The sequence below is a fragment of the Bizionia myxarmorum genome (assembly GCF_008086205.1).
GTDB classification, from domain to species: domain Bacteria; phylum Bacteroidota; class Bacteroidia; order Flavobacteriales; family Flavobacteriaceae; genus Algorimicrobium; species Algorimicrobium myxarmorum.
In genome coordinates this window covers 1671772-1787114 of sequence record NZ_VSKK01000001.1, presented here as the reverse complement: position 1 = coordinate 1787114, position 115343 = coordinate 1671772, and the positions used below count along the sequence as shown (strand labels likewise).

104 protein-coding genes, 2 tRNA genes, 3 rRNA genes, 1 other RNA gene and 1 pseudogene (2 of these 111 only partly in view) are annotated in these 115343 nt (G+C 34.3%); 57 read left to right on the top strand and 54 right to left on the bottom strand.

Features of this window, described 5'->3' with window-relative positions:
• Positions 1-519, bottom strand: the 5' portion of a protein-coding gene (locus tag ES674_RS08170) for a prolipoprotein diacylglyceryl transferase (protein ID WP_148403445.1). Its footprint begins 282 nt before the window's first position; the window shows 519 of its 801 coding nt (coding positions 1-519); the start codon lies at positions 517-519; the stop codon falls past the left edge of the window.
• A 256-nt stretch (positions 520-775) separates the two neighbouring features.
• Here ES674_RS08170 and ES674_RS08165 point away from each other — a divergent pair, with 256 nt between their 5' ends.
• Positions 776-1294, top strand: coding sequence for a DUF7935 family protein (locus ES674_RS08165; protein WP_148403444.1), 519 nt, complete (start codon positions 776-778; stop codon positions 1292-1294).
• A 16-nt stretch (positions 1295-1310) separates the two neighbouring features.
• On the opposite strand, the pseudogene ES674_RS15585 reads toward ES674_RS08165, so the two are convergent.
• From ES674_RS15585 to ES674_RS08150, 3 genes and pseudogenes are all read right to left on the bottom strand, one after another.
• A pseudogene (locus ES674_RS15585) lies at positions 1311-1601 on the bottom strand (patatin-like phospholipase family protein); the annotation flags it as partial.
• 24 nt (positions 1602-1625) lie between these two features.
• Positions 1626-2546 (bottom strand): patatin-like phospholipase family protein, encoded by a 921-nt coding sequence (locus tag ES674_RS08155; protein WP_148403443.1) that lies wholly within the window; start codon positions 2544-2546, stop codon positions 1626-1628.
• 2 nt (positions 2547-2548) lie between these two features.
• Positions 2549-4552, bottom strand: coding sequence for a M1 family metallopeptidase (locus ES674_RS08150; protein WP_148403442.1), 2004 nt, complete (start codon positions 4550-4552; stop codon positions 2549-2551).
• Between the two features lie 81 nt (positions 4553-4633).
• On the opposite strand from ES674_RS08150, the gene recG reads away from it, so the two are divergent.
• From recG to pheT, 3 genes are all read left to right on the top strand, one after another.
• Positions 4634-6772 carry an ATP-dependent DNA helicase RecG gene (gene recG, locus ES674_RS08145; protein ID WP_148403441.1) on the top strand — a complete coding sequence of 713 codons (2139 nt, stop codon included), beginning with the start codon at positions 4634-4636 and terminating at the stop codon, positions 6770-6772.
• 46 nt (positions 6773-6818) lie between these two features.
• Positions 6819-7274 carry a tRNA (cytidine(34)-2'-O)-methyltransferase gene (locus ES674_RS08140; RefSeq protein WP_148403440.1) on the top strand — a complete coding sequence of 152 codons (456 nt, stop codon included), beginning with the start codon at positions 6819-6821 and terminating at the stop codon, positions 7272-7274.
• Positions 7275-7371: 97 nt separating this feature from the next.
• Positions 7372-9798, top strand: a complete 2427-nt coding sequence (gene pheT, locus ES674_RS08135) for a phenylalanine--tRNA ligase subunit beta (protein ID WP_148403439.1) — start codon at positions 7372-7374, stop codon at positions 9796-9798.
• A 78-nt stretch (positions 9799-9876) separates the two neighbouring features.
• On the opposite strand, the gene ES674_RS08130 is transcribed toward pheT, so the two are convergent.
• The gene (locus ES674_RS08130; RefSeq protein WP_148403438.1) at positions 9877-10068 is read right to left on the bottom strand and encodes a cold-shock protein; all 192 of its coding nucleotides are present in this window, start codon (positions 10066-10068) and stop codon (positions 9877-9879) included.
• 202 nt (positions 10069-10270) lie between these two features.
• Between ES674_RS08130 and ES674_RS08125 the strand changes: the two genes are divergently transcribed.
• On the top strand, positions 10271-10507 hold the full coding sequence (locus tag ES674_RS08125; protein ID WP_148403437.1) for a putative signal transducing protein: 237 nt from the start codon (positions 10271-10273) through the stop codon (positions 10505-10507).
• Positions 10508-10567: 60 nt separating this feature from the next.
• Here the strand turns inward: ES674_RS08125 and ES674_RS08120 are convergent, their stop codons facing one another.
• Positions 10568-12193, bottom strand: a complete 1626-nt coding sequence (locus tag ES674_RS08120; protein ID WP_148403436.1) for an ABC-F family ATP-binding cassette domain-containing protein — start codon at positions 12191-12193, stop codon at positions 10568-10570.
• Between the two features lie 154 nt (positions 12194-12347).
• Here ES674_RS08120 and ES674_RS08115 point away from each other — a divergent pair, with 154 nt between their 5' ends.
• Positions 12348-13784 carry a TlpA family protein disulfide reductase gene (locus tag ES674_RS08115; protein ID WP_148403435.1) on the top strand — a complete coding sequence of 479 codons (1437 nt, stop codon included), beginning with the start codon at positions 12348-12350 and terminating at the stop codon, positions 13782-13784.
• A 76-nt stretch (positions 13785-13860) separates the two neighbouring features.
• On the opposite strand, the gene fsa is transcribed toward ES674_RS08115, so the two are convergent.
• From fsa to ffs, 3 genes are all read right to left on the bottom strand, one after another.
• Positions 13861-14514, bottom strand: coding sequence for a fructose-6-phosphate aldolase (gene fsa / locus ES674_RS08110; RefSeq protein ID WP_148403434.1), 654 nt, complete (start codon positions 14512-14514; stop codon positions 13861-13863).
• An 85-nt stretch (positions 14515-14599) separates the two neighbouring features.
• The gene (locus ES674_RS08105) at positions 14600-15403 is read right to left on the bottom strand and encodes an SDR family oxidoreductase (protein WP_148403433.1); all 804 of its coding nucleotides are present in this window, start codon (positions 15401-15403) and stop codon (positions 14600-14602) included.
• Positions 15404-15552: 149 nt separating this feature from the next.
• An RNA gene (gene ffs / locus ES674_RS08100) (signal recognition particle sRNA small type) lies at positions 15553-15651 on the bottom strand.
• A gap of 88 nt (positions 15652-15739) precedes the next feature.
• On the opposite strand from ffs, the gene ES674_RS08095 reads away from it, so the two are divergent.
• From ES674_RS08095 to ES674_RS08070, 6 genes are all read left to right on the top strand, one after another.
• A complete protein-coding gene (locus tag ES674_RS08095) occupies positions 15740-16774 on the top strand; it encodes a glutaminyl-peptide cyclotransferase (protein WP_148403432.1) in 1035 nt (344 codons plus the stop codon).
• A 73-nt stretch (positions 16775-16847) separates the two neighbouring features.
• Positions 16848-17627 carry a carboxypeptidase-like regulatory domain-containing protein gene (locus ES674_RS08090; protein WP_148403431.1) on the top strand — a complete coding sequence of 260 codons (780 nt, stop codon included), beginning with the start codon at positions 16848-16850 and terminating at the stop codon, positions 17625-17627.
• 51 nt (positions 17628-17678) lie between these two features.
• Positions 17679-18488: a carboxypeptidase-like regulatory domain-containing protein gene (locus ES674_RS08085; protein ID WP_246125990.1), complete on the top strand. Its 810-nt coding sequence runs from the start codon at positions 17679-17681 to the stop codon at positions 18486-18488.
• A gap of 27 nt (positions 18489-18515) precedes the next feature.
• Positions 18516-18899: an acyl-CoA thioesterase gene (locus ES674_RS08080; RefSeq protein ID WP_148403430.1), complete on the top strand. Its 384-nt coding sequence runs from the start codon at positions 18516-18518 to the stop codon at positions 18897-18899.
• Between the two features lie 157 nt (positions 18900-19056).
• The gene (locus ES674_RS08075) at positions 19057-20604 is read left to right on the top strand and encodes a hypothetical protein (protein WP_148403429.1); all 1548 of its coding nucleotides are present in this window, start codon (positions 19057-19059) and stop codon (positions 20602-20604) included.
• Positions 20605-20611: 7 nt separating this feature from the next.
• Complete coding sequence (locus tag ES674_RS08070; RefSeq protein WP_148403428.1) at positions 20612-21175, top strand: hypothetical protein; 564 nt, start codon at positions 20612-20614, stop codon at positions 21173-21175.
• 101 nt (positions 21176-21276) lie between these two features.
• Here ES674_RS08070 and glyA read toward each other — a convergent pair whose 3' ends face one another.
• The gene (gene glyA / locus ES674_RS08065) at positions 21277-22548 is read right to left on the bottom strand and encodes a serine hydroxymethyltransferase (RefSeq protein ID WP_148403427.1); all 1272 of its coding nucleotides are present in this window, start codon (positions 22546-22548) and stop codon (positions 21277-21279) included.
• Positions 22549-22748: 200 nt separating this feature from the next.
• On the opposite strand from glyA, the gene fahA reads away from it, so the two are divergent.
• Complete coding sequence (fahA, locus tag ES674_RS08060; RefSeq protein ID WP_148403426.1) at positions 22749-24038, top strand: fumarylacetoacetase; 1290 nt, start codon at positions 22749-22751, stop codon at positions 24036-24038.
• A 70-nt stretch (positions 24039-24108) separates the two neighbouring features.
• On the opposite strand, the gene ytxJ is transcribed toward fahA, so the two are convergent.
• Entirely contained in the window at positions 24109-24495 is a 387-nt protein-coding gene (gene ytxJ, locus ES674_RS08055) for a bacillithiol system redox-active protein YtxJ (RefSeq protein ID WP_148403425.1), read from the bottom strand.
• Between the two features lie 209 nt (positions 24496-24704).
• On the opposite strand from ytxJ, the gene clpB reads away from it, so the two are divergent.
• The 5 genes from clpB (at position 24705) to ES674_RS08030 (ending at position 30267) form a co-directional block, all read left to right on the top strand.
• The gene (gene clpB / locus ES674_RS08050; RefSeq protein ID WP_148403424.1) at positions 24705-27308 is read left to right on the top strand and encodes an ATP-dependent chaperone ClpB; all 2604 of its coding nucleotides are present in this window, start codon (positions 24705-24707) and stop codon (positions 27306-27308) included.
• Between the two features lie 359 nt (positions 27309-27667).
• The gene (locus tag ES674_RS08045; protein WP_148403423.1) at positions 27668-28051 is read left to right on the top strand and encodes a hypothetical protein; all 384 of its coding nucleotides are present in this window, start codon (positions 27668-27670) and stop codon (positions 28049-28051) included.
• Positions 28052-28363: 312 nt separating this feature from the next.
• The gene (gene deoC / locus ES674_RS08040; RefSeq protein ID WP_148403422.1) at positions 28364-29020 is read left to right on the top strand and encodes a deoxyribose-phosphate aldolase; all 657 of its coding nucleotides are present in this window, start codon (positions 28364-28366) and stop codon (positions 29018-29020) included.
• 15 nt (positions 29021-29035) lie between these two features.
• Positions 29036-29734, top strand: coding sequence for a purine-nucleoside phosphorylase (gene deoD, locus ES674_RS08035; protein ID WP_148403421.1), 699 nt, complete (start codon positions 29036-29038; stop codon positions 29732-29734).
• Positions 29735-29754: 20 nt separating this feature from the next.
• Positions 29755-30267 (top strand): phosphoglycerate mutase family protein, encoded by a 513-nt coding sequence (locus tag ES674_RS08030; RefSeq protein ID WP_148403420.1) that lies wholly within the window; start codon positions 29755-29757, stop codon positions 30265-30267.
• Here ES674_RS08030 and ES674_RS08025 read toward each other — a convergent pair.
• Positions 30236-30997: a DUF6503 family protein gene (locus ES674_RS08025; RefSeq protein WP_148403419.1), complete on the bottom strand. Its 762-nt coding sequence runs from the start codon at positions 30995-30997 to the stop codon at positions 30236-30238. The genes ES674_RS08030 and ES674_RS08025 overlap by 32 nt on opposite strands.
• Before the next feature lie 93 nt (positions 30998-31090).
• On the opposite strand from ES674_RS08025, the gene smpB reads away from it, so the two are divergent.
• The 3 genes from smpB to ES674_RS08010 are packed head-to-tail and all read left to right on the top strand — an operon-like array spanning position 31091 to position 32632.
• Positions 31091-31546, top strand: coding sequence for an SsrA-binding protein SmpB (gene smpB, locus ES674_RS08020; protein WP_148403418.1), 456 nt, complete (start codon positions 31091-31093; stop codon positions 31544-31546).
• 9 nt (positions 31547-31555) lie between these two features.
• Positions 31556-32092 (top strand): hypothetical protein, encoded by a 537-nt coding sequence (locus ES674_RS08015; protein WP_148403417.1) that lies wholly within the window; start codon positions 31556-31558, stop codon positions 32090-32092.
• Between the two features lie 21 nt (positions 32093-32113).
• A complete protein-coding gene (locus ES674_RS08010; RefSeq protein ID WP_148403416.1) occupies positions 32114-32632 on the top strand; it encodes a DUF1648 domain-containing protein in 519 nt (172 codons plus the stop codon).
• Here the strand turns inward: ES674_RS08010 and ES674_RS08005 are convergent.
• Positions 32629-33270 (bottom strand): protein-L-isoaspartate(D-aspartate) O-methyltransferase, encoded by a 642-nt coding sequence (locus ES674_RS08005; protein WP_148403415.1) that lies wholly within the window; start codon positions 33268-33270, stop codon positions 32629-32631. The genes ES674_RS08010 and ES674_RS08005 overlap by 4 nt on opposite strands.
• 157 nt (positions 33271-33427) lie before the next feature.
• Between ES674_RS08005 and ES674_RS08000 the strand changes: the two genes are divergently transcribed.
• From ES674_RS08000 to miaA, 8 genes are all read left to right on the top strand, one after another.
• Entirely contained in the window at positions 33428-34387 is a 960-nt protein-coding gene (locus ES674_RS08000; protein WP_148403414.1) for a Gfo/Idh/MocA family protein, read from the top strand.
• A gap of 153 nt (positions 34388-34540) precedes the next feature.
• Positions 34541-35431: a 3-hydroxyacyl-CoA dehydrogenase family protein gene (locus tag ES674_RS07995; protein ID WP_148403413.1), complete on the top strand. Its 891-nt coding sequence runs from the start codon at positions 34541-34543 to the stop codon at positions 35429-35431.
• Positions 35432-35546: 115 nt separating this feature from the next.
• Entirely contained in the window at positions 35547-36785 is a 1239-nt protein-coding gene (locus ES674_RS07990) for a DUF1015 domain-containing protein (protein WP_148403412.1), read from the top strand.
• Positions 36785-37684, top strand: a complete 900-nt coding sequence (locus ES674_RS07985; RefSeq protein WP_148403411.1) for a hypothetical protein — start codon at positions 36785-36787, stop codon at positions 37682-37684. The genes ES674_RS07990 and ES674_RS07985 overlap by 1 nt, the downstream gene beginning before the upstream one ends.
• Positions 37685-37691: 7 nt before the next feature.
• On the top strand, positions 37692-38348 hold the full coding sequence (locus ES674_RS07980; protein WP_148403410.1) for a YggS family pyridoxal phosphate-dependent enzyme: 657 nt from the start codon (positions 37692-37694) through the stop codon (positions 38346-38348).
• Between the two features lie 63 nt (positions 38349-38411).
• Positions 38412-39779: an exonuclease domain-containing protein gene (locus tag ES674_RS07975; protein ID WP_148403409.1), complete on the top strand. Its 1368-nt coding sequence runs from the start codon at positions 38412-38414 to the stop codon at positions 39777-39779.
• Positions 39780-39814: 35 nt separating this feature from the next.
• Entirely contained in the window at positions 39815-40717 is a 903-nt protein-coding gene (locus ES674_RS07970; protein ID WP_148403408.1) for an ion transporter, read from the top strand.
• Positions 40718-40733: 16 nt separating this feature from the next.
• Positions 40734-41645, top strand: coding sequence for a tRNA (adenosine(37)-N6)-dimethylallyltransferase MiaA (miaA, locus tag ES674_RS07965; RefSeq protein WP_148403669.1), 912 nt, complete (start codon positions 40734-40736; stop codon positions 41643-41645).
• Positions 41646-41689: 44 nt separating this feature from the next.
• Here miaA and ES674_RS07960 read toward each other — a convergent pair whose 3' ends face one another.
• The 14 genes from ES674_RS07960 to ES674_RS07895 all read right to left on the bottom strand — a co-directional run bounded on the left by ES674_RS07960 (position 41690) and on the right by ES674_RS07895 (position 55929).
• The gene (locus ES674_RS07960; RefSeq protein ID WP_148403407.1) at positions 41690-42406 is read right to left on the bottom strand and encodes a response regulator transcription factor; all 717 of its coding nucleotides are present in this window, start codon (positions 42404-42406) and stop codon (positions 41690-41692) included.
• Between the two features lie 5 nt (positions 42407-42411).
• On the bottom strand, positions 42412-43983 hold the full coding sequence (locus ES674_RS07955; protein ID WP_148403406.1) for a sensor histidine kinase: 1572 nt from the start codon (positions 43981-43983) through the stop codon (positions 42412-42414).
• Positions 43984-44053: 70 nt separating this feature from the next.
• Positions 44054-44647: a dephospho-CoA kinase gene (coaE, locus tag ES674_RS07950; protein ID WP_148403405.1), complete on the bottom strand. Its 594-nt coding sequence runs from the start codon at positions 44645-44647 to the stop codon at positions 44054-44056.
• The gene (locus ES674_RS07945; protein ID WP_148403404.1) at positions 44644-45609 is read right to left on the bottom strand and encodes a CdaR family protein; all 966 of its coding nucleotides are present in this window, start codon (positions 45607-45609) and stop codon (positions 44644-44646) included. Before ES674_RS07945 ends, coaE begins: the two co-directional genes overlap by 4 nt.
• Positions 45606-46613 (bottom strand): glycosyltransferase, encoded by a 1008-nt coding sequence (locus tag ES674_RS07940; RefSeq protein WP_148403403.1) that lies wholly within the window; start codon positions 46611-46613, stop codon positions 45606-45608. Before ES674_RS07940 ends, ES674_RS07945 begins: the two co-directional genes overlap by 4 nt.
• Before the next feature lie 120 nt (positions 46614-46733).
• Complete coding sequence (locus ES674_RS07935) at positions 46734-48455, bottom strand: FG-GAP-like repeat-containing protein (RefSeq protein WP_148403402.1); 1722 nt, start codon at positions 48453-48455, stop codon at positions 46734-46736.
• A 132-nt stretch (positions 48456-48587) separates the two neighbouring features.
• Positions 48588-49403: an enoyl-ACP reductase FabI gene (locus ES674_RS07930; RefSeq protein ID WP_148403401.1), complete on the bottom strand. Its 816-nt coding sequence runs from the start codon at positions 49401-49403 to the stop codon at positions 48588-48590.
• 43 nt (positions 49404-49446) lie between these two features.
• A complete protein-coding gene (recN, locus tag ES674_RS07925; protein ID WP_148403400.1) occupies positions 49447-51099 on the bottom strand; it encodes a DNA repair protein RecN in 1653 nt (550 codons plus the stop codon).
• A 60-nt stretch (positions 51100-51159) separates the two neighbouring features.
• Positions 51160-52047, bottom strand: a complete 888-nt coding sequence (porD, locus tag ES674_RS07920; RefSeq protein ID WP_148403399.1) for a type IX secretion system protein PorD — start codon at positions 52045-52047, stop codon at positions 51160-51162.
• Positions 52040-53251, bottom strand: a complete 1212-nt coding sequence (gene coaBC, locus ES674_RS07915) for a bifunctional phosphopantothenoylcysteine decarboxylase/phosphopantothenate--cysteine ligase CoaBC (protein ID WP_148403398.1) — start codon at positions 53249-53251, stop codon at positions 52040-52042. Before coaBC ends, porD begins: the two co-directional genes overlap by 8 nt.
• Positions 53252-53258: 7 nt before the next feature.
• The gene (locus ES674_RS07910; RefSeq protein ID WP_148403397.1) at positions 53259-53588 is read right to left on the bottom strand and encodes a DNA-directed RNA polymerase subunit omega; all 330 of its coding nucleotides are present in this window, start codon (positions 53586-53588) and stop codon (positions 53259-53261) included.
• 13 nt (positions 53589-53601) lie between these two features.
• On the bottom strand, positions 53602-54414 hold the full coding sequence (locus ES674_RS07905) for an outer membrane protein assembly factor BamD (protein ID WP_148403396.1): 813 nt from the start codon (positions 54412-54414) through the stop codon (positions 53602-53604).
• A 113-nt stretch (positions 54415-54527) separates the two neighbouring features.
• The gene (gene dapA, locus ES674_RS07900; protein WP_148403395.1) at positions 54528-55409 is read right to left on the bottom strand and encodes a 4-hydroxy-tetrahydrodipicolinate synthase; all 882 of its coding nucleotides are present in this window, start codon (positions 55407-55409) and stop codon (positions 54528-54530) included.
• Positions 55399-55929, bottom strand: a complete 531-nt coding sequence (locus ES674_RS07895; RefSeq protein WP_148403394.1) for a DUF6913 domain-containing protein — start codon at positions 55927-55929, stop codon at positions 55399-55401. Before ES674_RS07895 ends, dapA begins: the two co-directional genes overlap by 11 nt.
• 74 nt (positions 55930-56003) lie before the next feature.
• Between ES674_RS07895 and ES674_RS07890 the strand changes: the two genes are divergently transcribed.
• Entirely contained in the window at positions 56004-56765 is a 762-nt protein-coding gene (locus ES674_RS07890; protein ID WP_148403393.1) for a 5'-nucleotidase C-terminal domain-containing protein, read from the top strand.
• 4 nt (positions 56766-56769) lie between these two features.
• Positions 56770-57687: a bifunctional metallophosphatase/5'-nucleotidase gene (locus tag ES674_RS07885; RefSeq protein ID WP_148403392.1), complete on the top strand. Its 918-nt coding sequence runs from the start codon at positions 56770-56772 to the stop codon at positions 57685-57687.
• Here the strand turns inward: ES674_RS07885 and ES674_RS07880 are convergent.
• From ES674_RS07880 to ES674_RS07860, 5 genes are all read right to left on the bottom strand, one after another.
• Entirely contained in the window at positions 57684-58262 is a 579-nt protein-coding gene (locus tag ES674_RS07880; RefSeq protein WP_148403391.1) for a hypothetical protein, read from the bottom strand. The genes ES674_RS07885 and ES674_RS07880 overlap by 4 nt on opposite strands.
• 349 nt (positions 58263-58611) lie before the next feature.
• Positions 58612-59334 (bottom strand): hypothetical protein, encoded by a 723-nt coding sequence (locus ES674_RS07875; RefSeq protein ID WP_148403390.1) that lies wholly within the window; start codon positions 59332-59334, stop codon positions 58612-58614.
• A 99-nt stretch (positions 59335-59433) separates the two neighbouring features.
• On the bottom strand, positions 59434-61428 hold the full coding sequence (gene ligA, locus ES674_RS07870; RefSeq protein ID WP_148403389.1) for an NAD-dependent DNA ligase LigA: 1995 nt from the start codon (positions 61426-61428) through the stop codon (positions 59434-59436).
• 4 nt (positions 61429-61432) lie between these two features.
• Entirely contained in the window at positions 61433-62299 is an 867-nt protein-coding gene (prmC, locus tag ES674_RS07865; RefSeq protein ID WP_148403388.1) for a peptide chain release factor N(5)-glutamine methyltransferase, read from the bottom strand.
• 27 nt (positions 62300-62326) lie between these two features.
• On the bottom strand, positions 62327-62818 hold the full coding sequence (locus tag ES674_RS07860; protein ID WP_148403387.1) for a GNAT family N-acetyltransferase: 492 nt from the start codon (positions 62816-62818) through the stop codon (positions 62327-62329).
• 35 nt (positions 62819-62853) lie between these two features.
• Here ES674_RS07860 and ribD point away from each other — a divergent pair, with 35 nt between their 5' ends.
• The 4 genes from ribD to ES674_RS07840 are packed head-to-tail and all read left to right on the top strand — an operon-like array spanning position 62854 to position 65981.
• Positions 62854-63867 carry a bifunctional diaminohydroxyphosphoribosylaminopyrimidine deaminase/5-amino-6-(5-phosphoribosylamino)uracil reductase RibD gene (ribD, locus tag ES674_RS07855; RefSeq protein WP_148403386.1) on the top strand — a complete coding sequence of 338 codons (1014 nt, stop codon included), beginning with the start codon at positions 62854-62856 and terminating at the stop codon, positions 63865-63867.
• Between the two features lie 24 nt (positions 63868-63891).
• Positions 63892-64503: an HAD family hydrolase gene (locus ES674_RS07850; RefSeq protein ID WP_148403385.1), complete on the top strand. Its 612-nt coding sequence runs from the start codon at positions 63892-63894 to the stop codon at positions 64501-64503.
• Complete coding sequence (locus ES674_RS07845) at positions 64500-65363, top strand: EamA family transporter (protein ID WP_148403384.1); 864 nt, start codon at positions 64500-64502, stop codon at positions 65361-65363. Before ES674_RS07850 ends, ES674_RS07845 begins: the two co-directional genes overlap by 4 nt.
• Positions 65364-65981: an IMPACT family protein gene (locus ES674_RS07840; protein ID WP_148403383.1), complete on the top strand. Its 618-nt coding sequence runs from the start codon at positions 65364-65366 to the stop codon at positions 65979-65981.
• Here the strand turns inward: ES674_RS07840 and ES674_RS07835 are convergent.
• The gene (locus ES674_RS07835; RefSeq protein WP_148403382.1) at positions 65965-66381 is read right to left on the bottom strand and encodes an acyl-CoA thioesterase; all 417 of its coding nucleotides are present in this window, start codon (positions 66379-66381) and stop codon (positions 65965-65967) included. The two genes, ES674_RS07840 and ES674_RS07835, sit on opposite strands and share 17 nt — an antisense overlap.
• Before the next feature lie 180 nt (positions 66382-66561).
• On the opposite strand from ES674_RS07835, the gene dnaA reads away from it, so the two are divergent.
• The 4 genes from dnaA (at position 66562) to ES674_RS07815 (ending at position 70699) form a co-directional block, all read left to right on the top strand.
• A complete protein-coding gene (gene dnaA / locus ES674_RS07830) occupies positions 66562-67989 on the top strand; it encodes a chromosomal replication initiator protein DnaA (protein ID WP_148403381.1) in 1428 nt (475 codons plus the stop codon).
• Between the two features lie 20 nt (positions 67990-68009).
• Positions 68010-68483, top strand: a complete 474-nt coding sequence (locus tag ES674_RS07825; protein ID WP_246125989.1) for a low molecular weight protein-tyrosine-phosphatase — start codon at positions 68010-68012, stop codon at positions 68481-68483.
• 93 nt (positions 68484-68576) lie between these two features.
• On the top strand, positions 68577-69983 hold the full coding sequence (locus tag ES674_RS07820) for a PQQ-dependent sugar dehydrogenase (RefSeq protein WP_148403380.1): 1407 nt from the start codon (positions 68577-68579) through the stop codon (positions 69981-69983).
• Positions 69983-70699, top strand: coding sequence for an SAM-dependent methyltransferase (locus tag ES674_RS07815; RefSeq protein WP_148403379.1), 717 nt, complete (start codon positions 69983-69985; stop codon positions 70697-70699). The genes ES674_RS07820 and ES674_RS07815 overlap by 1 nt, the downstream gene beginning before the upstream one ends.
• A 7-nt stretch (positions 70700-70706) precedes the next feature.
• On the opposite strand, the gene ES674_RS07810 is transcribed toward ES674_RS07815, so the two are convergent.
• From ES674_RS07810 to dapF, 5 genes are all read right to left on the bottom strand, one after another.
• Positions 70707-71372 (bottom strand): lytic transglycosylase domain-containing protein, encoded by a 666-nt coding sequence (locus ES674_RS07810; RefSeq protein WP_148403378.1) that lies wholly within the window; start codon positions 71370-71372, stop codon positions 70707-70709.
• A gap of 110 nt (positions 71373-71482) precedes the next feature.
• Positions 71483-72391, bottom strand: a complete 909-nt coding sequence (locus ES674_RS07805) for a DUF2279 domain-containing protein (protein WP_148403377.1) — start codon at positions 72389-72391, stop codon at positions 71483-71485.
• A 3-nt stretch (positions 72392-72394) separates the two neighbouring features.
• Positions 72395-73438, bottom strand: coding sequence for an endolytic transglycosylase MltG (gene mltG, locus ES674_RS07800; protein WP_148403376.1), 1044 nt, complete (start codon positions 73436-73438; stop codon positions 72395-72397).
• Positions 73439-73963, bottom strand: coding sequence for a GNAT family N-acetyltransferase (locus ES674_RS07795; protein WP_148403375.1), 525 nt, complete (start codon positions 73961-73963; stop codon positions 73439-73441).
• On the bottom strand, positions 73957-74736 hold the full coding sequence (dapF, locus tag ES674_RS07790; protein WP_148403374.1) for a diaminopimelate epimerase: 780 nt from the start codon (positions 74734-74736) through the stop codon (positions 73957-73959). The genes ES674_RS07795 and dapF overlap by 7 nt, the downstream gene beginning before the upstream one ends.
• Positions 74737-74882: 146 nt before the next feature.
• Here dapF and ES674_RS07785 point away from each other — a divergent pair, with 146 nt between their 5' ends.
• The 11 genes from ES674_RS07785 (at position 74883) to ES674_RS07735 (ending at position 88125) form a co-directional block, all read left to right on the top strand.
• Complete coding sequence (locus tag ES674_RS07785; RefSeq protein ID WP_148403373.1) at positions 74883-76298, top strand: trypsin-like peptidase domain-containing protein; 1416 nt, start codon at positions 74883-74885, stop codon at positions 76296-76298.
• 171 nt (positions 76299-76469) lie between these two features.
• Positions 76470-77918, top strand: coding sequence for a glyceraldehyde-3-phosphate dehydrogenase (locus ES674_RS07780; protein WP_148403372.1), 1449 nt, complete (start codon positions 76470-76472; stop codon positions 77916-77918).
• A gap of 199 nt (positions 77919-78117) precedes the next feature.
• Positions 78118-78744, top strand: coding sequence for a tRNA (guanine-N1)-methyltransferase (locus ES674_RS07775; protein WP_148403371.1), 627 nt, complete (start codon positions 78118-78120; stop codon positions 78742-78744).
• A gap of 187 nt (positions 78745-78931) precedes the next feature.
• Entirely contained in the window at positions 78932-79609 is a 678-nt protein-coding gene (gene trmD, locus ES674_RS07770; protein WP_148403370.1) for a tRNA (guanosine(37)-N1)-methyltransferase TrmD, read from the top strand.
• A 146-nt stretch (positions 79610-79755) separates the two neighbouring features.
• Positions 79756-80109, top strand: coding sequence for a 50S ribosomal protein L19 (gene rplS / locus ES674_RS07765; protein WP_148403369.1), 354 nt, complete (start codon positions 79756-79758; stop codon positions 80107-80109).
• A 702-nt stretch (positions 80110-80811) separates the two neighbouring features.
• Positions 80812-81384, top strand: coding sequence for a pentapeptide repeat-containing protein (locus ES674_RS07760; RefSeq protein WP_148403368.1), 573 nt, complete (start codon positions 80812-80814; stop codon positions 81382-81384).
• Positions 81385-81541: 157 nt separating this feature from the next.
• A complete protein-coding gene (locus ES674_RS07755) occupies positions 81542-83767 on the top strand; it encodes an NADP-dependent isocitrate dehydrogenase (RefSeq protein WP_148403367.1) in 2226 nt (741 codons plus the stop codon).
• 73 nt (positions 83768-83840) lie between these two features.
• Positions 83841-86216 (top strand): TonB-dependent receptor, encoded by a 2376-nt coding sequence (locus ES674_RS07750; RefSeq protein WP_148403366.1) that lies wholly within the window; start codon positions 83841-83843, stop codon positions 86214-86216.
• A gap of 4 nt (positions 86217-86220) precedes the next feature.
• Positions 86221-87033 (top strand): DUF4249 domain-containing protein, encoded by an 813-nt coding sequence (locus ES674_RS07745; protein WP_148403365.1) that lies wholly within the window; start codon positions 86221-86223, stop codon positions 87031-87033.
• Between the two features lie 50 nt (positions 87034-87083).
• Entirely contained in the window at positions 87084-87902 is an 819-nt protein-coding gene (murQ, locus tag ES674_RS07740; protein ID WP_148403364.1) for an N-acetylmuramic acid 6-phosphate etherase, read from the top strand.
• Positions 87892-88125: a DUF6095 family protein gene (locus tag ES674_RS07735; protein ID WP_148403363.1), complete on the top strand. Its 234-nt coding sequence runs from the start codon at positions 87892-87894 to the stop codon at positions 88123-88125. The genes murQ and ES674_RS07735 overlap by 11 nt, the downstream gene beginning before the upstream one ends.
• Before the next feature lie 144 nt (positions 88126-88269).
• Here ES674_RS07735 and rrf read toward each other — a convergent pair.
• The 5 genes from rrf to ES674_RS07710 form a co-directional block, all read right to left on the bottom strand.
• Positions 88270-88378: ribosomal RNA gene (gene rrf / locus ES674_RS07730) — 5S ribosomal RNA — on the bottom strand.
• Positions 88379-88508: 130 nt separating this feature from the next.
• Positions 88509-91336 (bottom strand): 23S ribosomal RNA (locus ES674_RS07725).
• A gap of 229 nt (positions 91337-91565) precedes the next feature.
• Positions 91566-91639 (bottom strand) — tRNA-Ala (locus tag ES674_RS07720).
• Between the two features lie 136 nt (positions 91640-91775).
• Positions 91776-91849 (bottom strand) — tRNA-Ile (locus tag ES674_RS07715).
• A gap of 153 nt (positions 91850-92002) precedes the next feature.
• Positions 92003-93528 (bottom strand): 16S ribosomal RNA (locus ES674_RS07710).
• Together the 16S, 23S and 5S rRNA genes with 2 tRNA genes alongside form the textbook arrangement of a ribosomal RNA operon.
• A 922-nt stretch (positions 93529-94450) precedes the next feature.
• On the opposite strand from ES674_RS07710, the gene thrS reads away from it, so the two are divergent.
• The 4 genes from thrS (at position 94451) to rplT (ending at position 97711) form a co-directional block, all read left to right on the top strand.
• The gene (gene thrS / locus ES674_RS07705; RefSeq protein ID WP_148403362.1) at positions 94451-96388 is read left to right on the top strand and encodes a threonine--tRNA ligase; all 1938 of its coding nucleotides are present in this window, start codon (positions 94451-94453) and stop codon (positions 96386-96388) included.
• A 68-nt stretch (positions 96389-96456) separates the two neighbouring features.
• Entirely contained in the window at positions 96457-96975 is a 519-nt protein-coding gene (infC, locus tag ES674_RS07700) for a translation initiation factor IF-3 (protein WP_246125988.1), read from the top strand.
• A 55-nt stretch (positions 96976-97030) separates the two neighbouring features.
• On the top strand, positions 97031-97228 hold the full coding sequence (rpmI, locus tag ES674_RS07695; protein ID WP_148403360.1) for a 50S ribosomal protein L35: 198 nt from the start codon (positions 97031-97033) through the stop codon (positions 97226-97228).
• A gap of 138 nt (positions 97229-97366) precedes the next feature.
• On the top strand, positions 97367-97711 hold the full coding sequence (gene rplT / locus ES674_RS07690) for a 50S ribosomal protein L20 (protein WP_148403359.1): 345 nt from the start codon (positions 97367-97369) through the stop codon (positions 97709-97711).
• A gap of 392 nt (positions 97712-98103) precedes the next feature.
• Here the strand turns inward: rplT and ES674_RS07685 are convergent, their stop codons facing one another.
• From ES674_RS07685 to tgt, 11 genes are all read right to left on the bottom strand, one after another.
• Positions 98104-101565, bottom strand: coding sequence for an Ig-like domain-containing protein (locus tag ES674_RS07685; RefSeq protein ID WP_211359275.1), 3462 nt, complete (start codon positions 101563-101565; stop codon positions 98104-98106).
• A gap of 114 nt (positions 101566-101679) precedes the next feature.
• On the bottom strand, positions 101680-101964 hold the full coding sequence (locus ES674_RS07680) for a hypothetical protein (RefSeq protein ID WP_148403357.1): 285 nt from the start codon (positions 101962-101964) through the stop codon (positions 101680-101682).
• Positions 101965-102064: 100 nt separating this feature from the next.
• Positions 102065-102733 (bottom strand): LytR/AlgR family response regulator transcription factor, encoded by a 669-nt coding sequence (locus ES674_RS07675; protein WP_148403356.1) that lies wholly within the window; start codon positions 102731-102733, stop codon positions 102065-102067.
• Entirely contained in the window at positions 102726-104426 is a 1701-nt protein-coding gene (locus tag ES674_RS07670; RefSeq protein WP_170233976.1) for a tetratricopeptide repeat-containing sensor histidine kinase, read from the bottom strand. The genes ES674_RS07675 and ES674_RS07670 overlap by 8 nt, the downstream gene beginning before the upstream one ends.
• A 1-nt stretch (position 104427) precedes the next feature.
• Complete coding sequence (locus ES674_RS07665) at positions 104428-105684, bottom strand: asparagine synthetase B (RefSeq protein ID WP_211359273.1); 1257 nt, start codon at positions 105682-105684, stop codon at positions 104428-104430.
• Between the two features lie 67 nt (positions 105685-105751).
• On the bottom strand, positions 105752-106771 hold the full coding sequence (locus ES674_RS07660) for an AI-2E family transporter (RefSeq protein WP_148403354.1): 1020 nt from the start codon (positions 106769-106771) through the stop codon (positions 105752-105754).
• 129 nt (positions 106772-106900) lie between these two features.
• Positions 106901-108436 carry a replicative DNA helicase gene (dnaB, locus tag ES674_RS07655; protein ID WP_148403353.1) on the bottom strand — a complete coding sequence of 512 codons (1536 nt, stop codon included), beginning with the start codon at positions 108434-108436 and terminating at the stop codon, positions 106901-106903.
• A gap of 168 nt (positions 108437-108604) precedes the next feature.
• A complete protein-coding gene (locus ES674_RS07650) occupies positions 108605-109558 on the bottom strand; it encodes an acetyl-CoA carboxylase carboxyltransferase subunit alpha (RefSeq protein WP_148403352.1) in 954 nt (317 codons plus the stop codon).
• Positions 109559-109701: 143 nt separating this feature from the next.
• Positions 109702-110610 (bottom strand): DMT family transporter, encoded by a 909-nt coding sequence (locus ES674_RS07645; RefSeq protein WP_148403351.1) that lies wholly within the window; start codon positions 110608-110610, stop codon positions 109702-109704.
• Positions 110597-111673 carry an LptF/LptG family permease gene (locus ES674_RS07640; RefSeq protein ID WP_148403666.1) on the bottom strand — a complete coding sequence of 359 codons (1077 nt, stop codon included), beginning with the start codon at positions 111671-111673 and terminating at the stop codon, positions 110597-110599. The genes ES674_RS07645 and ES674_RS07640 overlap by 14 nt, the downstream gene beginning before the upstream one ends.
• Positions 111674-111797: 124 nt before the next feature.
• Positions 111798-112928 carry a tRNA guanosine(34) transglycosylase Tgt gene (gene tgt, locus ES674_RS07635; protein WP_148403350.1) on the bottom strand — a complete coding sequence of 377 codons (1131 nt, stop codon included), beginning with the start codon at positions 112926-112928 and terminating at the stop codon, positions 111798-111800.
• Positions 112929-113097: 169 nt separating this feature from the next.
• On the opposite strand from tgt, the gene ES674_RS07630 reads away from it, so the two are divergent.
• From ES674_RS07630 to ES674_RS07620, 3 genes are all read left to right on the top strand, one after another.
• A complete protein-coding gene (locus ES674_RS07630; RefSeq protein WP_148403349.1) occupies positions 113098-113943 on the top strand; it encodes a transketolase in 846 nt (281 codons plus the stop codon).
• A gap of 79 nt (positions 113944-114022) precedes the next feature.
• Positions 114023-114976 (top strand): transketolase family protein, encoded by a 954-nt coding sequence (locus ES674_RS07625; protein WP_148403348.1) that lies wholly within the window; start codon positions 114023-114025, stop codon positions 114974-114976.
• Positions 114977-115022: 46 nt separating this feature from the next.
• Positions 115023-115343, top strand: partial view of an outer membrane beta-barrel protein gene (locus ES674_RS07620; RefSeq protein WP_148403347.1) — the 5' portion only. The gene runs 267 nt beyond the window's last position; 321 of the gene's 588 nt are visible here — the first part of the coding sequence; its start codon is at positions 115023-115025; its stop codon lies beyond the right edge, outside the window.

The following is a 115343-nucleotide window of genomic DNA, read 5'->3' as shown; positions in this document are numbered from 1 at the left end:
ATGAACTACTATGTTATTAGTTGTTGGAAATATTATTCCAAAGTCACTTTCTGTTGGCGAACCATAACAACAACCAGCTGAAAAGCAGCCCAAACGACCTATAGCGTGAACAATGGTGGTTGTAATGGCAAAAATATCTAGCATAGGCAAAACTGAAATGTCATGCTTTTTTAAATACCAAATAATGTATGGGATAATGACAATGAAAGAACCATAAAAAACAAAGCCTCCAGAAAAATTATCTAAAAGCAAGCTTGGTTTTTGAATATATAATAATGGATCTTGTAAATAGAAAAATAATTTTCCACCTACAAAACCAGCTATAAAAATCATGTAGAAAAATGTACTCGGAAGGTTTTTTATACCCAATTCTTTTTTAGCCCTCCATTTGGTATAAAGTCCAGCAAACAACGATCCTAAAGCAATTAAAACGGCATAGGTGAAAATGGTAACTTGCTCAATTCCAAAAAGGTTTGAGAAAAAATCAGGTAATGAAAAATCAAATAATTTGGGGAACATGTGTCTGTTTTATTCTTTTCTGCTTTTAGAAAAAAAAGAAAAAAATCGCCAACCATAATATGATATAATTATCCTGACGATTTTTTAAATATTCTGACTAATAGCGAAACCAAAGTAGTTTGTAATGCAATAGCTACAATATGCTGTTTAAGCAACTAAAGATTTCATACTATTAAACCATAGTTTCATTCTACGAAATGATAATTTGTGACAAACTAAAAAACATCTTATGTTTGTATTTCTATAAAATACACCCATGGAACAACAATTGATAAACCTATTAATGTATACCATTCCAGCCGTTATAACTGGTTTAGTTGCTTTTTACTTTTTTAAAGAACATACTAAAAATGAAGATGGACGTCGTAGATTTTTACTCCATAAAGATATGCAAGCCAATACGCTACCGTTACGCCTTCAGGCCTATGAACGGATGGCCCTTTTTTTAGAGCGCATTACACCTTCGAAATTATTAATTCGTGTAACACCACATACATCTAATAAAGAAGATTATGAGTTACTTCTTATTCAAAGCATTGAACAGGAATTTGAACATAATTTATCACAACAGATTTATTTAACAGATGAATGCTGGAATATTATAACGGCCGCAAAAAACGCGACTATTCAGCTAATTAGAAAAGCGAGTTTTTTAGAAAAAACTGATACCGCTAATAAATTACGTGAAGTTATTTTGACGGAAATGATGGAAAAACGCGCGCCTAGTGATGCTGCATTATCATTTATTAAACAAGAAGTTGGTGAAATGTGGTAAGAAAATTTCCTTATTCCTAAATATCTTTTTGATGTCTTTTTTCAGCATAGTCATAGCCTTGTTGCCACCATTTGGTCATTAGTCGTTTACTGAAGATAAAGGAGTCTTCAGTTAAACTAGAAGGTGTATAATATAGATTTAGCTTAACACCTCTGTTTTTTGCTGCTAGTTTACCTATAATAATATCATTGCGTTATACTTGATTTAGTAAATGTCCGAAGAGACTAATCATCAGTGAAAACGGGTTTTTACCTAATACTTTCTGGTGTTCTATATTTTCTGCTTCCAAAATAATAAAATTTACTTCAACCACCCGAAATAACTAATGCTCTCATGGCTCAATAGGTTTTTCTATCTCCAACGGACTTGTTTCTTCATCTTTATATTTAGCAAAATCAAAACCACTTTGCCACCACTTCGTCATTTTTTCTTTATCAAAAACTAAAGCGTTGGTGGTTAAAACAGTTGGTGTGTAATAGAAGTTAATGATGGCGTTTTGGTTGGTAGCAACAAATTTCCCAATCCTAATATTCTGACTTTCTATCCGATCCAACATAAAAGCAAACATATTGGTTAGTAATGAGAAAGCATTCAGAGAAGGCATTCTGTTTAACTGCGTGATTTCAGTTTGCAATATAATGGCATCAATAGTTGTTGCTCCGCGTCTTATAGCTTCTTCAACGGGCACCATAGACCCTAAACCACCATCTGCATACTCGCAACCATTCTTTTTAACCAAAGACATAAAAGGTGTGTAATTACAAGAAATCCAAACCCATTCGCAGTATTCATCATAATCAAAATCCTTAATGGACTTATATTCCACTTGATTTAAAGACAAATTAGAAACCGTTACCACAATATCCCGATGCGTTGCCTTTAAAGTTTCAAATTCAACTTCGGAAAAGGTGCTTTTAATTAATTTTTTTAGATTATAACTTTCACCGAAGGTTTTACTACCTCTTAATAAATTTCGAAGCACATTAAAGTGATTGATACCAATAGTTTCAATTCCATTTTTCTTATTTATTGTGAAAGGACGTCTGTTAAAAATAGCATCTTGATTAACATTGGTGTAAACCTGTTTTATTTTCTGCACATTGCCTAAACCCAAATGAGAAACCAATAAACTCCCAGTGGATGTACCGATAAACAAATCGTATTCGTGCTTCTTTTCTTCCAGTAAATACTGCGCCACACCACCTGCAAAAGCACCTTTACTTCCTCCTCCTGATATTATTAAAGCACGCATATTTATTGATTTTTTAAAGTTAAACGATGAATTATACCTTCGTATTTTTCAGCATTGGATAAAACTTCTAGCAATTTTTTGGCAAAGGACTTAAAACGCCAGTTATGATGATATGTCGCATCCATTAAATTTTCAATGGAAACTTCTGTAAATGCATCCAAAGCTTCTATATAAGAAAAAGCGCCTTGCCGAACTTCAAAACTATAGTTACTTGAAGTATATGAGACTAATTCATTAAAGTATAGTTGTTTATCGCCATTATTGTAATCCGGGGTTGTAAGCGCTAAAACCAACCATAAAAGACGCACATTTTTGTCATTAAAACCTTCAATGTCTTTTGTTTTATTTAAATAATCTGAACGATTTTCTGGAAAATTCACCCATAAATTATAAAGCGCAGCCTCAATGGTTGCATAAGATGCATCATTTAATAGCGATTCATAATTTGTTTTGAGCGCTATTGGAATTTTAGCGCCATTTTTAGCAATGGCCTGACGTACTTTTAAACCTTCATCAAAATTCCCGACATTAACTCTTTCAGGAACTTGTGAAATAATTTTAGATTTTGCTTCCACAGATAAAGTTGCGGTTAAATAATAATCACATTTGGCATTTTTAGCTCTACAATCCACCATTAAATATTCTTGAATAAACTGTGATTTCTCCAAACTAACCATGGCTATATTGTAGGGAAATGTTTCAGAATTCAACCATAAAGCAACGAATTCTCCAAGGTTTTTACCACTCGCTTTTTCAGCCTCGCGCATAAAATCTAGGGTTTCTACATTTTTATATTCGTGGGTTTCTAAATAGTTTTTTACAGCAGTTTTAAAAGCAGCATCACCAATTTCTTCTCTTAAAACATGTAAAACCCAAGCTCCTTTTTTGTAAAATGTGGCACTACTAGACTTTGGGTTTAACAAAGAGGTACCTTCATTTCGGATGTCTTGGTCTAATAATTCTTGAGCATATTCAAATAATTGCCAATAGTAATAGTTCTTACCAAACACGTCTTTTTCAGCCAACAACGCGTAATAAGTGGCAAATCCTTCTTGCAACCAATGGTGGGTGCCCGATGTTTCTGTAACTAAATTCCCAAACCACTGATGCGCCAACTCATGCGCATTCACGTTTACATAATTTCTATCGCTAAATGCTGTAGAATCACTCACAAAGGTGTCTGCGAAGATGGTAATGCCAGTGTTTTCCATACCAGAATATAAAAAGTCGTGAACGGGAACTTGTTTGTAATTTTGCCAAGGATAGGCCACACCAATTTCGGTTTCTAAAAAATCGAACATTTGTTTGGTGTAGCGATAAGTCGGTTCCACTTTTAGAGAATCTTCAGGGTAATAATACATTTCTAAAGGAATGCCGCTCTTAGAAACTTCCGTTTTTTTATCATATTTTCCAATAGCTAAACCCACTAAATAGCTAGCCATAGGTGCATTCATGTTATAATACCAAGTGGTTTTATCGTTTTCAGTCTGCTTATCAACCAATTTGCCATTAGCTATAACTTGGTAATTAGCATCGAATTCTATGGATAAATCAAATTCAATTTTATCATTCATATCATCCAAACTCGGTAGCCAATTACTGGTGTATTTGCCTTGTCCTTGACTCCAAACTTGATTAGGAGCGTCATTATCCCAACCTACAAAATATATGGCTTTTTTAGGCGTTGCTGAATATTGAAATGAAACATCATAAGTTGTGGAAGCAATAAATTTTGATTGAATTATCAATCTTTTTCCATCATTTTTAAATTTCACCTCTTTTCCGTTCAAAAGAACGTTAGAAACCTTCATGTTTTGAGCATCTAAAAAAATAGTATCGGTTGGTTTTAAAATATTAAATTTAAAATTGACAATTCCCGAAATACTTTTGGTTGAGGCTTCAGGATTAACATGAGCTTTCAACTGCTTAAAATCCACATAATCTGTCTGTTGAGCAGAGGCTAAACAGACAAAAAAGAAAACAAATACATTAAAAAAATATTTCATAGAATGCTTTTAAACAAAGACTGCTCCAAAATACAAAAATTGTATTTTATGAATTGACTGAAATGACTTAAATTCGCTTTTATGACTTCCAATTTACAAACTCCCATCGATTATTTAAAAGGCGTTGGTCCTAATCGCGCTGAATTACTTCGGAAGGAACTCGGTATTCATACCTATCAGGATTTAATTAATTTATTTCCGAATCGCTATTTAGATCGCACCAAATATTTTAAAATAAACGAACTTCAACGCAATGATGCGGACATTCAAGTTATTGGAAAAATTATTAAGTTTGAAGAAATAGCACAAGCGCGTGGAAAACGTTTGGTGGCAACCTTTCAAGATGAAACCGGCAGCATGGAACTGGTTTGGTTTCGCGGACAAAAATGGATTCGTGAAAGTTTAAAACTTCAAACACCTTATGTAATTTTCGGAAAAACCAATTGGTTTAATGGGAAGTTCAGCATGCCACATCCTGATTTGGAACTTTTAGAGGAACATCAAGGAAGTTTGCGCTCCGCCATGCAACCTATTTATCCGTCTACAGAAAAATTAAATAATAGAGGGATCACCAATCGGGTGGTGAACAAAATAATGCAACAATTGTTTGTGGAAACCAGCGGACGATTTGTAGAAACTTTATCTCCAGAACTTTTAGAAAGTCAGAAATTAATCTCCAAAAGTGATGCACTTTTCAACATCCATTTTCCAAAAAATCAAGAGCTTTTAGCACGTTCACAATACCGATTAAAGTTTGAAGAATTATTCTATATTCAACTGCAATTAATTCTAAAAAACCTCATCCATAAATCCAAAATAAAAGGACTTCCTTTTGATAAAGTTGGCAACTATTTTAATAGCTTTTATACAGACCATTTACCCTTTGAATTAACCAACGCACAAAAACGTGTGTTGAAAGAAATTCGTCAAGATTTAGGTAGTAAAGCACAAATGAATCGGCTTTTACAAGGTGATGTGGGGTCTGGGAAGACTATTGTAGCCTTCATGTCTATGTTAATGGCACTTGACAATGGTTTTCAAGCTTGTTTAGTAGCACCGACTGAAATTTTGTCAGTACAACACTATAACGGATTATTGGAATGGTGTAATAAACTAAATATCAGTATAAAACTTCTTACAGGATCAAGTAAAACTTCAAGTAGACGCGAAATTCATGAAACGCTAGAAAATGGTGAATTACAGATTCTAGTTGGTACACATGCCATCCTAGAAGACAAAGTTAAATTCAAAAATTTAGGCCTTGCCATCATCGATGAGCAACATAGATTTGGTGTAGAACAACGAAGTAAATTATGGCATAAAGGACCATCGCAATCGGAGCAAAATACCCAAGGTAAAAACACGATTCCACCACACATTTTGGTCATGACGGCCACCCCTATTCCACGCACTTTAGCCATGTCCGTTTACGGGGATTTAGACATCTCGGTTATTGATGAATTACCACCAGGAAGACAAGCCATAAAAACGGTACATCGATACGATAAAAACCGCCTGGATGTTTTCCGTTTTATCCGTGATGAAATAGAAAAAGGCCGACAAATTTATGTTGTTTATCCGCTTATCCAAGAAAGCGAAAAAATGGATTACAAGGATTTAATGGACGGTTATGAAAGTATTTCTCGCGACTTTCCACAACCAAAATATCAGATTTCCATTGTTCATGGTCAAATGAAAGCGGTTGATAAAGATTTTGAAATGCAGCGCTTCATAAAAGGGGAAACACAAATTATGGTGGCCACAACCGTTATTGAAGTGGGTGTAAATGTTCCAAATGCCTCGGTAATGATTATTGAAAGTGCAGAGCGTTTCGGACTTTCACAGTTACACCAATTGCGCGGTCGTGTTGGTCGTGGTGCCGAACAAAGTTATTGTATTCTTATGACGAGCCATAAATTAAGTAGCGATAGTAAAACCCGCTTGGAAACGATGACGCACACTAATGATGGCTTTGATATTGCTGAAGTTGATTTAAAGCTCCGCGGACCTGGAGACTTAATGGGAAAACAACAAAGCGGCATTTTGAATTTAAGAATAGCCGATATTATAAAAGATGGTGATATTTTAAAAACGGCTAGAGCTTGCGCCAAACAGATTTTAGAAACCGATCCAACCTTGTCTAAACCCAGCCATAACGCTATTTTATTCACCTATAAGCAAATGAGCAAGTATAGAAATATTTGGAATTATATTTCTTAATGATCATCTATAAATTATTAAACAATTGCCTTCATAAAAAACAACTATGCCACTTAACATTGTACTTATTGAACCCGAAATACCTAATAACACTGGAAATATTGGCAGACTAGCTCTAGCTTCTGGCTCAAATCTTCATTTGGTGAAACCTTTTGGCTTTGAAATAAGCGACGCGCGTTTAAAACGTGCGGGATTGGATTATTGGCAACACTTAAATGTGCATTATTACGAAAATTTAGATGAATTTTTAAATAAAAACAAAGATTCAAAAATGGTATTTCTTTCCAGTCATGGAACGGAAAATCATTGGGATATCCCTTTTGAAGATGATCTGTTTTTAGTATTTGGCAAAGAATCGGTAGGATTACCAAAATCACTCATAGAAAAAGACCAAAATAAACTCTTTAAAATTCCTATTTACAGCAATCATGTTAGAAGCTTAAATTTAGCTAATGCTGTAAGTGTCGTTGTTTACGAAGGAATTAGGCAAATTTCCAAGTAGTTTCAAACTGACAATTCTAAAAAACACATTTTTACATCCATTGTTTGAATGCTAGTTTCAATATTTTATCTTTGCAAACTTAATTAACCCATGATTCATGAAGATTTCTTACAACTGGCTTAAACAATTCATAAAAACGGATTGGAATCCAGAACAAATTAGTGAGCTTTTAACCGATTTAGGACTAGAAGTAGAAGGTTTAACCGCTTATCAGTCTGTAAAAGGTGGATTGGAAGGTATTGTTGTTGGCGAAGTTTTAACCTGCGAGCAACACCCAAATGCCGACCGACTTAAAGTGACAACGGTTAATATTGGAACGGATACACCTTTACAAATTGTTTGTGGTGCGCCAAACGTTGCTGCTGGACAAAAAGTACCTGTTGCCACTATTGGAACTACGTTGTTTACGGAAGAAGGCGAAGCTTGGACTATTAAAAAAGGTAAGATTCGTGGCGAAGAAAGTCATGGAATGATCTGTGCCGAGGATGAATTAGGTTTAGGGAAATCGCATGACGGCATCATGATTTTAAAGTCAAATGCAGTGGTAGGCTCATTAGTTGCCGACTTATTCAACATTGAAAACGATCAAGTTTTTGAAATTGGCCTAACACCAAACCGTGCCGATGCTATGAGTCATTTTGGTGTAGCACGCGATTTACGTGCCGGTTTCACACACAAAGACATAAACACCGAACTTATTACGCCATCAGTTAGCGCGTTTTCTGTTGATAATCGCTCGTTACGAATTGACATAGATGTTTTAGATAAAAATTTGGCGCCACGATATTGCGGATTAACCATTTCAAATATTAAAGTTACCGATTCACCAGCTTGGTTACAAAACCGTTTAAAAGCTATTGGCTTATCGCCTATCAATAATGTGGTGGATGCTACTAATTACGTGCTTCACGAATTGGGTCAACCGTTGCACGCCTTTGATACGAGCAAAATTATTGGAAATAAAATTGAAGTCAAGACTTTACCAAAAGGCACCAAATTCACCACTTTAGACGGTGTTGAACGCGAATTACACGAAGAAGATTTAATGATTTGTAATGCTGAAAAACCCATGTGTATTGCTGGTGTTTTTGGCGGAATTGATTCTGGTGTTTCAGAAAACACAACAAGTATTTTTTTAGAAAGTGCGTTCTTCAACCCTATTAGTGTTAGAAAAACAGCTAAACGTCACGGTTTAAACACGGATGCATCATTCCGTTTTGAACGTGGAATAGATCCTAATATTACCGAATATGCTTTAAAACGCGCAGCACTTCTTATTACAGAAATTGCTGGCGGGTTAATTACAAGTGAAATATTCGATTTTTACCCAAATAAGTTTGAAGATTTCCAAGTGCGTTTAAGTTTTGACAAGGCGAGAAATTTAATTGGTCAGGAAATCCCTAAAGACACTATTAAAAGTATTTTAACCTCGTTAGATATTAAAATCAACAATGTTACAGAAACGGGTTTAGGCCTAACGGTTCCTGCCTATCGTAATGATGTGCAGCGCGAAGCTGATATTATTGAAGAAATTTTACGTGTTTACGGTTATAACAATATTAAAACAACTGAAAAGCTAAACGCTTCTATTTCGAATACATCGAAATTTGAAGATTACAAACTGCAAAATATTATCAGTAATCAGTTAGTTTCTCAAGGTTTTTATGAAACGTTAACCAACTCACTAACCAATCCTGATTACGTTAAGTTAAACACCGATTTAAATCCGGAACAAAATGTTGAAATGCTGAATCCTTTAAGTACAGATTTAAGTGTTTTAAGACAGTCTATGTTGTTTTCTGGATTGGAAACTGTTCGTCATAACGTAAATAGACGTCGTGAAGATTTAAAACTTTTCGAATTTGGAAAAACTTATCATAGTTTTCCTAAAAACCGTGAGGAGTTTAAGCACTTATCGCTTTTCATTACGGGTGATCGTCATCAAAACCGCTGGAATACTGAAAATAAACCAAGTGACTTTTACTATTTAAAAGGAACCATTGAAACTATTTTCGCCCGATTAGGTATTAGCCGTTTAAGCGCGTCACCAATTCAGTCAGATGTATTTAGTGAAGGTGCCATGTTTTCTTTTGGCAAAACCAAGTTGGTAGAATTTGGTTTGGTTAAAAAATCCATTTTAAAGTATTTTGGAATTTCACAACCTGTTTTATTCGCCGATTTCTATTGGGATGGCGTTATTGAAACAGCTAAATATAATAAGATTTCTTATAGCGCTATTTCTAAATATCCAGAAATTCGTCGGGATTTTGCCTTGTTAATTGATAACAATGTCACTTTTGAAAGTATTCATACTTTAGCTAAACAAGCCGAAAAGCACTTATTAAAAAACGTTAGTTTATTTGATGTGTATCAAGGTGCTAATTTACCTGAAGGCAAGAAGAGTTATGCTGTTAGCTTTACATTTCAAGATGAAAACAAAACGCTTACAGACGGACAAATTGATAAAATTATGAGCAAGTTTCAAGCTAGTTTTGAAAAACAACTAGGTGCGGAATTACGCTAATTTGATAGAGAAATAAAAGCATAAAAAAGCCTCGAATAGTATTCGAGGCTTTTTTTCTGTCAATAAGTTAAAAATATATTATAATACTTTAACGTTTACTGCATTCACTCCTTTTCTACCTTCTTCTAAATCGAATTCTACTGCATCGCCTTCGCGAATTTCGTCGATTAAGCCAGAAATGTGAACGAAATGTTCCTTGTTTGTGTCATCTTCTACGATAAAACCGAATCCTTTAGAATCGTTGAAGAATTTTACTGTTCCTTTACTCATTGTAATAGTTTAAAAATTTTAATAATACTCAAATATAATTATATAAAATGAGGTTCCGCACTTTTTAGCGCTTTATTTGTTTTACTAGCAGATTATTGCAGGGAAAGCAGATGTTTTTTTATATCTATTTTAGGATTATATAACTAATCTTAAGAATGATTTTTTCGTACATTTAATGGTATAAAATCAAAAGCAATACATTATGGATTCAGAATATAAAAAGATATACAGCGGTAGTTTTATAATTGCACAACTCATTGTAGAGCGGTTAGATGCTTTGGGTATTTCAGCCATTGTAAAAGATGAAAGTGAGTCTGGCCGTTTAGCGGGCTTTGGAGCAACAATTGCTGGTTTTCAAGATATTTATGTAAATGAGGAAGAACTATCTAAAGCCATCCCAGTAGTAAATAGTGTTACCTCTGAAATCGAAGCAGACTAATTACCTTTTTCAAAATAACCTCAAAAAAAAATCTCCAGCCTTCGCTAGAGATTTTTTATTTTATGCTGTAATGGAATACATTTTTTCGCGCATTTCCTTAATTTTTGGATCTTGCATATATTCGTCAAACGTTGTGTAACGGTCTATAACGCCATTTGGTGTTAACTCTACCACTCTGTTGGCAACTGTTTCCGCAAACTCATGATCATGGGTTGTGAATAAAATAGTTCCTTTAAAATTCTTAAGTGAATTATTAAATGCCGTAATACTCTCTAAATCCAAGTGGTTTGTAGGTTCATCTAATTGCAGTACGTTAGCACGCGTCATCATCATGCGGCTTAACATACAACGTACTTTTTCACCTCCAGATAGCACATTGGATTTTTTCAAAGCTTCTTCGCCACTAAAAATCATTTTACCAAGGAATCCACGAATGTTAACCTCTTCGCGCTCTTCCTCCGTTTTAGCCCATTGGCGTAACCAATCTACCAACGATAAGTCGTTTTCGAAAAACTCACTGTTATCCAAAGGTAAATAGGACTGAATAGTTGTAATTCCCCAATCAAATTTTCCGGAATCCGCTTTTTCTTTATCATTTAAAATTTGATAAAAGGCTGTCGTTGCTCTAGAATCTTTAGAATACAAGACCACTTTATCACCTTTATTTAAATTTAAATCGATGTTACTAAATAATACGTCACCATCAAGAGAAGCTGAAAGTCCTTGTACATTTAAAATCTGATCACCCGCTTCACGCTCACGATCAAAAATAATAGCAGGATAACGACGACTCGTGCGTCTAATCTCGCCAATATTTAACTTGTCAATCATTTTCTTTCTACTAGTAGCTTGTTTACTTTTAGCTACGTTGGCAGAAAAACGACGAATAAACTCTTCTAATTCTTTCTTTTTCTCTTCCGCTTTTTTGTTTTGCTGCGCATGCTGTCTAGCAGCTAATTGAGATGACTCATACCAAAACGTGTAGTTTCCAGAGAAATGATTAATTTTTCCGAAATCAATATCGGAAATATGTGTACAAACAGCGTCTAAAAAGTGTCTATCGTGAGATACCACAATGACGCAATTTTCATAATTAGCTAAAAAATGTTCTAACCAAGAAATGGTTTCATAATCCAAGTCGTTGGTAGGCTCATCCATTATTAGTAAATCTGGGTTTCCAAATAAAGCTTGCGCTAAAAGCACGCGAACCTTCTGTTTTCCATCTAAATCTTTCATCAAAGTATAATGGTGTTCTTCCGAAATGCCCAAGTTTGATAACATAGCTGCTGCATCACTATCGGCATTCCAACCATTCATTTCTTCAAAAAGAACTTGAAGCTCACCAATTTTTTCGGCGTTCTCATCCGTATAATCAGCGTAAAGTGCATCAATTTGACTTTTTAATTTAAATAACGGTTTATTTCCGATGATAACCGTTTCTAAAACCGTATTCTCGTCATGTAAGTTGTGGTTTTGTTCTAAAACCGACATCCTTTTTCCAGACTCTAAATGCACATGACCTGATGTAGGATCCTGTTTTCCAGAGATTATTTTTAAAAAAGTTGACTTTCCAGAGCCGTTAGCACCAATAATTCCGTAGCAGTTACCATTATTAAAAGTGGTACTTACTTCATCAAAAAGGACACGCTTGCCAAATTGAACTGATAAATTTGAAACTGATAACATTTATTACTTTTTAATTTTTGCAAAAGTACTAAAAACAAGCCATAAGACGAAACAAAACCAACTATATTAATATTTAACAACGTGTTAACAAGATGTCAGAGGTACAACTTTTACATTTGTCTTTTAAGACCCACATTTACTTGACAATACATCTATGAAGGAACTAAAACTTGTTTTCACCTTAATGACTGCCGCGTTTGTTTTAGTATCCTGTCAAAAAGATGCTCAAGTAGAGGAAGGTTCTGCATATTTTGGTGGCGAGGTTGTAAACCCGAAAAACAATTTTGTTATTCTTTCTAGAGCTGAAAATGTATTAGACACGATTCGTTTGGATGAAAATAATCGTTTTCTATACAAAATTGAAAATGTTGAAAAAGGATTGTATACCTTCCGGTTATGGGCTTCTGAAGGTTTAGAATTTCAAATGGTTTTATTAGAACCTCATGATAGTTTACTTTTTCGATTAAATACTTTAGAGTTTGATGAGTCTTTAGTTTATACTGGTCGTGGCGCTAAAAAAAACAACTATTTAATAAATATGTTTTTGGATGGCGAAACGGAAGATAAAACCATTTTAGGTTTTAGCCAGTCTCCTCCTATGGAATTTGAACGCAAATTAGATTCCATTAGAAACTATAAACTCACCAAATTAAGACAGTTTAATAGTAAATACCCCTCTTCTGAAACTTTTAATAGTTTAGTAAAAGGCAATATTAATTACGATTATTATTTAAGCAAAGAGGTTTATCCTTTTGTTAACTATGCCAATAATGAGCGCTCAAACTTTAATAAACTCCCTAAAGATTTCTATGATTATAGAAAGGAAATAGATTACAATTATTGTGAGTTAATGGACTACTTCCCGTATTATTCCTTTTTGAAACACCATTTTGAAAACATTGCTTTAGCCGAACATTTTAAGAAATCTAATGACAGCGTTTTCAATATTAAATCTTTAAGTTACAATTTAATTAAACTGAATTTGATAGATAGTTTAATGACGAATGATTCTATTAAAAATTCACTATTAGCACAAACGGCTGTTGAATTTATTAGCAATAGTAAAAATCCGGAAGAATATGATACCGTTTTAAAATCCTTTGCTTCTAAAAACACTAACACTAAAAACTATCAATATTTAAACAATATGGTAGGCTCTTTAAAAGGTTTAAAAACCGGAGAAGGACTTCCTGAAGTAACGCTTGTGGATTACCGTAATAATGAATTAGATTTAAACACGCTTATTAATAAGCCAACGGTGATTTATTTCTGGTCTTCTGTATACCGCTCTCATAATGATAGCCACAGAAAAGCTGAAGAATTAAAAGTTAAATATCCTGAAGTTAATTTTATTGCTATTAATGCTACGAGTAACAACCAAGCCAATTGGAAGAAGCTTATTGCACAATTCAATTACTCCAAAGACAACGAGTTTATGTTTAAAAGCCCTGAAATAGCGAAACATAAATTAGCTATTGCACCTATTAATAAAGTAATGATTGTGGATAAAAAAGGTATGATTGTGAATGCACACACCAATATGTTTTCTATAATGTTTGAGGAAGAACTTTTAGGTCTGCTGAATCAATAGTCCTAGAAAAAACATCATAAAAAAAAGCCTTAACGCTAAATTTGTTAAGGCTTTTTCTATTTATATATTCTTCAGGCTAATTTCCCTTTTTGAAATCTTCTAAAAACTGTGCTAATCCAATATCCGTTAAAGGATGTTTAAGCAAACCTTCAATAGCACTTAACGGACCCGTCATAACATCAGCTCCTAATTTAGCACAATCAATAATATGCATCGTGTGACGCACAGAAGCAGCTAAAATTTCAGTTTCAAAAGCGTAATTATCGTAAATATGACGAATTTCAGAAATTAGGTTTAAACCATCTGTTGAAATATCATCCAAACGACCAATAAATGGCGACACATAAGTAGCACCAGCTTTTGCGGCTAATAAAGCTTGACCCGCTGAAAACACTAACGTTACATTGGTTTTAACGCCTTTGTCCGAAAAATATTTACAGGCTTTAATTCCGTCTTTAATCATGGGTAACTTAACAACAATTTGTTCGTGTAATTCTGCCAAAGCTTCACCTTCACGAACCATCCCTTCATAATCTGTTGCAATAACTTCAGCACTTACATCACCATCTACAATATTGCAAATATCTACATAATGCTTCATAATATTATCATGACCAGTAATGCCTTCTTTAGCCATTAAAGATGGATTAGTTGTTACACCATCCAAAACACCTAAATCTTGTGCTTCGCGAATCTGATCTAAATTAGCTGTATCAATAAAAAATTTCATAAGTATGCGTTTGTATCGGTTCTGCAAAAGCAGAAATTATTAATAAATATAGTTGTGTTTATCTCTTAATTTTTCAATTGTAAAATTACAATTTATAATGATTCATTAGTAGCTTTTCATAAACTTTATCTGGCAAAATACGCTTTAAAACAATGGAGAATTTCTGCATAAACTCCCCTACTTTATAATGAACTTTAGGATTGGGCGATTTTATTATTTTATGAATTGCTTTAGCCATTTCCAAAGGATCCTTACCTGAAGCTACATGAGTATCCATTAATCGTAATGTTTGACCGTAAGATCCTTTATAAGGCGATTTCTCCAAAACAGGTGCATGATAACGCCCAGAAGCAATATTGGTGGCAAAATCACCTGGCGCCACATTAGTCATTTGAATATTAAAACCTTTCACCTCCATTCGGAATGCTTCGGTTACCAATTCCAAAGCACCTTTACTTGCCGAATAAATACCGCGATACGGCAAACCCATATAGCCAGCAATAGACGTCACATTAATAATTAAACCAGAACGCTGCTTGCGCATTTGCGGTAAAACAGTTTTCATGACATTGATTGGTCCAAAAAAATTCGTTTCAAAATTATTTTTAATTTCGGCCTCGGGAATTTCTTCAATCGGACCTGTTATGCCAACACCGGCGTTATTTATTAACACATCTAACCTACCCGCTTTTTCAATAACGGTATTTACAGCTTCCAAAATAGATTTTGGTTTGGTAACATCCATTCCTACAATAGGAAATTCGCTGGCGGTATATTTTTCAGGTGATCTGCTGGTACCATATACAGTAAAACCCTGCTGGGTTAAATACTGACCAACAGACTTACCGATTCCAGATGAACCTCCTGTTACTAAAACAACTTTAGACATAATTTTTTCATGTGTATTTACATGCCGTAAAAATAACAATGAAATAAGGAAAAAGAGTATAAAAAGAAAAAGATTTGCAAACCAACGGTCTACAAATCTTAATTATATAAATCCTTTCAAATGTTGAAAGGAAAAGTAAAGGCACAAAAAAAAGGCAAGCTACCTACATCACACCGCTACGACCATTTACCTTTGCTGCGTTCCCGCCCTGGAGGATTCAACAGGAGCTGGTTGTGTAGGACTTGCCCGCGGCAAAGATACAATCTTTTAAAATCTTTGCAATGATTTTTTAAACTGAATTTTAATAAATATCTTGCCGCAAATAAATAACAAATCATGAAGCTTTATAAGTCTCTTACTATCATAATTTTATGCCTTACTTTATCCTCTTGTGGCACCAATGTAAATGAAGCAAAAAAGGATATTTCTATCAAAACGAACGGTTTAAATGATGCTTTTACACTGGGTGATGCGCTAAAACTATCCCTTTTAAATCCAAAGAACCACGAAATAGGATCTGTATCATATACTTTAGATGGAAAAAGTATTAATGCATCTGAAACCATTCAAAATATGAAACTGGGCATTCATGAAGTATTAGCCTCTTTTAAATTGAATGGAGAATCTGCAAGCATTTCTAAAAATATCACTATTTTAAATAATCAAACGCCTAAAATTTACACTTATACAATTGTCAATGAATATCCGCATGATCAAACTTCCTATACGCAAGGATTAGAATTTCATAATGGTGAATTGTATGAAGGAACCGGCCAATACGGTGGATCTAAACTTCGAAAAGTAGATTATAAAACGGGTGAAATTTTAAAAAACATCAATTTATCCGATGAATATTTCGGCGAAGGCATTTCTATTCTTAATGATAAAATTTATCAATTAACATGGAAAAAAGGAACTGGGTTTGTTTATGATGTGAATACGTTTGAAAAAATCGGAAGTTTTAAATATGGTGAAAGTTTAGAAGGTTGGGGAATTTGCAATGATGGAACCAAATTATATAAGAGTGATGGCACCGAAAAAATCTGGACACTTAACCCAGAAACCCTAACGGAAGAAAGCTATATCCAAGCATATCACAATAAAGGAAAAGTAGTTGAATTGAATGAATTGGAATGGGTTGATGGAAAAATATATGCCAACCGTTGGAATAAAAATGGTGTGGCTATAATAAATCCTGTAAATGGTGCTGTTGAAGGTGTAATAGATTTTACACCCTTACATAATATGGTTACCAAACATCCAAAATTAGATGTATTAAACGGTATCGCTTACAATAAAGAAACCAAAACATTTTTTGTGACTGGTAAATATTGGGATAAATTATTTGAGGTTGAAATAACTGAAAAGTAGATTTCACAAGCTGAATTGACACGTTTACGCAATTCCCTTTTTAAATTAGTGTTTTCTTGTAGTTATTTGAACTATGAGAAAAGCACTAACCATAACCATTCCAGAGCCATGCCACGAAAACTGGAATAATATGTCGCCTAATGAAAAAGGGCGTTTCTGCAAGGCATGCGATAAAATCGTTCACGACTTCACGACTAAAACCAACGAGCAAATCGTTAAAACTATCATGGATCATGGACAAGTTTGCGGCCGATTTAAAACCAATCAACTTAATAAAGAATTAGTTTACAGCAGAAAAAGTAAAAATAGTTTTAGAACTATTCTCGCATCAGGATTTTTTTCAATGCTCACTTTTAGCAGCTATAGAAGTTTAGCACAAACAAAACCAGAAACCGTTCAAACGGATTCTATAAAAGCACCAAGTGTTTTGGGTAAACCAGCCGTGTCCATTTTACATTCCAATAAGATTTCTGGAACTATTCTAGATGAAACCAACCTACCGCTTCCAGGAGCAAATGTGGTTATCAAAAATAAAACTATAGGAACACAAACAGATTTTTATGGGAATTTTGAAATAGAAGCGAAAGTAGGTGATATAATTACTATTAGTTTTATTGGGTACGAAACGAAAGAAGTAACTGTTGCTCTAAATCAATCTTATAAATTCAGTTTAGATATAGATAGTGACGTTTTGGGTGGCATGGTTATTACTTCCTATGGCGCTTCATATTCAAAATCACCTTTAAGCCCTGCAAAATCGACTTACTCACCAACGGATGCCGAATTAGAAAAATCACGTATCAAAAAACTTAAGAGGAAAAATTACTTTGACTTTTATAAACGCAAGAATTAAAAGTGTGGATAAAGCGAAACTAGAATTAGCAATTTTAAATATTTTTGAATCATGAGAAAAGTACTAACTCTAAACATTCTAAAACCCTGCCATGAAAATTGGAATGAGATGTCGCCAAATGAAAAAGGACGATTTTGTCAATCCTGCAGTAAAACCGTTCAGGATTTCACGACTAAAACGGACGAACAAATCGTTAAAACTTATATGGATAATGGCCAGGTTTGCGGCCGATTTAGAACTAGTCAACTCAATAAAGAATTAGTTTACAGCAGAAAAGACAAAAACAGTTTCAGAACACTTTTGGCATCTGGATTTTTCTCTGTTCTAACTTTTAGCAGTTATAAAAGTTTAGCGCAAACAAAACCAGAAACGGTTCAAACAGATTCTATTAAAAATTTCAGTTCTAAAGGAAAAATAGCTAAACGCATTTTACCTAAATCCGCGATTTCCGGAACCGTTTTGGACGAAAATAAATTACCGCTACCCGGAACAAAAATCTTAATTAAAGGAACATCCATAAGCACAATAGCAGATTTTGATGGCTATTATAAAATAGAAGCTAAAAAAGACCAAACACTTATATTCTCCTTTCCAGGATATGATACACAAGAAATTATAATTCAAGGTCAAAAAATAATTAATTTGGAATTTACGCTTGGAGAATGGGATTGTGGTAACCTAATTGTTGCCGGATTCCCTTCTTATGATGTAGAAGCTGATTGTGAACGCATAAAACGAAAAGCAAAACGCAAAAATGCACGACAGGAAAAACGAGAGAAAATTAGAAATGGTGAATTAGAACGCAGTAAAATGGGGTCGTTTTTTTACAAAATATCACATCCTTTCAAAAAAGCAAAGTAACTTATTTTTTTTGCAGTACTTTTGAATATGCGAACATTTCAAACTACAATTCAAGTCGGTCAAGACGATATAGATGACCTAAACCATGTTAATAATGTGCGTTATGTGCAATGGGTGGAAGATGTAGCTAAATTACATTGGTTTACAAAAGCGCCTAAAGAAATTACTGATAATTTTTTGTGGATTATGTTATCCCATCATATTACCTATAAAAAACCCGCCTTTTTGGGTGACACTATTACACTAAAAACATACGTTCCACACTCGGAAGGCGTTACATGTACGCGTGTTGTTGAAATACTAAATGGTGACACACTTCTAGCAAAATCGGAAACTAAATGGGTTTATATGGATGGTAGCCGCATGAGACCAACCAGAATCACCGATGACATAAAAAACATATTTCTCTAATTTTTATGGCTTTCATACGAAATCATCAATTCAAAAGTTATATTTTTGGGCAAACTGATATCATTTTATGAAACGCGCATGCTCAATTTTTTCTCACTCAATGGAGTGAATATTAGCAAATAGCATGTGACATTTAAAAAACACTATAAATCAACACATGAAACGTATTATTTACTTTCTTTTTTGCCTTGGCTTTTTAATGCTTTGGAGTTCTTGTCGTAAAGATTTAGAATTTGCACCGAGTTCTGGAAATCTTGAATTTTCAAAAGACACGGTTTATTTGGACACGGTTTTCACCAACATCGGCTCTAGCACTTATAATTTAAAAGTCTACAATCGCAGCAATGATGATATCAGTATTCCAACTATTAAATTAGCTTTAGGAATCAATTCTGAATACCGTTTAAATGTAGATGGCATGTCAGGGAATTCCTTTGAAAACGTAGAAATTCTTGCCAAAGACAGCATGTTTATTTTTATTGAAACAACGATTGACATTACCAATTTACCTAATTCAGGTGAATTTTTATACACCGATAAAATTGTATTTGATACGGGATCGAACATGCAAAACGTGGATTTAGTAACGCTGGTGAAAGATGCTGTTTTTATATATCCTAATAAAAATCAATCAACCGGAATTGTCGAAACTTTAACCTTAAATATTGGCGGAGAAATTTTGGAAACCGAAATCCAAGGTCGTTATTTAGAAGCGACAGAATTAAATTTCACGAATCAAAAACCGTATGTTATTTATGGTTATGCCGCTGTTCCAAATGGCGAAACTTTAACGATAGATGCTGGCGCACGCGTTCATTTTCATGCCAATTCCGGTTTATTAGTTTCTGAAGGCGCTTCACTTCAAGTAAATGGCGCGTTTAGTACAGACCAAGAACTTTTAGAAAATGAAGTAATTTTTGAAGGCGATCGTTTAGAACCTGGATTTAGCAATGTGCCTGGTCAATGGGGAACTATTTGGTTATTTCAAGGAAGTATTAATAATTCCATTAATTATGCCACCATTAAAAATGCAGGTGTAGGCATTATAAGTGATAGCAATGCCGATGAAACGAATGCTAAATTAACCATTACTAATTCGCAAATTTACAACAGTAGTAACTTTGGAGTTTTAGGAAGAAACACCTCTATATCGGCAGAAAACGTCGTGATAAATAATTCCGGACAATCCTCTTTTGCCGGAACCGAAGGTGGGAAATATAATTTCACACATTGCACCATTGCTAACTACTGGAATAATGGTTTCCGCCAATTCCCTGCCCTACTTTTAAATAATTTCCGTGAAACAGAAAATTCGATCTTATTATTCGATTTAACAGAAGCTAATTTCAATAACTGTATTATTTATGGAAATGATAATCCTGAATTTATTTTGGATGAAGTAGCAGATCCTGGAAATATCTTCAATTTTAAATTCACGAATTCTTTAGTGCGTTTTCAAGATCAAAATAATAATTTTTCAGGCGCTAATTATGATTTTAGTAATAGCTTGCTTTATGAAAACACGCGCTTTAACAATAATCCTGATTTCAAAAACACGAATAAAAATGAATTAATAATTGGAGAAAATTCTGGAGCTATTAATATTGGTGCAAATCCTTTTTCAAATTCAGTACCAAATGATATTTTAAACGTAAACAGAACGTCTGCTCCAGATGCTGGTGCTTATCAGCATGCGGAATTTTAAAGTTTATATGAAAAAAATTATTTATGCCTTATTATGTTTGATGCTTATAGGTTGTAAAACAACTGATAGTACTTTAACTGAAACACTTCCCATTAACGGTTTTCAAAAAGGAGTAACAACAAAAAAAGCTAACTCATCTCTCTATATAAATGGATTTGAAAGCGCAAAAATCATTCATGATAAAGAGGGTTTGGCTGTAAGCGAATTACAATTTCATTATACTGCTACTACTGTTGAGACAAGTAAAGTCATGGTTAATAATTTCGGAGTATGGAAAAAGCGCAGACCATTTTATAGCGAAAAACATCAAGCTTTCGTTTGGGAAAATATCCAACTCTTAAAAAATACTTCAGAAAAATTTACGGTTATAACTGATGGTCATGAAGGTGACCGCATACTATTCTCTTCTATTATGGTTATAGATTCGGAAAACAAAGATTGTTTAGCTAAAGGACACAAATTGCGAGATGCTATAGTTATGTATTTTACTGAAGAACTTAAGAAAGAGCAATCATACGATTTAATGCAAAAAGCTTATAAAGAGTTTGATGAAGAATCAAAAACTAATTGATACCAGATTCTTCACTTCGTTCTGAATGACAACATAATATCAAAAAAAAAATCCTGCTTGAATTAAGCAGGATTTTTTTGTGTTATACAATTTTATCTGTCTTACACAAACAACGGTAAATGACTCATCATAGCATTTACTTTGTCGCTAATGGCCTCGAGTTTCGCATCATCTTCCCAGTTCATAATAACTTCATCAACTAAAGCTACAATAGCTTCCATATCCTTCTCTTTCAGGCCACGTGTTGTAATAGCTGGTGTTCCAATTCGGATTCCAGAAGTTACAAATGGGCTCTTATCATCAAAAGGAACCATGTTTTTGTTTACAGTGATATCAGCTTTCACCAATGCTTGTTCAGCATCTTTTCCTGTAATATTTTTATTACGCAAATCAATTAACATCATGTGGTTATCAGTTCCACCAGAAATAATATGGTAATCTCTTGCAACAAATGCTTTCGCCATAGCGGCTGCATTTTTCTTCACTTGTAGCATATAATGCATAAAGTCGTCCGTTAAAGCTTCACCAAAAGCAATAGCTTTAGCCGCAATAATATGTTCCAAAGGTCCTCCTTGGTTTCCTGGAAAAACACCTGAATCTAATAAAGATGACATTTTACGTAAATTGCCATTTTTCAAGGTTAAACCAAAAGGATTATTAAAATCCTCACCCATCATAATCATACCGCCACGAGGACCACGTAATGTTTTATGCGTAGTTGTAGTAATAATATGACAATGTGGTAAAGGATCATTTAAAATACCTTTAGCAATTAAACCAGCTGGATGTGAAATATCGCCTAATAATAAAGCGCCAACACTATCAGCAATTTCACGGAATCGTTTAAAATCCATATCACGAGAATATGCAGAAGCACCACAAATAATCATTTTAGGTTTTTCGCGTTCCGCAACTTCAGCTACATGATCATAATCTATTAAACCCGTTTCTTTCTTTACACCATAAAAAACAGGATTGTATAATTTCCCAGAAAAGTTAACAGGCGATCCATGGGTTAAATGCCCACCATGTGATAAATCGAAACCTAAAATAGTATCACCAGGTTTTAAACAAACTGAAAAAACAGCTGTATTTGCTTGACTTCCCGAGTGAGGTTGTACGTTTACATAAGCAGCACCAAATAAGGTTTTTGCTCTATCAATGGCTAATTGCTCCACTTCATCTACTACTTCACATCCGCCATAATAGCGTTTACCAGGATAACCTTCAGCGTATTTGTTGGTTAAAACAGAACCTGCAGCTTCCATAACTTGGTCACTAACAAAATTTTCTGATGCAATTAATTCAATACCATGAAGCTGTCTTTGTTTTTCGGCTTCTATCAATTCAAAAATCTGTTCGTCGCGTTGCATAAATTTTAGTTATTGTTGAATAGATTGCAAAAATAAGAAATACATTAGTTTAATACATCAAAAAACATATATTTACTATGCCTTCTTAATTATTATAAAAGGTTAAAGAATTCCTATATTTTCTGCGTTATATTAGTATAAAAACGAAAAGTTATGTAGGTTTGAATAGAATTTTTACAAACAAAAAACCACAACTAGTTATGCCAATAACAGCTAACAATCCAGACAGAAAATCTTGGTTACACGTCGATAAAAACTCCGATTTTCCAATTCAAAACATTCCTTTTGGTGTGTTTTTAACACGTGACGATATTATTACCATCGGAACACGAATTGGTGACACTGCCATAGATTTAGGTGCTTTGCATCAATTAGGATATTTTGAAGGAATACCTTTAACAGACGATATTTTTTTACAAGATACTCTTAACGATTTTATTGCAGACGGCAGAAAAACGTGGCGTTTAGTTAGAGATCGTATTGCAGATATTTTTGATGCTGATAATGAGACCTTAAAAGATAATAAAAAAAATAAAGAAGTCGTTCTTTTTCGTTTAGATGAAATTGAAATGCAATTACCGGTTCAAATTGGTGATTATACTGATTTCTATTCAAGTATTGAACACGCTACCAATGTTGGAACCATGTTTCGCGATCCAGAAAATGCTTTAATGCCAAACTGGTTGCATATTCCGGTAGGATATCATGGTAGAAGTTCGTCTATTATTCCTTCGGGAATTCCAATTCACAGACCTCAAGGACAAACCTTACCAGCTGGAAGCGATACGCCTATTTTTGGACCAAGTAAATTGATAGATTTCGAATTAGAAATGGCTTTTATTACTACTGCCGCAAATGATTTGGGTGAACCGATTCCTATTGCTGAAGCAGAAGAATATATTTTCGGACTCGTTTTATTTAACGACTGGTCAGCTCGCGATATCCAAAAATGGGAATATGTACCATTAGGACCTTTCTTGGCTAAAAGTTTCGCATCGTCCATTTCACCATGGATTGTAACACTTGATGCTTTGGAACCTTACCGTGTTGAAAGTCCGAAACCATTAAAACCACAGTTAAAATATTTACAATATAAGGGCAAAAAGAGTTACGATATTAAATTAGAAGTTGCTATTAAGCCAAAAACAGCTAAAGAAACCGTTGTGAGTAAATCCAATTTCAAATATATGTATTGGAATATGGTGCAGCAGTTAGCACATCATACCGTAAATGGTTGCCCTGTAAATTCAGGTGATATGATGGGAAGTGGAACTATTTCAGGTTCTACGCCAGATTCTTTAGGTTCTATGTTAGAACTAACATGGCGCGGCGAAAGACCTATTACTTTAAAAGATGGTACCGAGCGAAAATTTATCAATGATCACGATACCGTTATTATGCGTGGACATTGTGAAAAAGACGGTACTCGTATTGGATTTGGTGAAGTTTCCACAGAACTTTTACCTGTATTTATTCCGAAAAAGAAGTAAGTAAAAACTATAATTTCTAAATATAAAAAAGCCCACAAGATTAATTCTTGTGGGCTTCTTAATTCGACTATTACGCAAAACGCTGCAAATCCATGTCGTTTATTCCACCATGGCTAGCATGTGCAACGGAAACACCATTCTTAATAATCAGTATTTGAGGCGATTCATGCATAACTTGAAACTTATAGCCAGTTTCATTACTGACATCTCTGTAATTCAGTAAGTCCAAATAATATAAATCTACAGGTAAATCCATGTCATAATCTGAAACAAATTGTTTCATCGCCATTTTACTAATTCCACATCGGGTAGAATGTTTAAATATAATCTGTGTTTTTATTTTAGATTTTTCAGAAATATCATCCAATTGTGACACGGTCGTTAATGCCTTCCATGGTAATAACTTTTCTTCTTTAGGTTCACTAGAACCTCCAAATAATTTATTTATAAAACTCATCCTTTATCTATTCTAAAAATTGTATATTAAAGGTAGTCGAAAGTAATTAATAATTCTTACAAACTGACTAAAAGACATGATCTCATTAGCTTTAGCTGACTTTTTGTCTCTAAAAATAAACTGGTTAGATTTTTGAATTATGGTTAGCGTACACAACTAAAATGAATAACTAAAAAGAGATTGACGCTAACGCGAAACACACACATATTATGAATTTCAATAACTACACAATTAAATCACAGGAAGCCATTCAGCAAGCCCAGCAGCTTGCTCAAGGTTTTGGACATCAACAAATTGAAAACGAGCACATTTTTAAAGCGCTTTTTAATGTGGATGAAAATGTTTTACCATTCATACTTAAAAAATTGAATGTGAATATTTCCATATTGCAACAGACTTTAGATAAACAATTAGAAAGTTATCCTAAAGTTTCTGGAGGCGAAATAATGCTATCTCGTGAAGCCAATAAAACGCTAACTGAAGCTTCGGTAATAGCTAAAAAAATGACCGATGAATATGTGTCAATCGAACATTTAATATTGGCCATTTTCAAATCGACTAGTAAAATTTCACAAATGCTAAAAGATCAGGGCGTTTCTGAAAAACATTTAAAAGCAGCCATTGAGGAATTGCGCCAAGGCGATCGTGTTACGTCTCAAAGTCAAGAGGAAACGTATAATTCGCTGAACAAATACGCTAAAAACCTCAACCAATTAGCCAAAGATGGAAAATTGGATCCCGTTATTGGTCGTGATGAAGAAATAAGACGAATCCTTCAAATTTTATCCCGAAGAACTAAAAATAACCCCATTTTAGTTGGTGAACCTGGAACTGGTAAAACAGCAATTGCTGAAGGTTTAGCACATCGAATTGTAGATGGTGATATTCCAGAAAACTTAATAGACAAACAAATTTATGCTCTAGATATGGGCGCTTTAATTGCAGGAGCCAAATATAAAGGTGAATTCGAAGAGCGACTAAAAGCCGTGATCAAAGAAGTAACTTCTAGTGAAGGCGATATTGTTCTTTTTATTGACGAAATCCACACATTAGTTGGTGCAGGTGGCGGTCAAGGCGCTATGGATGCAGCCAATATTTTAAAACCAGCCTTGGCTAGAGGGGAATTGCGAGCTATTGGAGCTACCACTTTAGATGAATATCAAAAGTATTTTGAAAAAGATAAAGCTTTAGAGCGTCGTTTTCAAAAAGTTATGGTAGATGAGCCTGATACGGAAAGTGCCATTTCGATACTTCGTGGTATTAAAGAAAAGTATGAAACGCATCATAAAGTTCGAATAAAAGATGAAGCTATTATTGGCGCTGTAGAATTGTCTGAACGTTATATTACCAACAGATTCTTGCCAGATAAAGCCATTGATTTAATGGATGAAGCCGCTGCAAAATTGCGTATGGAAATCAATTCTAAACCAGAAGAACTGGATGTTTTAGACAGAAAAGTGATGCAGTTGGAAATTGAAATTGAAGCTATAAAGCGTGAAAAAGATGAAACGAAGTTAAAATCCTTACGTGCCGATTTAGCCAATTTAAAAGAAGACAGAAACGAGCTTAATGCGAAATGGAGAAGCGAAAAAGAAGTCGTTGATAATATTCAAACGGCCAAATCTGATATTGAAAATTTCAAACTAGAAGCGGAACGCGCAGAACGCGATGGTGATTACGGAAAAGTAGCAGAAATTCGTTATGGAAAAATTCAAGAAGCTCAAGAACGCTTAGAAACCCTTCAAAAAGATTTAAAGGCTAATCAAAGTGAAAGTTCTTTAATTAAGGAAGAAGTTACTTATGAAGATATTGCCGAAGTTGTAGCCAAATGGACGGGAATTCCAATCACCAAAATGTTGCAAACTGATCGCGAAAAACTTTTAAAACTTGAAGACGAATTGCATAAACGCGTTGTTGGACAAGAGGAAGCTATTATTGCCGTAAGTGATGCTGTAAGACGGTCACGTGCTGGATTACAAAACCCACAAAAACCAATTGGAACCTTTTTATTCTTGGGAACTACGGGCGTTGGTAAAACAGAATTAGCAAAAGCATTAGCCGAATATTTATTTGATGATGAAGCGGCTTTAACCCGAATTGATATGAGTGAATATCAAGAACGTCATGCAGTAAGTAGACTTATTGGAGCACCTCCGGGATATGTTGGTTATGATGAAGGTGGCCAATTAACGGAAGCCGTTAGACGCAAACCATATTCAGTTGTTTTATTAGATGAAATTGAAAAAGCACATCCGGATACTTTTAATATATTATTGCAAGTACTGGATGAAGGCCATTTAACAGACAATAAAGGACGCCTAGCCGATTTCAAAAACACTATTATAATCATGACATCCAATATGGGAAGTCAAATAATTCAAGAGAAATTTGAAGCAACAAAAGATGTTGATTCCGCAATGGAAATGGCAAAAATTGAAGTTCTTGGTTTATTAAAACAATCTGTGAGACCCGAATTTTTAAATCGAATAGACGATACTATTATGTTTACGCCTTTAACAAAGGACAATATTACAGAAATTGTAGGTTTGCAGTTAAAAGGCATTACAAAAATGATAGGCAAACAAGGAATAACATTTGATGCCACGCCAGAAGCTATTGCGTATTTAGCGCAAAAAGGATACAATCCAGAATATGGCGCTAGACCCGTAAAACGCGTGATTCAGAAAGAGGTTTTAAATGAATTAAGTAAAGAAATTCTTTCTGGAAAAGTAACAACGGATAGTATAATTTTGTTGGATGCCTTTGATGATCAGTTGGTTTTTAGAAATAAAGGCCATTTGATTACGGAGTAATGCTAAAGTTACGTTAAAGCTATACTAAATACCATTAAAGACCGTTTTCATAAATAGGTTGGTTAGTTAGTTAGTTTGAAAAAAGCAATACAAATCTCGAATTCAAGATGCGTATTGCTTTTTTGTGATTTTAATTTATATCACTTCTCTTTTCGTAACCTGCAAGATCTCCATGTCCGACTATAAATAGAGTCTATACAAGGAAAACTTTATTTTCCACAATTTCTTCAAAACATAAAAATCTACTTAAGGCTTATAAAATTATTACGTTGTTTAATAACTTATTTTTAATAATTTAACCTGAACTTCAAATTTTTCTGAAATAAAAGACCTAGTTTCAACCAAAATCAGTTTCTCTCATGAGCATATTTCATTATTACAATTTACCAGGTGCAGAATTTTTTGTTTTTGACGATTTTCTAATCTGTCAGGTAAAAGAAGGTATGGAAATTCAGCCTGGACATAATGAAAGTTTAGAAGAGGTTATTCAAAAGCATTTTCAAGGTAAAAATATTGGTTACATATCTAATCGGGTCAAATCTTATTCCGTAGATCCATTAATTTATGTTGAAACAGAGAAAATCCCCAATCTACTTGCTATTGCCATGATTCCTGAAACGGAAATTATGAGAAGTAACGCCGAGTTTGAAAAGAATTTCTATGATAAACCCTATGAAATTTTCGATAATTTAAGCAATGCTATCGCTTGGGTTCATGGTATTGTTAAAAAAGCCAATCTTTAAAAACATGCAAATTAATTTGCAAATTTCTTCTGATTATGTGGGTTGAATAAATTTGAGTTTATCTTTTTTTATAAGCTTAAATCCTTTTTCAAAAGTCTTTAGATAATCCTAGGCCATCATGAAGCTATGTTATAATTAAATACCTAAAACTTTAATGAACACTCTTAAAAAGTTTGGATTCTCACTAATAAAATATTAAAATATCGAGTAGGTTTAAAAATCTGCTAAATTTTTTATAAAGTTTCATAATAAATATCAAAAAACTGACGGTTAATCGTATTTTTACCACAACTTAACCTATTTATTATACTTATGGATATTAACAATTATATTGATCATACGCTGCTCAAACCGAGTGCAACCCAAAAAGATATTAGAACATTATGTGAAGAAGCTAGGAAACACCGTTTCTATAGTGTTTGTGTTAACGGATTTTATGTACCTTTAGCAAAAGAGCTTCTATCTAAATCCAGTGTTAAAATTTGTGCTGTAGTTGGCTTTCCTTTAGGTGCATCCGCTACAGAAGTAAAAGTTTTTGAAGCTGAAAAAGCTGTGGAGCAAGGTGCAGATGAAATTGACATGGTTATCAATATCGGCATGTTAAAAAGTAAGAATTACGTCAATGTTTACACAGACATTCGAGACGTGAAAGTAGCCATAGGATCTAAAATACTGAAAGTGATTATAGAGATTAGTGAATTATCAAAAAACGAAATTATAAAAGCTTGTCAAATTTGTTTGGATGCCAAAGCGGATTTTATAAAAACCTCAACTGGGTTTTCAAAAAGCGGCGCCACTTTAACGGCTGTTAAAATGATTCGGAAAACAGTAAAAGATGCAGCAAAAATTAAAGCATCAGGCGGAATTCGCACATTAGAAATGGCGAAAAAATATATTGAAGCTGGTGTTGACCGAATTGGCGCATCGGCAGGTGTAGCCATGATGGAAGAGCTTGAAAAGAAAAAATAAATAATATATCATATTATGAGTGTACATATAGAAGCCAAAAAAGGTGAAATTGCAGAAACCATATTATTACCAGGAGACCCTTTACGTGCTAAATGGATTGCTGAAACCTTTTTAGAAAACCCTAAATGCTTCAATAAAGTCAGAAATATGTTTGGTTACACGGGTACTTTTAATGGTAAACCAATTTCTGTTATGGGAACAGGAATGGGCGTTCCAAGCATTTCTATTTACGCTCATGAGTTGATTACAGAATATGGTGTAAAAAACCTAATTCGCGTTGGTAGTGCGGGATCTTACCAAGAACATGTTAAGATTCGCGATATCGTTTTAGCTATGGCGGCATCTTCAAATTCCGGTGTGAACGAACTCCGTTTTGGCGGAGCAGATTTTGCACCAACTGCCGATTTCACCTTATTTCAAAAAGCTGTAGAAGTAGCCAAATCTAAAAACATTGCGCTTAAAGCAGGAAACGTATTTACTTCAGATGAGTTTTATACGGATAATAAAGAGGCTTATAAAAAATGGTCTAAATTCGGCGTGCTTTGCGTAGAAATGGAAACGGCAGGATTATATACGGTTGCTGCAAAACATGGCGCTAATGCATTGACCATTTTAACCATTTCAGATTCATTAGTTACTGGAGAACGCACCACAAGTTTGGAACGTGAAACGACCTTTAAAGATATGATCAAGATTGCTTTAGAATTAGCTTAAATTCTTAAAAACGGACACTTATGAAATTTTTGCTACCACTTTGCTTTATTACCATTTTAGGATTATCCAGCTGTACGCAAAAATCAGACGATAAAGCTTTGACAACGCTCTATTTCATTCGCCACGCGGAAAAAGATCGGAGTAATTCTGAAAATAAGAATCCTCATTTAACAGAAACCGGTCTTGCTAGAGCTGCATATTGGGCAGACGTTTTTCAATCGGTAAAATTTGATGCCATTTATACCACCAATTACAAACGAACTATAGAAACGGGTTTGCCAACAGCCCAAAACAATAATCTGGAAATACAGTTTTACGATGGAGATCTTTTAGATGCAGATAAAATGCTAAAAGAAAACAAGGGAAACAATGTCTTAATAGTCGGCCACAGCGATACCACACCAAAATTTGTAAATAAATTTTTAGGCATTGAAAGTTATCAGGAAATTGACGACTCCAATAATAGTAATTTATACATTATTACCATATCTGATAATTTGGTTACGGATTTATTGCTGACGTTGAACCCATAATAATAGTCTCTAACTTAATTTCAGAAAGTAATTTAAGTTCCTTTTTTTCAAACAAATCATCTAAATCTTCCACTGAAATACCTTCTATTTCTGGTTTGTAGTTATTGTAATCAACAAAGCGCAAACCATCTACAAAGCGCTCATTAAAAGCTTCTCGGAAACGGTAGCCCGTTCCATCTTCTTCTTTATAAGAATAAGCCAGATAATCAACTTTAAAGGTTTCTGTTTGAATCCAATATACAAATTCGTCTTCAAAATCTTCGCCGCCTCCTTCTTCTTTAAACGTCACTTTTATTTTATGATAAGGTTTGTTGCTAATGGTGACAACGCCAAGCAATTTCTTTTTAACCGCATCAGATTCTAAACCATAAGGCAACACCGAAAAGTAATGCACAGAATTTACAGAAGCGCTTAAAACATTAGCTATTGAATCAGCAAGTTCAACTTTTTCCTTGTTTATAAAACGTTCAAAACCATCATTAGTAACAACATCTTCAATGAAACCAAGGGAGTCTTGTTGGAACTCTCTAGAGATAGAAAACATGCCGTTATTTCTACTTGCACGATATAATTTATCTCGAAACTTAAAAGAATAATTAGCAGAATCAAATTTTTCACCACCTGAAACCGTTATAGACTTGTTGATGATTTCTTCAGCCGTTAATTTGGTCGTTTTATTTTCACAACTCGTTAAAATTAAGATTAAAAAAAATGCGCTTAAATACTTCATGTTTCAATATATTTCCAGGTTCTGTCGTAAATCTACCGAATACTTACGGCTTAAATTCAAAAAGCAGTCATAATTTATTTATCTTTGACCTATATGCAGAACACAGTAAATATTAGGAACAAAAAGGCAAGATTTCAATATGAAATTTTGGATAAATACACCGCAGGTATTGTTTTAACAGGTACCGAAATTAAATCCATTAGAAGCAGCAAAGCATCTATTGCCGAAAGTTTTTGCGAGTTTAATGAAAAAGGTGAATTATTTGTCATTAACATGACGGTTGAAGAATATTTATATGGCACGTATTACAACCATAAACCCAAAGCGGCTCGGAAGTTGCTACTTAATAAGCGCGAACTAAAAAAACTACTAAAAGATGTTCAGAATTCTGGGTTAACCATTATTCCGTTACGACTCTTTATAAATGATAAAGGATATGCCAAATTGGTGATTTCTTTAGCCCGCGGAAAAAAATTATTTGACAAACGCGAAACGATTAAAGATCGTGATAATAAAGTCCGAATGGATCGTATTAAAAAAAGTTTTTAAGGTATAATCATGAAGAAATTTTTATTTATTTTAATCTGTTTTCTTGCTGCTTCAAATATGAATGCGCAGTTTAACGCTCGAAATTTCTTAAACCCAACCATGCGAAAAGTTGGAAGTATTGACGCCATTATTAATGAATTGTATAGCGTTAACTCTGGTAAAAAAGGATATGAACGTAATTGGACGGATTTTAAATATTTGTTTTATCCAGGATCTAAAATTATTGCTACTGGAAAGAGTTTGGACGGGAACCATTTAGCAAAATACATGAGTGCTGAAGATTATAAAAATACTTCAAAAGAGTGGCTAAAAGAAAACGGTTATATTGAAAAAGAAATTAATAGAAAACAAGACGTTTTTGGCAATATTGCGCACGTTTTCAGCACTTTTGAAGTTTACTACAGTGAAGATGATCCGTATCCAGCTTTGCGCGGTATAAAAAGTATTCAGCTATTAAATGATGGATCTCGTTGGTGGATTATAAATGTGTATTGGATGCAGGAAAGCGATGTACAACCTATTCCAAGAGATTACTTGCCCAATTAAAATCCTTAATATTTCTGAAAGATGTTTTATCAGGATAGACCAAAAATTACATTGGATAAATCGACATTCGATAACTTCCTTGATGTTTTTGCCTTCGGATTACTTATTGTAACTATAATATATACGGTTTTAAATTATTCTGCATTGCCGGACCAAATCCCCATGCATTTTAATTATTCTGGAGACATTACCAGATTTGATGATAAAGATATGATTTGGCTTTTTCCAATCTTGGGAATTGCCACAGTTTCAGGAATTTTCTATTTGAATAAATTTCCGCATGTTTTTAATTATCCACAGAAAATAACGCCAGAAAATGCTAAAGAATTCTATTCAGATGCTACGCGAATGTTGCGATTTATAAATGTGAGCATATCCCTATTATTTTCAATTATCTTATTTGAAATCGTTCAGGTTTCCCTAAACAATGCGAAAATAATTAGCCAAGCAGCTAATTACATCATCATGAGCATTGTAATTCTGATGACCATTGGACCGTTAATTTATGCGTTCCTAAATTTAAAAAAGAAAAAAACCTAGTTTTTATCTTCTAGGAGTGGCACAAACCGAAATTCACCAAATTCGTGTTTTTCAAAATCTTTGGCACCTTTTCTAATAAACAAGGTCATAACTTGAACACTGTCACCAACAGGAATTACCAAACGTCCGCCAACAGCCAATTGACTCAATAATGGATTGGGCACGAAAGGTGCGCCGGCAGTAACAATAATACTGTTAAAAGGCGCTTCTTCTTTTAAACCAATATAACCATCACCAAAAATTAATTTTTTAGCACGATAGCCTAATTTGGGTAGAAACTTACTGGTTTTTTTAAACAATTCGTGTTGACGCTCTATGCTAAATACATGCGCACCCAATTCACAAAGTACAGCGGTTTGATAACCACTTCCGGTACCAATTTCAAGTACCTTATCCCCTTTTTCAACTTGCAGTAACTCCGTTTGAAATGCCACGGTAAATGGCTGCGAAATAGTTTGATCGGCCGCAATTGGGAAAGCTTTATCTTGATATGCATGATCCAAAAATCCAGAATCCATAAACAAATGACGTGGTATTTTACCAATAGCATTGAGCACATTCGTATCTGTAATTCCTTTATCTTTAACAACCTGAACTAGTTGCTGGCGCATGCCTTTATGCTTAAATGTATCTTTCACTATAGGGCGTTTTTCAAAGTTTAAAATTACATAAACATTTCACGGGTTAAAATTAATATTGGCCTTAATTTTCCACATTATGGAATCCTATATTTTATGTCAATTTTCACAGAAATAAATGACGAAAAACCTTATTTTTGTTCAAAACGATATAATAATGATAAAAGCGGGTGTTTTAGGTGCAGGCCATTTAGGAAAAATTCATTTACGGTTATTGAGTGAATCCAAAAAATATGATCTCGTGGGTTTTTATGATGCTGATGAAGCCAATGCTAAAAAAGTAGAAGCTGAATTTGGCTATAAATACTTCAATACTATTGAAGCGCTTATTGCTGCTGTGGATATGGTAGATATTGTAACGCCTACCCTTTCGCATTATGAATGTGCCAAAAAAGCAATAGCACAAGGCAAACACATTTTTATTGAAAAGCCTATTACCAATACAGTTGAAGAAGCTGAAGAAATTCGCGAACTTTTATCACAACATAATATTCGGGGTCAAGTTGGTCATGTAGAACGCTTTAATCCGGCGTTTACCGCTGTAAAAGATCAAATTGAGAATCCCATGTTTATTGAAACCCATCGTTTGGCTGAATTCAATCCTCGTGGTACAGATGTTCCTGTGGTTTTAGACTTAATGATTCATGATATTGATATTATATTAAGTGTTGTAAAATCGAAAGTGAAGCATATTTCTGCCAGTGGCGTTTCGGTTATCAGTGATACACCCGATATTGCCAATGCTAGAATTGAATTTGAAAATGGCTGTGTGGCAAACTTAACTGCTAGTCGAATTTCACTTAAAAATATGCGTAAAACTAGATTTTTTCAGCGTGATGCTTATATTTCTGTCGACTTTCTAGAGAAGAAATGTGAAGTTGTAAAAATGAAAGATGCACCAGAAATTCCCGGCGATTTTGATATGGTTTTACAGAATGCGGAAGGTGTGAAAAAACAAATCTATTTTGATAATCCAAATGTAGCACCAACCAATGCTATTTTAGACGAATTGGAAACATTTGCTGATGCTATAAACAATAACACAAAACCAGTGGTGACACTTCATGATGGAACCGAAGCTTTACGTGTAGCCAATATGATTATTGCTCAGTTTTAATTCTCACGAAAGTGGGAATCTCATGGTTCAAATTATAAGTCTCTAAAATCAGGAATTGTTTATCTCGAGTCTATTCTTTTAACTAAATAGTAAATTTTAAAATTTCACAAAAAGTAATAAGATTCCTGCCTTCGCAGGAATAAATATAAATATATGAAAAACATAGCAGTTATAGGAGCCGGAACCATGGGAAATGGTATTGCACATACATTTGCCCAAAGTGGATTTAAAGTTCAATTAATAGATATTAGTGAAGCCTCATTAAAAAAAGGCGTAGATACCATTTCTAATAATTTAGATCGTATGGTTTCTAAAGAAAAAATTACAGAAGCTCAAAAACAAGAAACTTTAAATAATATTATAACTTTTACCGATACGGTTGAAGGTGTTAAAAATGTGAGTTTAGTTGTTGAAGCTGCAACCGAAAACATTGATTTAAAACTGAAGATTTTTAAGCAATTGGATGACGTTTGTTCAGCCGACACTATTTTAGCGACTAACACCTCATCCATTTCTATTACACAAATTGCTGCCGTTACCAATAGACCAAGTCAGGTTATTGGTATGCACTTTATGAATCCGGTGCCGATTATGAAACTAGTTGAAATCATTCGTGGTTATAGCACTAGTGATGATGTGACGAAAACAATTATGGAGCTTTCTAAAAAATTAGGAAAAACACCAACGGAAGTGAATGATTATCCTGGTTTTGTGGCCAACCGAATTTTAATGCCGATGCTGAACGAGTCTATTGAAACGTTATACAATGGCGTTGCAGGTGTTGAAGAAATTGATACCGTTATGAAATTGGGTATGGCGCACCCAATGGGCCCATTACAATTAGCGGATTTTATTGGATTAGATGTATGTTTATCTATTCTAAATGTGATGTATGACGGTTTTAAAAACCCCAAATATGCACCTTGTCCACTTTTAGTAAATATGGTAAGAGCCGGGAAACTGGGTGTTAAATCTGGTGAAGGTTTTTATGATTATTCAGAAAGCAGAAAAGCAGAACGGGTTGCGAAGCAGTTTTTGAAATAGTGAATAGTGAATAGTGAATAGTGAATAGTGAATAGTGAAATTAAGTCTTTTTCTAATTACTGAACACTGAAGTATATAATTAAAAATGAGATTTCTGCTTTCGCAGAAATAAAACATGGCAAAAATAATTCCTTTTAAAGCAGTTCGTCCAACCCGAGATAAAGTTAGTCTTGTGGCGGCGCGCTCGTACCAAAGTTATACAAAAGAGCAGTTAGAATCGCGCTTGAGAGATAATCCGTTTTCGTTTTTACATATTGTAAATCCAGGCTACCGTTTTGACAAGGAAATTACGGGTATTGAACGTTATTCGCTTGTTAAAAACAGGTATTTAGAGTTTAAAGAGGAAAATATCTTTGTTCAAGATGACAAGCCAAGTTATTATGTTTATAAAATTGTAGATAGAGAAAATCAAGAATTTAATGGTATTATCGCCGCTACAAGCGCTTTGGATTATGAAAATGATGTGATAAGAAAGCATGAAGACACTATTGAACAGCGGGAAATTATCTTCAAAGATTATTTAAAAACAGTAGGCTTTAATGCAGAGCCTGTGCTCCTAACCTATCCTGACAATGCGGTTATAAAAGGAATTATTTCGAAAAAACAAAAGGAACGTTCGGAATATGAATTCACCACAACCTATCGTGACACGCATTACTTATGGCGGGTTGAAAAGCCAGAATTGTTAGAAGCTATTGAGAAGGAATTTAAAAACATGTCTCATATTTATATTGCAGACGGCCACCATAGAACCGTATCCGCCTATTTATTGTATCAGGATTTAAAGGCCGCAAACCCTAATCACAATAGTACGGAGCCTTATAATTTTTTTATGAGTTATTTAATTCCCGAATCTGATTTACGCATTCATGAATTTAACCGATTGATTAAAGATTTAAATGGATTTAGCAAAGAAGCCTTTTTAATAGAATTGGATACCCTGTATCGTATAGAAAATCGCGGAACAATACCTTATAAACCTTTGCAAAAACATCATTTTAGCATGTATTTGGATGGCGAATTTTATTCATTATACCTTCGGAAATCAGCTGTAGATATGGCAACGTCTTTAGACGGTTTAGATGCGCAAATATTATATAAAACTATTTTAGAACCCATTTTAGGTATTCAAGATTTACGAAATGAAGATCGTATTGTTTACATGAGTGGCAAAAAAGATATTGTCAACATAAAAAGTAATGTAGACAGCGGAAAATTTGCCGTTGGTTTTGGTATGGTTCCTGTTACTATTCAAGAAATGAAACAAATTGCTGACGATGGTTTTAAAATGCCACCTAAATCCACTTTTATAGAACCTAAATTGCGAAGTGGCGTAACCATTTACGAGTTTTAATGAAACAGATTTTTTTTCTTTTATTTAGTTTTATCACACTTGCGTTAGTTGCGCAAAATAAACGCGACAAGGCCATTCATAATACTATTTATCCACTATTTTATGAAAATTATGAGCAGGCTAAAGCCGAAATTTTAAAACTCGAAGAAAGTTATGGCTATGAAACCAATTTAAAATATTTGCTAATAAATAGAAGTTTTGAAGAAAATGATATGGAATTCTTTAAGACAGAATTGACCACTTTAGTTAGAGATTATGGTTTTAATTTAGCTTATGAACCTGAAACTAAAATTTATTATGAAGCCATTACTATTGGGGCATTAGCGGTTTGGTTTAAAACTATGTATCTTAAAAACCATGTAATTTGGTTAGATAACAACTTTTTAAAGCAGGCAGATTTAAATCAATTAAACGCTTTAAATTATAAAACACGCATGTTTAATAAAGTGCGTTATGAAATAGACCAAAAAATAACAGTAGATTCTATTCAAAAAGAACAACAAAAAAAAGTATTTGAAGATTTAGCGTTTTCAAATTTAGCCGAATTATATGCACTCACAAGAAAATTAGATATATATCCGACAGGGAAAAATTTCGCATTAATACAAAACGATTTTTCAATTTTAGAATATCAAAATTTTGGTATAGAGCGGAATTTCGAAAAATCTTGGATGCTTTTTGAACCTTTTTATAAAAAAGCGTATTTAAAACATGCTTTGGATTATATCATTTACAAAAATTACGATAATTACAGTTTTATACATTACAAAAATCAGCGGTACGGTCTTATTTCCATATTTGACATTCCGGAGATTTACCAAGAAGATTTGTTTTCAATCCCCACTCGAGATCAAGAGTTTTCAAATAATGTAAAAGCTGAATTTAATTGGGAAAAATAAAAAAATCATGTCTATTAAACAAAATTTAGAGTCTATAAAAGCTTCAATTCCAGAAAACGTTACCTTAGTGGCAGTTTCTAAAACCAAGCCTGAAAGTGATCTTATGGAAGCCTATAATGCGGGTCAGCGCATTTTTGGTGAAAATAAAATCCAAGAAATGGTGGATAAGCACGCGTCTCTTCCTAAAGATATTTCTTGGCATATGATAGGGCATGTACAGCGAAACAAAGTGAAATACATGGCGCCCTTTGTGAGTTTAATACATGGTGTAGATAGCTTTAAACTTCTTAAAGAAATAAATAAAGAGGCTGAAAAAGAATCACGCGTCATAGATTGCCTAATTCAAATAAAAATTGCCGAGGAAGATTCAAAATTCGGAATGGCAAAAACTGATGCTATTACCATGTTGCAATCCGAAGCCTTCAAACAACTCCAAAACGTGAAAATCACGGGTGTTATGGGCATGGCAACTTTTACGGATGATGAAGTTCAAGTGACCGCCGAATTCAATAGATTAAAATCTGTTTTTGATGAACTGAAAACCATTAATAACCATTTAGAAATTATTTCCATGGGTATGAGTGGCGATTATGAATTGGCAATAAACTGCGGAAGTAATATGATTCGCGTAGGAAGTAGTATCTTTGGCGAACGAAATTATTAAAAGTCACCAAAGACTTTAATCTGTATAATTTCAACTTAATAACAATCAAATAATAGCACACTTATTTACGCAATTCTCGACATAGAAACCACTGGCGGTAAATACAACGAAGAAGGTATTACTGAAATAGCAATTTATAAATTTGATGGCCATAAGGTCGTGGATCAATTTATTAGTTTGGTTAATCCTGAACGCGATATTCAGCCATTTGTAGTGAATTTAACGGGTATTAATAGCAAGATGCTTCAAACAGCACCTAAATTTTACGAGGTAGCGAAACGCATCGTTGAAATGACTGAAGACTGTATTATTGTAGCTCATAATTCGCAATTTGACTATCGTATTTTAAAAACGGAATTCAACCGTCTCGGTTTTCCTTTTAAGCGAAAAACACTGTGTACGGTAGAGCTATCCAAAAAATTAATTCCTGGTCAAGATTCTTATAGTTTAGGAAAATTAGCGCGCTCATTAGGAATCCCTGTAAGCGATAGACATCGTGCCAACGGAGATGCTATGGCAACGGTAAAGCTTTTTAAAATGCTACTTTCTAAAGATTTGGAAAAAGGAATTGTTAAGGACACGATTCAAATAGAAGCTAAAAAAGAAATTGCAACCAACTTAAGAAACATTATTAAAGAATTGCCGCATGCTACTGGTGTTTATTATATTCATAATGCCGATGGTGAAATTATTTATATTGGAAAAAGTAATAATATAAAAAATAGAATTAGCCAACACTTTACCAACAACGAAACTAAATCTAAAAAACTACAACGGGATGCTGCCGCTGTGACCTATGAACACACCGGTAGTGAGTTAGTGGCTTTATTAAAAGAAAGCGAAGAGATAAAGCGTCTTAAACCAATTTTTAATCGGAAATTACGTCGTAATATTTTCACGCATGCCTTGTATTCATTTACAGATGAAAATGGTTATATTAATTTAATAATTGAAAAAGCAGATGGTCGTAAAAAACCTATAACGACTTTTACTAATAGACAAAGTGCCAAAAGTTTTTTATTTAATGCGGTTGAAGAATTTCAATTATGTCAGAAACTAACAGGTTTATATCCCACAAAAACAAGTTGCTTTAATTATGATATTAAACAATGTTTAGGTGCTTGTATTCAAGAAGAAGCACCAGAAGATTATAATAAACGAGTTTTACAATTAATAGAAAAAAACACCTATAATAACCAGAATATGGTGATTATTGATCGCGCACGCGAAATAGATGAACGCAGTGCCGTATTAATAGAACACGGATTATTTAAAGGGTTTGGTTTTTTTAATCTTAATTATCAAATTACTAACATGGAAGTATTGCAATCCATTATTACACCCATGGAAAATAACCGCGATGCGCAGCATATTATTCAAAGTTATTTAAGAAAAAATAAAAAAATAAAGATTATAAAATTCGATAACTAATCGTGGTACTATAACATTTAGTATTTTTAATATATATGAAGGAGAAACCTTATAAGCGTTGGCAAGCAAAACTTCATGAAATAATTTATGAAGCAGATACACCTGCTGGGAAACTATTTGATGTTACGTTATTAATAGTTATTTTAGCTAGTATTACTCTGGTAATGCTAGAAAGCGTAGTTAGTATTCAAGTCCGATATCATACCTTTCTTAATATTTCAGAATGGATTATTACCATTCTTTTTTCTATTGAATATATTTTGCGCATAGTCACGGTTAAAAAACCATTGAAGTATATCACTAGTTTCTATGGTATTATTGATTTACTATCCACCATACCAAAATTTTTATCCCTTATTTTTGCTGGTACTCAAGCTCTAGTAGCGCTGCGTGCATTAAGATTATTACGTGTTTTTAGAATTTTGAAATTAGCGCGTTTTCTAGGAGCTTCCAATCATTTAGCAGCCGCCATAAAGGCAAGTCGGGCTAAAATATTTGTTTTCCTATTTGCCGTTGTTATTGCTGCTACCATTTTTGGAACCATCATGTATTTGGTAGAGGGAGAAGCCAGCGGATTTAGCAATATTCCAAAAAGTGTTTATTGGTGTATCGTTACCCTTACAACAGTTGGTTTTGGTGATATAGCGCCCGTTACACCTTTAGGGCAATTTATAGCTTCTATTATTATGGTTTTGGGTTATGGTATTATTGCTGTTCCTACAGGAATCGTTTCGGCAGAATATACTCGAAAAGCCTACCGTGAAGAAAAAGATTTAGATCCTTATACTATTAAGCAACTTAACTCCACATCACCTCATCCAAGAGAAGTGGATGTAAATTCGCAATCCTGTTCTTTTTGCATGGCTCAAAACCATAAAGACCATGCGAAATTCTGTTACAAATGCGGTCATCCTCTTCATCTCAAATCTTCGGATTAGAAATCTTTTTTATATGATGTCAGAAAATTTTCTTATTTCTATTGTTGGTCCTACCGCTATAGGAAAAACCGCTTTGAGCATTAAATTGGCCAATTATTTTGAAACCGAAATAATTTCGGCAGATTCCCGACAGTTCTTTAAGGAAATGCAAATTGGAACGGCTGCGCCAACATCAGAGGAACTATTGGCAGCGAAACATCATTTTATTCATCATAAATCAATTCTTGACGATTATAGCGTTGGCTCTTTTGAAAAAGATGCTATGGATGTATTAACCAATTTGTTTCATGAAAAGGATGTTATTATTATGGTTGGTGGCTCGGGTTTATATGTAGATGCTGTAACTAGAGGTCTAGACGACTTTCCTAAAGTTAATCCAACTATACGGGAAACGCTCAATGCCCAATTAGAATCCCAAGGTTTACAAGCGCTTCAAACGCAGTTAAAAAAATTAGATCCATCTAGTTTCAAAAACATAGCAATAGATAATCCAAAACGCGTAATTCGCGCTTTAGAAATTTGTTTAGGAACCGGAAAACCCTATTCGTCTTTTTTAAAAAAATCTAAAATATCAAGACCTTTTAAAACCATTACGATTGGTTTAACAGCCGATCGGGAAAAAATTTATAACCGTATCAACCAGCGTGTGGATATGATGGTGGCCGAAGGTTTGGTAAAGGAAGTTGAACATCTTAAAAATAATTCTCCCTTAAACGCCCTAAATACGGTTGGTTATAAAGAAATTTTTAAATACTTGTCTGGTGAATGGACTTTAGAGTTTGCTGTTTCAGAAATTAAAAAAAATAGTAGACGTTTTGCGAAGCGGCAACTCACTTGGTTTAAACGAAATGAAGAAACACTTTGGTTTGATTTTGAAACAGACATTAAAACCATAATAAAAGCCCTAGAATCTCAAATTAAGGCCTAAAAAAACCAGCTTTTCAGCTGGTCTTTTTTTATAAAAAATTCTGATTAATCGTCTGTTTCGGTATTCACTACTAATCTAAAACCTTCACCGTGAATATTTAAAATTTCAACTTTAGGATCCAACTTTAAATACTTACGTAATTTCGCAATATATACATCCATACTTCTAGATGTAAAATAGTTATCATCGCGCCATATTTTAGTTAAAGCTAGTTCACGTGGCATTAAATCATTTTCATGCAAAGCCAATAAACGTAAAAGTTCGTTTTCTTTTGGAGATAATTTAATTTGTTCGCCACCATTATAGACTAAAAAACGCAGCTTGGAATTTAATTCAAATCCACCAATTGTAAACTGAAATTGTTTACTATCAGCAACCGTTTCTGTAGCTTTACGCTGCATAATGGCTTTGATTTTCATTAATAAAACTTCACTATCAAAAGGCTTGTTTAAATAGTCGTCTGCTCCTACTTTGTATCCTTTTAAAACATCTTCTTTCATGGCTTTGGCCGTTAAGAAAACGATTGGCACTTCTGCATTTTTCTCACGAATTTCTTTAGCTAAAGTAAATCCGTCCTTATAAGGCATCATGACATCTAAAATACACAAATCGAAATCATCTTTTTTGAACTTCTCGAAACCTTCCATACCGTTTTTAGCATGAACAACATCATAATCGTTCATCATTAAATAATCTTTCAAAATGGTTCCAAAATTTGGATCATCTTCTACCAATAATATTTTTTTGTTTTGTTCTGTCATAGCATTTATGATATTAATGGAAGTTTTATAATAAATGTACTTCCTTTGTCTTTTTCACTTTCTACGGAAATGTGTCCTTGGTGATCCTCAACCATACGTTTTACGTAAGCTAGACCTAAACCATGTCCTTTTACATTATGTATATTTCCGGTATGTTCTCTATAAAATTTTTCGAACACCTGTTTTTGAGCGGCTTTCCCCATTCCGCTTCCTTGATCTTTAATTTTTAAAAGGATATTATTACCAACATTTTCGGTATAGATATCAATTTTTGGGTTTTCTGGTGAATACTTTACAGCATTATCCAGAATATTTACAATTACATTAATAAAATGCGTTTCATTAGCCAATACCGAACATTTTTCGGCATTTAAATGTGTGCGCATATAACCTTTACGGTCTTCCACTATTAATTCAATATGCGCAATAGCATCTTCAATTAACTCGTGAAGATCTACACGATCTTTACTAATATTCAATTCGTTTTTTTCAAGTTTAGATATTCTCAATACATTTTCCACCTGTGCATGCATGCGTTTATTTTCATCACGAATCATTTGCAAGTAACGTGCTACGCGTTCCTTATCATCAATAACTTTCGGATTTTTAATTGCATCTAAAGCCAAATTAATGGTGGCAATAGGTGTTTTAAACTCGTGGGTCATGTTGTTGATAAAGTCTGACTTAATTTCAGAAATTTTACGTTGTCTGAAAAGTTGCAATAAAGCACTAGAATACGCTATAATAATGATGGATGTAAAAATAATGGACAATAAAGTCATCCGAATAATAGTGGACTGAATGAACTTATTTCGTTTTGGAAAATTAACCATTAAACGATAATTATTTTTATCCAATTCGTTTGAAAAAATAGGAATACTAAAAGTTCCTTTCACTAACTCAAAGTTGTCGCTTTGTATTTTGGTGGCCAAATCATTACTGTAAATGGCAAATTCGTAATCCAAATCAATATTATCATCCTTCAATTTCTTGGAGAGTAATTTTTCAATTTGTGCAGGACCAACTCTTTTATGAATAGGAATTCTGCTTCCTAACATTTTAAAAGCTTCATCAAAACTAATACGTTCTGCAGCTGTTAACCGTCCTGTTTTTAATAAACTTAAAACGGGATTTGGACTTAATTCATTATCAAGAGATGATTGGTTGCTAAACACTTTAGCTTCCGAACTACTAATTATACGCTGTATATTTAAGCTATCTAAACCGATGTCAAAGAGCGACGAAGATAATTTATGGTTTTCTTCTAAAATACCACTTCTATAAATAAACGTTTCATTGGTATCATTAATTTGCGATACTATAAACAGTTTTGAAATGGCAACGGTATCGGCTTGTTTTTTCTCATCAACGAGCGTTTGGTATCTATTATAATAACTAAACATTTCGCGCTCTTCAATTTGGCGAGACGCAAAACTCAATGCTTTTTTTACATTAAAATTGAACTGATCTTCCTCGTTTTCAATCGAGTTATTGATATAATAAGCTTGAACAAATATGATACCAACAAGAGACAAACTCATTAATAATACCAGTATAATAAATAGCTTTTTGCTCATTGCTCAAAATTAACATTTTAACATTTAGCTACCTTAGCATTTAACCTTACATTAACAAAAATGTTAAAATTTAAGAAGTTTTCATAGCATTAAGAAGTTTATGGTGCACATCTAGCACTTGAGTCCGTGTTTTATCTAAAGCCGTGTTCTCAATAATATAGGTCGCTTTTAGTCTTTTAACGCCTTCAGGAAGTTGGTTGTTGATAATAGCTTTTACTTGAGCTTCCGTTTTATTATCGCGTTTTACAACACGTGAAATTCTAATATTTTCAGGTGCCGTTACCAATATGGTGAAATCACAGTTTTTTTCTTCACCATGTTCAAATAAAATGGCATTTTCTTTAATAACATATAAGGCATTTTGCTGTTGCACCCACTCTTTAAAATGGCGCCCCACTCTAGGATGCACAATGCTATTCATTTGTTTCAGCAAACCGGTATCATTAAAAATAGCGTTGGCAATAAATGGCCTGTTTAAAGAACCATCAGTATACGCTTGATCTCCAAATAATGCACTAATTTCGCGCTTTATTGTTGAAGAGGTATTCATTAAAGTCTTGGCCTCTTCATCTGCTATATAAGTAGGAATGCCGAGTTCAGCAAACAACTTCGCCACCGTGGTTTTTCCGCTACCAATTCCGCCCGTTAAACCAACTATTTTCATTCTGTTATAATATATTCAATTTGATCGTGATTAATTTTAACATGCTTTACAGCACTTGGCTGCTTGGTGATTCTAGGAATTAAAAATGTTTGACTTTTTGATACTTCCGCATAATCGCAGGTTACCTCAAAATCTGCAGCCGTTATAGATTTGAAATTGACCAAACTGGTGTAATAAGACACACTTATCTTTTTTGGATAATATTTCAATGTAATATTATCTGGAACATTAATGACGGTAACGGGAATTTTCAAATCGCCTTCAGTAAATTTAGCCACAGTTGCCTCTACCTGAACATTATCTCTTGTAAAACGTAAAAATTCATTCTTTTTAGGAATTTTTAATTTAACTGAAGTACTAATATCTTTATTTATATTTTGAAGTTTTAGCGTATCGGTTTCTATATATTCTATGTTAGAAACCAAAGCATCTGGACCAATTACTTTAATAGAATCAGGGGTTATCTTATAGGAATCGGACATGTCATACCCTATACCGAAACTTACATTCGCATTTATTCTAACAGGAACTTTTTTAATGGTGTTTACATCATATTTAAATAATAAGGTATCGGGCGCGATATTTACAATTTCTACCGATTTCTTAAATTGAGAAACAATATCTAAATAAGCAGAACTTTTATTCCAAATAAAATGCTTGTCCGATTTCTTAATATTTTGACTGAAATCGATATCAATTTTAGGGTTCTTGAAATAATATTTCAAAAAATTGAACCCTTGTGATTTTAAACTAATTTGAAGTTTCTTATCCGTATCATCAAAAATAACGGCAGATTCAGGAATATTTATTTTATTAATTTTGAAATCAATGGTGTTGGTGTACGTTTTAGAAAGCTTCATTAAAATAAGAACACTAAACGACATGATTAAAAACAGAAAGAACACATTTATCCGTTTGTTTTTAATTCCCTTTAAAATTTTAGATTTTATGGCTTTAATCATTTGTTTTTAAAGAATAAATGAGGAAAATTTTCCTCCGGTTGTTTATTAGAAAGTTTTAAAGTCATCCACGATTTTAAAAACCCGAAACCATATCCTGTAAACTGTACAATAGTTGCAAACAGGGCTTGAAAAGCAATAGATAAACTTCTGGTGGAAACTAAAGCTACCATGAATAATATGATGAAATATATTCCATATAACGACATTAAAAGGAATTTATTAAAAATAACCAAAATAAAAGCAAGAACCAAACCACATATAAACACGGTTGGAAACCAATAGGTTATTTTTTTTGTTTCAGGATGCCAGTCATTTAATATAGGTCGAACCATACCAAATTTTGAAACTTGCTGATAAAATTTATTCCAAGAAATGCGGCGTTTATGATACACAAAAGCTTCTGGAATAAGCGCTGTTTCAAAACCTAATTTCCATAATCTAATTGATAGATCGGGATCTTCGCCAGGGTGGATATTTCCAAAACCACCTGTTAGTAAAAAAGCTTCTTTTGAAATTCCCAGATTAAAACTTCGTGGTTGAAATTTAGAAATCTGTCGTTTATTCCCTCTAATTCCACCAGTAGTAATAAATGAGGTCATGGAGAAATTAATGGCTTTTTGCAAAGATGAAAATGAATTATGAGCAGCATCTGGACCACCAAAACAATCTATATATGTTTTATTTAAAAAATTCGTAACAGCATTTAAATATAACCTTGGTAAAATACAGTCCGAATCTAGAATGATAAAATAATTTCCTTTGGCTTGGCGCATTCCAAAATTTCGTGAATCGCCTGGCCCAGAGTTCTCCTTCGTTAAATAGTTTATGTTTAGTCGATTAGTGAATTTTTTAATAACTTCTAGAGATGGAATGGTAGAACCATCTTCAACTATTACAATTTCATAATCATGAACATAATCAAGGATTACAAAACTTTGCAATAGCTCCTCTATTTCATTCGGACGATTGAAAACAGGTATTATAAAAGAGAACATTAATTCCATAAAGCAAATGTAATTAAACCCATAAAAAAACCACTTGATTGAGTGGTTTTTAAAAATGATATTTTAATGTAATTTTTAATGACAAATTACAATCAGGCTATTATGAAAGCATTTCAAAAACTATTTTTTAATTATTTGAATGGTTTCCGAGATATGATTACTTTGAACTTTTACAAAATAAATACCCGGTTCTAAATGCGAAAGTTGAATTTCTTCTTGGTTATTCTGCAAAGATTTCTTGAAGACTTCTTGTCCTAATATATTATGAATTACAACGCCCGACACCGGTGTCTTATTCATTAAAGTTAAGGTGCTTATCACAGGATTAGGATAGAATGACAACTCACTCCTATTTTTACTCTCTAGGTTTAGACTATTTTGACCTTCCCTAATTTGAAGAACTTGATTGGGAGTTACATTTTCTATATAATCTATAATACCGCTTAACCAAGTAACTTTTATATAATCAATGCTGGTGTTGGTACCGACACCAAAAAATTGGGTGTTGGAATTTTGAGCCAAATAGCCTTCTCCACATAAGGTATAACGGTATTGCTTATTTCCGTTTACTGAAATTTCAATTCGCGAACCTATACCATCTCTGTTACTTTGCACGCCTGTTAAATTCACCTTCAACCAGTTATTAGTTTTATCACCTTGATTTTCCCATAAGTACATATTCTCAAAATGAATATTACTTACTGCAATATCTGGATAGCCATCATTGTTAAAATCGCCAATGGCATTGGAATAACTTTTAGCGGCATCACCAATAAATCCAGAGTTTCGTGAATTTTCAAACGTGTTATTACCTTGGTTTTTAAAAAACGCAGAGGATCTGTACGGTGGATTAGAACCATCAAATTCACAACTCACATAAATATCTTCATCCATATCATTATCAGCATCTAAAAAAACAGCACCCCAAGCGTAACTATGTAATCGAACTCCTGAAAACATGCCAATATCTGTAAAAGTTCCATCGCCATTATTACGAAATAGCACGTTACCATCTGTTGGTGTGTTCGTAATGTAAATATCAAACCAACCATCATTATTATAATCGCCAATAGTTGTAGACATGGCATCTATGACGATTGCTGTATTGGATTCCACACTAACATCTGTAAAAGTACCATCGCCATTATTACGATATAGAAAATTTTGGTTAAAATATTTATCACTAGATAAATAAATATCTTGCCAGCCATCATTATCATAATCGAAAAAGGCGGAACAGAATGTCATGTGGCTATCATTATCAAACCCTGCTTCTTCAGTGACATCTGTAAACGTATTATCGCCATTATTTCTATAAAAATAATTTGGCTGATTATTGGATTCACTTCTATTGCTAATAAAAACATCTAAAAAACCATCATTATCATAATCGCCCCAAGAAGCGCCATAGCTTTCAAAATTTTCAGTTGGAAAACCAGCGGCTTCCGTAATATCTTCAAAGTTTAAGTTCCCTAAATTTAAGTAAAGTTTATTTCCGTCGTTATTGGATGTAACAAACAAATCTTTATCGCCATCGTTATCAATATCAACCCAAACAACTTGTTTCTGTTCACTGTTGTTAAAAGGAATATTTAAATTATCTAAAACAAAAGTACCGTTGACATTCTTATAAAAACGCAGTTTATCATTGTCTTGTGTGGCCATGGTTATATCATCCCATCCATCATTATTATAATCACAAAAAGAAATGCCATTTCCTAAATAGGTATTTCCAGCGGTAACAATTAAGCCCAAATCTGTCGCTACGTTATTGAAATTTACTTGAGAAATAGAACAAAAAGGAAGTGCTAGAAAAAGCAGCCATATGTAATAATGTTTCATAGTAACATAAACTAAAAATGTGACTTACTAATATAGGGAATAATTTAGATTTTAAAAATTACAGTATAAAACGAAAAAGCGTGATTCTTATTGATAAGAATCACGCTTTTTAAAAAATTTATATTTTGTATTTTACTCTCTTGTAAAAGTTTCCATAACGGCATCACTTACGCCCATATTACTAAAACCACCATCGTGATATAGGTTTTGGAGCGTTACTTTTTTAGTTAAATCACTAAACAACGTGATGGTATAGTTAGCACAATCTAGAGCAGTAGCATTACCTAAAGGCGACATTTTTTCAGCATAAGAAATAAAACCATCAAAACCTTTAACGCCACTTCCAGCTGTTGTAGGTGTTGGCGATTGTGAAATTGTATTAACACGCACTTTTTTATCACGACCAAAGAAATAACCAAAACTACGGGCAATGCTTTCTAAATACGCTTTATTATCTGCCATATCATTATAATCTGGGAAAACGCGTTGTGCTGCCATATAAGTAAGCGCTACAATACTTCCCCATTCGTTCATGGCATCTTTTTGATACAAAGTCTGCATTACTTTATGAAATGATGTTGCCGAAACATCCGTTCCTTTTTGCGTCCAATCATAATTTTGGCTGGTGTAATGATTTCCTTTTCTTAAATTGATAGACATACCAATAGAATGTAAAACGAAATCAATTTTACCGCCTAAAATCTCCATGGATTTTTCGATTAGATTTTCTATATCTTCAATAGAAGTAGCATCAGCAGGAATAATTTGAGAACCTGTTTGTTCAGCCAACTCATTTATTTGTCCCATACGCATAGCTACGGGCGCGTTAGTTAAAACAAACGTTCCACCTTCTTCATGTACGCGCAAGGCAGTTTTCCAAGCAATTGAGTTTTCATCTAAAGCTCCAAATATGATTCCTCTTTTTCCTTTTAATAAGTTATGTGACATAGTTTTTCTAGTTGATTTGATTTTATAATTTTCAAAGATAGTATTAATTCAACAATTGTTTGGCATGCGCCATAGCCGAAGTAGATATTTCTATGCCACCAAGCATTTGTGCAATTTCAACAATGCGTTCATCATGATTTAATAATCTTAAATTGGTTTGCGTAACCTCGCCAACATCTTCCTTGTATACTTTAAAGTGTGTATTGCCTTTAGCCGCAATTTGGGGAATATGAGTAATAGTAAAAACTTGCATGCTTTTGCTCATATCACGCATAATTTCACCCATTTTATTCGAAATTTCACCAGAAACACCTGAATCAATTTCATCAAACATGATGGATGGCAATTGTACATAGTTGGATAAAATAGATTTTATAGCCAGCATAATTCGCGATAATTCACCACCAGATGCTGCCTTTTTAAGTTCGTTAAACGCGCCACCTTTATTAGCAGAAAACAGAAAAGCTAATTGATCTTTTCCATTATTCTGATAGCTTTCCGTTTGTTTTAACGTGATATTAAATTTAGCATTTGGCATCCCAAGTTGCTGCAATATAGCTTCCAATTCTTTAGTTAAACCAGGAATAGCCGCCATACGCTTCTTATGCAAACTGTTTGCTACCGCATCAATGGCTTTTTTAGCAGATTCTACTTCCAACTGTTTATCGGCAATAGTATCATCTAATTTTTCGGTAACACTTACTTTTTCTGATAAGGCATTTTTAATGACAATAAGTTCTGCCACATCACTTGCCATGTGTTTTTTTAGTAAGGTATTAATCAATTCTAATTTTGCACCAACAATTGTTAGTTGCTCCGGATCTAAATCCAGCTGATCTTGAAGCGATTCTACTTCATTAAAAATATCATTAATTTCAATAGAACTGCTTGTAATACGGTTAAAAGTATCTTCGTATTTTGATGAAAATTTGGAGATTTTTTGCAAATTATTTTTGGCTGCTAACAATGCAGACATGACGCCTATTTGCTCTTCACTTAACAGTTGATTTACCGCCGTTAATTGTTCTTTAATAACTTCAATATTATTCAGCGTTTCATAAGTTTCTTCTAATTCTTGCAACTCACCATCCACCAAATTAGCGTCTACTAATTCCTTTAATAAATAGGTGTTATAATCGTGTTCTTTTATAGCTTCAGCTTGAAATTTTAAAAGTTCATCATATTCCTTTTGAAAGCTTTTAAAGGTTTTTAGTGCAGCTTTAAAATCTTGCAAATCTTGTGTGTTTTTTGCTAAAGCATCAATTACCTGAAATTGATAAGCATCATCCATTAATTGCATAGTTTCATGCTGGGAATGAATATCTATAAGTTGTTCCCCAAGTGCTTGTAAACCACTTAAATTTACTGGAGAATCATTGACAAAGGCTCGGGATTTACCCGATGGCAATATTTCGCGTCTAATGATAGTTTGTTCATCATAATCAAAATCTAATTTTTTAAATAGATTCTGCAGTTTATAATTTGAAACATCAAAAATGGCTTCTATTACGCACTTGGAATCACTGTTTTTTAATGCGCTTAAATCGGCTCGTTTACCCAAAATTAAAGATAAACCACCTAAAAGAATGGATTTTCCAGCACCTGTTTCACCAGTAATAATAGTTAATCCTTGGTTGAAATTCACCTGAAGACTATCTATTAATGCGTAATTTTTTATGGATAAAGCTGTTAACAAGGCTTTTTAGTTTATTAGGTTACTTTACTATTTTAACAACTGTATTTAAAGCAGTATTCTTTAAAACTTAATATTGCGCCATTTGCTAGAATACATAGGTGCAACACGGTTTAAAGTTGAAATTAATTCAGTGATTTCTACGTTAGGACCACTTGAAAATATCTCTTCTATTTCATCACCTTTTGCATCGAAAAATGTTCTTAATAAGAAGGAATTTGGACGTCTTCTATTCATAGCCTCAAACTCTTCTATAGCACTCGCTATAATAATTTTAGCTGTTTTCTGATTCTCACTCATGGTATCTAAACCTAAACGGTGATAGTCATACATTACTTTTCTGTATTCTTTAAAAGTAGGCGATAATAAATTATCTATTAAAGCAAAACGTGTTTGCAGACCATCTTCCAACTTCCAACCTTTAGCATTTTCCTGTTGAGAAAAACTTACAATATTTTGTGCTTGTTTTAAATAAACATCGCCACTTTGTAAGGCGAAAGAATCGGCATCCAAACCTAAAATCATATGCACGTGAAACGCGATTACCGAAACTAAATTCGATTCAAACTGATTTTGGTTATAAAGTATATTTTCAAATTCTACATATTGAAAGGTGAAATCTTTGTCATTCACATTATATATAGGAGTAGCATAAGAAGATCCATAAACAGGACGTGAAGATTGCACTTGTATGGTTGCCTTATAAACGTCACTAGAATATTCAGAAACATTAATAAACATACCACATTCGATGCGTTCTTGAGGACTGAATTCTTTTTTAGACCATTTTGTATTATTTACAAATTCCTTTAATTGCTTTTCAAGCGTTTTAAAAACTTGTAAATTTTCGTTTCCTGTGAATTGCGCATTGACAACCACATTACAGTTCAACTCTTGACTGTGTCCTGAAAAAGATATGAAAACGAATAAAAATATGAAAATTCTATACATGCATTTGTTTTATTATGGCATTCAAAATATCTGCTGCAACGGCCTCTTTAGACTTTAAATCGAAAGCAGTACAATTTTCATCTTGGTCAATAAGCGTTACTTTATTGGTATCTGATTTAAATCCTGCGCCTTTATCTTGTAGCGAATTTAATACAATTAAATTTAAATTCTTGGCCTTTAGTTTGCCTTTTGCGTTTTCAATTTCATTATTAGTTTCCAAAGCAAAACCCACTAAAAACTGGTTGGTTTTGATTCGCCCTAATGATGCTAAAATATCTTGCGTTTTCTCTAATTCTAAAGATAACGTATTTTCGGTCTTCTTTATTTTTTGAGTTGCAACTTGTTTTGGTTTGTAATCTGAAACGGCTGCGGCTAGAATGGCAATATCCACAGACGCATAATGTTCGTGAGCCGCTTTATACATCTCTTCTGCTGATGTAACGGGAATGATTTGAACAAAATTATGTTGTAATTTTTGATGAGTCGGTCCCGAAATTAAAATCACTTCAGCACCTAAATTTGTAGCAGCTTTCGCTAATTCAAAACCCATTTTTCCACTGGAATGATTACCAATAAAACGAACAGGATCTAAAGCTTCATAAGTAGGTCCTGCCGTAATCATCACTTTTTTCCCTCGTAATGGTGATTTTTCTAAAATATCATTCTCAATAAACGAAACAATATCTTCAGGTTCTGCCATACGGCCTTCACCTACTAAACCACTTGCTAATTCACCGCTAGTAGCAGGAACCATAATATTTCCAAAGCTTTGAAGCACTCTAAAAGATTCTAAAGTTGATGGATGTTTATACATATCCAAATCCATTGCGGGTGCAAAATACACCGGACATTTGGCAGATAAATAAGTAGCTAGCAACAAATTATCGCATACGCCATTGGCCATTTTAGAAAGTGTATTGGCTGTTGCGGGTGCAATAATAAATAAATCGGCCCAAAGGCCTAATTCTACATGATTATTCCAGGTTTCATTCTCATTTTCAAGATTAGTAAATGTGGAGTGAACTGGGTTTTTGGAAAGTGTGGAAAGTGTTAATGGTGTTATAAAATCTTTAGAAGCAGGTGTCATGACTACTTTAACGTCCGCACCTGCTTTTATAAAACCTCTAACTAATGTCGCCGTTTTATAAGCAGCTATACCAGCACTAATGCCGAGTAATATTTTTTTACCGCTTAATATTGACATATAGTTATTATTCCTGGATATCGTCTTCTGTGTTTCTATAGTAAATTTTACCGTCTAACCATTCTTGAACTGCTAATGCATGTGGTTTTGGTAATTTCTCATAGAATTTAGAAACTTCAATTTGCTCTTTGTTTTCGAAAATCTCTTCAAGACTGTCGTTGTACGTAGCAAATTCTTCTAATTTCTCAATTAGTTCTTTCTTAATTTCAGAATTTATTTGTTCAGCGCGTCTTGAAATAATAGAAATTGCTTCATAAATATTTTCAGTAGGTGCATCAATCTTATTTCTATTATAAGTTATGGTGTTTACTGGCGCATTAATCTTCTTTAAATCCATAAGGGTAAGTATATTAACTTTTTGTACTATAGTTTTTTAATTCTTTATCTATTTCTTCATTCATTTTTCCTGCTTTCTCCAAGTACTCGGAATTAGAATAGGAATTTTTGAAGCTATTATAATAATTCTTGGCGTCTTGCAAACGTTGCTCTTTTTTACTGTAAACACTATTTACCGCTAATTGGTAAGCTGAATCAAACCTGATAAACAAGGCTTCTTCTCTGTAAACCGTTCCTGGAAAATCAAAAATAAAATTATCCATTGCTTTTATTGGTGCTTGAAAATCACGCGTATAACCTGCAATGGTGTTAAATTGTTTGGCAATACTAAATGCTTTTTTCTCCAATTTAAAATCCAATTCTTTCACTAATTTATTAGCTTCTGGAAGGAATTCTGATTCTGGATATAAATTGATAAATGATTGGAATTTATCAATGGCTTCTCTAGTTTCGTGTTGTTCTTTAGAAAAAACCGGAGATAACATATACCCACTTTTCGCACTTAAAAAGGCTGCTTCTTCCACTTTTTCACTCATTGGATAGGTGTCTACAAAACGATCAAAATGATAACCTGCAGAATACCATTCTTCCTCTTCATAATAACTTTTAGAGTTTAAATAGGATAACTTTTCAGCTTGTGGTTTCCCACGGTATGATGGCAAAATTTGCTCAAACAACTTATTAGCTTTGGCATATTTACCTTCATTATACAATTTTTCTCCCACGGTATATTTAGTCGCAGTATCTGTAGACTTTAAAGCCTTTTGATATTCACCACAAGAACTTAAAAGCGTGCAAGTTAGAATTATGTAAAGAAATTTATTCATAGTTTTAAAACAGTTTGCAAAATTAAGGTAATAAAATGGATTTTAAAAATATTTAGTTTGCTAAAATACAAGGTAAAATAAGGTAAGCATTAGGATTAAGTATAATTTAACGCTTATGCATAATTTTTTACAAAACTATTTATCTGCTGCTTAAGTACATCCGTTGCCACAACTAGTGGTAAGCGAACTGTTGGATGGCATAAATTCATAGCTTCTAAAACGGCTTTAATACCTGACGGATTGTTTTCTGTAAATATCAAGCCTGTAATATCCATGAGTTTATGATGTAATTTAAAAGCTTCTCTATTTTTGCCTTCTAAACCTAGTTGAATCATTTTGGCGAAATCTTTTGGAAATGCCTGACCAATTACTGAAATAACCCCAGAACCACCTGCTAGTGTTACCGATAACGCTAAATCATCATCACCAGAAATAATCATGAAATCATCCGGTTTGTCTTTTAACAATCGAAGGTATTGTGCCATATTTCCCGCTGCTTCTTTTACGGCTACAATGTTTTTACATGACTTTGCTAAAGCTACAATTGTTGCTGGCAACATATTAGAGCCTGTTCTGCCTGGAACATTATACAAAATAATTGGAATAGGTGATGCTTTTGAAATAGCTTCAAAATGCGCTATAATTCCCGCTTGGGTTGGTCTGCTATAATAAGGCGAAACGGATAAAATGGCATCAATTTGAGATAAATCTGTTGTTTTGATTTCAGAAATAATAGCTGCAGTATTACTGCCTCCAATACCCAAAACTAATGGTACGCGCTTATTGTTTGCAGTAACAATGGTGTGAATAATTGCTAATTTTTCATCTGAAGTAATGGTAACACTTTCACCAGTTGTTCCCGAAATGACAATATAGTCCATGCCATTTTCAATATTAAAATCAACAATACATTTTAAGGCATCATGATCTACAGATAAATCGGTTTTAAAAGGTGTAACGATGGCAATTCCTGCGCCAGTAAGTTTATGCTTCATGTTTTAAAGTCTTAAAAACGTGTAAATATTTTAGTAATTCGGTTTTGAATGCATCAAAATCGGTTAATGGTGTTTGTATAATTAAGTCATTTAAACGCGGTTCACCTTGAAAAACACTTGCTTTAAAGTGAGCTGAAGATTTCGCGGTAAGTACTTTTAAATAAAAAGAGTCTGCTGAATAAAAACTAATCAGTAAATCGAATTTAGTATGTAAAAACGCTTCCAACTCATTATTTAGTATAGCAGCTTTCCAACCTATATCTTTTGGATTGAAACATCCTTGTTCTAAAGTGTTTTCGGATATTTTAGATTCGGTAAAAACTATAATTTTAAGATTATTAGGAGCTATATTTAAACTTTTAGCCAATGATTTAAAAATTTTTAAATCGGGCACTTCATCTACATTCACAATAAGGCCAACGCTCTCAATTACTTGAGTTATTGCCGTATGCTCTGAATTATTCAGTAAGGACCGTAAGTGTTTTTTAATAGATTTTTCTTTAAAACCCTTTAAAATCATTATATCTTTATACTTTCCACAAATATACTAAAAGAACCTACAAAAAAGCGTACTAAATTTATTTGTTTATAGACATGAAATCACAGCATTTACTCATCGTACTCATAGCTTTCTTGCTATTTAATTGTAAGCAAGACGCTTGGCAATTACACCGGATTCAGGGCGCTCAAATAAATATTAATGACACGCTTCAACCCGATGCGGATATTGAAGCATTTATAAAACCCTATCGTGAACATGTGAACAGGGATTTGGACAGTATGTTAAGTTATGCTCCAGAAACCTATTCAAAAAGTGACGGTGAGTTTAATACGGCCATTGGAAATTTATTTGCTGATGCTGTTTATGAGCAATCTAATCCTGTCTTTTTAAAACGAACTGGTAAAAATATTGATATGGTTTTACTAAATCATGGTGGTATTCGGGCTATTATTTCCAAAGGACCTGTTACGGCAAGAACAGCTTTTGAAATTATGCCTTTTGAAAATAGTATTGTTGTTGTTGGCATTAAAGGAAGTCAAGTTAATGAATTGGTTAAGTATTTATCTAAAGCCAAACGCGCTCATCCCATCTCTAAACTTCATGTTGTTTTAAATAAAGATTACGAAATTTTAGAAGCTGATATTTCTGGCGTTGTTATAGACACTAGTAAAACGTATTACGTGGCTACGAATGACTATTTATATAGTGGTGGCGACCATATGACGTTTTTTCAACCAGAAGAATCTTTAGATGTTCTTGATTATAAAATACGTAACGCCTTATTAGATTATTTCAAAACGAAGGACACCATTAATCCTGTAATTGATAATCGATTTATTAAATTAAACAAATAAAATTATGAAACGTCGCCAATTTATTCAACAAACATCGGCTTCTGCAGCTTTAGTTACTGTGGGCGGTTTTGGGTTATCTTCATTTTCAACTGCTGAAAAATCGAAAAAAATAACCATTCTTCACACCAATGATGTTCATAGCCATATTGATCCTTTCGGACCAGAAGATGGAAGAAACCCCAACCAAGGTGGTGTTGCCAGACGTGCTTCATTAATTGATTCCATACGCCAAGAAAACCCCAATACTTTATTATTAGATGCTGGAGATATTTTTCAAGGAACGCCCTACTTTAATTATTATGGAGGAGAGTTGGAGTTTAAACTAATGAGCATGTTAAAATATGATGGGGCAACTATTGGTAATCATGATTTTGACAACGGTATAGACGGCTTATTTGCACAATTACCACATGCTAAATTCGATTTTATTTCAGCCAACTACGATTTCTCCAATACTATTATGGACGGCTTGGCTAAACCCTATAAAACCTTTACTAAAAACGGCATTAAAATAGGTGTTTTTGGTCTCGGAATTGAATTAGCTGGTTTAGTGGATAAAAACATGTATAAAGAAACCGTTTACTTGGACCCTATTGAAATAACTCAAGACATGACCCGTATTTTAAAAGAAGATGAAAAATGCGATTTGATTATCTGTTTATCACATATGGGATATAATTACAAAAATAATCCTGAAAAAATTAGTGATTTAGTGCTAGCCTCAAAATCAAAAAATATAGATTTAATTATTGGCGGACACACACACACCTTTTTATCCAAACCAACCATTGTTAAAAACAGTTTAGGAAAAAACATGTTAGTAAATCAAGTGGGTTGCTATGGTATTAATTTAGGAAAAATAGATTTCTATTTTGATAAAGAGAAGAATGTAACAAGTGAAGGTAATTCAATAATTGTCTAAACAAACACACCTTCTGCTGAAGAAACATTTTGTAATACCAAACGTTTTTTTCGCTTTCTGTTATATTCAATAATATAATTGAAAAGGAAAAAGAGGCCAACAACATGTAATGATCTATCCAATACGACGAAGCTCCAATGGAACACGTAATAGTTACTGATATAATACAAAACATCTGCAAAACCGAAACATAAAGCTGTCGCTAAAAACAAGATTGAAGATTTTGAATCTTTACTTAAATAGGTGGCAAAAGCCACAAATGCTAGAGCTAAGAGTGCAATACTTTTAATTCCAAACAAAGTTACTTCTGTAGCATCCGCTATTTTTACCATGAGCACAGAATACAACTGAAACATTAAATAGGAGTTGATGGAGAAAACTAGCAGTAAGCAAATACCTACTACCTTATCTATATTAAAAATTCTAATTCTAGAAATGGCTGCATAAGCCAATAAAAAGTAGCTAATACAGTAAAAAAGACTGGATAGATTAATTACTAACTGGTTAGAGTAAAGCACCGAGGAAAAATCGCCTATAAAGGAAAACACCAAAAACAATACCATTACCGCACTCATGTATTTATTTTTAACAAAATAAAACATAAAAAGCAATGGAATAAACAAGGGTTTTGTAACCTGTATTAATAAATCATTTTCGCTTAAAATTGCGAATACATTTATTACAACAAGAAATAACAGGACGAATACAAGATTCCTGTTGCAACTAAATTTTAGCCAGTTTCTCAAATTAGGTAGTCATAAGTAGGTTGCAACAAATATAACAATAAAATTTAATTTTAACGAAAAAATAATACCGTTCATCGGTTAAAATGTTAAATTTTGAAGAAATGAATCCTGATTAAAAGTAAAAAGGATTAAAAAGCGAAATAGAAATTACAGAAATAGCTTGGATTGATGCTTTCAATTAAGCAAAGAATTGTACTTTCTTATTTTTAACTTTAGACTGAAAGTAAAAAAAGGTAAAAGCCATCACAAATAAAAGCGTTTGAACAATATTCAAAACATCCTGATCTGTCACGTAGAAATAAGCAATTTGAATTACTTCAGAAAACACAATACATATAGAACCTAAAAACAAGAATAGCGTTTTCTTGTTGTCATTGTAGAAATAGCTAATTATAGACACCATAAGCAATAATAACATAACGATGTTATAAACTAATTCTATGATAATAAGGGATTCTTCTGTGTACGTAAATCTTGGATTCACAATTGTAAGCAAAACATAGGAAATGTAAATACTCAAAACCATTAAAACGATAATATGTATAAAGTAGTTTTTTAAAACATTCCGCACATTTATAGTTTTAAAAACTTCTGCGATTAAGAAACAATATGCTACTATGTAGAGTGAATTACCAATCACATATACTAGATTCCGTTTTAACTTACCAAATACAGCTGAATATTCTACAAAAACGGATAATTCAGAAAATGAAAAAACAAGTAGAAAAAGCATGAAATAGCGCGATCTTTCTTGAACATTAATAAAATAAAGCACCGTGAAAAGTGGTGCAATCAACGCTTTACTCATATTAGAAAGATATTCCTTTCCACTAATTTGAAAAAAGGTAAATGCTACGCATAAAGCAATTATAAAAAATAGGACAATATTGGTTTGTTTCATTAATTATTTGTAGGTAATAGAAAGCAAATGTAATTAAATTTTACAATTAATCGTTATTATGAGTACTTAATCGACTAAAAACCATTGCTTTCTATAATTTTATTCAATCATGTCTAAAAAATCCTGCTCCGAAATAAGGGGTATATTCAGTTTATCTGCCTTTTCTTTCTTACTTGGTCCCATATTATCGCCAGCAATAATATAATTCGTTTTGGACGAAATGGAAGAAGAAACCTTACCGCCATTATCCTCAATTAATTTTTTCATTTCAGTTCTTGACACGGTGTAAAACACGCCAGAAACTACAAAGGTTTGAGCCTCTAATTTATTGGTTTGATTGGCTAATATTTCAGCAGAAATAGCCATTTGAACACCAAAATTCTGTAAACGCTGAATCATGACTTCATTGGCTTCCGTATTAAAAAATTCGGTAACACTTTCAGCAATTCTTACACCAATTTCATCAACTGTTACTAATTCTTCAGTTGATGCGCTTTTAATAGCTTCAATAGTTTTGTAATGTTTCACCAATTTTTTCGCGACTGTTTCGCCAACATAGCGAATTCCTAAAGCATACAAAACGCGCTCAAAAGGAACGTTTTTACTAGCCTCTATTCCATTGATTAAATTTTGGGCACTTTTTTGCGCCATGCGCTCTAAAGGCAAAACGTTTTCAATAGTTAATTCATATAAATCCGAATAATTTGAAATTAATCCTGCATTAACCAGTAATGCAACCGTTTCTCCTCCTAATCCATCAATGTCCATGGCCTTGCGACTAATAAAATGCTGAATTCTACCAATAATTTGAGGTTTACACCCATTATAATTTGGACAATAATGCTGGGCTTCGCCTTCTTGCCTAACTAATTCGGTATGACACTCCGGACAATGGGTAATATATTGGGTAGGTTCGGAATCTGATGGTCTTTCGCTTAAATTGACCGCAATTATTTTCGGTATAATTTCGCCGCCTTTTTCAACGAAAACCATATCGCCTTCACGAATATCCAATCGTTCAATTTGGTCTGCGTTATGTAAGGAGGCGCGTTTTACCGTTGTTCCTGCCAATTCCACCGGATCTAAATTGGCAACTGGCGTAATAGCACCTGTTCTTCCTACTTGATACGTGATTTCATTGAGTCGTGTGGAAACTTGCTCTGCTTTAAACTTATAAGCCATAGCCCAGCGTGGTGCCTTGGCTGTATAACCTAATTCTTCTTGCTGCTGTAAATCATTAACCTTAATAACGACACCGTCGGTTTCATAAGGCAGTTCATGGCGATGTGTATCCCAATGCGCAATAAAATCTAAAACCGCATCCATAGAATCAGCTTTAGCGGCAATTTCAGGAACTTTAAATCCCCAAATACGGGCTTTTTCTAAACTTTCGAATTGGGTCTTCGTATTTAAATTACTTCCTGTAATATTATAAAGCAAACATTCTAAAGGTCGTTTTGCCACTTCAGAACTGTCTTGAAGCTTTAAACTTCCAGAAGCTGTATTTCGCGGATTTCGGTATGGCTCCTCACCTATTTCAATCCGCTCTTCATTCATTTTAATAAAACCTTCAAAAGGCAAAACAATTTCACCCCGAATAACAAATTTTTCAGGATAATCACCTTTTAATTGAAGCGGAACCGATTTTATAGTTTTAATATTGGCCGTTACATTATCACCTTGAAAACCATCTCCTCTTGTAATTGCTTTAATTAGTTTGCCATTTTCGTAGGTTAAACTTATAGAAGCACCATCATATTTTAATTCACAGGTATAGCTGATTTCGCCATCCACTAATTTTTTGATGCGTGTTTCCCAATCTAATAAATCGTCTTTGGAATAGGAATTTTCTAACGAATACATCCGATACTCATGAACAACGGTTTCAAAATTCTTGGTAATTTCACCACCTACACGAAGTGTTGGAGAACTGGCATCATAAAATTCTGGATGTTTCTCTTCAAGCTCCTGAAGTTGTTTTAATTTTGTATCAAATTCAAAATCACTTATTACAGGATTATCTTGTACATAATAATTGTAATTATGAAGACGTAATTCGTCTCGAAGTGCTTCTATTTGTTGGTGTACGCTCATAAATTTATTTCACTCCTTTAATCATTCTTGGATTTGCAAAAATATCGTTTTTAAGTGTAATATCTTTAAAATTGAAGGTTTCTAACAAATTTTTCATTTCAGACCCAAGATATTGATTAATTTCAAAAAATAAAATGCCTTTTGGAAGCAAATTCTTTATGGCGAAGTCGGAAATAGCGTTATAAAATTGCAGAGGATTCTCATTTTTTACAAACAAGGCCAAATGTGGTTCAAATTTTATAACATTATTTTTAATTTCTACTTTTTCAAGATCTCGGACATAAGGCGGATTCGATACAATAATATCAAAATACTCATTTTCAGAAATAAGCAATTCATGCTTAAGATCCAAAATGCTATCTTCAATAAAAGTCACCGAAACCTTATTTAATTCCGCATTTTCTTTCGCCACTTTTAAAGCATCTGCACTGATATCCAATCCGTAAATTTTCGCATTTGGTAAGTTTTTAGCCAAACTTATGGCTATGCAACCGGTTCCAGAACCGATATCTAAAATTTTTAGAGTTTCGTCTTTTTTATCAGAAAGTGTTTCTAAAATCCACGCTACTAATTCCTCGGTTTCAGGCCGTGGAATTAAGGTATGTTGATTTACTTTAAAGGGTAAACCATAAAATTCTGTTTCTCCAATTATATATTGAATGGGCTCTTCCAGTTTCAACCGACTTAACGCTTCAAATAGAGGCTGCTCCTCTTGCTTCGTAACCACATATTTTGGGTCCAAAACCAGAGTAATTCTATTTAAATTCAAATAAAAATCGATTAGTATGTTGAAAAAACTACCAACTTCATCAGCACCATAAATGGTATCTAATTCCTGATGAAAAATGGTTTGTATATCTTTTAAAATCAAAATGACATGTTTTGTTGGTTTTTGCTTTTATAAGTGTTTTAACATCCACACATTGCAGGAATAATGCCCTGTAGTTCCCATAGGTGCTTGGAGAGACTGAAATCCTACTTTGGTATACAGTTTTTGCGCACCAATCATAAACGGCAACGTTTCTAAATAACAAGATTTAAAACCAAACTCTTTGGCTTTATTTAGGCATTTTTCAATCATTTCCGCCCCTATTCCCTTGCCTCGAGCTTCTGGTAAAAAATACATTTTTTGAAGTTCACAAACAGTTTCATCAGCACCTTCTAGATGTGCAATTCCGCAACCTCCAAGAATCTTATCCCCATAGGCGACCACAAAATAAGCCATCTTGGGATTATTGTATGTTTCCGTCATCATATCCAATGACGCATCTTCATAGGCTGTTCCCACTTTTGGCGCATCGAGCTCTATAAAAACAGAACGCACAACCGCGGCCAATTGCGCATCATCCGCTTGGGTAATTTCTCTAATAACAATATTATTTGGACTCACTTAAATGTCTTATTTTTATATCCTGAAATTCTGGGATGAAGATACATGAAAAATACATAAATCGTTGCATAGAAATTGCCAAATATGGATTGGGAACTACAGCGCCAAACCCCATGGTAGGGGCGGTAATTGTTCATAAAAATCGAATTATTGGCGAAGGCTACACGAGTCCGTTTGGCGGTCCGCACGCGGAAGTAAATGCTATTCAATCGGTTGTAGACAAAGCACTTTTAAAGGAAGCGACTTTGTATGTGACTTTAGAACCCTGCAGTCATTTTGGAAAAACACCACCTTGCAGTGATTTGATTATTAATTACCAGATTCCTCAAGTGGTCATCGGAACTATGGATATTCATAGCAAAGTGGCTGGAAATGGTATTATTAAATTACAGAAAGCTGGTTGCAACGTTACAGTTGGTATTTTAGAAGCAGCTTGTCAAGAACATCATAAACGGTTTTTTACCTTTCACACAAAAAAGCGACCTTATATTATTTTGAAATGGGCCGAAACAGCCGATGGCTTTATAGCTCCAAAAACACGTGATGCACAAAAACCAGTTTGGATTACTGGTGAATTTTCTAGGCAATTAGTCCACAAATGGCGAACGGAAGAACAAGCTATTTTAGTGGGAACCAATACAGTTTTAGATGACAATCCAAATTTAACAGTTCGCGATTGGTCTGGGAAAAATCCCATAAGGATTGTGCTCGATAAACAAAACAAACTCTCCAAAGATTTATCCGTTTTCAATACAGAAGCTGAAACGATACGATTAACAGAAAATGAATTAAATTTCAACGAACCTCTAGCATTTCAAATTGGAGCCTTTTTACATAAAAAAGAGATTCAATCGGTTATTATTGAAGGCGGCTTACAAACTTTACAAACCTTTATTAATGAAAACATTTGGGATGAAGCACGCGTTTTTACTGGAAAAACAGCATTCCATGACGGCACAAAAGCACCTAGTTTTTTAGGAAAAATGACATCAGAAATTGTAATTATGGATGATACGCTTCGCATTTACAAAAACCAATCAAAACATTAAATTTACTCCTTGTCCCAAACTATTATGATTAAGACACTTATTTTCGATTTTGGCGATGTATTTATCAATTTAGATAAAGTGGGCGCCATGAAAAATGCTTTAAGACTATTTAAACTCAACACGTTTTCTAAAGAAATGACAGCTTGCAATGAAGCCTATGAGCAAGGCCATATATCGTCAGAGGAATTTATTGGTTTTTACAAAAATGAATTTGGAGATTTAAATGAGACAGAAATTTTAGATGCTTGGAATTTTATTTTAAGAGATTTTCCAATGCATCGATTGGAATTCATTAAACAATTGGCTTCAGATAAAAAATTTCAACTTATTTTATTAAGTAATACCAATGCACTTCATATTAAATGGATTCAGGAACAAGTTCCTTTTTACGACGTTTTTAAAGGCCAATTTGACCAATTTTATTTATCTCATGAAATTCAATTGCGAAAACCCAATCATTCCATTTATCAATTTGTTTTAGAAACCAACAATTTAGATCCGGAATCCTGTCTTTTTATTGATGATACCGAGGAAAATATTCTTGCAGCTTCTGAATTAGGAATTCACACTTGGCATATTAATCCTGAAAAAGACGATATTGTCCATCTATTCGAAGTTAAAAAAGAACTCTTTTGATATATCTATTATTAAGCATATTAGCTTCAACAGTCATTTTCGTGCTGTTTAAATTATTTGACAAGCACAAGGTCAACACCTTACAAGCTATCGTTTTCAACTATGTTACCGCCTTTTTTATTGGTATTATTACCTATGAAGCGCCTATTAATATTCAAGCTATTCATAACACAGAATGGTTTTACGGTGCCGTTTTTTTAGGTTTTCTGTATATCACTATTTTCAATTTTATGGCTATTACCGCACAACGCGTTGGATTATCGGTTGCAAGTGTCGCCACTAAAATGAGCGTTATAATTCCCGTTATTTTTGGCATTTACGTTTATCATGAAAGTGCTGGCTTATTTAAAATAATTGGTATTATCGTGGCTCTACTTGCTGTTTATTTAGCCTCCATGAAATCTGGTGCTCGCATTAAAAACAAGCGCTACATACTATACCCTATTATTATTTTCTTTGGAACCGGGATCATTGATACGTCTATAAAATATATAGAAACCACCTATTTACCAGATAATGGCATTCCTATATTTTCAGCAACTATTTTCTGCTTTTCAGCAATTATAGGATTTGGACTACTTATTTACCAGAAATTGAAAGGGAATTTCAAGTTTGATTCGAAAAGTTTATGGGGTGGTTTTGCTTTAGGTATTGCCAATTATGCTTCCATGTATTATATTTTAAAAGCTTTAAATCATGAAACTTTAGAGAGTTCAACCATTTTCACGGTTAATAATGTGGCTATTATATTATTAACATCTCTTTTAGGCTATTTCCTATTTAAAGAAAAGCTTTCTACAAAAAATTGGATAGGTATTAGTTTAGCTGTAATTTCGATTTTACTAGTAACTGCCTTATAAATGATGCCAAAAGACACGTATAAAACCATAGCCAAACCTTCTGAAGAAATCTTATTTAAAGATAAAAACAGTAAGTTTTTTGGCTATGCGTATCCTATAAAACATGAAGACGAGGTAAAAGAGCATATTGAAACTTTAAAAAAGCAACATCATTCTGCAAGACATTGGTGTTATGCCTATCAAACAGGAACGGATGAAGCTAATCTCTATTTTAGAGCGAATGATGACGGCGAACCTAACAATAGTGCTGGCATGCCTATTTATGGGCAAATTCAATCTTTTGATGTCACCAATGTTCTTATTGTGGTGGTACGATATTTTGGCGGTGTAAAATTAGGGGTTGGAGGCTTAATTAACGCTTATAAAATAACTGCTCAAATGGCGCTTGAAGCCTCAAAAATTGTCAAAAGAACCATAAATAAGCATTTTCTAATTCGGTTTGATTACAAAAACATGAACAAAGTAATGCGCGTCATCAAGGAGAACAATTTAAAAATGAAGGAACAAACTTTAGAATTGGATTGTCAGATTACAATTTCCGTCCGATTAAAAGATGCCGAGGCTATTCAAGAAAAATTCGAAGCCATTTACGAAGTCACCATTAAAGAGCTTGATTAAAGGATTCTATTTTTTTTAAAATATAATCGGGGCATTTCATGGGTCTTTTTGTGCTCATATTAATAAATGCTAAAACGGTGTTTGCAAGTATTAAAATTTCACCTGCAGAATTCCTAATTTCATAGTCGAATTCTATCTTCACAGAGGGCCTTTTTTTAAGCTGTGTTTTCACTTGAATAACCTCATCATAATGGGCTGATTTCTTATAATTTAAGCTCATGGATATGACCGGTAACATGACGCCACTTTTCTCCATTTCATCATATGAAATTCCCATCTTTCGCAACCACTCTGTTCGGCCAATCTCTAGATATAACGCATAATTTCCGTGATGAACAACACCCATCTGATCGGTTTCTGCATATCTTACTCTTATTGGTATTTCATCAAAAAAGAACATAGAATTTGAATATTTTTTTGTAGTTTAGGCAATGCACTAAACATGCGAAAAAATATCTTAATATTCAATAGAGATACATTTTTTTTTTAAGATATTTGTTCACATATTTGCCAAGCTAAAGATCAACGAGGGAATACCATTCTCTTTTCAACTACTAACGAGTAAATTTTAATTTTTATAATGAGTGTAACTGCGCAATCGGTTTGGGAAAATTGTCTAGAATTCATAAAGGATAATATACAACCGCAAGCATATAAAACATGGTTTGAACCTATAGTCGCAGTAAAATTCACTGATAACGCACTTAGTATCCAGGTACCGAGTAAATTTTTCTATGAATGGCTTGAGGAGCACTATGTTAAGATTTTAAAAGTAGCCTTAACGAAACAACTGGGAGAAAATGCCAAATTAGTTTACATTATTAAAATGGAAAACACCTATGGCAACAAACAACCCTTTACTGAACGCATTCCTAGTTCCAACCGTTCGGCTGTTAAAGCGCAAGACGTAGATATTCCTTTAAACAATAAAAATCCAGAGTTGCGTAACCCTTTTATCATTCCTGGTATTCGGAATGTAAAAATTGAATCGCAACTAAATCCTAATTATAGTTTCGAGAACTTTTTAGAAGGTGATTCTAACCGTTTAGCACGTAGTGCCGGTTTAGCGGTGGCTGCAAAGCCTGGTGGAACCTCTTTTAACCCACTCTTAATTTTTGGTGGCGTTGGATTAGGGAAAACCCATTTAGCTCATGCTATTGGCGTTGATATAAAAGATAAGTATCCGGAAAAAACCGTTTTATATATTTCTGCTGAAAAATTCACGCAACAATATATAGACGCTGTTAAGAAAAATAACCGCATTGATTTTATTCATTTTTATCAAATTATAGATATTCTGATTATTGATGATGTTCAGTTTTTATCAGGAAAATCAGGAACACAAGATGTGTTTTTCCATATTTTCAATCACTTACACCAAAACGGAAAGCAGGTTATTTTAACAAGTGACAAAGCGCCCGTGGATATGCAAGATATTGAACAACGTTTATTATCCCGTTTTAAATGGGGTCTATCTGCAGAATTGCAAAGCCCAGATTTTGAAACACGCGTTTCTATTTTGAAAAATAAATTGTATCGTGATGGTGTTGAAATGCCCGAAGAAATTATCGAGTATGTAGCCAAACATATCAAAACGAATATTCGTGAATTAGAAGGTGCTATTATCTCTTTAATTGCACAGTCTTCTTTCAATAAAAAGGAAATTACGCTAGAACTCGCTAAACAGGTTGTTGAAAAGTTCGTAAAAAATACCAAGCGCGAAGTTTCTATAGACTATATTCAGAAAATTGTATCCGATTATTTTCAAATGGATGTAGACACGCTTCAATCTAAAACTAGAAAGCGTCATATAGTTCAAGCACGTCAGTTGGCTATGTTTTTCGCCAAAAAACTTACTAAAGCATCATTGGCTAGTATTGGCTCACAAATTGGAAAACGTGATCATGCTACCGTATTGCATGCTTGTAAAACCGTTGATAATTTATCATCAACTGACAAGCAATTCAAAAAATATGTTGACGATTTAACCAAAAAACTGTCTGTTTAATCCTTTAAAATTCACTTCCGATGTCTCGGGACCCTCACATTACTAAAGTACTTATGGTTTGTTTAGGCAATATTTGTCGCTCACCACTGGCCGAAGGGATTTTAAAATCCAAACTTCCAAAAACGGGGTTTTCAGTAGAATCGGCTGGAACGGGAGATTACCATGTTGGTGATACGCCAGATCCGCGCTCTATAAAAACAGCTGAAAAATATGGCGTAGACATTACAAATCAGCGCGGTAGACAGTTTAAGGTTTCAGATTTTGATGAATTTGATTATATTTTCGTTATGGATAATTCCAACTTTGAAAATGTGGTGAAATTGGCTCGAAATGCTACTGATATATCCAAAGTTCATTACATTTTAAACGAGATTTATCCAAATCAAAATCATAGTGTGGCAGATCCTTATACTGGCGGTATTCAAGGTTTTGACAATACTTATAAAATGCTTGACGAGGCTTGTACCATTCTTTCTCAAAAACTTCTTAAATAATTGTTTATCAACAATTACTATTCAAATACCTTTCAAAAAACAAAATGGGTGTGATTTTTTTGTAATTTGTAGTTATATGCTAAAACTAAAAATATGAAAAATAAAGCCTTACTTACAGTATTTGCCCTATTTACCCTGGTTTCTTTTGGGCAGCAAATTGGAATAAATTTATATGCCAACGGCTTTAATAATCCAGTAGGTATAAAGCACGCCAATGATAATCGCCTATTTATAGTGGAAAAAGCAGGTATTATCAAAATTATTTCTTCTGAACAAAACGTAAATACCATGCCCTTTTTAGATATAAATAGTTTAGTTAGCAATAGTGGCGGTGAACGTGGTTTATTAGGTTTAGCATTTCACCCAAATTATAATTCGAATGGGTTTTTCTTTGTTAATTATGTAAATAATTCGGGCAATTCAGTTGTTTCGCGATTTTCTAGAAGTTCCACAAATAGCGATCTGGCAAATCCAGATTCCGAAGTTGTTTTATTAACCATTACGCAGCCGTACAGCAATCATAATGGTGGCGATTTAGCTTTTGGCGAAGACGGTTATTTATATATCGCCACAGGTGATGGCGGCTCTGGCGGAGATCCTGAAAATAGAGCCCAAGATTTAACAACACTTTTGGGTAAATTACTGCGAATTGATGTGGATAATTCGGGGCCAAATCCAAATTATGCCATTCCTGCTGATAATCCTTTTATTGCCAATGCAACGGCCTTAAATGAAATTTGGGCTTATGGCTTGCGTAATCCTTGGCGTTTTTCTTTTGATAGAACCAATAATAATTTATGGATAGCCGATGTTGGTCAGAATAACATTGAAGAAATTAATTTGGTAAGCACATCTGAAGCTGGCGTTAATTTCGGGTGGCGTTGTTATGAGGGGAATGCGCCTTATAATAATTCGGGTTGTCCGGATGCTAGCACTTTAGAGTTTCCAATTGCAACCTACAACCATACGGGAAATGGACCTTTTAAATGTTCTATTACTGGCGGTTATAGTTATCAAGGTGCGGATTTTTCAAACTTTGTAAACATCTATTTTTTCGCAGATTATTGCAGCAACGAAATTGGAACCTTAAATTTTGAAAATGGTAGCTGGAATATGGCCTTTACGCAGCCATTTCCCGACAAAGGTTGGACTTCATTTGGAGAAAACAATGTTGGTGAGTTATTTATTACTGCGGCTGATACAGGCGAAATTTTTCAAATTATTGATAATGATTTATCTATAACTGAAAATAGCTTAAATAGCTTGAAAATTTATCCGAATCCGGCTACCGATATACTTACTTTTGAAGCTGGATCAACAACAAATGGTCTTTCGGAAATTACAATTTACAATGTTCACGGCGTTTCCGTTAAAAAAATTACAAATATAGAAAAGCACAAATTGCGTATTTCTGTTTCCAATTTAGTATCTGGTTTGTATTTTGTTGAAATACGGACCATCAATCAAAATTTAACAATCAAAAAACTGATTATAGACTAATGACAACCAAACTAGGAAAACTGTTTCTAATACCTACCACACTAGGCGATACCAACCCCATTGATGTTTTACCTATTACGGTAAAAAATACCGTTGAGAACCTAGATATTTTTATTGTTGAAAATGAAAAAACAGCTAGACGTTTCATAAAACAAATAGCCCCCGAAAAGAAACAAGAGCATTTACAGTTATTTTTATTGAATAAGCATACCGAGTTCATGGAATTGCCAGAATTTTTAAAACCGTGTTTAGAAGGTAAAAATGTGGGATTATTATCTGAAGCAGGTTGCCCAGCAGTTGCAGATCCAGGATCGGATGTTGTGAGAATTGCCCACAATAATGAGATACAAGTAGTGCCTTTAGTTGGGCCATCTTCTATTATTATGGCTGTTATGAGCTCTGGAATGAATGGCCAAAGTTTTGCTTTTAATGGCTACTTACCAATAGACAAGTCGGAACGAAAGGCCGAGTTACAGCGTTTAGAACGCATATCTTTTCAGCAAAATCAATCCCAATTATTTATTGAAACCCCTTATAGAAATAACGCCGTATTAGAAGACATTTGTAAGGTGCTAAATCCAGATACGCAGGTTTGTGTAGCCTGTGATATCACGCTTTCAACCGAATTTATAAAAACAAAATCCGTGCAAGAATGGAAGAAAAATAATGAAGACCTTCATAAAAGGCCTGCATTATTTATAATTCATAAAAGCTAAAAAAGTATTACGCCGTTAAGGTTACTTTTGCTTTTTGATTCGGTTGTACTTTAGAGGTATCATATCCAGAAAACTTTTTAATATAGTATTGGATAGACGTTCCGTAAGCATCCGTGAAGCCATCTGCTCCTAGGCTACGAAGGTATTTTTTAACATTACCTGGACCTGCTAAATGTGCAGCAGCTAAAATTCCTGATTCAGTAATACGAACACCGTTAATCGTTTTCCCATCAAAGCGTTTGATGTCTTTTCTTAAAATCCATTTATTACGCTCGGCATTAGCTAAAAAAGCTTTCTCTTGTAGTTCAGGGTTCTTTAAGAAATGAACTGGATTGTGAATTCCTATTAGTTTTAAAGTTTCTTTACCAAATTGGTACTTTCCTAAATAACCATACGTGTTCACAATAAAATAATCCCCTCGAGATTCTTTAAAGCCTAAAGCTTCTTTAAATCCGACAAAAGATTTTCCTAATGTAGGCGAAAATGGTTTGTATATTTTTTCTAAAGGTAAGATGTGATCAAATGACGTCTCGATAGGTTCCACTGTATTAATGGCGATGTCATCAACAAAATAATCATTAGCTTTTATAGTTTTATTCGATTTGAACGAACTGAAAACTAAAACACCGATTATAAGTACTAGTACTATGTAATTAACTATACTCTTTCTCATAAATTTTAAACTTCTTCAACGCTTTTCTATACAGAAAATTGGCTATGAAATTTCAGTTTGCAAATATACAACTTTTTTTTAATATCTGATAATTAATCGATTAAGTGTTTCTAAAAGTAGATTCCGTGAAAGCGAATGCCGTTTTCTTCGTTAAACTCCATAGCTGGAAATGGCACTTTTAAAGTATTAAAAATGCTGAAAACTGTTTTTAAAACAGGTGAATTTGTCTTGATTCTTGTTAAATCTACATCCAAACTTAAATAATACTGTCGCACCCTATTTTGATTTGAAAATACATTGTTTGCGCCATCATAACTTCCTGTTAGCATACCATCAGCACCATAACCAAAGGCAACATTTATCCAAGTTGGAATGTTACTGTCTTTGAAAAAAGAATGTAGGTTAGCGCTTAACCAATAGGTTTGACCATTATAATCTTTTAAAAATTCTTCTGAAAAACCATCACCTAGTTTATCGGGACGTTGTGATGCGTATTGGGTTCTATGAAACGAATATTTTAAAGTAACACGTTGTTCTTTCCACAATAACTCTTGACCAATATATAAGCTTGTTCCCATAGCATTTGCCGCCATGTCGCCCCAAGAGAAACCCCATTCTTCCGAAAAACCATCTAAAACTTCTACAGCAGTTAAAAAAGTAAAACCTAACGTACCACCATAAATAAGTTGATTTTTTTCACTGACGCCACTCCAATTCAAAATATCTGCACCTACTCTACCTAATTGATAAGCGGAGAAAACATGACCCATTTTATCCATTTGCATCCATTGACTATTATCATCTAGCGTATGAAATTTTGAGCGCGGATAATCCGCATACCACAATTTATTTAAAGCCAACAGAGATGCAGATGCAAGTAAAGTTTCAGAAATAATAACGGCATTTCGCCTTGGTACGTTTAAAGTATCACTTGGTTGTAAAAAGGTATTAATACCCGATTGAGAAAAACAGGTAAAACCTATAAATCCTAAAACAATATGTAAGAAAAAAGACCTCAAAAGTTATTGATAAATTCCTTGTTTGGAGAGGTAAGAATGATATTCACGAGCGTTGGCATTATGCTGACTCAAGGTTTTCGCGAATTTATGATAACCTAATCGTTGGGCATCTGCAGCAAAGTATAAATAATTATGATTTTCATAATTTAAAACGGCATCTATAGCTGAAATATCTGGCATAGTAACTAATCCTGGAGGTAATCCAGAATACATATAGGTATTGTAAGGTGAATTTATATCCTTATGCTTATTAAGCACACGCTTAATGACTGTATTTTTATATTCTGGCAATTGATAAGCTGCAAATTTTAAAGTAGGATCCGCTTGCAATGGCATTTTTATACGCAGTCTATTAATATACACACCAGCTACACGCGGTTGCTCATTACCCTGTTTGGACTCCTCATAAACAATGGAAGCCAAAGTCATCACATCATTTTTTGTAAGGTTTAACGCTTTTGCTTTTTCCAATCGACTATCTGTCCAAAAACGCTTATATTCTGTTAACATCTGGTCTCTAAATTGCTCTGCTGACGTATTCCAGAAAAACTCATAGCTATTTGGAATATACATACCTAGTGCGGTGGCATTATTAAAATCATTTGCTTTTAAAAACTCTGGATCCCGCATAACAGATATCAGCGCCAAACTATCTGCTTCAATCTGCATACTTACACGACCGGCTAAAGCTTCCAGTGATTGTTGATTATTAAAAGCCATATTAAATGGACGGTTTTTGCTACGAATGGTATTAATAATATCATTATTATTCATTCCTTTTTTAATAGCATAACGGCCAGCCTTAATATTCGTAGTATACTGTTTGCGTTGAGCTAAAGCATCAAACGTATTAATATCTTTTAAAAGTGGCTGCAACTGTTCCCGAACATCAGAATAACGACCATCTGTAGGAACGTAAATATAAGCTTCTTCATTATTGAATGCGGTATTAGACACAAACATGGCATTATAAACAAAATAAGCCAAGTAAGCAGCTACCAATAATCCTAAAAGAGCAATAGCCCAAAGTATTTTTTTTATGTACATTTAATTTAAAATTCGTTGTAATAAATATTCGTTTTTAAAGGAGCCATTTACATAGTTCCAATCTTTTTTTAATCCTATTTGAATAAATCCGTTGCTCTCAAACAACTTTAAGCTATTTTTATTGTCTTCGGAAATATTACAGTATAATTGATGCACATCTAAATGCGTTTCAGCATAATTAATAAGCAATTGCAAAGCATCACTACCATAACCTTTTTGCCTGTTAGATTTATCGTGGATAAGAATACCAATACCAGCCCGTTTATTTTTAATATCGAAATCAAACAAATCTATTAATCCAATGGAATCATGATTTTTGTTTGAAATGAGTAATCGTAGCTGCTTTACTTCATAAATATCTTTGTGTGCATTTTCAAGATATTGTTTAATAACAAAGCGCGAATATGGCGTTTGTGTGCTACTTAATTCCCAAATATTTTCATCATTTTCAATGGTATGGATAAAATCCAAGTCTTCAGGCTCCAAAGACCTTAAATATATATGTTCTCCTTGTAATGTTAACATGCTATTTCGCCTTTAAAAACTTGTGTTGCTGGACCTATCAACCAAATATTATAATATCCAGACGGGCTCTTTTCAAAAGAAACTTGTAATGCGCCGCCTTCTGTATTTAATTTTATCAGGTTGTTTTTCGTTTCGCCCGTTGCATGCATGGCAATGGCTACGGCCGTTACACCTGTTCCACAGGATAACGTTTCATCTTCTACGCCGCGCTCATAGGTGCGAACAGAGAAATTAGTATCGGAATTTTTTGTAACAAAATTTACATTCGTTCCCGTATCATTATAAGGTTCACCGTATCTAATTTGAGAACCTATAGTTTTGATGTCTACATTTTTTAAATCGGCTGCCATTTGCACATGGTGCGGCGAACCTGTGTTTAAAAATACATGCGCTTTATTTACTTGAACATCTGAAACATTTTGCATTTGCAGTTTCACCAAATCACCATCAATTAGCGCTTCATGTTCACCATCAATGGCCATAAATTTGGCCCGATTTTCAATAATTTTTAGAAAATTAGCAAAAGCTACAATGCAGCGACCGCCATTTCCGCACATGGTACTTTCGTTACCATCGGCATTATAATAAACCATTTTAAAATCTAGAGAATCGTGGTTTTCCAGAAGAATTAAACCATCGCCTCCAATGCCAAAACGTCTGTTACAAAGTGCTTTAATATGTTTGGTATTATTCTTGTCAAATAGAAGTTGACGATTGTCAATCATAACAAAATCATTCCCTGTTCCTTGATATTTATAAAATGTTGTCATCATAAGTAGGGCAAATATATGAATTAAAGGTGGGTTTTTTCTATGTTAATTAGACGTTAAAATGTACGTTAAAAAAAGTTAAACTTAAAAAAGTCGTTCTATAATAGATTAATTTTAATCGTTATTCATTTAATAAATAAACATTCATTATGAAAAGATTTTTAAGTCTCGTATTTGTTTCCGTATTGGGTGGTGTTTTAACATTGTCCGCCTACAAATTTTATTTTGAATCAGAAACATTAACAATTTCCCCCAAAAAGGAACAAGTACAATCTACCTATTTCCCTACCAGTTATAAAAACGCGAATACATTAAATGCTTCAGACGTTCCAAATTTTATTGAAGCCGCTGAAGAAACCGTCCACGCGGTTGTACACGTAAAAAATACGGCAATCGTTTCAGCACCTACCACCATGGAAGATTACTTTTATGGAAGACGATCACAAAAAGCGCAAGTAGGGACTGGAAGTGGCGTTATTATAGATAAAAACGGTTATATTATAACCAATAACCATGTAATTGCTGGTGCAAAAGAATTATCCATAACCACTAACGATAACAAAATTTATAAGGCCACACTAATTGGTACAGACCCAAAAACAGATATTGCCTTACTTAAAATTGATGCAGATGAAGATTTGCCCTTTATTACCTTCGGCGATTCTGATACCGCTAAAATTGGCGAATGGGTTTTAGCTGTTGGAAATCCTTTTAATTTAACGTCAACGGTTACTGCTGGTATAATTTCAGCTAAATCTAGAGATTTAACAGGCCAAAATTACCAATCCTTTATACAAACGGATGCTGCCGTAAATCCCGGAAACTCTGGTGGTGCTTTAGTAAATGTGTTTGGGGAATTAATTGGTATTAACACCGCCATCAGCTCCCAAACGGGTTCTTATATTGGCTATTCTTTTGCAGTTCCTAGTAATATTGCCCGTAAAGTGGTTGAAGATATTATGGAATTCGGAAATGTTCAAAATGGTATTTTGGGTGTTAGCGGTATCAGTTTAAATAGCAATTCTTCTGCTGAACTGGATGTTAGTTTAACCGAAGGATTTTATGTAGGTGCTGTGGAAGGCAAATCTGGAGCGGATCAAGCCGGCATCAAAAAAGGGGATGTTATTACTAAAATTGATAATGTAAAAATTTCCAAATTCGCAGATTTAACGGGTTACATGAACACAAAACGTCCTAATGACGTGGTTCAGGTTGAAATTTTAAGAGACAATTCAAAACAAATAATCGCTGTTACTTTATCCAAGTTTGAAATATTAACTGCAGAATTTTTGGATATTCAAGTGAAGAATATTTCCGAAGACATAAAAAAACAATACGATATTGACCATGGCATTTTAGTTACAAAAAGTGATAATTACTGGTTATATCAAAAAATCGGATTAAATAAAGGATATATCATCACGGATATTAATGATATTCAAATTAATAGTATTGATGATATTTCGAACTTAAAAGAGAAATATGGCGCTGATTTTGATAAGAAGATTGAAAAAATCAGTATTATAAACACACGCGGTCAAAAGCAAAGTTTTATTTTTAGGTAACGGACTGCAAACCAAAAAAATCCCTCTTTCAGCACTATCTGTTTAAGGGATTTTTTTATTGAAATAAACACCACGAAAACGTTTGAAATGTACTATTTTTGCGCTTAAATTCAAGATTTAAAAACAACTTGAAAATAGACTATTTTAACAACACACTAAAATTTTTAAACAATGAGTTTTAACGAAACTTATGAAAGCGAATTAGCTTTTCAAGCCGATAGACGTAGAGCTACGGTAGAATTTATTAAAATTATTAGCGATCTTTGGTATGATAAATCTATCGAATTGGTACTATTTAGAAACCAATTGATTGACCGCAACGTTAGTGAAATTCTAAATTTACACGAATACGCAGGTGAATTTGTACAGAAGCCCATTTCAATTTTCGATTCTGTTGAAATTGCTCAAGCCATCAAGACATTAGATTTGCCACCAGCCAAGTTGGATATTGGTAAATTAACGTACGAATACCATTTAGAAGAAAAGAAATTCAGCAATGCTTTAGCTTTCGTAGCTCATAAATTACAGGACGCGAAAAAAGAACAAAGTATTAAACCAAAAGATGTTGTGCTTTATGGTTTTGGCCGTATTGGTCGTTTGGTAGCGCGTGAGCTTATGACAAAAACAGGCAAAGGCAGCCAATTGCGTTTAAGAGCTATTGTTACTCGTGGTGCTATTGATGAAGTTGTTTTACAAAAACGCGCGTCTTTATTGCGTAACGATTCGGTTCATGGAGATTTTTCAGGAACTGTTGTTGCCGATCTTAAAAACAGTGCGTTAATCATAAATGGTACTACAGTTAATATTATTTCAGCCAATGCGCCAGAAGATATTGATTATACAAAATACGGCATCAACAATGCCTTAATTATTGATAATACCGGTGCTTTTAGAGATAAAGAAGCTTTAAGCAGACATTTAAAATCTAAAGGCGCAGATAAAGTATTATTAACGGCACCTGGAAAAGGCGTTCCAAATATTGTACATGGCGTAAACCATACAGAATACAATCCTGATACAGTAGATATTTTTTCAGCAGCATCTTGTACAACCAACGCTATTACGCCCGTTTTAAAGGCTATAGAAGATACATTTGGTGTAAAAAGTGGACATTTAGAAACGATTCATGCCTATACAAACGATCAAAATTTAGTGGACAACTTCCATAGTAAATACCGCCGTGGTCGTGCAGCAGCTTTAAACATGGTAATTACCGAAACGGGTGCTGGAAGTGCAGTTTCAAAAGCTTTACCTAGTTTAGAAGGAAAATTAACATCTAATGCTATTCGTGTTCCTGTTCCTAACGGCTCTTTGGCAATTCTTAATTTAGATTTAAAAAAACCAGCAACCGTTGAAACTATAAATACCACCTTAAAGAAATATGCTTTAGAAGGTAGTTTAGTGGAGCAAATAAAATATGAATTAAGTGATGAGTTGGTATCAAGTGATATTGTAGGCAGTTCTGCACCTGCAATTTTTGATAGTAAAGCCACAATTGTACGTCCAGATGGTTCCAATGCAGTTCTTTATATATGGTATGATAATGAATATGGTTACAGTCATCAAGTTATCCGGTTAGCCAAATATATTGCTAAAGTAAGACGTTATACATATTATTAGTCGTTATTATTAAATACATTTAAAATCCCGCTTCAAATGAAGTGGGATTTTTTTTTGAAAAAAGAAGGCTGTACAACATCTAAAATTAATTAGCGTTCGTATATAAAGCGCCCTCCAAATGCGAGGCTTTTTAAGTATTTGTGTTTTAAACTAAACATATTTTCTTAATTTAGCAGACATACAATTTCACACCAAAACAATGAATAGCTTTAAAAATTTTATATTTCTTTTATTTATAGCCAGTTGTGCATCTTTAAATGCTCAAAATATCAATACTCAAGAGACTAATGAAGAAGAGGATAAATTATCTCTGGATAGTGGAACCATTGACAGTCAATTTGAATACGTAATTCAGCGCTCTAACAATTATCAAGATTACAAGGTTGTGAAAAAGAATTGGTTAAGCACTTTAAAAGCGCATACCTTGGATTCTTTAAAATCTATTCATGCTGAAATTATAACGGCTGAAGAAACTATTGCCACTCAAAATGATGAAATAGTAAGTTTGAAAAGCAGTTTAAAAAACACGGAGACTTCGCTTAATAAAACAACGGACGAAAAGAATAATATGGAATTATTCGGTTTACAGATGACGAAACCGAACTATAATGTGTTAATGTGGTCTATAGTTGGTTTATTATTAGCTTTGCTTCTACTCTTTATGTATAAGTATAGAAATAGTAATTCGGTAACTCGTGAAGCGCGTAAAAACTTGGAAGAAACTGAAGAGGAATTTGAAGAACACAGACGTACGGCTCTTGAACGTGAACAAAAAGTAAGACGTCAATTACAAGACGAACTGAACAAACAAAAGGGAATTAACTAATTGAGTTTCTTTATAAAGATCTTTTAAAATCTGCACACTTCGGTTTGTAGATTTTTTTGTTTAAAAAGAATTCAGTTTATGAGCTATTCCGAAAAATTAATTTTGAAATTGATTTTTTTTGAAACTTCCCTACTAAACGTATTGTTCCCAAAACATTCGATTATATTTGCAATTCAAAAGTATTATCATGCGTATCGATATCATAACCGTTTTACCAGAATTATTAAAAAGTCCGTTTGAAGCCTCCATTTTAAAACGAGCTATTGATGCGAATTTGGTATCCGTACATTTTCATAATTTACGGGATTATACAACGGACAACCACAAAACTATAGACGATTACCAATTTGGCGGCGGCGCCGGAATGGTTATGATGATTGAGCCCATAGATAAATGTATTTCAGATTTAAAGTCTCAACGTGATTATGACGACATAATTTATATGACGCCCGATGGTGAAACTTTAAACCAAAGTATAGCCAATCAGGTTTCTTTAAAAGAAAACATCATCATTCTATGCGGTCACTACAAAGGTGTAGATCAAAGGGTTCGCGATCAGTTTATAACACGTGAAATTTCCATAGGCGATTATGTGCTTTCTGGAGGTGAATTAGGTGCAGCCGTTTTATGCGATGCGGTTATTCGTTTAATTCCTGGTGTATTAGGTAATGAAACGTCTGCTTTAACCGATTCCTTTCAGGATAATTTATTGGCACCACCAATTTACACTAGACCTCGTGAGTATAAAGGGTGGAAAGTACCCGAATTATTATTCAGCGGTAATTTTCCAGAAATAGAAAAATGGCGTGAAGAGCAAGCTTATCAGCATACTAAAGCCCGCAGACCTGACTTATTGGAGGATTAATAATACCCCAGATATTCATCAGTAAAAAATAAAAATATTAATTGCAGATTATTTATAAATAGTTATCTTTGCAGCCAATTTCGAGTTAACCTCTGGCGAGAATCGTGTATGTTGTTTCGGATTAATTAAGACAAAATTTAAAAGAAATGGAATCTTTAATCAAATTTGTACAACAAGAATTTGTACCTAAAAAAGATTTTCCAGAGTTTGGTGCTGGAGACACAATTACAGTTTATTACGAAATTAGAGAAGGCGAAAAAGTACGTACACAGTTCTTTAGAGGTGTTGTTATTCAAAGAAGAGGAACAGGATCATCTGAAACATTTACTATTAGAAAAATGTCAGGAACTATTGGTGTAGAACGTATTTTTCCTATCAATATGCCAGCTTTACAAAAAGTTGAAGTTAACAAACGTGGTAAAGTACGTCGTGCACGTATCTACTACTTTAGAGGCTTAACTGGTAAGAAAGCTAGAATAAAAGAAAGTATGAAACGTTAATACATTGTTGATAACGTTGGAAAGCCCTGTTTTTACAGGGCTTTTTTTATTAACAAAAGTTAATAACTATAGTTTATAAGTTGTTGATATCTAGTTGATTGAAAATTTTGAAAATCTAACATCTTGCCTTATATTAGATTAAGAATTAAAAGACAACCTAGTTGGTTTTGTCCTAAAGAAACAAATTAACTTTTAGTTCCTTAAAGAAACGTTCTTTATATCTTATTGTTTTTTGAGGTTTTAAGGTCAATCGCTTTGCAGTGCTTAACTAGAAAACCATGATACTTTTTAATATGCTAAATGTGTAAGCAGTTAGTAGTCAGAAAAGTTGAAAGTTTCCAAATGTCTATTAAAAACGAAAGTAAGAATCAGACTATGAAACAATGCTTTGTGTGTAAATCATTCATGAAAGTGAATAGTGATAAAGACAAAACATCAAGAAAAACAGTAAACCGAAACATTTTAACAACATGTAAATACATTTTGAAAGTTGTACAATGAAATGTTTCTTTTTGAAATAGTGCCACTTGAATCGAATTCTGTAGATAATTCTCTACAATTTGTAATTGTAAAATTGCATAGATCACGTCAAACTGTTTCAAAGAAAGCCATGTCAAACCAGACGTTCGTCTGATATGATATGGCTTTTGTTTTTTAAGTCTATCCTTTTGAGTAATTTGGTCCATTCAAAAATCAAGTACCATGAATTTACCCTTTATTTGCGATAAAACTTTTGAAAAGCAAAATTATACCCATCAAACACTTCCCAAAGGTGAATATGATAATTGCCAATTCATAGATTGCGATTTTTCCGATTCTTTCCTATCCTATATGGCATTCTCGGATTGCGAATTTATTAATTGCAATTTAAGCGCTGCAAAAGTGAAGGACGCTACCTTTAAAGAGGTTTCCTTTATAGATTGTAAATTAATGGGCGTTCAATTACAAGAATGCAATCCGTTTTTATTTTCAATTTCTGCCAAGCTGTCTAATTTCAGTTATGTGTCTTTTTATAAAATGAAATTGAATGCTATGACATTTGAAACCTGTAATTTAGATCATGCCGATTTCACACAAACCCATGCATTCCAAGTAAACTTTAATGATTGCTCATTAGCGCATGCTATTTTTGATAACACCAATCTTGAAAAGGCCGATTTACAAACCGCTACCAATTTCAATATTCATCCAGAAAGAAATAAAATAAAACAAGCCAAGTTTTCCGTTGAAGGCGCTTTATTGTTACTAGAAAATTATCAAATTATCATTAATTAGACATTTCAATTTCAAAAAAATAAAAAGTAAAAATCGCATCATTAAAAGCCACTTTTATGCTGTAGTATATTAGAAACTATATGCCAAATCCTGTAAGAATTTCGTATATTTGCAACTCTTAAAGAATAGGTAATAGTACCAACTAAAATAAAATATAATGACAAAATCTTCTAGAATAATTTATACAAAAACAGACGAAGCACCCGCATTAGCAACCGCATCATTTTTGCCAATAGTTAAAGCATTTGCAAAACCATCTGGAATAATTATAGAAACCAAAGACATCTCATTAGGCGCTAGAATTTTAGCCGCTTTTCCAGAATTTTTAACGGAAGATCAACGTGTGGAAGATGCTCTTGCTATTCTAGCCGATTTAGTTAAGCAACCAGAAGCCAACATTATCAAATTACCAAATATTAGTGCGTCTGTTCCACAATTAAATGCCGCTATTAAAGAGCTCCAAAATAAAGGTTTTAAATTACCAAATTATCCTGAAGAGGTTAAAACAGATCAAGATAAAGACGTTAAAACGCGTTACGATAAAATAAAAGGTAGTGCTGTAAACCCTGTTCTTCGTGAAGGAAACTCGGATCGTCGTGCTCCAAAAGCAGTAAAAAACTTTGCCAAGAAACATCCACATTCTATGGGTGCTTGGAGTAAAGATTCTAAAACAAATGTGGCTACTATGAGTGAAGGCGATTTTGCTCACAATGAAAAGTCGGTTACATTAAATGCTGCTACAAGTATTAAAATAGTTCATACAGATACTGCTGGAAAAAAAACCATTTTAAAAGATTCTTTCCCTTTATTAAAAGGTGAAATTATTGATGGAACCGTTATGAGCAAAAAAGCACTTTTAAGCTTTTTAGAAACTGAAATTGCGGATGCTAAAGCAAATAATGTTTTGTTTTCATTACATATGAAAGCCACCATGATGAAAGTGAGTGATCCCATTATTTTTGGTCATGCTGTACGTGTTTTCTTTAAAGATGTTTTTGATAAATATCAAGCCGACTTTGAAAAAATTGGTGTAGATGTTAATAATGGTTTTGGCGATTTAATTCGTAACCTTTCGGAATTACCAGATACAAAACGTAAAGCTATAGAAGCAGATATTGATGCTACTTTTAAAAGTCGTCCAGACATAGCCATGGTAAACAGTGATAAAGGCATCACCAATTTGCATGTTCCTAGTGATGTTATTGTGGATGCTTCTATGCCTGCAATGATTCGTACTTCAGGGAAAATGTATAACAAAAATGGTGAATTACAAGATACAAAAGCGGTAATTCCAGATAGCAGTTATGCTTCAATTTATACGGCAACTATTGCTTTTTGTAAAGAAAACGGTGCTTTTGATCCAACTACAATGGGAACTGTTCCAAACGTAGGATTAATGGCTCAAAAAGCTGAAGAATATGGATCTCACGATAAAACTTTTGAAATTGCTAGCAATGGAAAAGTAACGGTTGTAGATAATGATGACCATATTTTAATTGAACATAATGTTGAAGCTGGTGATATTTGGAGAATGTGTCAAGTAAAAGATGCACCTATTCAAGACTGGGTAAAATTAGCTGTTAACCGCGCAAGAGCCTCACAAATGCCAGCCGTTTTCTGGTTGGATGAAGAACGTGCTCATGATGTTGAATTAATTAAGAAAGTAAATACCTATTTAAAAGATCATGATACTTCGGGGTTAGATATCAGAATCCTATCACCTTTTGATGCCACCAATTTCACATTAAAACGCGTAAAAGCTGGAGAAGATACAATTTCGGTTTCTGGAAATGTTTTACGTGATTATTTAACAGACTTATTCCCTATTTTAGAATTAGGAACAAGTGCAAAAATGTTATCAATTGTTCCTTTAATGAACGGCGGCGGTTTATTTGAAACGGGCGCGGGTGGTTCTGCTCCAAAACATGTGGAACAATTATTAGAAGAAAATCACTTACGTTGGGATTCATTAGGTGAATTTTTAGCTCTAGCGGTTTCTTTGGAACATTTATCAGAAGCTACAGACAACCCAAAAGCACTTATTTTAGCTGAAGCATTGGATGAAGCAACTGAAAAATTATTAGAAAACAATCAGTCTCCTTCTAGAAAAGTTGGTGAATTAGATAATAGAGGTAGTCATTTTTATTTGGCTAAATATTGGGCAGAAGCGCTTGCTAAGCAATCTAAAGATGTTAATATGAAAAATACCTTCGGAAAAGTGTCACTTTTGTTTAGTGCGGAGGAAAAAAATATCATTAACGAATTGAATAGCGTTCAAGGAAAACAAATTAGCATTGGTGGTTATTATGAACCTAGTGACGATTTAATAAACCAAGTTATGCGTCCAAGTGAAACGTTAAACAAAATTTTAAATACCATATAAATTTTTAAAGATTTATTATAAAAGCTCCTATTTTAGGGGCTTTTTTTATACTTTTAATAAAAATAGGCTATTAATGAACATCCGTATATTCTGGTTAATTCTGATTTTCGCTTTCAGTATGACTTCCATGATGTCTCAAAATAAAATTACCTTAAAAGGTGTTATTTCTGATTCACAAAGCAGCGAAACGCTCATAGGTGTTAATATATTATTCCCAGAATTAAAAACGGGTGCAACCACCAATGAATATGGCTTCTACTCCATCACGATTCCAGAAGGAACCTATAATGTTGTTATTAGTTATTTAGGATATGCTCCAATTTCAGAAACAATATCGCTCATTGAAAACACAAATAAGGATTTCAGTTTGGTAGAATCAGTAGAAAGTTTAAATGAAGTTATTCTTACAGAAAATGTTGAAAAGCTCAACATTAGAAAACCTCAAATGAGTTTAAACGCCATGTCAGCCAATACCATCAAGGCAATTCCTGTGGTTTTTGGTGAAGCAGACGTTATAAAATCCATTACGCTACTTCCAGGCGTTACAACGGCTGGTGAAGGTGCTTCCGGTTTTAATGTTCGAGGTGGCGCAGCCGATCAAAACCTAATCCTTTTAGATGAAGCTACAATTTATAATTCATCGCATCTTTTCGGATTCTTCTCGGTTTTCAACCCCGATGCTATAAAAGATTTGAAGTTATATAAAGGTGGAATTCCTGCAAGATATGGTGGTCGCGTGTCCTCCGTTTTAGATATATATCAAAAAGAAGGTAATAAGAATAAGTTTCACATGAATGGCGGAATTGGAATTATTTCAAGTCGGCTTTTAGCTGAAGGTCCAATCAATAAAGGCACAGGATCTTTTCTTTTAGGCGGAAGAGCCACTTATGCTCATTTGTTTCTCCCACTTTTTGATTTAGACAACAAAGCGTATTTCTATGATTTAAACACCAAAATAAGTTATAAGCTTAACGAGAGTAATAACATTTATTTATCTGGTTATTTTGGTCGTGATGTTTTAAGTTTCAATGATAGTTTCAAAAATACGTATGGCAATACGGTCCTAAATTTTAGATGGAATCATTTGTTTTCAGATAAGTTATTCTCCAACCTATCCCTAATTTACTCTGATTATTATTACGGTTTAAATCTAAACTTTATAGGTTTTAATTGGGATTCCGGGATTCGTAACGCGAATGTTAAATATGATTTTAAGCATTATGTAAGCAATAATATAACGCTTCAATATGGTTTAAATAGTATATACCATAAGTTTAATCCAGGTGAAATTAAACCGTCTTCAGAAGATTCCGGTATTAATCCCGATAAATTAATAGATAAATATGCTTTTGAAAACGCTTTCTATTTAGATGTTGATCAGAAATTATCAGATAAAATTCAACTGTCATATGGGTTACGATACAGCACATTTTTAAGATTAGGTCAAGATGAGCTGAACATGTATGCAAATGATGAACCTGTTATTTTTAATAAAGAATTACAGATTTATGAAAAAGCAGATCCCATAGCTATTAACACGTATAAACGTGGTAAAGTTTTAAAATCCTTTGGGAATTTAGAGCCTAGATTGGCCATAGCGTATCTATTAGAAGATAATTCTTCTGTAAAGGCAAGTTATAATCGCTTGAGTCAGTATTTACATTTGTTGTCCAATACCAGCTCCCCAACCCCATTAGATATTTGGACGCCTAGTGGCATGTATACCGAGCCTCAAATATTAGATCAAGTAGCTCTTGGTTATTTTCGAAATTTTAAGAGCGATGTCTTTTCGTTAGAACTTGAAACGTTCTATAAAACGGTTAAAAATAGAATCGATTATATTGATGGCGCCGATTTAATTGCCAATGATGCCATTGAGCAAATAATTTTGAATGGCGAAGCTCGTGCTTATGGTATGGAAATCCTTTTCAGAAAAAACACAGGCCGATTTAAAGGATGGATAGCTTATACTCTATCACGTTCAGAACAACGAACACCAGGAAAAAATGATTCCGAACCCGGAATCAATAATGGTGAATGGTATAAAACGGCTTATGACAAAACACATGATGTTTCCTTTACAGCAAGTTATGATTTTACTAAAAAATGGCGTTTTAATGCGAACTTTTTATTCCAAACAGGTCAACCAGTAACTTACCCAAATGCGCAATATGAATATAATGGAATCACTATTCCTAATTATGGTTTTAGAAATCAATACCGTTTGCCAACCTATAATCGTTTAGATTTATCGGCAACTTACACCCCAAAACCTGATAAAACTTCAGGCCGGCAAGGCGAATGGATTTTTGGTATTTATAATGTTTACAACCGTTATAATGCCGCTTCTATTACCTTCGCTGAAAATAGAGATACGGGTGTAAATGAAGCCACACGCTTATCTATTTTTGGCATCGTGCCATCTGTTTCTTATAATTTTAAATTCTAATAACATGAAACATATATTTTTCATAATCCTAATCGCATTATCGTTCTCATCTTGTGAAGAGGTAATTGATGTGGATTTGCCCACCACAGATCCTAAATTAGTTATTGATGCTTCTATAAATTGGATTAAAGGAACTTCAGGAAGTGCTCAAGAAATTAAACTCTCTTTAACAGCACCTTATTTTGAATCTACGGTACCTCCTGCTAACAATGCTGATGTTTTTATAACAGATAGCAATAATATTAATTATAATTTTGTTGAAGATGGTACAAGCGGAATATATATAAATACCTATTTTGTTCCAATTTTGAATACCCAATACAAGCTTACTATAAATTACAATAACGAAATTTATACAGCAACAGAAACACTTTTAGGCGTTTCAGAATTCGATTTTATAGAGCAGAATTTAGAAGGTGGAATTACTGGAGAAGATACCGAGATAAAAGCATTCTTTACAGACCCAGTAAATGAGGAAAATTATTATTTATTTGAATTTACGCCAAGTTTACCCGTCACCAAAACTATGTCCGTACTTCAAGACAAATTTGTTAATGGAAATCAGATTTTTGGTTATTATGTGGAAGAGGATTTAATAGTAAATGAATCCGTTATAATACGAAATTATGGCGTTTCAAAACGCTTTTACGAATTTATGTTTATTCTCTTACAACAAACAGCAAGCGGCGGCGGACCTTTTGAAACGCAGCCCGCAACAGTGCGCGGCAATTGTATAAATACTACCAATCAGGCCAATTATCCTTTGGGATATTTCCGTTTATCAGAAGTAGTTGAAATTACCTATACAATAGAATAGTCAGAGCAATATAATAACTTTTACAAATTATATTTTGTAATTTTGAAACTATGAGCTTTAACAAAATAACAGAGCAGGATTCAAAATACAATCATTTGGAAAGGTTAACCATATCCGAAATCCTACAACATATCAATACTGAAGATCAATCTGTTCCTTCAGCAGTTGCCAAAGAACTTCCCCATATAGAAAATTTAGTTTCTGAAATTGTAAAGAAATTGAAATCTGGAGGCCGATTATTTTATATTGGCGCAGGCACTAGCGGTAGATTAGGAATACTTGATGCTTCTGAATGTCCTCCCACTTTTGGGGTTTCCCATGATTTGGTAATCGGCATAATTGCTGGTGGCGATTCCGCAATAAGAAAAGCTGTTGAAAATGCAGAAGATTCTAAAACACAAGGTTGGGAAGATTTAAAAGCTTTCCAGGTCTCATCAAAAGATGTTGTAATTGGAATAGCCGCATCTGGCACAACACCCTATGTTATTGCTGCTTTGGAGGCATGCAATGTAAATAACATAATAACGAGCTGTATTACTTGCAACAAAAATAGTCCATTATCATTAGTTTCCAAATATCCTATTGAAGTGGTTGTTGGACCTGAATTTGTAACGGGTAGCTCTAGAATGAAAGCAGGTACAGCTCAAAAATTAGTGCTCAATATGATTACCACAACGACTATGATTCAATTGGGTCATATAAAAGGGAATAAGATGGTGGATATGCAATTAAGCAATGCTAAACTAGTAGAACGTGGTATTCACATGTTGATGGAAGAATTAAAAATTGATTATTCTGAAGCACGAGTCCTTTTAGAAAAACATAAAAATGTAAGAACATCTATAGAAAATTATAACCATGGAAACTAAAACTAAACGCACGAATAAAGAACTTCTGTATAAAGGCATTAAGTTCATGGCTATCTCATTAGGCTGTATGTTTTTAGGCCCAACATTATTATATGTAGCTTTTAGCAATCAAGAGAAACCACTATACATTCCCATCCTAATAATTGGAATACTTATATGCGGATCCGCCATATTCTTTGCTTTTAAAGGACTTAAAACAATAATGGATAGTATGTTTAATTAGGTATTATGTTTTATTTAAAGCTACCAGAAATAGTAAAAGCGCAAATTGCGCTTTTTTTTATATCCAATTCCAAAAGTAAAGCCATTTAAATTGAGAGATTATAAAACAAAAAAGTCCCGATTCAAAAATGAATCGGGACTCTAAAAAAGGCGGCGACCTACTCTCCCACGAGATGCAGTACCATCGGCGCAAACGGGCTTAACTACTCTGTTCGGAATGGTAAGAGGTGAGCCCCGTCGCTATAACCACCTTAAGTTATAGCTAAGGTAATAGGTTTTTAGGCCTATTACATCAGCGTCACATATAGATGTGACAAATATCTTAACATATTGAAAAAGAATTACATGATTTGTTTTGTAAACTTTGTATAAAAAAAACAGGCGTACAATAAGCCTATGGGTTATTAGTACTACTCGGCTATGACATTACTGCCTTTACACCTATAGCCTATCAACGTGGTAATCTCCCACGACCCTTTAAAGAAATCTCATCTTGTGGTGGGTTTCGCGCTTATATGCTTTCAGCGCTTATCCCTTCCAAACGTAGCTACTCTGCAATGCTCCTGGCGGAACAACAGATACACCAGAGGTTTGTCCAACTCGGTCCTCTCGTACTAGAGTCAGATCCACTCAAATTTCTAACGCCCACTGTAGATAGAGACCGAACTGTCTCACGACGTTCTGAACCCAGCTCGCGTGCCACTTTAATGGGCGAACAGCCCAACCCTTGGGACCTTCTCCAGCCCCAGGATGTGACGAGCCGACATCGAGGTGCCAAACCCCCCCGTCGATATGAGCTCTTGGGGGAGATCAGCCTGTTATCCCCGGCGTACCTTTTATCCTTTGAGCGATGGCCCTTCCATGCGGAACCACCGGATCACTATGCTCTACTTTCGTACCTGATCGACCTGTATGTCTCTCAGTCAAGCTCCCTTATGCCATTGCACTCTACGCACGATTACCAACCGTACTGAGGGAACCTTTAGAAGCCTCCGTTACTCTTTTGGAGGCGACCACCCCAGTCAAACTACCCACCAAGCACTGTCCCCTTTTTTGAAGGGTTAGACTCTAGATAAGCAAAGGGTGGTATTTCAACAATGACTCCACAACGCCTAGCGACGCCGCTTCAAAGTCTCCCACCTATCCTACACATTACTTATCCAAAACCAATACTAAGCTATAGTAAAGGTGCACGGGGTCTTTTCGTCCCACAGCGGGTAATCGGCATCTTCACCGATACTACAATTTCACCGAGCTCATGGTTGAGACAGTGTCCAGATCGTTGCACCATTCGTGCAGGTCGGAACTTACCCGACAAGGAATTTCGCTACCTTAGGACCGTTATAGTTACGGCCGCCGTTTACTGGGGCTTCATTTCAGATCTTCGCCGAAGCTAAACCCTCCACTTAACCTTCCAGCACCGGGCAGGTGTCAGGCCATATACGTCATTTTTCAATTTAGCATAGCCCTGTGTTTTTGATAAACAGTCGCCTGGACTCTTTCACTGCGGCCCCCCCGGAGGGGGGCGACGCTTCTCCCGAAGTTACGCGTCTATTTTGCCTAGTTCCTTAACCATGAATCTCTCGAGCTCCTTAGAATTCTCATCCCAACTACCTGTGTCGGTTTAGGGTACGGGCTGCTTCACTCGCTTTTCTTGGAAGTCGATTTGCTGGATTATCACCGCAGCCGTAGCTTTAGTGTACTATCGGAGTGTTACCACATCCTTCAACGTACTATTCCGTCAGTACGCACCAACTTTTCGCCTCCGTCACTTTTAGTGTGAGCAGGTACAGGAATATTAACCTGTTGTCCATCCACTACCCCTTTCGGGTTCGCGTTAGGTCCCGACTAACCCTCAGCTGATTAGCATAGCTGAGGAAACCTTAGTCTTTCGGAGTGCGGGTTTCTCGCCCGCATTATCGTTACTTATGCCTACATTTTCTTTTGTAGCTTCTCCAGCAAGCCTCACGACTCACCTTCGACGACACTACAATGCTCCCCTACCACTTATTAATAAGTCCATAGCTTCGGTAATATGTTTATGCCCGATTATTATCCATGCCGAACCGCTCGACTAGTGAGCTGTTACGCACTCTTTAAATGAATGGCTGCTTCCAAGCCAACATCCTAGCTGTCTAAGCAGTTCAACCTCGTTTTTTCAACTTAACATATATTTGGGGACCTTAGCTGATGGTCTGGGTTCTTTCCCTCTCGGACATGGACCTTAGCACCCATGCCCTCACTGCTGATTATCATTATATAGCATTCGGAGTTTGTCAGGAATTGGTAGGCGGTGAAGCCCCCGCATCCAATCAGTAGCTCTACCTCTATAAAACTATAAAATCAACGCTGCACCTAAATGCATTTCGGGGAGTACGAGCTATTTCCGAGTTTGATTGGCCTTTCACCCCTACCCACAGGTCATCCGAAGACTTTTCAACGTCAACCGGTTCGGTCCTCCACTGTATGTTACTACAGCTTCAACCTGCCCATGGGTAGATCACACGGTTTCGCGTCTACCACTACTAACTAAAGCGCCCTATTCAGACTCGCTTTCGCTACGGATCCGGACCTGAAGTCCTTAACCTTGCTAGCAACGGTAACTCGTAGGCTCATTATGCAAAAGGCACGCCGTCACCCCCTAAAGGGCTCCGACCGCTTGTAAGCGTATGGTTTCAGGTTCTATTTCACTCCCTTATTCAGGGTTCTTTTCACCTTTCCCTCACGGTACTAGTTCACTATCGGTCTCTCAGGAGTATTTAGCCTTATCGGATGGTCCCGACTGTTTCATACAGGATTACTCGTGTCCCGCACTACTCAGGATACCACTATGTTTGTCTTCTTTACCTATACGGGACTATCACCCTCTGTGGTCGCTCTTTCCAAAGCGTTCTAATTCATATGACATTCAATGTTGTGGTCCTACAACCCCAAATTTGCCGTAACAAATCTGGTTTGGGCTAATCCGCGTTCGCTCGCCACTACTTACGGAATCACTATTGTTTTCTTCTCCTCCGGGTACTTAGATGTTTCAGTTCTCCGGGTTTGCTCACCTTACGGTGTAACATGTCTTCAACATGCTGGGTTGCCCCATTCGGATATCTGCGGATCAACTTGTATGTGCCAATCCCCGCAGCTTTTCGCAGCTTATCACGTCCTTCATCGCCTCTGAGAGCCAAGGCATTCCCCATACGCCCTTATTTAGCTTATTGTACTATTTGCTTTTTTAATGAGTTTACTGTGATTAATTAAAAGCTCGTAACCCTAATTAATCACTTTTTTAATCTAATAATTAGACGATTCTAATTATTAGATTTCATGTATCTTTTTCAATATGTCAATGAACGTTGGTTCTCTAATAAATTAGAGACCTCACTTGGTTGTCTTTCAATTAAATTGACAGCATTCCTTATGAGATACCCACTTTCGTGAGTATGTTTGTGGAGAATATCGGAGTCGAACCGATGACCTCCTGCGTGCAAGGCAGGCGCTCTAGCCAGCTGAGCTAATCCCCCATGTTCTAAATGAAATTTCGAAATATAAATTCCTAATTCCAAAAAGGAGAGGTATCTCAACTTCTAAAATTTCCTTTCAGTATGTAATGAACGTTTTCAAACCTTAATTAATCAAGTTTTGAACTCTTTTTTGTTGTAGTCTCAGGCAGACTCGAACTGCCGACCTCTACATTATCAGTGTAGCGCTCTAACCAGCTGAGCTATGAGACTCTTTTCAGTTTTTAAGTGTTTTAATTCAATTTTTAGTATTAAATACTGCATTATGAACTATTATACTGTGAACTGATATTATTTTAAATTAACAGCTTGAGAATAAGCCACTTCTTTTATTTAGAAGTATTCAAATTAGTCGTCTTTCTCTAGAAAGGAGGTGTTCCAGCCGCACCTTCCGGTACGGCTACCTTGTTACGACTTAGCCCTAGTTACCAATTTTACCCTAGGCCGCTCCTTGCGGTGACGGACTTCAGGCACTCCCAGCTTCCATGGCTTGACGGGCGGTGTGTACAAGGCCCGGGAACGTATTCACCGCATCATGGCTGATATGCGATTACTAGCGATTCCAGCTTCACGGAGTCGAGTTGCAGACTCCGATCCGAACTGTGATAGGGTTTATAGATTCGCTCCTGGTCACCCAGTGGCTGCTCTCTGTCCCTACCATTGTAGCACGTGTGTAGCCCAGGACGTAAGGGCCGTGATGATTTGACGTCATCCCCACCTTCCTCACAGTTTGCACTGGCAGTCTTGTTAGAGTTCCCGACATGACTCGCTGGCAACTAACAACAGGGGTTGCGCTCGTTATAGGACTTAACCTGACACCTCACGGCACGAGCTGACGACAACCATGCAGCACCTTGTAAATTGTCCGAAGAAAAGTCTATCTCTAAACCTGTCAATCTACATTTAAGCCCTGGTAAGGTTCCTCGCGTATCATCGAATTAAACCACATGCTCCACCGCTTGTGCGGGCCCCCGTCAATTCCTTTGAGTTTCATTCTTGCGAACGTACTCCCCAGGTGGGATACTTATCACTTTCGCTTAGTCACTCAGTCCGAAAACCGAACAACTAGTATCCATCGTTTACGGCGTGGACTACCAGGGTATCTAATCCTGTTCGCTCCCCACGCTTTCGTCCATCAGTGTCAGTGTATTATTAGTAATCTGCCTTCGCAATTGGTATTCTATGTGATATCTATGCATTTCACCGCTACACCACATATTCTAACTACTTCATAATAACTCAAGATAACCAGTATCAAGGGCAATTCTACAGTTGAGCTGCAGACTTTCACCCCTGACTTAATTATCCACCTACGGACCCTTTAAACCCAATGATTCCGGATAACGCTTGGATCCTCCGTATTACCGCGGCTGCTGGCACGGAGTTAGCCGATCCTTATTCTTACAGTACCGTCAAGCCCCGACACGTCGGGGTGTTTCTTCCTGTATAAAAGCAGTTTACAACCCATAGGGCAGTCTTCCTGCACGCGGCATGGCTGGATCAGGCTTGCGCCCATTGTCCAATATTCCTCACTGCTGCCTCCCGTAGGAGTCTGGTCCGTGTCTCAGTACCAGTGTGGGGGGTCCCCCTCTCAGGGCCCCTATCTATCGATGCCATGGTAAGCCGTTACCTTACCATCAAGCTAATAGAACGCATACTCATCTTTTACCGCCGAAACTTTAATTATCAATTGATGCCAACTAATAATACTATGCGGTATTAATCCAAATTTCTCTGGGCTATCCCACTGTAAAAGGTAGATTGTATACGCGTTACTCACCCGTGCGCCACTCGTCAGCAAATTAGCAAGCTAATTCCTGTTACCGTTCGACTTGCATGTGTTAAGCCTGCCGCTAGCGTTCATCCTGAGCCAGGATCAAACTCTTCATCGTTAATTCTTAAATATTATTTAACAACTAATCGAAATAGATTTAATTCTCTAATTACTCAAAATGGTTTATTCTCTTTTGTTCAACTTAACCGTTTCCAGTTAAATCTTACGCTGTCAATTCAATATGTCTATGAACTTTTTTATCTGTTTCTTAAGGCGTTTATCTCTTAAGCGGGTGCAAATATAATTACTCTTTTTGTAACCCGCAAACTTTATTTTAGAAAAAATTTAAATTTTTTCCCAAACTCCGTTTTCAATATTTCCTCTGGAACTTTCTAAGAACGTTGCCGTTTTTAGCGGCTGCAAATATACAACCTTTTTTATTCCTGCAAAGCTTTTTTAGATTTAAATTGAAATTAAATTCTAATGTCAAAATCTTAATCTTTATTGTGCTTCTCAATGAACGTAGCTTCCAACAGCGTTGCCGTTTTTAGCGGCTGCAAATATACAACCTTTTTTATCCCTGCAAAGCTTTTCTTGATTTAATTTGAAATTAATTTTTTAACCTCCTATCTTAATCCTTTTTTGCCTCTCAATGAACGTCGCTGCCAACAGTGTTACCGTTTTTAGCGGCTGCAAATATACAACCCAATCTTTCCCTTTTACAAGCTTTTTTTAAAGTATTTTTGATTTAATTTTCTAAAAGCAGAATATCAAGACGTTACAACTCAAATTTTATTATCCTAAATGCACTTTTAATGTGCTTTGAACCGCCTTTGTTTGGAAATGGGATTATAAGTGGGATTTTAGGTAGGAATTTGGGGTTAAAGTACACTATATATGCATGACAAAACTTAAAAAAATACAGTACTCTATATATGAAGACGTTCAATTGAGTCAGTTTTTCAAATTAATACCTATATATATATTGTATGTAAATATTTATCCTATTATATTTGTCCTTCATAATTACACTATATATAATGATACAGATTACATTGCCAGATGGCAGTATAAAGTCGGTTGAGACGGGAACAACGCCAATGGAGGTTGCAAAAAGCATTAGCGAAGGATTAGCAAGAAATGTTATTTCGGCAAAATTTAATGATACGGTTCTAGAAACCAAAACCCCATTGACCACGGATGGTACTCTTATTTTATATACCTGGAATGATGATGAAGGTAAAAAGGCATTCTGGCATTCATCGGCTCATATATTAGCGCAAGCTATTGAAACTCTCTACCCTACTTCTAAATTATGGGTGGGTCCCGCAATTGAAAACGGCTTTTATTACGATATAGATTTAGGTGAAGAAACGATTTCCGATAAAGACTTTAAAAGCATTGAAGATAAAATGCTAGAAATAGCACGTGGAAAACATGAATTTAATATGCGTGACGTTTCAAAACTAGAAGCGCTATCCTATTATAGAGATAAAAATAATTATAAATTAGATTTGATTGGCAATTTAGAAGATGGCACCATCACATTTTGTGATCATGACACTTTTACCGATTTATGTCGGGGTGGCCATATTCCAAATACCGGAATTGTCAAAGCGGTTAAAATATTAAGTGTTGCTGGAGCTTATTGGAAAGGTGACGAAAAAAATAAGCAATTAACGCGCGTTTACGGTATATCATTTCCGAAACAAAAAGACTTAACAGAATATCTTCATTTATTAGAAGAAGCCAAAAAACGTGACCATAGAAAATTAGGTAAAGAGCTTGATCTGTTTACATTTTCTCAAAAAGTTGGTCAAGGCTTACCGTTATGGTTACCAAAAGGCGCGGCTTTACGAGATAGATTAGAGTCATTTCTTAAAAAAGCACAAAAGAAAGCTGGTTACGAAATGGTAATTACGCCACATATTGGACAGAAAGAACTTTATGTAACATCTGGACATTACGCCAAGTATGGTGAAGACAGTTTTCAACCTATAGGAACACCAAAAGAAGGTGAAGAATTCCTCTTAAAACCTATGAACTGTCCACATCACTGCGAAATTTACAACAGTAGCCAATGGTCTTACAAAGATTTACCTAAACGTTTCGCTGAATTTGGTACCGTATATAGATATGAGCAAAGTGGTGAGTTACACGGTTTAACACGTGTAAGAGGTTTTACTCAAGATGATGCCCATATATTTTGTATGCCAGACCAGTTGGATGAAGAGTTCAAAGCGGTTATAGATTTGGTATTATATGTATTTGGATCTTTAGGTTTTGAGAATTTCACGGCACAAGTTTCATTACGTGATCCTGCAACGCCAGAAAAATACATTGGTAGCGATGAAAACTGGCAAAAAGCAGAAGCTGCCATTTTAAATGCGGCAAAAGACAAGAATTTGAATTTTGTGGTTGAAACAGGTGAAGCAGCCTTTTACGGTCCAAAATTAGACTTTATGGTGAAAGATGCTCTTGGTAGACAATGGCAATTAGGAACCATTCAGGTGGATTATAACTTACCAGAACGTTTCGAATTAACCTACAAAGGCAGTGACAATGAGCTTCACAGACCTGTTATGATACACCGTGCACCTTTTGGAAGCATGGAACGTTTTGTAGCCATCTTACTAGAACATACAGCAGGTAATTTCCCACTGTGGTTGGTACCAGACCAAGTTATTGTACTTTCTATTAGTGAGAAATATGAAAAATACGCGAAAAAAGTTTTAAATATGCTAGAAAATGACGAAATTCGCGCCCTAATTGACAATAGAAATGAAACAATGGGTAAGAAAATTCGCGAAGCCGAATTGAAAAAGATCCCATATATGATTATTGTTGGTGAAAATGAGGAACAAGAAGGTAAGATTTCGGTTCGTCAGCACGGTGGTGAAGACCTTGGCATGATTACTGTACAAGAATTCACTGATATTCTAAACAAAGAAGTCAATAAAACACTAAAACCGTTTTAATAAATATTAAGTTAAACTAAAATTATAAGGCCATAGCAATACGTAGAAGAAGATCAGCTCCTCGTCGAGTGAATCAAGAAGATCAGCACAAAATCAACTCTAAGATTAGAGTGGAAAAAGTGCGTTTAGTAGGTGATAATGTTGAAGTAGGTGTCTACACAACAAAAGAAGCGTTGGCCATGGCCGATGAGCAAGGGCTTGACCTTGTTGAAATATCTCCAAAAGCAGATCCTCCTGTTTGTAAAGTGATGGATTATAAGAAGTTTCTTTATGAACAAAAGAAACGTGAGAAGGTTTTAAAAGCGAAAGCTTCAAAAGTTGTTGTTAAAGAAATTCGTTTTGGTCCTCAAACAGATGATCATGATTACGAGTTTAAAAAGAAACATGCCGAGAAGTTTTTACAAGAAGGCGCGAAGTTAAAAGCGTTTGTATTCTTTAAAGGCCGATCTATTGTTTTTAAAGAACAAGGACAAATTCTATTATTGCGTTTAGCGCAAGATTTAGAAGATTTAGGTAAAGTTGAACAAATGCCTAAACTGGAAGGTAAACGAATGACGATGTTTATTTCTCCTAAAAAATCAAAATAAATCCTGAAATTCAGGTTGAAAATAGTAAGCGAAATAAACTAAACTAGGAAGAACAATGCCTAAAATGAAAACCAAATCTAGTGCCAAGAAAAGATTTAAACTTACTGGTACTGGTAAAATTAAAAGAAAGCACGCTTTTAAGAGTCACATCTTAACAAAGAAATCTAAAAAGCGCAAGCTTGCCTTAACTAAATCGACTTTAGTACATGAGGCAGACGAGAACAATGTTAAAATCATGTTACGTTTAAAGTAATACGGTTTTAACCGGTTAGAACGATTAATAAACCCTGGAGTTAGGCTTCAAAAATTAATGATTAACGTATGTTAATTTAAGATTTTTGAACTAAAGTGTCACTAAATAGACCGCCTACTACAAAAAACAATTAAAATTATGCCAAGATCAGTAAATTCTGTAGCCAAAAGAGCCAGAAGAAAAAAAGTGCTTAAACAAGCAAAAGGTTACTTCGGACGTCGTAAAAACGTTTGGACAGTAGCAAAAAATGCGGTTGATAAAGCGATGCAATATTCGTACAGAGACCGTAGAAACAAAAAGAGAACATTCCGTGGATTATGGATTCAACGTATTAACGCTGGAGCTAGACAACATGGTATGTCTTACTCGCAGTTTATGGGTAAAATGAAAGCTAACGATATCGGATTAAACCGTAAGGTTTTAGCTGATTTAGCTATGAATCACCCAGACGCATTTGCGGCTGTAGTAAATAAAATCAAGTAAGGCGTTTCGCCTATTGTAAAACATATTTCGCTTATAAAAAATCCGGTTCTTAATTGAATCGGATTTTTTTTATGCCTAAAAATAAAAGCAGCGCTATCCATAATGGTTACCGCTGCTTTTTGCTAATTAATTAAATCCCCTAAATCCAATTAACATATGTAATATGAAGTAAATCATATTAATTGAATAGCTTAATAAAACGAATTTAGAGTTTTATACTTTACAAACAGAAAATAAGTTTTGAATTGCAGAATTATGTATGTGAATGTCTCAAGTAAACTGCTTTTACCTATTATTAAAGTCATTCTATTAATTATATGAGTTCTACTATAAAAAAACAGCGACACCAATATTGGTTGTCGCTGTTCTCAACTTAGTCTAATTTACTCTACTTAATGCTTTACAATTCTTTTTATTATTTCACTTTGATTTACTTCTATTTTTAATAAGTAAACACCGGCCTCATAGTTGCTTAAATCTATGATGGATTTTGTGGTGGTTTCTGTTTTGTTTAATAACAATCTTCCGTTTGAATCATATACTGTAATTTTTGATTCTTGAGCACTTGGTAAGGTAATAGAAATATTGTCCTTGGCTGGGTTTGGATATACCTGGATAGCATTGTTTGCGGTAACATCAACTCCCAATGTTTCGCTAACTTCAACTTCGGTTGAGATAGCGGAACATTCCGACTCCGCATTCAGAACAACTCTAAATTTCAATTCTGTAGTGAATATCAAGTCATTACCTGAAAGTGTTAACTCATGAGTTTGTGAACCCGACACATCTGGATCTGTGAGAGAATCAGATAATGGCTCCCATGATAATCCTCCATCTTCACTATATTCCCATTGATACGTTGTAACGTTTGATGCTGTTACAGTAAAAACTATAGGGTTTGATTCTGAATAAACCAGATTTTGAGGTTGCTCGGTAATTAAAGCTTTTGGTGCTATAGGAGAACCTGACAACCAATTACTTGTTGTTCCGCTTAATGTGAAATTAGTTAATGTCCCGTTATTATTATTTGTGGTCGCATCTAAAATTGTGACCTCTGAAGTATTATTTCCAGCACCCAAACCTTGGTTAAACTGATAATAAGCTACTAAACCCGTTTCATCTCCTTGCAACTCACAGTTTTTACTGCTATTGATTTGCTCTGCTGTTCTGGCAACGTTCCAAATACGTACTTCGTCTAAAGAAGCATCAATAAATCTTTTTTGAAAATAGGAGTCTTTTCCTAAATTTAGATTCGCAGCTACATTTCCAATATTAACTGATAATGGCTGTGAGGCTACCTCTATTCCATCTACATAAATTTTAAAATTAACACCATCATAAACACCTGAAATATGATGCCATTGGTTTAAATTAATCGTATTATCAGGAGAGAATAGTTCATTCCAACCAGCACTTGCTATTACAAAGTTTATTACGCCATTACCTCCTGCTCTTAACATATAACCATTTTCAGTAATGTCATCTTTATTTATAATATTTCCAAACGCAGGCGAAGACCCAAAAGAATTAAAATTCACGTAGGCTTCTAAAGTAATTGTATTACCTGTTATTTGTAAACTAGAACCATTACCACAATCAACATAATCATTAACTGCACCAAAATTCAAATGTGTTGCAGGTGCATTGACATTAACTACAATTTCAGTTCTTTCACTTTCGCACCCATTATCATTTGTGCTAGATACCCAATACGATGTAAAACCACCTGTTGATGTATCAGGTGTTGGCGCATTAACGTCTCCAGTTCCACCAGTTTCTGTAGTATACCACATAAATCCTGTTCCTCCTGTTGTAGCTGCTAATTCGCTTGCAATATCACCTTGATTATAAGTTACTGGGGTTGATACTGTTGGTGCTTCCGGAGCTTCATTAATTGTAACATTAATCGAAACTCTATTGGAAGTATAAGCTTCCGTGATACGTTTAATAGTATTATTAGCTAACACTAAAATTTTTCCATCTGCTTCAATAGCTAATTTTCCAGGATTTGAAACATTGGCTATGGTTTCTAGACCTGTACCATCAGGATTCATTCGTTTAATTTCACCATTTGGTATTGCGACCACAATTTTTCCATCTGCTTGAATGGCTACTCCTGTTGGATAATTAAAAACACCTCCTAAAGTTTCTAAGTTTGTACCATCAGCATCCATACGTATAATTGATCTATACCCGAAATTTGCTACCACAATTTTTCCATCCGTTTGAATCGCTGTTTGATCTATATCTAATTCATCCTGGTCATTTAAAATTTCTATTGCCGTACCATCAGCATTCATTCGCATTAAAGAACCTCCATCAGCATTGAAAAAAATAATTTCCCCATCTGCTTGAATGCTTACTGCTTTTATTTCTGTATTACCATCTAATAAGGTTACTATATTTGAACCATCTGCATCCATTCGTTTAATATCTCCTATACCTACCACCAAAATTTTTCCATCGGCTTCAATGACAACATCTCTAGTATCGACAAATCCGTTTCCTAAGGTTTCGTTATTGGTTCCATCTGCATTCATATGTATAATATGACCATCATTATAATCTGATACCAGAATTTTTCCATCAGATTGAACAGCTACTCCACTTGGATTATATAAATCACTTAATAAAGTAATGGCAGAACCAGTTTTCGATTCTTCAATATAATATGTCCCTGTTGTTAGTACTGTTGTATTAACTAATGCTGTGCCTCCAGTAGCGTCTGAGTACCACTTAACTGTTGCATCTGCGGAAGGCGTGCTGGTTAAATTCTCTACGGTTGCAGCCCCACAAAAGGCTTGTGATGCTTCGCTAATTTCCTTAACGGTTATTGCTGTTTTTAAGCTTTCTCCACATGTGGTGGTTTGACTTACATAATACGTAGTACCATCTACTAAACTGACAGTTAAGTCTAAAGACGTGCCATTTGTAGCAGCATCGTACCAAAGTAAGCCTGTACCTGTAGCTGTTAAGTCGGCAATGGTTGCTTCACTAGTATAAATTTGTACGCTATTTGCTGTTGGTGCATGTGGCACTCCGTTTATTGAAACATTAACTGCAGTTCTTTCACTTTCACATCCGTTGGAATTTGTTTCTGAAACATAATAGGTTCCTGTTGCTAATTCTGTTGTAGCCTCTAATGCTGAACCTTCTGTTTCTACATTATACCAAATTATTGTTGAACTAGATGTTGGTAATAAATCTGAAACGGTTGATGTACCACAAAATGCTTGTGCTTCTGCTGTTGGTGCATTTAAAAAAGCAGGTTCTGATATAGTTACTGATAACGCAGAAGGGTTGCCAAAACCATCTCCTAACTCACAGCCATTGTCATCGATTATGGATAATAAATTATATGTCCCAGATGATAAGTTGCTTATAGAAGCGGTTGTTTCTCCATTACTCCAGAAATAAATATAAGGTGCTGTTCCGCCTGATACTGTTGTTGTAATGCTTCCATCATTGTAACCATTACAACTTACATTTGTGGCCGTTGCTGTAACCGTAATTGCTGTCGAAACAGTTACACTTACCGAAGTTCTGTCGCTTTCTGTTCCATCTACGGTTTGAGAAACATAATATGTTGCAGAAGAAAGTTCTGCAGTATTAGCTAAAGCTGTACCACCTGTTTCTGCTGTGTACCATTTTAAATCTGTACCTGTAGCTACCAAATCGGCAACGGTTGCACCTGAACAAACGATTTGAGCAGATGCTGTTGGTGCGTCTGGTCCTGTTGTAACGTAGGTGATAAACCACATATCTCCCAAATTATAAAAACCAGTGCTTCCTTCTTGAAAATATAAACCACCATTAGGATAAGAAGTTCCAGGAGATGTAATACTTGTATCCATATCAAAGTTTTCAAGCATGATAAGACGCAAGGTATACATATTACCAGTTGTAATAGCAATACCGCTGTTCGCAAGCGTAAAACTTATTTGATTTGGACCAAAACTTAAAGGAAATTAAGCTTCTGTAGTGTTTAAAACATTACCAGAATATCCATTACCCTCGTAAATTATTAAGTCAAAACCCTGAACAGTGGAAGCAAAATCATTGCTCTCAATTTTAAGATCTATTTGGGTTAATGTTCCGGTTAGTCCTGCTGTAAATGATTGCCCTCCAGCATTTGGGTAATTTGTACCAAGAGTAGAACTTTCTTCTGGTGAATTTTGCTGGTCAATAGTTTGACCAAAAATTATAAATTGACATAATACTGCCAATGGAAGTAGGTAAAGTTTAAATTTCATAAAAATAGATTTAGTTTGAGTTAATTTGGCTCAAAACTAAATTTTAATCAATGAAGCGCAAATAAATAGGGTCGAAGCGCAACGTAATGTATGTGAGTGACTATTTAAAGTGTTTGATGTTGGGTCTAGACAATGGAATTTCAAGATCACTGACAAATACAGAAGACGCTGTTACGCGCTGCACTTTATTTTTGTTTACCAAATACGACCGATGGGTTTGTTTAAATATATCTTTCGGCAGTTGATGAACAAGGGTGTTTAAAGATTGCCTAATCGTATATTTTTTAGAAGTTGTATATATATTGACATAGTTACCATCTGCCATTAAATATTTAATATCATCATATTCTAAATTAACAGTATCATACCCATCTTTAAATTGAAAGATTTGCAACTCCTTTTTATGCATGGCTAAATTAATGGATGCTAACAAGTCCACATGTTTTATAGGCTTGGTTAAATAGGCATCAGGATTTGTTGTTAGCGCTTCATTCATTAAAGCAAAATCATACTGACCCGTAAGGAAAATAACAGCCGCATTGTTATTTTTAGATTTAGAAAGCTCTATTCCATCATTTATGCCCTCCAAATTAATATCCATTAATATAATATCCGGCAAAAAATTAGCCATTTCCTGAAGTGCGGACGCTTTATCGTGAACGACTTTTAGATTGCTAAACTGTTCTTCCTGTAAAATTTCAGCAATATAATCAGCAATGATTACATCGTCTTCAACGATAAGAATTTTGGTTTTAAGATGATTAATCATTCCTTATTTCTTTTTTAAACGAAAATGAAAAGCCTTTTTCTGTATCAATTTGGCACTGGACTCTTAATTGACGACAGAGTTTATCTACCAATTTCGGTTTAATTTCTTGTTGAATTAAGGCTGACCCATTATCGGCGTAATCGAAAAATAAGATATTTTCTCGATACGTCATTTCAAAAATAAGCTCTTTAACTTCTTGATCTTTGAACGCATGTTTAATGGAATTGATGCATAATTCCGTAAGCAGTAAACCTAAATACATGGCTAAATCTGAAGAAATTTCAACAGCATCTATGTGAAACTTGGTCTTGATATTATTTTCTTCGAATAAATTGAGGAAACTATCGGTAACATCACTCAAATAATTATGAGCATCGACCTTCCTTTTATCCTTGTTTTTATAGAGATGTTTGTGCAATGTAGAGATGGCTTCCACTTTAGTCAACACATTTTTTAGCTCAAAACTGTTTTGTTTTGAAGTCATTTTTAATTGATCGGTAATTAAAATAACTACTAATTGCAAATTATTATTGATACGATGATTGGCTTCACTCAACAAAAATTCATTTTCTTCTGATAAAGATTGAAGGCGCTTATTGGTACTTTTTTCCTTTTTAAGAAAGTTAGCAATTATTAAAGTAATAGCGATGGCCACCAAAAATAAGCCAATACTTACATAAAGCTGGATTTTATTGGACGCCAAAGCTTTATTCTGATTGGTTATTTCTAATGTATTAATCTTAATTTGGTTCTCTTTTTCAGCTAACTTGTATTTCTCCTCTAGCTCAAATAAGAATTCATTATGCTTCTTTAAATTATGTTTTTCTAAAAGAATAACTACTTGAAGTAAATAATCATAAGCCTTTTCATAGTTACCTAGCTTTTTATAAGTCTCATAAACGTTTGTGGTAATTACAATTTCATTGTAGAGTAAATCATTATTCTTAATAAATTCCAGTGCTTTTAACGACTCGGTTAAAGTGTTATCTAATTGATTGTCCTTAATTAAGGTATTGGTGTAATTGATATAAACGTCAGCCTGATGTTGTATTAAATTATTTTCATTAGAATATTTTATCAATTCTTTGAAATACGTAAGAGCCGTTTTATAATCCTTTCTTAAAGCACAAACACTTGCTATTTCTAACGTTGCATAAAAAATATTACTCTTATGATTGACTTTTTTGGCGAGTTCTAAAGACTTGTTTGCATATTTTAGAATAGAATCTTGCATTCCAAAATGCTGTGAGAAAATAGATGCCCTTCTTCCATAATAACTAGATAAATAGGAATCGTTAATTGTGTTATTTTTTCGAATATCTTCCGCCTTCTCTTGATGTTTTATAGCCTCTAAATAAAGCCCTCTTTTCCTATAAAACTCAATCATTTTAACGTGATACAGGAATCTTAATTCAATATTTCCCGTTAGCTCTATTTCCTCATGAGCTTTTATAAGATAATCATTCGTGCTGTTATAATCCAATTTCAGCTTATAAACATCGGCTAAACCAATGAGCAGTTTAATGTTTTGCTCTGGACTTTCAGGATTATTGAGATGGTTTTTGTAGTAAATAATGGCATCATTCAACCTATTTTCATCTACTAATTTCTGCCCATAATCAATTATGGAATCATCTTGAGAAAATGACCATTGAAAAATAAAGATTGAAATTAAGACGAAAATAAATTTCATATTAAGTTTTCTGTTTCTTCTTTCTAGCTGCAGGAAACAATACATTATTTAGAATTAAACGATAACCTGGAGAGGTTGGATACAAATCTAATTCCGTTTTCGGATCACCTACTTTATGGGTATAATCTTCAGGATCATGGCCGCCATAAAACGTAAAAAAGCCTTTACCTTTTATACCATGAATGTATTTAGCTTCGCCATTGGTTTTATTTTCGCCCATTACCAAAACATTGGCTTTAATTTGATCCCGGCTATAAGCGGTAGTTTGCCCCATAAAACCTTTAACCAAGGCGGTATGATTTTGACACAACATGGTTGGAATTGGATCCCATTTAGCTGAAAAATCCATTAGTGTGAAATAATCAGTCATTTTTGGAATCTGGCGCTTTTCAGTCATATCTATGGAAGAAAACTCATAGACATTTGGATTACGCTCTAAAATAAAATCTTTAAAGGCGAATGTTCTATTATAATCAATTTTACTTTGGTAGTTGGCATCACTTGCATCACCATCAAACATCGGTTCGCAAATATCTACACCATCTGCAGATAGAGCAATGTCAAAACTATCTGTTGCGCTACACATAGCAAACATAAAACCGCCACCAATAACATAATCTCTAATTTTATTGGAAACGGCTAACTTTTCATTTGAAACTTTATCATATCCTAATCGTTTAGCCATAGCTTCAGCCGATTTCTTCTCTTCAATATACCAAGCTGCTGTTTTATAATTGGCATAAAACTTTCCATATTGTCCCGTAAAATCTTCGTGGTGTAAGTGTAACCAATCATACAATAATAGCGCGTCATTTAAAACCTCTTCGTCATATATGGTTTCGTAAGGAATTTCGGCGTAGGTTAAAACCATCGTCACCGCATCATCCCAAGGTAAATTACCCTTAGGCGAATAGACCGCAATTTTAGGTGCTTTTTCTAGAATTACAGATTCCATGTTTTTACTAGGACTGCTGATTTCAGTAAGAATAGCTTCGGCTTTATCGTTGGAAATAACTTCAAAAGAAACACCACGAATCTGACATTCCCGTCTGATTCGTTCCGTGTCTGGTAATAAAAAGGATCCGCCTCTATAATTTAATAACCAATTCACTTTTAATTGATTATCTAGAGTCCAATAGGTAATGCCGTAAGCTTTTAGATGATTCTTTTGGCTCTCGGCATCCATGGGAATTAAAATATAGGATGCAAAACTGTTTAAACTAAACAAAAACAGTAGCAGAAGTATTAACTTTTTCATAGTTGAAAGATACTGAAATTATAGCCCTTTCAAATAAATTTAAAACAATATTAACCCAAAAGATGGCCTAAGTTTTACCAGACAATAAATTGGCAATAACCTTAGTATTATCAAATTGTTCCAGCAATATTTTTAAAACAACCGTAATTGGAATTGCTAAAATTAAACCGGCAACGCCCCAAATATATCCCCAAAGCATTAACATAACCAATACCGTTATAACGTTTAACGAAAATGATTTTCCCATGAAAATAGGTTCTAAAATTGAGCCAAAAAGCACTTGAACACCGGTAATGGATACGATAAAAAAGAATAATATACTTGTGGGATCCAATTCAATAAATGCAAAAGCAGATAATAATACAACAGTTACTATAGAACCAACCATTTGCACAAAGTTTATAAGAAATGCAAATAAGCCCCAGAAAATGGGGAAACTAACATCAAAAAAGAAACAAGCCAATCCAGTTCCAATACCTGTAGCTAAACTGACTGCAAATTTCACTTTCACAAATTTAATTAGATCATTCTCTATTCTTATAAATGTTTTTACCGACGTATGTTTGAGTTTCAATAAGGTATTATTCATCACCTTTTGAATGTTGATGGATTCTGCCAGCCATAAGACCACAAAAAATACCGTCATTAAAATCATGGTAAGCGTTTTCTGAAGGAAATTTAACGTGACTCCAATAGTTTCTTCATGAATGAACTTTTTAAAGAAACTTTCCTTACTATCTACTTCTATCCCAAAAGTTTCTTGGGCAGTTAAAAGTAAATCATCAAATTTCTCTTCTGCTTTGACAAAAAATTCGGTTTCAGAATTTAAAATTTCGCGACCCGAAACTTTTATAAGCTCCACGCCTATTTTTAATCCAGCTACAATAAGTAGAATAACTAAAACAATGCTAATTGGTTTTGGAATGCTTTTTCTACTTAACCAACGCATAATTGGTAAAAATAGCAAAGCAATAAACATGGAGAAAATCAACGGAATAAATATGAACGATAATGTTTTTAATAAATAAAACACCAAAGGAATCACGATGATTGATAATAGCAAATTTGTAGTACGCAACTGGTTCATAAAAGACCCTATTTTTAAGAAATGCAAAATTAAGCCAAAAACATGTTATGCAGGCCAATAGTTAAGACTATTTTGGTTTTAAAAATAAACGCATTACCGCTAAATTTCAAAACCTGTATATCAAGTTATTTAAAAAGGAACCTCGTTGTCTTCTGGGTCTCCAAATGCATCATTTGGCGTTGGGAAATGATCCGCTTTAAAGGTATTATCATTTGCCGCTTCGTTCATTTTAGAATGAAACTCATGATCAAATGGGGTATCAAAATCATCTAAATTATCAAACTTACCAAGATTTCCAATAAACTTGAGCCGGATGTTATCTAAACCACCATTTCTATGTTTAGCAATAATAAATTCTGCTTGACCTTGAGTAGGCGAACGTTCATCATCATCCCATTCATCAATTTTATAATATTCTGGACGGTAAATAAAACTAACAATATCCGCATCTTGCTCAATTGCACCAGATTCACGTAAATCTGATAATATTGGACGTTTACTTCCTCCACGGGTTTCAACTGCACGCGATAATTGCGATAGGGCAATTACCGGAACACTTAATTCTTTAGCTAATGCTTTTAAGTTTCGAGAAATTGTTGAAATTTCCTGTTCACGATTACCACCTTTCTGACTTCCACCAGCTGTCATTAATTGCAAGTAATCCACCATAATTAATCTAATGCCATGTTGCGATACTAAACGTCTCGCTTTTGCTCGTAAATCAAAGATGGAAAGTGAAGGCGTATCATCTATAAATAAAGGGGCTTTTTCAAGTCCTTTTACTTTGACATTTAATTGTTCCCATTCGTGTTTTTCTAACTTTCCTGTACGTAGTTTTTCTGAAGACAAGCCCGTTTCACTAGAAATTAAACGCATAATTAATTGCACCGATGCCATTTCTAATGAGAAAAAAGCAACAGGAATATTCTGATCTACGGCTATATTTCTAGCCATAGATAAGGTTAAAGCCGTTTTACCCATACCTGGACGCGCTGCAATAATAATTAAATCACTTTCTTGCCAACCAGAGGTCAGTTTATCTAGTTTGGTAAAACCTGTTGGAATGCCACTTAAACCTTCTTTATTTGAAATTTCCTCTATTTTCTTCTTCGCTTGAATTACCAAACTTTGAGCTGTTTCACTAGATTTTTTAATATTTCCTTGTGTAACCTCATATAATTTGGATTCAGCTCTATCTAATAAATCGAAAACATCTTGTGTTTCATCATAGGAGTCTTCAATAATTTCACTCGAAATTTTAATCAAACTTCTTTGAATGAATTTCTGTAAAATAATACGGGCATGGAACTCAATATGAGCTGAAGATGACACCTTTTGGGTCAAAGAAATCAGGTAAAAATCACCTCCGGCAACATCCAATTTCTGGTTTTTCTTTAATTGGCTAGAAACGGTTAATAAGTCAATAGGTTCACTATTTTCAAACAATTGAAAAATGGCTTCAAAAATATGCTGATGTGCTTCTTTATAGAAAGCATCAGGACTTAAAATATCAATAACCTCATCAACACCTTTTTTATCAATCATCATCGCGCCGAGAACAACCTCCTCTAAATCAATGGCTTGAGGCGGTATTTTTCCTTTCTCAAGACTTATTAAAGTACTTTTATCTACGGGATATCCCTTAATTTGATTTGGTTGTTTCATGTGAGCGAAAGTAAATAAAACGATGCTATAATTATAGCTATTTTGAAGTTTCGTTGTTAACCATAAGTTAACAATTTATATGTTAATAAGTTGAAATTATTGTTAATAAACATAAAAAAATCTGAAATAAATTATTTCAGATTTTTAGGTTGTATGGTATGAAACGGATTAACCTTTAAATACACCCATATTTAAATATTTTTCCATTCTATTTTTAACTAATTCTTTTGGTGATAAGTTTTTAAACTCATCATAAGATTTTAAAATAGCCTCACGAACGGTTGCAAAAGTTGTTTCACGATCGCTATGAGCACCACCAATTGGTTCTTTAACAATCAGATCCACTAACTTCATTTTCTTCATATCATTCGCAGTCAATTTTAAGGCATCGGCTGCTTGTTCCTTATATTCCCAGCTTCTCCAAAGTATGGAAGAGCAAGATTCCGGAGAAATTACCGAATACCATGTATTTTCCAACATTAATACTTTATCTCCAACACCAATACCTAATGCGCCACCCGAAGCACCTTCACCAATAATAACGGTAATAATAGGTACTTTTAAACGTGTCATTTCTAATATATTTCTAGCAATTGCTTCACCTTGTCCACGCTCTTCTGCTTCCAATCCTGGATATGCACCTGGGGTATCAATAAGTGTTACAACAGGAATTCCAAATTTTTCTGCTGATTTCATTAAGCGTAATGCTTTTCTGTAACCTTCAGGGTTTGCCATACCAAAATTACGGTATTGACGTGTTTTGGTATTATAGCCTTTTTGCTGACCGATAAGCATAAACGTTTGATCGCCAATTTTACCAAGGCCACCAATCATAGCTTTATCATCTTTTACGTTTCTGTCTCCATGTAATTCTAGGAAAGACTCACCACAAAGTGCTTTTACGTAATCCAAAGTATAAGGTCTGTTTGGATGACGGGACATTTGCACACGCTGCCAAGGCGTTAAATTCTTATATATTTCTGTCTTTGTAGCAATTAATTTCTTCTCAATCTGCTTACAAGTCTCGGATACATCTACTTCACTTTCGGTACCTATTATTTCACATTTCTGCAATTGTGCTTCTAGTTCTTTAATAGGAAGTTCAAAATCTAAATATTCCATAGGAATTTCTAATTTAAATTAGTTAGCCTACAAACCTACATATTTTTTTCATTTTATACCGAAGTAAAAAGGTGAAATATTAGGCGTGCATAGCGGTTTATACAAATGTACTAATTACCAAATACATGGTAAAAACATTAACGTTAATTAGGGCGAATAGCCGCTCTATTTCGGTATTTCTTGGTGTTCTTTAAAATTCCATTGAATACAACAACACTAATAATAATGGTAGCACCAATATAAAAGTTAGTGCTCATTTTCTCCTTTTCAGGGAAAATTATAACGGCTAAAATGATACCGTAAACTGGTTCTAGATTGTAAGTTAACACGACTGTAAATGGACTTAGATAGCGCATAACATAAACAGATGCTATGAAGGCATAAGCTGTACAAACAGAAGCTAAAATTAAGAGATAAATAATATCTGAAACGTGTAGCACGAAAAATTCTGGTGAAAAACCTTTTCCTGAAAAAAGTAAATAGATACTTATAAAAGCGACACCACTTATAAACTCATAAAATGAAATAACCGTTGCGGAGTGTTTTTCTAAAAATTTCCCATTTAAAACAGCAAATAAGGATGATAGAAACGCCGAAATAATCCCCAATATAATGCCCATCCAATAATGGAGTTCACTTTGAGTGATGATAAAAACACCTAGAATGACTAAAATACCAAACAAAATTTCATAAGAAATGAGCTTTCGTCTGTAAATTAGGGGCTCTATAAAAGACGCAAAAAACGCGCCCGTAGAAAACATGGCTAATGTTATGGAGATATTTGAAACCTTAATAGCGGCAAAAAAAGTAATCCAATGCAGGGCTATTACAATTCCTGCGAAACCTAATTTAAGTATAGATGCTAATGGAATTTTAATAGGCGCTTTAGAAAAATAAACATAGATAGCCATAAAAAATAGCGCTATCAGCATACGGTACCATACTAATGAAACCGCTTCTATGGAAATTAACTGTCCTAAAATTGCCGTAAAACCTGCAATAAATACCAATACGTGCAGATGTCCGTAATTTTTAAGCTTATCGTTTAGCATTATATAAAAGGTAAGCCGCTAATACTCCAAATATCACGTTTGGAAACCACACAGCAATTAAAGGTGGAAAATCTGATTGTGAAGCTAGTACACCAAAAATTTTATCGAAGAAAACGAAAACCATGGCAATACAAATACCAAAAGCCAAGTTGACACCCATGCCACCACGACGTTTTATAGATGAAACGGCAACGGCTATAATGGTTAAAATAAATACTGAAACTGGCAAACTCCAAATTCTATATTTTACTAATTTGTAGCGATTGATATAAGAGGAACCACGTGCTTCTTCTTTTTCAATAAAACGGTTTAATTCGCCGTAAGCTAAAGTTTCTGCAATATATTCAACTGGGGTTAAATCTTCGAGATCGAATGTAAACAAAGTATCTTTACGTCTTTCCGTTTCAATGATATCGTCTCCTTCTCCAATGATTCGTTTCACGTAAGTGTTTAATCTATAAAGGGAATCTTCCTCAATATAACGAATGGAGCTAGCCGTAATTTTACTCACCATTTTATGGTTTTCAATATACTCCAAGGTAAAGTTCTGACCCAAATTCTGCTTCGAATCAAAACTACTCACATAAATATAGGTGTTATCATCAATTTGCCTGTAAACGTTTTGATTATCTACGGCACTTTGATTTGTTTTTAAGTATTTATAGTTAAAATCGTTAAAACCTTTACTCGCTTCGGGCGCTAAATAAAGCCCTAAAACCAAAGCAAAAATTGACACGATAGTGGCACCAATTAAATAGGGTCTTAAAAATCTAGTAAAGGAAACACCGGAACTTAAAAAAGCAATAACCTCTGTATTATTCGCCAATTTTGATGTAAACCAAATTACGGATAAGAATAAAAATAAGGGAAATAAAAGATGCGCAAAGTAGATAGTAAAATCTAATAGGTAAAGCATAACCTCTCCAAAAGGTGCTTCATTTTCTAATATCTTTCCAATTTTTTCAGCAAGATGCACTGTTATTCCAATTGGAATAAAGAGCAACAACATTACTAAAAATGTTAGGAGATATCGTTTTAATATGTACCAATCTAGAATTTTCAATGGCTTCTTTTCTACACTCTTCAAAGAAGAGTTTTTTTGGGTGTTTTAATTTCTATGGTTGGAGAACCGGCGTCTAAATTCGACTCATTTCTCTTTTCTCATTTCTCTTTATTCTTTAATAAAACTACAAGCGATTGTCCATTTGCTTCACCATCATATCTTTCCATAAGGCAAAATCACCTGCTAATATATGTTTTCTGGCTTCACGAACCAACCACATATAAAAACCTAAATTATGAATGGTGGCTATTTGCTTTCCTAATAATTCATTGACTGTAAATAAATGTCTTAAATAGGCCTTACTGTATTCAGTATCTACAAAGGTGATGCCCATTTCATCAATTGGCGAAAAATCTTCACGCCATTTCAAGTTTTTAATATTGATAGAACCATGTGCCGTAAACAACATGCCGTTTCGAGCATTACGTGTTGGCATAACACAATCAAACATATCTACACCCAATGCAATGTTTTCTAAAATATTAATTGGCGTTCCAACACCCATTAAATAGCGGGGTTTTTCTTCTGGTAAAATAGCCGTAACAACTTCTGTCATCGCGTACATTTCTTCGGCAGGCTCACCAACGGACAAACCACCAATTGCATTTCCTACAGCACCAGCGTTGGCAATATATTCTGCTGATTGTTGACGTAAATCTTTGTAAGTACTTCCTTGAACAATTGGAAAAAATGCCTGATCAAAACCATATTTAACAGGCGTTTTTTCCAAATGATTGATACATCTATCCAACCATCTATGCGTCATGTGCATGGAACGTTTGGCATAACGATAATCACAAGGATATGGTGTACATTCATCAAAAGCCATGATAATATCAGCGCCTATCGTTCGTTGAATTTCCATGACACCTTCTGGCGTAAACGTATGATAACTACCGTCAATATGACTTTTAAATCGAACACCCTCTTCTTTAATTTTTCTATTTGCCGAAAGAGAATACACTTGATAACCTCCAGAATCTGTAAGAATATTGCGATCCCAGTTCATAAATTTATGCAAACCACCAGCCTTTTCTAATACATCTGTTTGTGGGCGTAAGTATAAATGGTAAGTATTCGCTAAAATAATATCCGGATTAATTTCATCCTTAAGTTCGCGTTGGTGTACACCTTTTACGGTAGCAACAGTTCCAACAGGCATAAAAATAGGTGTTTCAATTACACCGTGATCCGTAGTTAATTTTCCAGCTCGGGCTTTTGTTTTCGAGTCGGTTACTTTTAAGTCAAATGTCATATTCAAATTATCATGAGAGCGCAAATATAAATAAGAAATTACGATGTCTTTCCTAATTAAAACAAAATTGTTAGCAAATGCTTTCTAATCGTTAATAAAAGCGCCGCATCTCTTTCCATAAATCTATATAAAACCTTATTTTTGCAGCATAAAAATTAACAACACACAAATGTCAAACACACAACAATTAGAAGATTTAACAACCCAAGTACGTAGAGATATTTTACGTATGGTACATAAGGTAAACTCTGGTCATCCTGGTGGATCATTAGGTTGTGCCGAATTTTTTGTAGCACTTTATCAAGAAATCTTGGAGCGTAAAGAAGGTTTTGATATGGACGGAATTGGTGAAGATTTATTCTTTTTATCAAACGGTCATATTTCACCAGTTTTTTACAGTGTTTTAGCCCGTTCAGGTTATTTTCCTGTTAATGAATTAAACACCTTTCGTTTAATTAATTCGCGTTTACAAGGCCACCCTACTACTCATGAAGGCTTACCTGGAATTCGTATTGCATCTGGATCTTTAGGTCAAGGTATGTCTGTTGCTTTGGGTGCCGCTCAAGCTAAAAAATTGAATAATGACAAGCATTTAATATATAGTTTACATGGTGATGGCGAACTTCAAGAAGGCCAAAACTGGGAAGCTATTATGTATGCAGCCGGAAATAAGGTTGATAATATTATTTCGACTGTTGATTTAAACCATCAACAAATTGATGGCTGTACAGATGATGTTTTACCAATGGGAAGTTTAAAAGCCAAGTTTGAAGCATTCGACTGGACAGTTGTAGAGATTGAAAATGGTAATAATATAGATGCTATTTTGAAAGGTATGGCTGAAGCAAAATCGAAAACCGGAAAAGGTAAGCCTGTTTGTGTATTATTAAATACCGTTATGGGTAATGGTGTGGATTTTATGATGCACACACATGCTTGGCATGGAAAAGCACCTAATGACGAGCAATTAGCGAATGGATTAAGTCAGAATCCGGAAACTTTAGGGGATTATTAAGGCATCCTAAATCTTTCCCAAATGGAAGGACTTTTAAATCAAGTTTAATTAAAAGATACCCACTTTCGTGGGCATAGATATGAAAACATATACAAATACAGGTAATAAAGATACACGTTCAGGATTTGGAGCTGGATTAACCGAACTTGGAAAAACCAATGAAAATGTGGTGGCGCTTTGTGCGGATTTAATTGGATCGTTAAAAATGGACGATTTTAAAAAGAACCACCCCGAACGCTTTTTTCAAGTGGGAATTGCGGAAGCCAACATGATTGGTTTAGCTGCTGGTTTAACAATTGGTGGAAAAATTCCATTTACAGGAACGTTCGCTAACTTTTCTACAGGTCGTGTTTACGATCAAATTCGTCAGAGTGTTGCATATTCTAATAAAAACGTGAAAATTTGTGCATCGCATGCTGGTTTAACTTTAGGTGAAGATGGCGCGACACATCAAATTTTAGAAGATATTGGTTTAATGAAAATGTTGCCAGGCATGACGGTTATTAATCCATGTGATTATAACCAAACTAAAGCTGCAACCATTGCTATTGCGGAACATGAAGGCCCTGTTTATCTACGTTTTGGAAGACCAAGCGTTGCTAACTTTACTGCTGAAGATCAGAAGTTTGAAATCGGTAAAGCCCTGCATTTAGTAGATGGAGCGGATGTAACTATTGTTGCTACAGGCCATTTAGTTTGGGAAGCACTTGAAGCGGCAAAAACGTTGAATGAAAAAGGTATTTCTGCTGAAGTGATAAACATTCACACCATCAAACCTTTAGATGATGCTGCCATTTTAAAGTCGGTTGGAAAAACAGGTTGTATTGTAACCGCTGAAGAACATAACCATTTAGGTGGTTTAGGTGAAAGTGTGTCACGAGTACTAACTACAAATCATCCCGTGCCGCAAGAATTTGTGGCTACCAATGATACCTTTGGCGAATCTGGAACTCCTGCACAGTTAATGGATAAATACGGTTTAAATGCAGAAGCTATTGTAAAAGCAGCTGAAAAAGTTATAAAAAGAAAATAAACGAATTATTTTTTCGTTTAAGGAGGTAATCAACAAAACAACTACTATGAAATATCTTGTTTTAAGTCTGGTTGCCTCCTTTCTATTTACAGGCACAGCAATAGCTCAAACCCAAAGTGGATTTGGCTTTAAAGGTGGATTAAATTACAATGCTAACGGGAAATATTATGAATCAGCTGTAAGTGCTGCCGAAAAACCAGACAGAAATGTAGGGTATCATATTGGCTTATTTTACAAAACAGGCGGTTCTATTTATGTGAAACCTGAACTGGTTTATACTAGTACAAAAAGTGGTTATAATTCTGGCGATTTCAAAATGCAGAAAATCGATGCGCCCTTATTAGTTGGAATTAAAGTTTTAGAAATA

Coding starts and splice junctions, on each gene's coding strand:
- ES674_RS07890 (WP_148403393.1), top strand. CDS start 56,004: ATGAAATCACAGCATTTACTCATCGTACTCATAGCTTTCTTGCTATTT.
- ES674_RS08095 (WP_148403432.1), top strand. CDS start 15,740: ATGAAGCTTTATAAGTCTCTTACTATCATAATTTTATGCCTTACTTTA.
- mltG (WP_148403376.1), bottom strand. CDS start 73,438: ATGTACATAAAAAAAATACTTTGGGCTATTGCTCTTTTAGGATTATTG.
- smpB (WP_148403418.1), top strand. CDS start 31,091: ATGCAGAACACAGTAAATATTAGGAACAAAAAGGCAAGATTTCAATAT.
- ES674_RS07880 (WP_148403391.1), bottom strand. CDS start 58,262: ATGAGTGCGGTAATGGTATTGTTTTTGGTGTTTTCCTTTATAGGCGAT.
- ES674_RS07685 (WP_211359275.1), bottom strand. CDS start 101,565: ATGGATACAAGTATTACATCTCCTGGAACTTCTTATCCTAATGGTGGT.
- ES674_RS08140 (WP_148403440.1), top strand. CDS start 6,819: ATGCCACTTAACATTGTACTTATTGAACCCGAAATACCTAATAACACT.
- ES674_RS07810 (WP_148403378.1), bottom strand. CDS start 71,372: ATGAGAAAGAGTATAGTTAATTACATAGTACTAGTACTTATAATCGGT.
- ES674_RS07935 (WP_148403402.1), bottom strand. CDS start 48,455: ATGAAACATTATTACATATGGCTGCTTTTTCTAGCACTTCCTTTTTGT.
- recG (WP_148403441.1), top strand. CDS start 4,634: ATGACTTCCAATTTACAAACTCCCATCGATTATTTAAAAGGCGTTGGT.
- ES674_RS07985 (WP_148403411.1), top strand. CDS start 36,785: ATGAAACAGATTTTTTTTCTTTTATTTAGTTTTATCACACTTGCGTTA.
- ES674_RS08120 (WP_148403436.1), bottom strand. CDS start 12,193: ATGTTATCAGTTTCAAATTTATCAGTTCAATTTGGCAAGCGTGTCCTT.
- ES674_RS08130 (WP_148403438.1), bottom strand. CDS start 10,068: ATGAGTAAAGGAACAGTAAAATTCTTCAACGATTCTAAAGGATTCGGT.
- ES674_RS07755 (WP_148403367.1), top strand. CDS start 81,542: ATGACAAAATCTTCTAGAATAATTTATACAAAAACAGACGAAGCACCC.
- ES674_RS07835 (WP_148403382.1), bottom strand. CDS start 66,381: ATGTTCTTTTTTGATGAAATACCAATAAGAGTAAGATATGCAGAAACC.
- rpmI (WP_148403360.1), top strand. CDS start 97,031: ATGCCTAAAATGAAAACCAAATCTAGTGCCAAGAAAAGATTTAAACTT.
- ES674_RS07910 (WP_148403397.1), bottom strand. CDS start 53,588: ATGGATTTAAAGAAGATTAATGCGCCAGTAAACACCATAACTTATAAT.
- fsa (WP_148403434.1), bottom strand. CDS start 14,514: ATGAAATTTTTTATTGATACAGCTAATTTAGATCAGATTCGCGAAGCA.
- ES674_RS07775 (WP_148403371.1), top strand. CDS start 78,118: ATGAATAGCTTTAAAAATTTTATATTTCTTTTATTTATAGCCAGTTGT.
- ES674_RS07780 (WP_148403372.1), top strand. CDS start 76,470: ATGAGTTTTAACGAAACTTATGAAAGCGAATTAGCTTTTCAAGCCGAT.
- ES674_RS08105 (WP_148403433.1), bottom strand. CDS start 15,403: ATGTCTAAAGTTGTTTTAGTAACAGGAGGTTCATCTGGAATCGGTAAG.
- ES674_RS08090 (WP_148403431.1), top strand. CDS start 16,848: ATGAGAAAAGCACTAACCATAACCATTCCAGAGCCATGCCACGAAAAC.
- ES674_RS07625 (WP_148403348.1), top strand. CDS start 114,023: ATGAAAACATATACAAATACAGGTAATAAAGATACACGTTCAGGATTT.
- ES674_RS07825 (WP_246125989.1), top strand. CDS start 68,010: ATGTCTCGGGACCCTCACATTACTAAAGTACTTATGGTTTGTTTAGGC.
- dnaB (WP_148403353.1), bottom strand. CDS start 108,436: ATGAAACAACCAAATCAAATTAAGGGATATCCCGTAGATAAAAGTACT.
- ES674_RS07675 (WP_148403356.1), bottom strand. CDS start 102,733: ATGATTAATCATCTTAAAACCAAAATTCTTATCGTTGAAGACGATGTA.
- ES674_RS07960 (WP_148403407.1), bottom strand. CDS start 42,406: ATGACAGAACAAAACAAAAAAATATTATTGGTAGAAGATGATCCAAAT.
- pheT (WP_148403439.1), top strand. CDS start 7,372: ATGAAGATTTCTTACAACTGGCTTAAACAATTCATAAAAACGGATTGG.
- glyA (WP_148403427.1), bottom strand. CDS start 22,548: ATGCAACGCGACGAACAGATTTTTGAATTGATAGAAGCCGAAAAACAA.
- ES674_RS08000 (WP_148403414.1), top strand. CDS start 33,428: ATGATAAAAGCGGGTGTTTTAGGTGCAGGCCATTTAGGAAAAATTCAT.
- coaBC (WP_148403398.1), bottom strand. CDS start 53,251: ATGTCAATATTAAGCGGTAAAAAAATATTACTCGGCATTAGTGCTGGT.
- ES674_RS07650 (WP_148403352.1), bottom strand. CDS start 109,558: ATGGAATATTTAGATTTTGAACTTCCTATTAAAGAACTAGAAGCACAA.
- ES674_RS07630 (WP_148403349.1), top strand. CDS start 113,098: ATGTCAAACACACAACAATTAGAAGATTTAACAACCCAAGTACGTAGA.
- ES674_RS08115 (WP_148403435.1), top strand. CDS start 12,348: ATGAAGGAACTAAAACTTGTTTTCACCTTAATGACTGCCGCGTTTGTT.
- ES674_RS07745 (WP_148403365.1), top strand. CDS start 86,221: ATGAAACATATATTTTTCATAATCCTAATCGCATTATCGTTCTCATCT.
- ES674_RS07735 (WP_148403363.1), top strand. CDS start 87,892: ATGGAAACTAAAACTAAACGCACGAATAAAGAACTTCTGTATAAAGGC.
- ES674_RS07930 (WP_148403401.1), bottom strand. CDS start 49,403: ATGTCACATAACTTATTAAAAGGAAAAAGAGGAATCATATTTGGAGCT.
- tgt (WP_148403350.1), bottom strand. CDS start 112,928: ATGACATTTGACTTAAAAGTAACCGACTCGAAAACAAAAGCCCGAGCT.
- ES674_RS07795 (WP_148403375.1), bottom strand. CDS start 73,963: ATGTTAACATTACAAGGAGAACATATATATTTAAGGTCTTTGGAGCCT.
- ES674_RS08010 (WP_148403416.1), top strand. CDS start 32,114: ATGTTTTATCAGGATAGACCAAAAATTACATTGGATAAATCGACATTC.
- ES674_RS07895 (WP_148403394.1), bottom strand. CDS start 55,929: ATGATTTTAAAGGGTTTTAAAGAAAAATCTATTAAAAAACACTTACGG.
- deoD (WP_148403421.1), top strand. CDS start 29,036: ATGAGTGTACATATAGAAGCCAAAAAAGGTGAAATTGCAGAAACCATA.
- ES674_RS07785 (WP_148403373.1), top strand. CDS start 74,883: ATGAAAAGATTTTTAAGTCTCGTATTTGTTTCCGTATTGGGTGGTGTT.
- coaE (WP_148403405.1), bottom strand. CDS start 44,647: ATGAAAATAGTTGGTTTAACGGGCGGAATTGGTAGCGGAAAAACCACG.
- thrS (WP_148403362.1), top strand. CDS start 94,451: ATGATACAGATTACATTGCCAGATGGCAGTATAAAGTCGGTTGAGACG.
- murQ (WP_148403364.1), top strand. CDS start 87,084: ATGAGCTTTAACAAAATAACAGAGCAGGATTCAAAATACAATCATTTG.
- ES674_RS07995 (WP_148403413.1), top strand. CDS start 34,541: ATGAAAAACATAGCAGTTATAGGAGCCGGAACCATGGGAAATGGTATT.
- deoC (WP_148403422.1), top strand. CDS start 28,364: ATGGATATTAACAATTATATTGATCATACGCTGCTCAAACCGAGTGCA.
- ES674_RS08030 (WP_148403420.1), top strand. CDS start 29,755: ATGAAATTTTTGCTACCACTTTGCTTTATTACCATTTTAGGATTATCC.
- ES674_RS08155 (WP_148403443.1), bottom strand. CDS start 2,546: ATGCGTGCTTTAATAATATCAGGAGGAGGAAGTAAAGGTGCTTTTGCA.
- ribD (WP_148403386.1), top strand. CDS start 62,854: ATGAAGATACATGAAAAATACATAAATCGTTGCATAGAAATTGCCAAA.
- ES674_RS08025 (WP_148403419.1), bottom strand. CDS start 30,997: ATGAAGTATTTAAGCGCATTTTTTTTAATCTTAATTTTAACGAGTTGT.
- ES674_RS08165 (WP_148403444.1), top strand. CDS start 776: ATGGAACAACAATTGATAAACCTATTAATGTATACCATTCCAGCCGTT.
- ES674_RS07815 (WP_148403379.1), top strand. CDS start 69,983: ATGACAACCAAACTAGGAAAACTGTTTCTAATACCTACCACACTAGGC.
- ES674_RS07680 (WP_148403357.1), bottom strand. CDS start 101,964: ATGAAATTTAAACTTTACCTACTTCCATTGGCAGTATTATGTCAATTT.
- ES674_RS07955 (WP_148403406.1), bottom strand. CDS start 43,983: ATGAGCAAAAAGCTATTTATTATACTGGTATTATTAATGAGTTTGTCT.
- ES674_RS07980 (WP_148403410.1), top strand. CDS start 37,692: ATGTCTATTAAACAAAATTTAGAGTCTATAAAAGCTTCAATTCCAGAA.
- fahA (WP_148403426.1), top strand. CDS start 22,749: ATGCCAATAACAGCTAACAATCCAGACAGAAAATCTTGGTTACACGTC.
- ES674_RS07750 (WP_148403366.1), top strand. CDS start 83,841: ATGAACATCCGTATATTCTGGTTAATTCTGATTTTCGCTTTCAGTATG.
- ES674_RS07885 (WP_148403392.1), top strand. CDS start 56,770: ATGAAACGTCGCCAATTTATTCAACAAACATCGGCTTCTGCAGCTTTA.
- ES674_RS07670 (WP_170233976.1), bottom strand. CDS start 104,426: ATGAAATTTATTTTCGTCTTAATTTCAATCTTTATTTTTCAATGGTCA.
- ligA (WP_148403389.1), bottom strand. CDS start 61,428: ATGAGCGTACACCAACAAATAGAAGCACTTCGAGACGAATTACGTCTT.
- ES674_RS07990 (WP_148403412.1), top strand. CDS start 35,547: ATGGCAAAAATAATTCCTTTTAAAGCAGTTCGTCCAACCCGAGATAAA.
- ES674_RS08015 (WP_148403417.1), top strand. CDS start 31,556: ATGAAGAAATTTTTATTTATTTTAATCTGTTTTCTTGCTGCTTCAAAT.
- ES674_RS07665 (WP_211359273.1), bottom strand. CDS start 105,684: ATGAAAAAGTTAATACTTCTGCTACTGTTTTTGTTTAGTTTAAACAGT.
- porD (WP_148403399.1), bottom strand. CDS start 52,047: ATGTATAGAATTTTCATATTTTTATTCGTTTTCATATCTTTTTCAGGA.
- ES674_RS08080 (WP_148403430.1), top strand. CDS start 18,516: ATGCGAACATTTCAAACTACAATTCAAGTCGGTCAAGACGATATAGAT.
- ES674_RS07820 (WP_148403380.1), top strand. CDS start 68,577: ATGAAAAATAAAGCCTTACTTACAGTATTTGCCCTATTTACCCTGGTT.
- ES674_RS07940 (WP_148403403.1), bottom strand. CDS start 46,613: ATGGAATTAATGTTCTCTTTTATAATACCTGTTTTCAATCGTCCGAAT.
- ES674_RS08075 (WP_148403429.1), top strand. CDS start 19,057: ATGAAACGTATTATTTACTTTCTTTTTTGCCTTGGCTTTTTAATGCTT.
- dapF (WP_148403374.1), bottom strand. CDS start 74,736: ATGATGACAACATTTTATAAATATCAAGGAACAGGGAATGATTTTGTT.
- miaA (WP_148403669.1), top strand. CDS start 40,734: ATGTCAGAAAATTTTCTTATTTCTATTGTTGGTCCTACCGCTATAGGA.
- ES674_RS07760 (WP_148403368.1), top strand. CDS start 80,812: ATGAATTTACCCTTTATTTGCGATAAAACTTTTGAAAAGCAAAATTAT.
- ES674_RS07840 (WP_148403383.1), top strand. CDS start 65,364: ATGATGCCAAAAGACACGTATAAAACCATAGCCAAACCTTCTGAAGAA.
- trmD (WP_148403370.1), top strand. CDS start 78,932: ATGCGTATCGATATCATAACCGTTTTACCAGAATTATTAAAAAGTCCG.
- dapA (WP_148403395.1), bottom strand. CDS start 55,409: ATGAAGCATAAACTTACTGGCGCAGGAATTGCCATCGTTACACCTTTT.
- rplT (WP_148403359.1), top strand. CDS start 97,367: ATGCCAAGATCAGTAAATTCTGTAGCCAAAAGAGCCAGAAGAAAAAAA.
- rplS (WP_148403369.1), top strand. CDS start 79,756: ATGGAATCTTTAATCAAATTTGTACAACAAGAATTTGTACCTAAAAAA.
- ES674_RS08085 (WP_246125990.1), top strand. CDS start 17,679: ATGAGAAAAGTACTAACTCTAAACATTCTAAAACCCTGCCATGAAAAT.
- ES674_RS07875 (WP_148403390.1), bottom strand. CDS start 59,334: ATGAAACAAACCAATATTGTCCTATTTTTTATAATTGCTTTATGCGTA.
- ytxJ (WP_148403425.1), bottom strand. CDS start 24,495: ATGAGTTTTATAAATAAATTATTTGGAGGTTCTAGTGAACCTAAAGAA.
- ES674_RS08070 (WP_148403428.1), top strand. CDS start 20,612: ATGAAAAAAATTATTTATGCCTTATTATGTTTGATGCTTATAGGTTGT.
- ES674_RS08125 (WP_148403437.1), top strand. CDS start 10,271: ATGGATTCAGAATATAAAAAGATATACAGCGGTAGTTTTATAATTGCA.
- dnaA (WP_148403381.1), top strand. CDS start 66,562: ATGAGTGTAACTGCGCAATCGGTTTGGGAAAATTGTCTAGAATTCATA.
- ES674_RS07850 (WP_148403385.1), top strand. CDS start 63,892: ATGATTAAGACACTTATTTTCGATTTTGGCGATGTATTTATCAATTTA.
- ES674_RS08045 (WP_148403423.1), top strand. CDS start 27,668: ATGAGCATATTTCATTATTACAATTTACCAGGTGCAGAATTTTTTGTT.
- ES674_RS07970 (WP_148403408.1), top strand. CDS start 39,815: ATGAAGGAGAAACCTTATAAGCGTTGGCAAGCAAAACTTCATGAAATA.
- clpB (WP_148403424.1), top strand. CDS start 24,705: ATGAATTTCAATAACTACACAATTAAATCACAGGAAGCCATTCAGCAA.
- ES674_RS08150 (WP_148403442.1), bottom strand. CDS start 4,552: ATGAAATATTTTTTTAATGTATTTGTTTTCTTTTTTGTCTGTTTAGCC.
- ES674_RS07645 (WP_148403351.1), bottom strand. CDS start 110,610: ATGCTAAACGATAAGCTTAAAAATTACGGACATCTGCACGTATTGGTA.
- ES674_RS07660 (WP_148403354.1), bottom strand. CDS start 106,771: ATGAACCAGTTGCGTACTACAAATTTGCTATTATCAATCATCGTGATT.
- ES674_RS07905 (WP_148403396.1), bottom strand. CDS start 54,414: ATGAATAAATTTCTTTACATAATTCTAACTTGCACGCTTTTAAGTTCT.
- ES674_RS07945 (WP_148403404.1), bottom strand. CDS start 45,609: ATGATTAAAGCCATAAAATCTAAAATTTTAAAGGGAATTAAAAACAAA.